Consider the following 112,161-nt stretch of genomic DNA (forward strand, 5'->3'; position numbering starts at 1 on the left):
GGACAAGGTCAGCTCATCCAGTCCATCCTGCCCGTGCACGATCAGCGCGTGGCGGCTGCCCAATTGTTTCAGCACCCGCGCCTGGATGCCGACCAGATCAGGGTGGAACACGCCCATCAGCTGGTTTTCAGCGTCGGCCGGATTGGTCAGCGGTCCCAGGATGTTGAAGATGGTGCGCGCCCCCAATTCCTTGCGGATGGGCGCCACGTGGCGCATCGCGGTGTGATGATTGGGAGCGAACATGAAGCCGATGCCGATTTCGTCGACACAGCGGCCCACCTGCTCGGCGCTCAGCGCCAGCTGCACCCCCAGCGACTCCAGCACATCGGCGCTGCCGGAGCTGGACGACACCGAGCGGCCTCCGTGCTTGGCCACGCGGGCGCCGGCCGCCGCGGCGACGAAGGCGGCGGTGGTGGAGATATTGAAGGTATGGGATTTGTCGCCACCGGTGCCGCAGGTGTCCACCAGATGCTCGCGCAGGCTGATGGGCACTGGCGTGGCGAACTCGCGCATCACGGCGGCGGCGGCGGCGATTTCCAGCACCGATTCCACCTTGACGCGCAGGCCGATCAAGATGGCCGCGGTCTGCGCCGGCGTCAGTTCGCCGCGCATGATCTGGCGCATCAAGTCCAGCATCTCGTCATAGAACAGTTCATTGCCGTCGATCAGCCGGTTCAGCGCGGCCTGCGGGGTAATCATCGGGTAGTCCTTTAGCTTGGGCGGGCGAGGCCGGCGCGGTGCCGGCCGCTCCGGGAATTCAGTTGCCGGCGTGCGCCGCCAATTGGGCGAGGCGCTGCTCGGTCAGGTCGATACGGCAGCCGGCTTGGGCCTGGGCGGCGCCATTGCCGCTGGCGTAGCTGCTGGCCACCCAGCGGCACTGTTTGTCCAGGTAGACCTTGAAGGCGCGCGCGGATTGGCTCAAGGCCAAGCGCGTCCGGTAGCGGTTGCCGGTGACCTGATCCAGATCGCGCATCGCGGTGGCGGTCCGCTGTTCCGCCAGGGCTAGCGCCGCCTCGGCCTTGGCCTGGCGCTGCTGCAGGCAGGCGGATACCGCCGGACTTTGCGCTTCGGCGCGCATGCAATCATCCAGCGCGCCGGCTTGCACCGCGCCTGCCAACGTCAGCGCCGCGACCAGCATCAACATCCTCTTCATCAGGCGAACTCTTTCAAGAAGTTGTCCAGCATCGCGTGGCCATGCTCGGTGAGAATGGATTCCGGGTGGAACTGCACGCCCTCTATCGGCAGCGTCTTGTGGCGCACGCCCATGATCTCGCCGTCGTCGGTCCAGGCGGTGACATCCAGGCAGTCCGGCAGCGTCTCGCGCTCGATCACCAGCGAATGGTAGCGGGTGCAGGTGACTGGATTGGGCAGGCCGCGGAACATGCCGACATCGTGGTGATGCACCGGCGACACCTTGCCGTGCATCAGTTGCTTGGCGTGAACGATGCGGCCGCCGAAAGCCTGGCCTATGCCCTGGTGACCCAGGCACACGCCCATGATGGGCAGTTGGCCGGCGAAGTGCTTGATTGCCGGCACCGACACGCCGGCCTCGTTGGGGGTGCAGGGGCCGGGTGAGATCACCAGGTATTGCGGGCGCAGCGCTTCGATTTGCTGCACGGTGATTTCATCGTTGCGGAACACCTTCACCTCCTGGCCCAGCTCGCCGAAGTACTGCACCAAGTTGTAGGTGAAGGAGTCGTAGTTGTCGATCATCAATAGCATTTTTGGTCTAACCCATTGAATTTGTTGGTGCTAATTTCTGGTCCGATGCTTTGTTACTCACAGTGTTACTCACAAAGCTTGTCGGTGGGGTCAGCACGCTGCTTGGAGATGTACTCTGCCCGCCATTTCGCATAGTCCTCTTCAGGCCAGCGAGACGCGGTTCCGATTTTGATGGGCTCGGGAAATTCATTCTTCTTGATCTTACGGTAGATCGTTGCAGGGTGAAACCCTGTCAGCCGACGAATTTCCTTCATCGTGCAAAGTATTCCGGACATTTAAACCTTCCTCGAAAGGGCAGCCGTTCATTGATGGCCAGAACTATCTGTTAGGTGATCGAGGTGTGGCTGCGTTCATGCTTGCGCGGCTTTCCCGTGTTTCAGGATGGGGCAGTGGACTTCTCTTGGGGCTTGTTTGGGCGGCGCTAGAACAGCAGGCGCTTCGGAAGGGTGTTGAGCATGGGGGAATCTACCGGCGCGAGTCGCGACAGGCTGTATGGTTGTGGTGATTGTGCTATGGTTTGTACAATCATTGTCGACTTGAGGGAGGCATACCTTGAAAGCGCTTACCTACAGCCACACCCGCCAGCACCTGGCCGAAGTCATGCGCCAAGTGAATGAAGACCGGGCGCCGGTGATCGTCACCACCCAGCGCGGTGAGCCGGTGGTGATCATGTCGCTAGCCGATTACAACGCGTTGGAAGAAACCGCCTACCTGACGCGCTCCCCTGAAAACGCCAAGCGGCTGGCCGATGCGGCGGCAAGATTCCACAACGGAGAAGCCAAGGAAAGGACGCTGCTCGAAGACGGAGGCGAGTGATGCAGATCAAGTTTGATGACAACGCGTGGGAGGATTGCCTCTACTGGCAGCAGAACAGCAAGCCCACCTTCAAGCGCATCAACGCTCTGATCAAGGACATCCAGCGCAACCCGTTTGAAGGGATAGGCAAGCCGGAGCCGCTGAGGCATCAGTTCGCCGGCTTCTGGTCGCGCCGTATCGATGACGAGCATCGCCTGGTCTATGCCGTACATAATGATGTGCTGACCATTTTGCAGTGTCGTTACCACTACTAAGAGCCTGTTCAAAGTCTCGCGAGCAAGGGCGAGACAAGGCGAAAACGAGCGAAAAAGCGGAATGTACAGGTGGTACATGAGCATTTTGAGCTTGGTTTCAACGCCGTATCGCCGAAGCGCAGCAGACTTTGAACAGGTTCTAAGACTCGCAAACAGAACCAACTTCTGCGTAAGGCCGGCGTTGTTGCATCACCGGCGCCATGGCGAATGCGCGTGGCAGCGATCTCACAGATTTGCTGCCGCTCCGCTACGTTTTTCGGGCGGAGGTCAGGGGCTCAGCCGCGCTCCGTCCGCGCCAGCTCGATGATGGCCCGGATCGCGGCCCTGGCCTGCGGGCTGTTGTGCCAGCAACTGGAGCCCATCATGTCCGCGATCTGGCGTGTCAGCAGCGCCGGGTCCTGATCCGCCAGTTGCGGCAATGAAGTAAAGCCTATTTGTTCCAATCTGGAAACGACGGTGGCGCCGACGCCTTTCAACGCCACCATCTTGTCTTTTTCTGCGGTGCTGAAACCCATTGTTCCCTCCTGTCTTGCTGATGAGCAGGGCAACAGCATACACCTCCCGCACCGGGGTCCTGCCATGGGGCGGTCGCGCGCCTTGCCGTTGTCGCCTGTGAAATAGGGCAGGCTGGGCGCGATGCCGCCGCAAACACCAATGGCATCGCATGGGTTAGCATTTGAGGATGTCCGCATTGGGGTGCGGGTGTTAGGAATGAGGTCGGGCAAAAGCGTCGGCGAGCGCGGCGGACCTCAATCTGGGGAGTGATGCACAATGATGAAGACGAAACATTGCCGTCATTGCGGCCATGTGAGCGGCGCCGCGCCGCGCGGCCGGCAAGCGCCGCCAGGCGTGTGCCCGGAATGCCGGACGCCTTATCAGGAAATGTATCCGCGGCCACTGCCGAGGCGCGAGCCGGCGCAGCCCTCGCCGCTGTCCTGGGTCCATGTCGGCGTGCTGTTTGCCGCCATGCTGGCGGGAGGCATTTGGCTGACGTGTTCGGTGTGGCCCAGTCAGCATCAGGCCGCGGCCAAGAACGAGGAGGAGTTGAAGGCCATTGCCGGCGTGGTTCTGCCGGATGCGATCCAGCCTGCAGGCGAGTTGTGCGGAGCCCAGGCTTTCGCCGGCGGCGCTTTCTGCCGCTGGGCGCCGGAACTGGCAAAAGTGGGTCGTCGGGCGGCGCTGGCCCGCGATTGCATGGAAGTGACTTCCGTGCGCTTGCATCCGGGCAGCAAGACCCCGGAGCGGCCCGATTTCGCGGTCAGCTGCCGCAACGCCGCCGGCGAGCTGATGCAGATGGGCTTCAATGAAGACGATCTGAACTAGTCGAGGCAGCTGGTTTCTCTATCCGCAAACGCTATCGGTCAAACGGCTGGCTGCTGGCTCAACTCAGCAGCCAGCCCAGCAACAAGCCACCGAACAACAGCCATTTCAGCGCGTAATAGCCAAGGCGGCTCTGCGCCTTGATGCGCTTGCCGAACAAGCGCACCGCCTGCACATAGCGGAACAGGCGGTTGAGCGCGCCGGTGCGGTCGCCTTCCTGATTGGGGGAACTGGCTGCGCCCAGCAGCAGGCGGCTGATCTGGCGGTTGCACCAGGCGGCGAGCCGGAAGCGCATCGGCCGCTCGATATCGCAGAACAGGATGATGCGCTGATGCTTGGTGGCGTTCTCCGCATAGTGCAGATAGGTTTCGTCGAACAACACCGCCTCGCCGTCGCGCCAGCTGTAGCGTTCGCCGTCCACCTCGATGTAACAGGCCTCGCTCTGCGGCGTGGACAAACCCAGGTGGAAACGCACCGAGCCGGCGAAGGGGTCGCGGTGGCGCACCAGTCGGCCGCCCGGCGGCAGGCTGGCGAACATCGCCGCCTTGATCGAGGGAATGCCTTGCAGCAGCGCGGTGGTCTCGGGGCACAGCTTGGCCGCGGATGGGTGCGGCTGGTCGTACCACTTGAGGTAGAAGCGTTTCCAGCCGGATTTGAAAAAGGAATTGAAGCCCAGGTCGTCATAACGGTCGGACGCCTTGATCGCGCCGTCGTTGGACAGGGCCAGCGCCTCGGTGCGGATGCGCTGCCAGTTATCGTTCAGCGTTTGCAGTTCGGGAAAACTTTGCAGTGGTAGGTAGGGGCGGGCTGGCAGGGTGGAGAACAGGTAGCAGAAGCAGTTGATCGGCGCCATGAAGGTGGAGTGATCGGTCAACTGCCGCCAGAAACCCAGGCGCTGGCGGCCGCGAAAGTGGATGTAGACAGTGCAGAGCGCAAAGATCAGCACAATGGAGATTTTGAAATAGGGCATGCCGGAACAATCTCGATTTTTCGCGAAGATGGCTTCAATTTCATGCAATTCGGCGGTTTGGGGCGACTGGCCATTGGTCTAGTCGACAGCGCCGGCGGTGTAAAACGGCCTTTGGGACCGTCTGTTGATTTGAGCGCCCGCGTCAGTGGAAGTCAAGTCGGCGCGTGTCGCCTGCTTGAAGGTTTGTGTCATGTTTCTGGCATTGGGCGAGGCCGTACTGTCTGTAGAATGATTTGCCGCCCGCGGGCGGACATGCAACCACCCACCCAAGAGCCGCCCACCATGCAAGCCCAAGCTATCGCCGCCGCCGCGCCGGCGCAAGAAAACCTGGAGCCGATCTGGCTCAACGCCAGACAAGGCCAACTGGCCCGCGCCGTCGTGATGGCGCGCCCGTGCGACTTCGCCTTCAACGAACAGACCGGCGCCGACAATGTATTCCAGCATCGGCTGCAACTGCCTGCCGCCGAGGTCACCGCGTTGGCGCTGGCCGAATTCGACGCGATGGCGCAGCGCCTGCGCAATCATGGCGTCGAAGTGCTGGTGCTGGAGAAAAGCCCGGACGGCTACCCGACGCCGGACGCGGTGTTTCCCAATAACTGGTTCAGCACCAGCGTGGATGGCAGCCTGCACGTTTATCCTATGCATACCTTGAACCGGCGCCGCGAGCGGCGGGTGGAGGAGCTATGCCAACTGCTGCTGAGCCATGGCTACGAGGTGGAGCAAGTCGTGTGGGCCGGCCCGCCGCAGGAAGAAGAACTGATTTTGGAGGGCACCGGGGTGATGGTGTTCGACCATCCTCGCAAGCGGGTGTACGCGGCGCGCTCGCAGCGTTGCCATCCAAGCGCGCTCTACCGTTACGCGCGCCGACGCGGCCTGGAAGCGGTGCATTTGTTCGATACCGTGGACAGCCGCGGCGTGCCCATCTACCACACCAATGTGATGATGAGCGTGGGCGAAGGCTTCGCGGTGATTTGCTCCGAGAGCCTGCACCGGCCGGAGCAGCGGCGGCAAGTGCTGAGCGCGCTGAGCGAGCACCATGAGGTGATAGACATCAGCCTGGCCCAGGTGGAGCGCAGCTTCTGCGGCAATATCCTGCAATTGCGCGGCGCCGGCGGCCAGCCGCTGATCGCGATGTCGGAACAGGCGTGGAACGGCTTCACGTCGGCGCAGCAAAGAGTGTTGGAGCGGCACGGCCAGCCGGTGGTCAACCCCATTCCCACCATAGAGGCGGTGGGCGGTGGTAGTTGTCGCTGCATGCTGGCCGAGGTGTTCCTGCCGCGCATTCGCTAGCGGTTGTCCCGGCAAGGGCCGGGAACGCGTTTCGTCGCGGCTCGTTCGGGAGGGAGGCTAGGCCGCCTGGACAACTCAATCCACGGTTCAGACGCGGCCGCGCGGTTCCGGCAGCGCCGCGGCCTTGCAGTAGGAACCGGACGCCCTGAGCGTGTTTAGCGGCTACGTGTCTCTTTCATACCAGTCTTTGCTGGCGTTCACGATGCGAACAACCAGCAGCATGGCGGGGACTTCAACCAACACGCCGACAACAGTGGCCAGCGCCGCTCCGGAATGAAATCCGAACAGGCTGATGGCGGTGGCCACCGATAGTTCAAAGAAGTTGGACGCGCCAATCAACGCGGACGGGCAGGCCACGCTATGCTTTTCTCCGACGAGCCGGTTGAGCCAGTAGGCCAGGGCGGAGTTAAAGAACACTTGGATCAAAATGGGGACCGCCAGCAAGGCAATCACTAGCGGCTGCTGCAATATCGCTTCGCCCTGGAAGGCGAAGAGCAGAACCAAGGTCGCGAGCAGGGCCGCGATCGACCAAGGGCCAATCTTGCTCATGGCGGCCTCGAAAGCCGCCTGCCCCTTGGCTAGCAGCGCCTTGCGCCATGATTGCGCCAAGATGACCGGAATCACGATGTAAAGCACGACCGATACCAGCAGGGTGTTCCATGGCACGGTGATCGCGGAGATGCCGAGCAGGAGGCCGACGAGCGGGGCGAACGCCACAACCATAATGCTATCGTTCAAGGCGACCTGCGACAGCGTGAACAAGGGGTCGCCATTGCTCAGCCGGCTCCACACGAAGACCATGGCGGTGCAGGGCGCGGCGGCTAGCAGGATCAGTCCGGCAATATAACTGTCCAGCTGCTCCGCCGGGAGCATGTGAGCAAATAGGTTGCGAATGAACAGCCAGCCTAGAAACGCCATGGAGAACGGCTTAAGCAGCCAATTCACCACCAGGGTCACGCCAATGCCGCGAACATGATGGCGTACTTCGTGCAGCGCGCCAAAATCGACTTTGACCAGCATGGGAATGATCATCACCCAAATCAGCAAACCGACGGGAAGGTTGACCTGGGCGATTTCCAGCTTGCCGATAGCCTGGAAGACCTGAGGCAGCGTTTGTCCCAGCGCGATTCCCGCGATGATGCAAAGAAAAACCCAGAGGGTCAGGTAGCGTTCAAACCTGCTCATCGACGCCGGGCTGTCCCGGTGAAGGGGGGCGTCACAGGGGGTGGACAAAACGATTCTCCTTTTTGATAAGGTGTGGGCTGACCGGGAGTTTGCGATTGAGTGGATAGAGCCAGCCGGCTGGCCACGTCCCGATGGCTTGCATGGGCTGCAACCAGCATGGTCATGGCCGTCATGCTGCTTTGCCTTCAGGGCAGCAAGCCGCCGATACGATCCAGTTCCGTTTTCAGGCGCGTGGGGTCTTGTCGCAACTCGGCCAGCGGCAAGGCCAGGAAGGCTTCAATCCGGGTGCGCAGAATGCGGTAGGCCGCCATGAAGGCCGCGTCGATTTCCGCGTCTGAGCCGGTGGCGTGGGCGGGGTCTTCCACTCCCCAGTGGCTGCGCAGCGCCTGCCCCAGGTAGGCGGGGCAGGTTTCGCCGGCGGCGCCGGCGCAGACGGTGATGACGATGTCGGGCGTGGCCGGCAGATTGTCCCAGGATTTGCTGCGGCAGCCCTCGGCAGCAATTCCTTCGCGCTTCAAGAGCGCCAGCGAGCGCGGATGCACTTGTCCGGCAGGTTGGCTGCCCGCGCTCATGGCCTTCCAGCCGGCCGGCGCCAGGTGCTTGAAAACGGCTTCGCCCAGGATGGAGCGGCAGGCGTTTCCGGTGCACAGGAAAAGCACGTTCATGGCATCAGTTTTCCGTGTCAGTTTTGGATGATGGGGGCAGGGCGGCTTCTGGGCAGCATGAGTCCGCACGCATGTCGACGCATTGCTCCGGATGGCCGGCGCAGCACTCTTCGGTCAAATAGGCAATCAATTCCAGCATCAAGGTCAAATTGGCGCGATAGCGCTGGTAGCGTCCTTCCTGCTCCACCGAAACCAAGCCTGCATGGCTCATGCCCTTGAGGTGAAAGGACACATTGTTGGGAGGAAGGTTGAGCGTGCCGGCGATTTGGCCTGCCACCATGCCTTCCAGTCCTTGCCTGACCAGCAAGCGGTAAATGTCGAGCCGGATGCTGGAAGAGAGGGATTCGAAGATTTGGGTCGCGGTTTTGTTTTCCATGATTCAACTATACAAGAACTATTGAAAGAATGTCTAGATCCATTATCATGGCTTGCGTTCCGCTCACCCTTGTGAGGCCGCAACGCGGGGTTCGCACAGGGGGATTGACTCGTTATCTGCAGGAGGCCGCTATGCTCATCCATTCCCCCGATTTGCCCAATGTCCGGGCTGATCTATTTGAAAGCCCGTCGTATTCGCAGTTGTCTGCGGTGCCCGCATCCAAGCATGCGCCCCGCTTTTTACTGCTGTACGGCTCGTTGCGCGAGCGCTCATACAGCCGTTTCTTGGCTGAGGAGGCGGGCCGTTTGTTGCTTGCGATGGGGGCGGAGGTCAGGATGTTCGATCCCAAGGGTTTGCCATTGCCGGATGATGCTCCGGATAGCCACCCCAAGGTGCAGGAGCTGCGCGAACTTGTTTTGTGGGCCGAGGGCATGGTGTGGTGTACCCCGGAACGGCATGGGGCAATGACCGGCGTCATGAAGACGCAAATCGACTGGATTCCGCTGTCCGCTGGGGCCGTTCGTCCCACTCAGGGCAAGACCTTGGCGGTGCTGGAGGTGTCCGGCGGTTCTCAGTCGTTCAATGCGGTCAACCAACTGCGCATCTTGGGGCGCTGGATGAGGATGCTGACCATTCCAAATCAGTCCTCGGTGCCCAAGGCTTTCCTCGAGTTCGACGAGGGCGGCAGGATGAAGCCATCCGCCTACTATGACCGGGTAGTGGATGTGATGGAGGAGTTGATGAAGTTCACGCTGCTTACCCGCGATGTGTCCCCCTATCTGACGGACCGTTACAGCCAGCGCAAGGAAAGCGCGGAAGCCTTATCTTTGCGGGTGAGCCAGCACAGTATTTAGCCGTCGGACAGGGCGCCGCAAGGGCGGCGCCCTGAAGCGGCCTTACTTCACGCTGACGCCGCTGAACTGGTAATCACCGAAGGGGCTGATCTTGAAGCCGTTCACTTCCTTGCGCATCGGCTGATTGATGATGGAGTGGGCGATGGTGGTCCACGGCAGGTCGCGCTTGAACAGGGTTTGCGCCTGGGAGTACAGCTTGGCGCGCTCGGCCTGATCGTTCAGGGTGCGGGCCTTGATGATCAGCGCGTCGAACTCCTTATTGCAGTAGCGCGAGTAGTTGGAGCCGTTCACCGCCTCGCAGCTGAGCAGCACGCCCAGGAAGTTGTCCGGGCTGGCGTAGTCGCCGGTCCAGCCCATCAGGCCGGCGTCGTGTTCGCCGCGCTTCATCCGCTTCAGGTATTCGCCCCATTCATAGGTCACGATCTTGGCCTTGACGCCTATCTTGGCCCAGTCGGACTGTATCATCTCCGCCATCAGCTTGGCGTTGGGGTTGTACGGCCGCTGCACCGGCATCGCCCACAAGCTCAGCTCGAAGCCGTTGGGATAGCCGGCCTTGGCCAGCAGCGCCTTGGCGGCGGCCACATTGTAGGGCGCGTTCTTCAGGCTCTTGTTGTAGGACCACAGCGAGGATGGGAAGGGGTTGCTGGCGGCTTGGCCCTGGCCCTGGTAGACCGCGTCTACGATGGCCTGGCGGTTGATCGCCATGTCCAGCGCCTGGCGCACCTCGCGCTTCTGGAGCTGCGGCTTGTCCAGGTTGTAGCTGAGGTAGCCGATATTGAAGCCGGGCGCGGTCAGCATTTTCAGCTTGGGATCGGTCTTCATCACCGCCAGATCGCTGGGGCGCGGATAGGACATGATCTGGCACTCGCCGGCCTTCATTTTCTGATAGCGCACCGAGGGGTCGGTGGCGATGGCGAACACCAGATTGTCCACCTTCACCGCGCTCTTGTCCCAATACGCCTTATTGCCGGCGTAGCGGATCTGGGCGTCCTTCTGGTAGCGCTTGAAGATGAAGGGGCCGGTGCCCACCGGTTTCTGGTTGATGTCGGCGGCGCGGCCGGCCTTGAGCAGCTGCTCGGCGTATTCGGCGGACAGGATGGAGGCGAAGGGCATGGCGATCTTGATCGCCAGGTCCGCGTCCGGCGCTTTCAGCACGAAGCGCACCGTCTGCGCGTCCACTTTTTCCACGGCGCTGACGTTGCTGGCCAGGCCGGTGTCCACCGCGTAGGGGAATTCCGTGTTGTAGGCTTTGCGGAAGGGGTGGTTCTTGTCGAACATGCGCATGAAGGTGAACACCACGTCGTCGGCGTTGAAATCACGCGTCGGCTTGAAGTAATCGGTGGTGTGGAACTTCACACCCTGGCGCAGCTTGAAGGTGTAAACCTTGCCGTCCGGCGAGGCGCTCCAGGTGGTGGCCAGGCCGGGAATGGCCTTGGTCGAGCCTTTCTCGAAACCCACCAGGCGGTCGAACAGCGCGTGGCCGGCCGCGTCGAAGGTGGTGCCCGAGGTGAACTGGGCGGAGTCGAAGCCGTCCGGGCTGGCTTCGGAGCAGTAGACCAGGGTGCCGGCAGCCTGGACGGAGACGGCGAAAGCGGCGCAGCAGGCCGCGGCCAGCAGAGTGGCGGAGGTTCTCATCTATTTCCCTTTCTGAGCGATTCAGCGTGGCGGGGCGCGGCTGGCGCCGCTATCCGCCCGCCAATTGGCGCGTTGGCGCGCCTGTGTTGTTGTCGGGTTTAGCCGCGGTCCTTTGCATCCGCGGTGCCAACAGCATAACGATTGTTCGCGCACAGTCAATCGCCATCGTGGCGCATGCTGTTATGTCTTTATTGTTTTTTTGAAATGAAATCTATTGAAAAGCCCCATGTGAGCGCTGGAACATCGCTGGCGCCGAGGCCAGCGATGCCGGCCGGAGGTTTGTCGCGCTCAGCCGGCCATGGCGTCCAGCGACTCCGGCAACACCTGACCGCCGTCGACGATCAGGGTCTGGACGGTGATGAAGCCGGCCTCCTTGCTGGCGAAGAACAGCGCGGCGTTGGCGATGTCGTCGACGCTGCCCAGCCGCCGCAGCGGCACCGCCGCCGCCATTTTGTTCAGATAGTCCTCGCCCAGCTCATGCAGGCCCTCGGTCAGCACATTGCCCGGCATCACCGCGTTGATGGTGATATCGTCGCGCGCCAGCTCCAGCGCCGCGCTGCGCATGAAGCCCAGCTGCGCCGCCTTGCTGGCGCCGTAATGGCTCCAGCCGGCATAGCCGGTGACCGGACCGGTGATGGAGGAGGTGAGGATGACGCGGCCGTACTCGGCCTGGCGCAGAAAGGGCAGCGCCGCCTGCACGCACAGGAAGTTGCCGCGTACATTGGTGTGCTGCACCTGGTCCCACTCCTCGGCGCTCATGCTTGCCAGCGGGGCGGACGGGAAGATGCCGGCATTGCAGCACAGGATGTCCAGGCCGGCCTGCGCCGCGGTGGCGGACAGCAGGCGGGCAACGTCCTCCGGCCGGGCCACATCGGCGATGTGACCGGCCGCGTTCAGCCCTTCGGCGCGCAGCCGGGCCAGCGCGGCATCCAGTTTGTCCTGACTGCGGCCGCTGATCGCCACGCGCGCGCCGGCGCCGGCGAAGGCACGGGCCAGGCCCAGGCCGATGCCGGCGGTGCCACCGGTGATGAGTACGCTCTTGTCCTTAAGCGGGGTCAACATGGATAGGTCTCCTTGAACGAGGGTGAAAGGGGATGGCGGCGCTAGCGCAGCGCCGGATCGGCGCGCAGCCGTTGCGCCATCAATTCGATGAAGGCGCGGGTCTTGGCCGAAGCCAGCCGGCCTTGCTGATGGACGATGTGAATGGCCTGGACCGCATCATCGCTGTCGCTCAGCACCGTGCGCAACTGGCCGGAAGCCAGCAGCGGCGCGGCCTGATAGGACAACAGACGGGTAATGCCGACGCCGGCCGCCGCGGCGGCGATCGCCGCCTCGTTGTCGCTGACGGTGAGTCGGGGCGTCAGCCGCGCGCTCAGTATCTTGCCGCCGCGCTGGAAGCGCCATTCAGCGACGGAACCGACGCCGCGCGACGCGATGATGGCGTGGCGGCGCAAATCCTCCAGCGAGGCCGGCGCACCGTGTTCCGCCAGATAGTCCGGCGACGCACACAGCAGCAGCCGTACTTGGCCCACGCGTTGCGCGCGCAGGCTGGAATCCGGCAGTTCGCCGATGCGTATCGCCACGTCCACGCCTTCTTCCAGCAGATTGACCACTCGGTCCAGCAATAGCGCGTCCACGGTCACTCCGGGGTGGCGGCGCAGGAAGTCGCTGATGCCCGGCATCACGTAACGGCGGCCGAACAGCACCGGAGCGGTCACGGTCAGCAAACCGCGCGGCGGCGCGTCTATGCCGGCGGCGGCTTCGTCCGCCTCGTCGGCCGCGGCGATGACGCGGCGCGCGTCCTCCAGATAGCGCTGGCCGGCCTCGGTCACACGCACATGACGGGTGCTGCGGTTCAGCAGCCGCACTTGCAGCCGAGTTTCCAGCGCGGCCACCGCGCGGGTCACCGCTGGCGGCGACAAGCCCAGTTTGCGCGCCGCGCCGGCAAAGCTTTCCGCCTCCGCCGTGGCGATGAATACAGTCATCAGATGGAATCTGTCCATATTTTTTGCCGCCATTATTCCGGTATCCGGAATAGCGCATTCTGCGGCCGAGTCATGCCGATGGCAAGCGCTGGCCGGCTGCGCTCACGGCCGTTCTCGCGCGCGTACCTTATAGGGGGATGCCCGCGGCGGTGGCGGGGATGCGTCGTCGGCTTATCCATTTGGCTTTATTTGCAGGTAAAGAAATATCGGCTTTTCAAGGCCTTGCATCGGCCATAAACGGCTGTTAACGTAAATTAGAAAATTTGCATGTTCGATACAAACAGTGTTATAACTTATTAGGTTTTTCATCAGGCGCACACCGCGCCACTCAAAATCGGCAGCTTTGCCGCTGTCGAACTCCGCGTTTTACGCACCTCATGTCCGGTGAACACCGGATGTCTATCTACTGGCAGCTCTCTAGTTGTCGCGATCATTACAGCGGATCGTCGTGGCCCTGGCCGCCATCGGTTCCGCCTAGGAGGACGCAGATGCACAAAAGAGCGTTTAGCAAGCGCAGCATGATCGGGCTGATCCTGGCCGCAGTGGCGGCGGGATTGATTTACGGCGTCAGCCCCGCCGTATGGAGCGAGTACCGCGAAGACCTGCTGTACCTGGGGCGTCAGCATCTCTGCCTAGTGGGCGCGTCCATGGCGTTGGCCCTGGCGGTGGGCTTGCCCAGCGGCGTGCTGCTCAGCCGTCAGCGGCTGCGGCACAGCGCTGAATACTGGATGCAGATTTTCAATATCGGCAACACCTTGCCGCCGATGGCGGTGCTGGCGCTGGCCATGGCCCTGATCGGCATCGGCGACGCGCCGGCCATCGTCGCGCTATTCCTGGCGTCCTTGCTGCCCATCGTGCGCAATACCTATGCCGGCCTGGCCGGTTTGTCTCCGGCGCTGCTGGAAGCGGCGGACGCGCTGGGCATGACCCCGCGTCAGCGGCTGTGGCGGGTGGAATTGCCGAATGCCTTCCCGGTGATGCTGTCCGGCGTGCGGGTGGCCCTGGCGCTGAATGTGGGCACCGCGCCGCTGGCTTTCTTGATCGGCGCCAGCAGCTACGGCGAACTGATCTTCCCCGGCATCTACCTGAACAATCACACCGCCTTGCTGCTGGGCGCCGGCGCCACCGCGCTGATCGCGCTGGCCTTGGACCTGGCGCTGGCCGGCGTGGGCCGTCTGGCGGCCGCTCGCGGCCTGGCCTGATTCGAACACCCCGCTGTCGCCCGTTCCGACTGGCGTCCACACGGAGGATATCCATGACACAAGCACTTCTTTTCCCACGCTGGCGCAAGCTGGCGCGCCGCGCGCTGGCGCTGGCGGCCTTGCTGCTGGCCGCGCCAGCGTTTGCCGCCGGCCTGGTGCTGGGCAGCAAGAACTTCACCGAGCAACACCTGCTGTCCGAGATCACCTCGGAGTACCTGAACAGCAAAGGCTACCAAGTGATGCGCAAGCCGGATCTGGCGACGGTGATCCTGCGCAATGCGCTGGTGAACCGCCAATTGGACCTGGCTTGGGATTACACCGGCACCGGCCTGATCATCCACCACGGCATTCAGAAGAAAATGAGCAGCGAGGAGGCTTACGCCACGGTGAAGAAGCTGGACGAGCCGCTGGGCCTGATCTGGTTGAACCCGGCGCCGCTCAACAATACCTACGCGCTGGCGATGCGGCGCGTGCGCGCCGAGGCCGAGGGCGTGCGCACCTTGTCCGACCTGGCGCGGCGGGTGAATGAGAGCAATGAAAGCGCCAAGCGCTGGCAGTTGGGCTTCGACATGGAGTTCGCCGGCCGGCCGGATGGACTGAAGCCGATGCAGCAGTTGTACGGCATGGAGCTGAGCCGGCCGCAGATCCGCCAGATGGACCCGGGCCTGGTTTATAACGCCATCCGCGACGGCTTCGTCGACGCCGGACTGGTTTACACCACCGACGGCCGCGTCAAGGGTTTCGACCTGGTGGTGCTGCAGGACGACCTGGGCTATTTCCCCGCCTATGCCGCCACCCCGGTGGTGCGCCGCGAGACGCTGGAGGCCAATCCCGGCCTCGCCGATGAGTTGAACAAGCTGGCGGCGCTGATGGACAACGACACCATGGCGGCGCTCAACGCCAAGGTGGATATCGAGCACCGTCCGGTGAAGGAAGTCGCCAGCGAATTCCTGCGCCAGCGCGGCCTGATCTAAAGGAGGCCGCATGGAAACCCTATTGCAAACCTGCCAGTTCATCTGGCAAGACTTGCCGCAAATCGCCACCTTGACGGAACAACATCTGAGGCTGGTGGGCATCGCCGTCGGCCTGGCGGTGCTGCTGGGCGTGCCGCTGGGGGTGCTGATCGTGCGCTTCCAGGCGCTGGCCGGCCTAGTGCTGAGCCTGGCCACCATTGTGCTGACCATCCCCGCCATCGCGCTGTTCGGCCTGATGATCCCGCTGTTTTCCCTGATCGGACAGGGCATAGGCGCGGTGCCGGCGATTACCGCCGCCTTCCTCTATTCCCTGCTGCCCATCGTGCGCAACACCCACACCGCGCTGACTCATCTGGACCCTGGCGTGCGTGAAGCCGGCCGCGGCCTGGGCCTGACCTTCTGGCAGCGGCTACGCTGGGTGGAACTGCCGCTGGCCACGCCGCTGATCTTCGGCGGCATCCGCACCGCGGTGGTGCTGAACATCGGCGTGATGGCGATTGCCGCCATCGTCGGCGCCGGCGGCCTGGGCACCTTGATCTTGCACGGCATCAGTCAGAGCGACATCCGCAAACTGATTGCCGGCGCACTGGCGGTGAGCGTGCTCGCCGTCGCCATGGATTGGTTGTTGCTGCGCGCTCAGCGCGCGCTGACCCCGAAAGGAATTCGTTGATGATTGAACTGCAAAACCTCTGCAAGCAATTTACCCAGAAAAACGGCCAAGTCTTCCAGGCGGTGGACAATGTCAATCTGCACGTGCCGGAAGGCGAAATCTGCGTGCTGCTGGGGCCGTCCGGCTGCGGTAAGACCACCACCATGAAGATGATCAACCGGCTGATCGAGCCGACATCGGGCAAGGTGCTGATCAATGGCGAGGACACCGCCGGCATCGACTCGGTGACATTGCGCCGCCAGATCGGCTACGTGATCCAGCAGATCGGCCTGTTTCCCAATATGACCATCGAGGACAACATCACCGTGGTGCCGCGCATGCTGGGCTGGGACAAGAAGCGTTGCCGCGAGCGCGCGCGCGAACTGATGAGCATGGTGGCGCTGGATCCCAACCGCTTCCTGCAACGCTATCCGCGTGAAATGTCCGGCGGTCAGCAGCAGCGCATCGGCGTGATCCGCGCGCTGGCGGCCGACGCTCCGGTCTTGCTGATGGACGAGCCCTTCGGCGCGGTGGACCCGATCAACCGCGAGCAGATCCAGAACGAATTCCTGCAAATGCAGCGCCAGCTGGGCAAGACCGTGATGCTGGTCAGTCACGATATCGACGAGGCGATCAAGCTGGGCGACCGCATCGCGGTATTCCGCCAGGGCCGCATGGTGCAATGCGCCGGCTCCGACGAAATCCTGGCGCGGCCGGCCGACGACTTCGTCGCCAGCTTCGTCGGCCAGGACCGCACGCTCAAGCGCCTGCTGCTGGTGCAGGCCGGCGAAGTGGCCGATCAGCAGGAAACGCTGACCGCGCGGCTGGACACGCCGCTGGCGGCCGCTTACAGCCTGATGGACGACAACGACCTGATGCACCTGACCGTGGTGGACGCGGACGGCTTGCCGCTGGGCTTCGTGCGCCGGCGCGATGCGCGCGGCGCGGATGGCGTGTGCGCGGACAAGATCAAGCCGGTGAGCGTGACCGCGGCGGCGGGCGAGAACCTGCGCGTGGTGCTGTCCCGGCTGTATGAGCACAACCTGACCTGGATGCCGGTGCTGGACGACGACGGCCGTTACAATGGCGAAGTGTCGCAGGACTACATCGCGGACTATCTGCATTCCGGCCGCACTGCGGCGCGCGGCGCGCGCCAGGCCGCCGGCTGAGCGTCACAGCGTGGGGTCTTCGTCGGCTTCTCGGCGATAGGCCAGCAAATCGCCTGGCTGGCAGCTTAGCTGCCGGCACAGCGCGTCCAGCGTATCCAGCCGCAGGCACTTGACCTTGCCGCGTTTCAGCAGCGACAGGTTCTGCGGCGTGATGCCTATGGCCAGCGCAAGCGCTTTGGAGCTGAGCTTGCGCTGCGCCAATACCATGTCCAGCGTGATCACCACGGTCATGCCGGTCTCCCCAGTGTTTGTCGTTTCGGTTCTCGCCGCGGCATGGCGGCGTGGAATCAACATACTCCTGTCTGGCTCGGCGCCGCAATGCGGCCATCAGTAGTTTTACCTATGGGCAAGCGGGTGGGGCGCACCTATGTTGGTAAGGCAGTGTTGCATATCCACTGCGCGCCGCCGCCGCGTTAACGGGCAAAATCATCGCGGCGCGGTAATTAATCATTGTTTTTGTCGGTTTGCGCGGAAGCTGGCGGATGCGCGCGCGGTTCGGGTTCGCGCCGCGCTTGTCTAAGCCGGTTCCGGCTCCTTATAGTGATGGCCATGAAGATGTTCAGCGCCGCGGCGACAGCGGACACGAAGATGGGGCTCTTGGCTTTTTTTGCGGCGGATGCCGCGCTGGAAGTGGAGGACGCGGACCATGGCGATCCGAACGGTAAGTGAGTTGCGCAAGCGGGCTGCGGCCGGCGAAACCCTGGATTTCCTGTTTTTTTGGGGGCACCGGCCCAAGCACGACGGCGGCGTCTGCAAGAGCTGCCTGAGTCAATGGTACATGGCGGGCTTTGAACTTGGCGGCACGCATTACGCCAGCGCCGAGCATTATATGATGGCGGAAAAAGCGCGCCTGTTCGAGGATGCCGAAACCCGCGGCCGCATACTGGCGGCGGCCAGCCCGGCCGAGGCCAAGGCGCTGGGGCGCCAGGTGCGTGGCTTTGATTCCGCCTTGTGGCAGCAGCGTTGTTGCGAGGTGGTGATGCAAGGCAATCTGGCCAAGTTCCGGCAAAATCCGTTATTGGGCGATTTTCTGCGCGGCACCGGCGACGCGGTATTGGTGGAAGCCAGCCCGGTGGATTGCATCTGGGGCATAGGCTGGGCCGAGGACGATCCGCAGGCACGGCTGCCTGAGATGTGGGACGGCAGCAATCTGCTGGGTTTCGCGCTGATGGAAGTGCGCGAGCAATTGCGCTAGCGCCGGCGGCGAACAAAAACAAGCCCTGTCGAATCCGGCAGGGCTTGTTTTGTTTGGCGTGGCCGCTTACTGCTGTTCGGCGTGGTAGCCGGTAACGCGCTCGACTTCTTCCTTGGAGCCGAGGAAGACCGCCACGCGCTCATGCAGCTTTTGCGGCTGGATTTCCATGATGCGCTGATGGCCGTTGGTGGCCGCGCCGCCGGCCTGTTCCACGACAAAGGCCATCGGATTGCCTTCATACATCAGCCGCAGCTTGCCGGCCTGATCCGGCGTGCGCGCGTCGCGCGGGTACATGAAAATGCCGCCGCGGGTGAGGATGCGGTGCACTTCCGCCACCATGGACGCCACCCAGCGCATATTGAAATCGCGGCCGCGCGGGCCGGTGCTGCCGGCCAGCAATTCGTCGACATAGCGCTTCACCGGCGCATCCCAGTGGCGCATATTGGACATATTGATGGCGAACTCGCCGGTGCTTTCCGGCACCTTCATGTCCGGGTGGGTCAACACGAAAGAGCCTTGCTCGCGGTCCAGTGTGAAGCCGTTGACGCCGCTGCCAAAGGTTAGCACCAGCAAGGTTTGCGGGCCGTACACGGTGTAGCCGGCGGCCACTTGCTCGGTGCCTGGCTGCAGGAAGGCGCCCTCGGTGGCGTGATCTATGCCATGCGGACAGCGCAGGATGGAGAAAATGGTGCCCACCGAGATATTGACGTCGATATTGGACGAGCCGTCCAGCGGATCGAACATCAGCAGGTATTCGCCCTTGGGGTATTCGCCGGGAATGTGATAGGGCAGCTCCATTTCCTCGGAGGCCATCGCCGCCAGGCTGCCGCCCCATTCATTGGCGTCCAGCAGGTAATCGTTGGCGATCACGTCCAGCTTCTTCTGCGCCTCGCCCTGGATATTGCCGGTGCCGGCCTCGCCCAGCACGCCGGCCAGCGCGCCCTTGTTCACCGAGTAGCTGATGGCCTTGCAGGCACGGCCAACGGTTTCGATCAGCAGGCGCAGCTCGGGCGGCAGCGAGCCGGCCTTGCGTTGCTGTTCGATCAAAAAGCGGGAGAGGGTGATGCGGCTCATGACTATCCTTAGCTTTGGGTGGTGCGCGAATGATAAGGCCGGCGCTACGCCGGCACAACGCGCCATTATAGCGGATAAGCCGTTTGCCGTCGTCATGGACGCCCCGCGCTGGCGGCCGGGCCACGCCAGCCATGGGCCAGCGACGCTTTGCGGACCATGAGTCCGTGGCATGGCCGGCTTGTTTGCTGCTTAATGCTTGAATGCCAAATCGCATGCATTTGGTATCGTTTCCGTCAGGCTGGCGCGCCGGCGATTCCTCTGCAGCCGCGGTCAAGCGCGGCTATGAATAAAGACAGGATCAAGCCGGCGGAGAATCATCATGAAAGCGATATTGGCGCTGCTATTGCTGCTGGCGGCTTGGCCAGCGCGGGCCATCACGATCTACACCGAGGACTGGCCGCCCATCACCTATCTGCATAACGGTGTGCCGGACGGCATGGCGGTGGAGGTGGTGCGCGAGATCCAGTCGCGCATGCATGACAATAGCGCGATTGAAGTGGTGCCCTGGGCGCGTGGCTACAAGGAGGTGACCACCGCGCCCAATGTGATGCTGTTCACCGTGGGGCGCAATGACGCGCGTGAGAAGCAGATGACGCTGCTGGGACCCATCGCCATTTCCCAGACCGTGTTGCTGGCGCGCAAGGGCGAAGCCGCCGCTCTGCTGGCCTTGGGCTCCGGCATATATCAGCGTCCGGTGGGCGCTTACCGTGGCAGCATCTTCGCCGACGCGGCCTCCGCCGCCGGCTTCGTCGAGGTGGATCTGGCGCCGACGCCGCAAGTGACCGCGCAAAAGCTGCTGGTGGGCCGCTACGATATGTGGTCGGAAGGCGGTTTCGTGGTCGCCTCGGTGCTGAAAGACATCCATCAGCCGCCGGACGCGGTGGAAGTGGTCAAGGTGCTGGAGTCGCTGGAACTCTACCTGGCGTTCTCGCGCGGCACTTCGGCGGCCGAAATCCGGCGCTGGCACGACGCCTTCGCCGCGGTCAAGAAAGACGGCGCCTTCAAGCGCATCTACAATAAATGGCTGCCGCGCGACACCGCGCCGCCGGAGCTGAGGCAGATCGGCGTGACCCCGCGCTGAACCCGGCTCAGGCGGTTTCCGGGCGCGCGGCCTCGCTTTCCAGCCAGCGGCAGAACGCCGCCACCGTCGCGTCTTCCGCCGCCATGCGCGGCGCCACCCAGCAATAGTCGCGCACCGTCGCCACCGGCGCCGGCAACGGCGACAGCAATGCGCCGGCATCGATCTGCGCCTGCGCCATCGGCATCGGCCCCAGCACCACGCCCAGGCCATCCATCGCCGCCTGCAGCGCCAGGGAGAAGCGATCGAAATGCATGGCGCTGGCCGGTTTCAGCTCCGGCACCCCGGCCAGGGTCAGCCAGCGCTGCCAGGCGGTTGGGCGGGTATCGGCGTACAGCAAGGTATGCCGGGCCAGGTCCGCCGGACTGGCGATGGGCGCCGCCGCCAGCAGCGCCGGGCTGCACAGCGGCAGCTCCCACTCCTTCAGAAACGGCTTGGCGATATGGCCGGGCCAATCGCCGGGACCACGGCGGATGGCGATGTCGAACGGGCTGTCCAGCCGGCTGATGTCGCGGTCCGAGGTGGCCAGGTGCAGCTCCAGCTCCGGAAACTGCTCGCGAAAGCGGCTCAGCCGTGGCAGCAGCCAATGCATGGCGAAAGTGGGCGTGGAATTGATGCTGAGCCGGCGCTGGCGGTCCGGCTGCAGCAGCTGGGAGGTGGCGTTGGCGATCAAATCCAGGCCGTCCTGCACCTGCACCAGATAGCGCCAGCCAGGGTCGGTCAGCTTGACGCGGCCGCCGCTGCGCTCGAACAGCGGCACGCCCAGCCAATCTTCCAGCTGCTTGATCTGCTTGCTCACAGCCCCGTGGGTGACGAAGAGTTCGCCGGCGGCGGCGGAAAAGCTTTCCAGACGAGCCGCTGCCTCAAAAATACGCAGGGTGTTGAGTGGGGGATAAGTGCTCATGCTGTGATTTTATCTCACAATCTATGTTGCGATAACTCGTTTGAAAGCGGACCGCTAACAGCGTAATCTTCAGGCATGAAATCTGGGCCGCGGCCATCGGCATCTCACCGCGCGGTCCATAGCCTTGCCGGCATCGCCGCGCGCAGCAGCGCGGGCCATGCCGGGGACGCTGCCGACAACCCAAGCTATAAAGGTCAAAGTCATGCTGGAAGCTTATCGTCAACACGTGGCCGAGCGCGCCGCGCTGGGTATCCCGCCGCTGCCGCTGTCCGCCAAACAAGTGGAAGCGCTGGTCGAACTGCTGAAAAACCCGCCCAAGGGCGAGGAAAGCACCCTGGTCGATCTGATCACCCATCGCGTGCCGCCGGGCGTTGACGATGCCGCCAAGGTCAAGGCTTCCTTCCTGGCCGCCGTGGCCGAGGGCGACGTCAAATCCCCGCTGATCTCCCGCGAGCTGGCCACTCAGCTGCTGGGCACCATGCTGGGCGGCTACAACATCAAGCCGCTGATCGACCTGCTGGACGACGCCGCCGTGGCGCAGATCGCCGCCGATGGCCTGAAGAAAACCCTGCTGATGTTCGACGCCTTCCACGACGTGAAGGAGAAAATGGACAAGGGCAACGCCCACGCCAAGCAAGTGGTGGAATCCTGGGCCAACGCGGAATGGTTCACCAGCCGTCCGGCGGTGGCCGAGAAAATCACCGTCACCGTGTTCAAGGTGACCGGCGAGACCAATACCGACGACCTGTCCCCGGCGCCGGACGCCTGGAGCCGTCCGGACATCCCGCTGCACTACCTGGCCATGCTGAAAAACGCCCGTCCCGGCATCACCCCGGAAGAAGACGGCAAGCGCGGCCCGATGCAGTTCATCGAAGACCTGAAGCAAAAAGGCCATCTGGTCGCTTATGTCGGCGACGTGGTCGGCACCGGCTCCAGCCGCAAATCCGCCACCAATAGCGTGATCTGGGGCACCGGCGAAGACATCCCTTACGTGCCGAACAAGCGTTTCGGCGGCGTCTGTCTGGGCGGCAAGATCGCTCCCATCTTCTTTAACACCCAGGAAGACTCCGGCGCGCTGCCCATCGAAGTGGACGTGTCCAAGATGGAAATGGGCGATGTGATCGACATCTACCCGTATGCCGGCAAGATCGAGAAGGCCGGCCAGAAGATCGCCGACTTCGCGCTCAAGTCCGAAGTGATCCTGGATGAAGTGCGCGCCGGCGGCCGCATCAACCTGATCATCGGCCGCGGTCTGACCGGCAAGGCGCGTGAAGCGCTGGGCCTGCCGGCATCCACCGAATTCCGCCTGCCCAAGGCCCCGGTCGATTCCGGCAAGGGCTTCAGCCTGGCGCAGAAAATGGTCGGTCGCGCCTGTGGCCTGCCGGAAGGCCAGGGCGTGCGCCCGGGCACCTACTGCGAACCGAAGATGACCACCGTCGGCTCCCAGGACACCACCGGCCCGATGACCCGCGACGAACTGAAAGACCTGGCTTGCCTGGGCTTCTCCGCCGATCTGGTGATGCAGTCCTTCTGCCACACCGCCGCCTATCCCAAGCCGGTGGACGTGAAGATGCACAAGGAACTGCCGGCCTTCATCTCCACCCGCGGCGGCGTGTCGCTGCGCCCGGGCGACGGCGTGATCCACAGCTGGTTGAACCGCCTGCTGCTGCCAGATACCGTGGGCACCGGCGGCGACAGCCACACCCGCTTCCCGATCGGCATCTCCTTCCCGGCCGGCTCCGGCCTGGTGGCCTTCGCCGCCGCCACCGGCGTAATGCCGCTGGACATGCCTGAATCGGTGCTGGTGCGCTTCAAGGGCAAGATGCAGCCGGGCGTGACCCTGCGCGATCTGGTCAACGCCATTCCGCTGTACGCGATCAAGCAGGGCCTGCTCACCGTGGCCAAGGCCGGCAAGAAAAATGCCTTCTCCGGCCGCATCCTGGAAATCGAAGGCTTGCCGGATCTGAAGGTGGAGCAAGCATTCGAGCTGTCCGACGCCTCCGCCGAGCGCTCCGCCGCCGGTTGCACCGTGCACCTGGACAAAGCGCCTATCATCGAATACATGACCTCCAACATCACCCTGATGAAGACCATGATCGCCAACGGCTATCAGGACGCGCGCACGCTGGAGCGCCGCATCAAGGCGATGGAGGCCTGGATCGCCAATCCGCAGCTGCTGAAGGGCGACGCCGACGCGGAATACGCGGCGGTGATCGAGATCGACCTGGCCGACATCCACGAACCCATCGTGGCCTGCCCGAACGACCCGGACGACGTGAAAACCCTGTCCGACGTGGCCGGCGCCAAGATCGACGAAGTGTTCATCGGCTCTTGCATGACCAATATCGGCCACTTCCGCGCCGCCTCCAAGCTGCTGGAAGGCAAGCGCGACATCCCGGTGAAACTGTGGGTGGCGCCGCCGACCAAGATGGACGCCGAACAACTGACCGCGGAAGGCCATTACGGTACCTTCGGCACCGCCGGCGCGCGCATGGAAATGCCGGGCTGCTCGCTGTGCATGGGCAACCAGGCGCAGGTGAAGGAGGGCGCCACCGTGATGTCCACCTCCACCCGCAACTTCCCCAACCGTCTGGGCAAGAACTCCAACGTCTACCTGGGGTCCGCCGAACTGGCCGCGATCTGCTCCCGTCTGGGCCGCATTCCGACCAAGGAGGAATACATGGCCGACATCGGCGTGCTCAATCAGAAGGCCGGCGAAGTGTACCGCTACATGAACTTCAACGAGATCGCCGATTACCAGGAACTGGCCGATACCGTGAAGGTGTAACGAAATCAGTAGATTGTGTTTTGGGGGCGTGTGCGGGTTTCGACCTTTTGATTTTTGATACCCCCATCGAGACCCCCAAATAGAAAAGGTGCTCAGGCACCTTTTCTATTTCAGTTCTCTTGAGGGCGTGCCTTCTGGGCAATCCAAATCAATATACCCTGCGCAGGCGGGGTATTGGTTTGGCGAGACGGGATGACGGCAGGCGAAATGCAAGCTTGAAGGTCATGCCAAAAAGCCGTGGAGAGTTATCTGGCATGCCGGCGATGAAGCCAGGGGTGCTGTGTTGAATAGCTGTGATGAACAGATAAGAAAGAGAATGTCTTTTGCAACTTTTTGTAAATGTTTTCGTGATTGGCCTGATGACGCTTTATCCCCTATGGCGAATATTCAGGCGCGCGGGCTTGCCGCCATATTATGCCTTGGCCGTTTTCATTCCCGCCGTAGGCATGCTGCTAGTAATGCTGGTGCTGGCAAATTCGGCATGGCCAGCGTTTAAAAATAATAAATAAAGGAGATGTTGACATGCTCTTATTAGTGGCTGCGGCAATAGTGGCTTTTATTGTCATCATTCTGTTTGGAATGGTGATTTCAAAGATGGGGTATTCAAAATGGGGTAGCTTGATCATCTTCGTTCCTGTTTTCAATATTCTTGCACTCTGGTATCTGGCCTTTGCCAAATGGCCGATCGAGGTGGCAGAACCCCAGAAGGATCAATAAAGTTGGACTTCTAGGAAGCTGCATCGGTCATAGCTAGCCAAGGAGTTCTGTGTCACTGCGCATGGTGTTTTTATCTTGTTGTGGGCAGTTTGCTGGTCGGGTCCATGCGCCTAGCCGGCACGCCAGCGCAAGCGCCGCCAAGCTGAGCCCCGCGGCCAGCCCATACCAGAGGCCGACGCCGCCCAGCCCTCCCTGGGTGGCCAGCATCCAGCCGCCGCCTATGCCTATCAGCCAATAGCCGATGCTGGCGATCCACATTGGCGCCAGCGTGTCGCGCAAGCCTTTCAGACTGCGCGACAAGATGATTTGAGCGGCATCCGCCAGCAAGAACCAGGCAAGAATGCCCAGCAGGATTTGGGCGTATCGCAACACCTCGGCCGCCTCGGCCTTGGCGGTATCGATGAAGATGCCGGCAATCCAGTCCGGCCCCCACCAGCAAAGCGCGGCCAGGGGAGCGGTCAGCACGGTGATCAGCAGCAGAGCGCTCCAGGCCAGCCGGCGGCCGCCGCGCACATCGCCCCGCGCCGCCTTGGCGGCCAGTTGCACGGTCAGTAAATCGCCTATTCCCAGCGCCAGGATGATGAAAAGATCGCCAACGTAGATGGCTATGGTGGTGGCGGCCATGAAGGCCACGCCGAAGTAGCCCGCCAGCAGCGTCACCACGCCGAACAAGCTGCTTTCGAACAAGCCAATAGCGAAGGAGGGCAGGCCGATGCGGAGCAGGTCGCGGCAGGTTTGTCTGTCCAGCCCAGACCGCGAGCACCAGCGAAAGCGGTAGCCGAGTCGATGCCGGCAGTGGCGAGCGATGGCGAACAACATCGCCCAACTGGCCAAGGCGGTTCCTATCGCCGCGCCGGGCAAACCAAGGGCGGGCAGGCCGAGCGCTCCGAAAACCAGTCCATAATTGAGCGCGGCATTCAGCAGCACACCGCCCAGGCTGACGACGAAGATCACCCGGTTCGCGCCCAGCGCCGAAACATAGGCGCGGTAGACGCTGAAACCCAGCATTGCGGGAATGCTCCAGCTGACGACGGCAAGGTATTGCCCGCACAAGGCGACCACGGCCGGGTCCTGGCCGGCAAGACGGAACGCCGCCGGCAGCAGCAAGGCGACGGCAATCAGCGCCGGGGACAGGGCGAGGCAGGCCCATAGACTGAGATCGAGCGCCGCCTGGGTACCGGCGTGATCACCGCGCGCATGGGCCTCGGAAACGAAGATGCACCCGGTCGAGACCAAGGCCATGCCGCCAAATATCAATGGAAACAGCGCGCCGATGGAAAGACCTATCGCCGCCAGCTCCGTGTTGCCGAGATGGCCGACGAAGGCCGCATCGGTAAGCGTCATCGCCACTTCGGCCAGATAGAAGCTGATCACGGGCAGCGAGCCCTTGAGCAAGCGGCGCTGCTGAAGCAGGGATCGCCGCACATGGCGGGTTGGCGGGCGGAAGGGGCCGGGCATTGGCGGTCTCCGCCATGAATCGCTGATGAGCGCTATTGCATCATGGAGATCTTGCCGGCAGCAAATCTACGCGGCCGCGATGGCCGGGAATGGAATGGGTTTTGCGCGCAGTCGCCGCTGCTAGACCAGCGCCTTCCTGAAAAACACCACTCTTTCAGTTTCCTCGAAACCCAGGCAGGCGTGCATGCGCTGCGAATCGACATTGCTCAGCGGCGCGTCGGACGCCAGTTCCGCGCAATCGTGCTCCAGGCCCCAGGCCTGCACCGCCGCAACGAGTTGCCGGGCGATGCCGTGTCGCCGGCAGGCGGGCAACACGAAAATGCCTTCCAGGAAAGCCACCGGGCTGTCGGCGCAACCATTGACATAGTCGTGCCGGATCGCCGCGTCGGCGAAGCCCACCGCCTGGCCGGTGGCGTCCCGCGCCAGGAAGGTGGCAAGGTGGCCCGACGCGAGGATGGCCTCGCCGTCGCGGTAGTGGGCGGCGGACGCATGGTGCGGCCAGAGTTGTTGGCGCAGCGCCACCCAGTCTGGCAGGGCGGCGTGGTCCAGTTTTTGAATCGGCATCGGTATTCCTGTGCCGGCGCGGCGGCGCCGGGAAAAACAAAGGGCCGGCAAGGCCGGCCCGGTGTGGAGACGGAAGGCGCGGCTTAGTCTACCTCGCCGCACAACTCGCAGGGTTGATCCGTTTCACCGTGGATGGCCAGGATGCCGACATCGCTGGCGCAGTGCTCGCAAAGGGTGAGCAAGGCTTGGGGGTTCTCCAAGGGTTCCTGGCTCATGCCGCTCAAAACTTGATACTGTTGCATGTCTCAGCCTTTCATTGCCTGGATGGAGCCCGTACCGTAAACCGATAACGGACACATCGCCATATTCAGATTGGACAGGTGGCCTGCTGCGACGCGTCATAAAACCGTCACGCCGTGGTCAGCACCACCACCGAAGAAATCACCACCGCCATGCCTAGCCAGCCCAGCGGCTTCAGCTTCTGGCCGAAGAACACCCGTGCGCCGATGGCGGTGCCGATGATGCCCAGCGCGCCCCACAGCGCGTAGGCCACCGCCAGATCGATGCCGCGCACCGCCTGGCCCAGCAAGGCGAAAGCCACCCATACCATGGCGATGGCGCCGAAGCCCCAGGCCTTGTGGCGGAAGCCGTTGGACTTTTCCAGCATCAGGTTGGCGGCCACTTCGATCAGCGCCGAAGACACCACGAATAAGTAGAAAACGGTTTTCATGCGGCTTGCTCCTCGGCGTTGCCATGGTCTTCGCCGAACACCACGCAGGCGATGCCGACCACGGACAGCGCCAGACCTATCATTTCCTGGGTCAGCAAGGCTTCGCCGAACACATAGACGCCGATCAGCGCCAGCCCGGCCAGGCCCAGCGCCTCCCAGGCGGCGTAGGCCACGCCCACCGCGATGGTGCGGATGGCCAGCGACAGGAAGTAGTAGGACAGCGCCAGCGCGGCGGCCATCACGCCATAGCCCCAGTAGCTTTCGGTGCGGGCGGCGTAGGCCATGAAGGAGGTGCCGATGATTTCGGTGACGATGGCGGCCAACAGGCACAGCCATCCCAGCATGGGTTGGTCTTGTTGATGAATGGGCATGAAAAGCTCCTGTGATGAAGATCCGGGGCCACATGCGCTAGAGGCGCAACAACGCTCCGCTAAACGCGCGGATGACGCCGTCAGCAAAGACAGTCGGTCGCTTAGGCTGCCCCGTGAAACCGTTTGGGGCAGAAGGGTTGTTTATCGCATTGAAGCGCAAGATAAGCGCAAAACGGCTGCGCGCTTAAGGTGGCTGTTTGATATTTTGAACAATTCTAGCTGATGTGGCTGAAATGTTCAACTTAATTGATAGTAATTTCTATCTAATGAAGGGCGGGTATCACTTGCAGCCAGCCATGCGCACATTGTAGCGACGCGCCAGCCGCGGCAAGGTGCCGTCGCGGCACATGGCGGCAAGCGCCTGATTGAAATCCGCCACGGTATTGGGTTTCACGTTTTTCAGCGGGAAGCCGTACAGATAGGTCAGCGGCTGAATGGTGGCGAGCGGGCGGATGCCGCTCAAGGCCTCGCGGCGGATCAGAAAGCGAGTGACGTCCTCGTTGGCGAACACCACCGCGTCCGCGCCATAGCGCAGGGCGGCCAATTTCTTCAACACCGTTTCCTGATTGTTTTCCACGGTGATGTTGATATTGGGCAGGCCGGCGACCAATTTATCCAGCGCGTTCTGGGTGATGGACGGCCCGTATACCGCGATGCGGCGCAGCGCCAGATCCTGGGGTTGTTGGTAGCGGAAGTTGGAACTGGCGGTGGCGAACAGGCCGTAGCTGCTGTTGAACACCGGTGCGCTCAAGGCCAGCGAAAGCCGGCGCTCCGGAGTATCCTGCACCGGGAAGATGCCATCCACCTTGCCCTCCTCGGCCAAGAGCAGCGCGCGGCGCCACACCATGGGCTGGATCTCGCAGCTCCAGCCCAGGCGCTGGCAGGCGGACACCAGCACATCCACCATCAGGCCCTGCGGCTGTGGCTTGTCGCTCACCTCGATGAAGGGCGGGAAGTCCTGGGTGGCGAAGTGCAGGGTGGCCGCGCCGGCGTTGGGCAAGAGCGACAAGGCGAGCGCGGCGCGGCTCAGCGATTTCAGCATCGGCGGTTTTTCTCCGTTCAGCATGCTTGCATTATGGCCAATTGCACACCCCTTGCCGTTTTATCGGTGAGCCGGGCCGGGGAGAACGCGCGAGGCGCCCGCCCGGCCCGGCGCCGGACGGGCTCAATAGCCCAGGGTCGCGCCGTCGGGGTTGCGCGGATCGGAATAGCCGTATAGGCCGTCGTCACGCAGCTGGATGGTCTGGGTTCGGCCCATGCTGGGCTTGACCGCGATCTGGTAGCCCTGTTCGCGCAGCAGGCGCAGCGTGTCCGGGCTCAGGCCCTTTTCCACCCGCAACTCATCCGGCAGCCATTGATGATGCACCCGCGGCGCGGCGGCGGCTTCGGCCGGGTTCATGCCGAAGTCGATGGCGTTGACGATGGTTTGCAAGGTGGTGGTGATGATGCGCGCGCCGCCGGGGCTGCCGGTGACCAGCCACGGCTTGCCGTTTTTCAACACCAGGGTGGGCGACATCGACGACAGCGGCCGCTTGCCGGCCGCCACCGCGTTGGCGTCGCCGCCGATCAGGCCGAAGGCGTTGGGCACGCCGGGCTTGGCGGAGAAGTCATCCATCTCGTTGTTGAGCAGGATGCCGGTGCCGCCGGCGATGATGCCGCTGCCGAAGTTCAGGTTCAGCGTATAGGTGACAGCCACCGCGTTGCCTTGTTTATCGACGATGGAATAGTGAGTGGTCTGGTCACTTTCATAGGGCTGCGGCTTGCCCGGCTTGATCTCGGCGGCGGGGCGCGCCTTGACCGGATCGATGGACGCGGCCAACTGATCGGCGTAGCGCTTGGAGGTCAGGCCGGCTTGCGGCACTTTGACGAAGGCCGGGTCGCCCAGGTATTCGGAGCGGTCGGCATAGGCCAGCTTCATCGCCTCGGCCAGGTAGTGGATGGTCTGCGCGCTATTGGAGCCGTAGTCGGCCAAAGGGTAGCGTTCCAGCAGGTTCAGGATCTGGATGATGTGAATGCCGCCGGAGCTGGGCGGCGGCATGGACACCACCTGATAGCCGCGGTAGCTGCCGCTGACCGGCGCGCGTTCCTCAACCTTGTAGCCAGCCAGATCCGTCTTGGAGATCAGGCCGCCGTGGCGCGCCATCTCCGCCACGATCTTGTCGGCGATGCCGCCCTGGTAAAACGCCTTCGGTCCCTGCTGCGCGATCAGGCGCAGCGATTTGCCCAGGTCGCGCTGCACCAGCTTCTCGCCGGCGCGCAAGGGGCGGCCGTCGCGGAAAAACACCGCGCGGCTGCTGTCCCAGCGGCCCAGATTGTCCTTTTCCACTTCCAGCATCTCGGCCAGCGTCTGCGACACGGCGAAGCCTTGCTCCGCCAGCCTCACCGCCGGCGCAATCACCTTGGCTAGCGGCAGGCTGCCCCAGCGCTGCTGCGCGTGCGCCAGGCCGGCCACGGTGCCGGGCACGCCCACCGCCAGGTGGGTGTACAGCGAGCGGCCGTCCGCCACCTTGCCTTGCGCGTCCAGATACATGTCGCGGCTGGCCTTGGACGGCGCGGTTTCGCGGAAGTCCAGCGCGATATTGCGGCCGCTCTTGGCGTCGTGCAGCACCATGAAGCCGCCGCCGCCCAGGTTGCCGGCATTGGGCAGCGTCACCGCCAGCGCGAAGCCCACCGCCACCGCGGCGTCCACCGCGTTGCCGCCCTGGCGCAGGATGTCCAGCCCCACTTGCGAGGCCAGCCCCTGCTCGGTGGCCACCATGCCGTTGCGCGCATGCACCGGGTGGAAGATGTCGTAGTCGTAATCGTATTTGACCTGCGGCGCGGCCGGCGGACTCAGCGCCAGCGCCGGCGCGTTGAAGCCCAGGCTCAGGCCCAGCGCCAGCGCGCTGAGCAGCAGGCGTTTACGGGTGCGGAATGCCATCATGATCGTTCTCCTTTGTCATTATGGGTTTTTTGTGATTGCGAGGACATTCTACGGTGCGTTTCTTCAGTGCAAAAGCCTGATTTTGCATGCCAAATGATTTGAAAATTACCGAAATACGTACCTATAAAGAATCGAGCTTCATATGCAACGGATTGAGGGGGAAACCATGAGCATATCCCAGCGCTTGTTATTGACCTTGGCGGTGGCCCTGCTGGGCCTGTTCGCCGTTGGCAGCTACGGCCTGCTCCAACTGCACCGGGCCAATGAGCGTTTCGATTACCTGCAGATCAACACCTTCCCCAGCATTCACGCGCTGGACCAAGCCTTGCAAGCGCAAACCGATATGCGGGTGCTGACCTATCGCCACGGCATCAGCGAAGACCCCAAGCTCAAGGCCGAGATCGAGGTCAGCATCGCCGAGCTGGACAAGCAGATGGATCAGGTGCTGGACAAGTACCAGAAAGAGCTGGTGTCCGATGACGAGGACCGGCGGCTGATAGAAAAGGACAAGGCGGACATCCAGGTATATCGCCAGCAGCGCAACGCGGTGTTCAAAATGTCGCGAGAGCAGCCGCCGGAGATCACCCGCAAGGAATTGGTGAGCGGGCCGTTGATGCCGGTGGCCAGAGCCGTGGTCAAGGACATCAAGGATCACATCGAATACAACTACAAGCTGGCCAAGCAGCTGTCCGCGGATAACGCCGTCGCCTATGAACAGGCTTTCGTGTCCTCGCTGGTGGTGATTCTGGGCGCGCTCATCCTCAGCGGCGCGCTGGGCTTCACCCTGTTCCGCAACATCCGCCGCAGCCTGAACCTGATCGGCTCCACGCTGGACCGCGTCAGCTCCAGCAAGGACTTCCGCCTGCGCGCCGAAGTGGAGCGCATGGACGAAGTGGGCCGTACCGCCACCGCCTTCAACCGCTTGCTGGATGATTTGCAGCAAAGCTTCAAGGGCATACGCGACAGCATCGCCGAGATCGACAGCGCCACCTCCGGCCTGGCGGCCAACACCAATCAGATTGCGCGCAGCTCGGAACTGCAAAGCGAATCCGCCGGGGCGATGGCGGCGGCGGTGGAACAAATGACGGTGAGCATCAACCACGTGGCCGACAATGCGGTGGAAGCGCGCACCCAGGCGCAGCAGGCGGGCAGCATGGCCAGCGAAGGCGGGCAAGTGATTTCCGCCACCGTGCTGGGCATTTCCGAAGTGGCCGGCGCCATCTCCAACGCCGCGCAGCGCATCGAGCAACTGAAGGACGACAGCGCCACCATCGCCTCGGTGATGGGGGTGATCAAGGACATTGCCGATCAGACCAATCTGCTGGCCTTGAACGCGGCGATCGAAGCGGCGCGCGCCGGCGAGACCGGGCGCGGCTTCGCGGTGGTGGCGGACGAAGTGCGCAAGCTGGCGGAGCGCACCGCCAAGTCCACCACTGAAATCGCCACCATCATCAACAAGATGCAGGGCAGCACGCTGGACGCGGTGCAGAGCATGGAAAAAGTGGTGGAGCAGGTGCACCAGGAAACCGACAATGCCCGCGAGGCCAATACCGTGATCGAAAAAATCCAGGACAGCAGCGGCCAGGCGATGGCGCTGGTCAAGGATATTTCCGGCAGCATCAACGAGCAAAGCAGCGCCAGCAACACCATTGCGCAGAAAGTGGAGCAAATCGCGCAGATGGCGGAGGAAAACGCCTCCGCTTCCAGCGCCTCCGCCGACGCGGCGGAGAAATTGCAGCGGCAGGCCAAGAATATCCTGCACACGGTCACGCAATACCAGGTTTAAAGCCGCTCACAAAACCCCGGGGCCCGCGTTGGCGCGCCTTGCCCCTGGTTTCGCTCTAGCTCGCAAGAGCGTAAGCACGGTTTTAGCACCGCGTGACGATTGGTATTTAATAGATATTCAAAATTAGAACTTTCTCTGGGTTTTTCGCTGCGCCTATAACAAGACATAGGTGTCGGGCGAAGAAACGGAGAAACAAAATGAATATCTCACAACGGCTCATGCTGACCATGATGGTGGCCATGCTGGCCTTGATCGGTATTGGCAGTTACGGCTTGTGGCAACTCAAAAGCGCCAATGCGCGTTTTGATTATCTGAAGGTGAATACCTTCCCCAGCATCCGGGCGCTGGATCAGGGCTTGCTGGCCTTGACCAAGATGCGCGTCGCCGCGTATCGCCACGGCATCGCCGTCGACGCCAAGAGCAAGGCGGACGCCGAGGCGCAGATCGCCGAAGGTGACAAGGCGCTGGAGCAGGTGCTGGCCAGTTATGAGAAAGACCTGCTGTCCAACGACGCGGACCGCAAGCTGTTGCAGCAGGACCGAGCGGATCTGCAAGCCTACCGCAATAATCGCGAGAGCTTTTTGAAGGCTTCGCGCGAGCATCCGGGCGCGGCGACGCAGGCCATGCTGGTGGCTGGGCCGATACCGGACTCCGCCAAGGCCTTGGCCAAAGACCTCAACGACCACATCGACTTTAACTACGCGCTGGCGGACAGCCTGTCCAAGGACAATGCCGCCGCCTATACCTTGGCCTTCGGCAGCTCGCTGGCGGTGATCGCCGCCTGTCTGCTGCTCAGCGGCGCGCTGGGTTGGGTGTTGTTCCGCCATATCCGCCTGAGCCTGCACCAGATCCGTTCCACGCTATTCAATGTCAACCAGCAAAAGGACTTCCGCCTGCGCGCGCCGGTGGGGCGCATGGACGAGGTGGGGGAAACCGCCACCGCCTTCAATCAGTTGCTGGACAATCTGCAACGCAGCTTCCAGGAAATCCGCGACAGCATCGGCACCATAGACGGCGCGATGTCCGGCCTGGCCAATAACACTCATGAAATCGCGCGCAGCTCGGAAGTGCAGAGCGAATCGGCGGCGGCGATGGCGGCGGCGGTGGAACAGATGACGGTGAGCATCAACCATGTCGCCTCCAGCGCGGTGGAAGCGCGCGGCCAGGCGCAGCAGGCCGGTGAAATGGCCACCGAGGGCGGGCAGGTGATTTCCGCCACCGTGCGCGGCATCACCGAGGTGGCCGGCGCGATCACCGACGCCGCCGAGCGTATCGGGCAATTGAAAGAAGACAGCGCCACCATCGCCTCGGTGATGGGGGTGATCAAGGATATCGCCGACCAAACCAATCTCTTGGCCTTGAACGCGGCGATCGAAGCGGCGCGCGCCGGGGAAATGGGACGCGGCTTCGCGGTGGTGGCCGACGAGGTGCGCAAGCTGGCGGAACGCACCGCCAGTTCCACCACCGAGATTGCCGCCATCATCAACAAAATGCAGAGCAGCACGCTGGAAGCGGTGCAGAGCATGGAAAGAGTGGTGGAACAAGTGCACCAGGAAACCGCCAACACCCGCGCCGCCAATGACGCCATCGACCAGATCCGCAGCAGCAGCGGCAAGGCGATGGAACTGGTGCGCGATATTTCCAACAGCATCGCCGAGCAAAGCGTGGCCAGCAACACCATTGCCCAGCGGGTGGAACAGATTGCGCAGATGGCGGAGGAAAACTCCTCGGCGTCCAATGGCTCGGCGGATGCCGCCGGCCAATTGAGCCGACAGGCGCGGGTGATTCTGCAGACGGTGTCCGCCTACCAGGTGTGAGCGGCGGCGGAATGCGTAAAGGCGGCGCGGCAGAGTTGCCGGCGGCCGCCTTTACGCGTGCGGGCTCAAAGGGCTTGAGCCGCGGGAGGCTTATTCAGCCTGTTGCTTGTCCGTCTTGTCCTTCTTGGTGCGCTTCTGCTCTTTCTTCTTGACCGGCTTGTCGGTCATCGGGTGCTTCAGCACCTTGGCGGCCAGCTTGCGCGCCGATTTGGTCGCCTTCTTCTGCCCGCGCACCTTGTCCGCCAGCGCTGCCAGTTTCTTGACGGAGCGTTTGCTCTTGGCCATCTGACTCTCCTTTACGGATTGATGAATCGAAGCCCCATGGTAAGGCGCGGGACAAATTAAGCACCGGACCTTTAGGCCATTGACGGAACGGGATTCAGGGGAAAGCGAGGCGGGGTGGAACGGAAGGGTGCGTGCGGCGCCGGCTGGGCGAGTCACCCGCCTGTGGTTTTTATCCGGCACCAAGAGGGTAGGGTGAATGGATCAAACAGGTGACTCGCGCAACCGCCTTGTCAGCCGCGCGCAGCAAGGATTGCAGGCTTTGTACCATAGTTTGCCGGCGGCAGCCATTGTCAGATTCCCCAGACGCGGCAGCGGCCAGGCCCGGAGCGGGGGGCGTCCGGGCTGGCCGTCAGCGGTTTTCACCGGGTCTCGCTCTTGCTCGCGAGAGCGTGCCCCCGTTCTCAGGCGGGCGGCGGCGCCTCAGCGCCTTGTTCCTGTTGGCCGGCTGACATCATGACTTCCAGGTGGTGGAAAAACCCCAGGGGCAGACCGCGCTGCAGGCTGAAATCCAGCAAGTCCATATCGCGCACGATGCGGCCGAGCAGGCCGTTGCCGGCATGGTCGGGGTAATCGTGGAAGAGCTGGAGCAAGGCGGCGCCGTAGCGTTCGCCCAGATCAAACGCCTCGGGAAAGGTGCGGCATTGGGGCACGCGCCAATAGTGCGGGTAGTTGCGATCCGGCGCCGAGCCGACAAAGGGCAGCCCGGCTTCGCGGCGGTCCCGTTCCCGGTAATGAGCGCGCAGGCTCAGGATTTTAACTTTGCTCATGGCGCGCCTCCTGCAGGTGGATGGACGCGGGGACGGATGGGCTGCCGGGCAAGCGCCAGGCCGGGGCGGGGGATGGAAGGGAGACGATGCGGAGACTCCGCTGGGTAGACTTCAACATTGCAACCTCCTCAAGCTGATGCCAGCCTGGCCGCGGGGCGCGGCTAGGCGGGCGCATGACAAGGTTGGCCTACCGGGAGACGTTCATACCGGCGCACCCATGGGGTGCCCTCGCCATGGCCCGCCCGAATGGGCAAAGCAATAGCGAGAACGTCTCTCTCGGGAGGCCAATCCCGAACGCCGCAGTTGCAGCGGCGCGGGGCTATTGTTGGCGAGGCGGGCCTTGGCTGTCAATGCAGGGCCGGCCGGAATAAAGCCAACGCCCCGCGGGCGAGGCCGGCGGGGCGAGGCTTGAAGCGGGCGAAGCTTACAGTTTGAAGGCGAGCGTGGTCTGCTGCAGCCGCTCCGCCACCACCGCCAGCTCGCGGGTGGCTTGCGAGAACACATCGACGGCCACGCCGTTTTCCTTGGACATCTGGGCAATCGCCTCCACGCGGCCGGCCAGGTCGGTGCTGGCCTGGCGCTGCTCCTGCATCGCCAGCGCGATATCGCTGATGGCACTGACCACTTCTTCCGCCCGCTCTTCCACCGAGCTGATGGTGGTGGAGACGTGCTCCGACGATTCCACCACCTGGCTGACGATGTGGCGGCTGCTGCGCATGCTGTCCACCGCCTCCTTGGCGCCGGCCTGGATCTTGGCGATCATCTGGGTGATTTCGGTGGCGGAGCCGGTGGTGCGCTCGGCCAGCTTGCGCACTTCGTCGGCCACCACCGCGAAACCGCGGCCCTGTTCGCCGGCGCGCGCGGCTTCGATCGCGGCGTTGAGCGCCAGCAGATTGGTCTGGTCCGCCACTTCCTTGATCACGGTGGCGATGCTGCTGATCATCTGCGCCTGTTCCGACAGCGATTCCAGATTATTGGCCGAGGTGGCCACGCTATCGTTGACCTTGCGCACTTGCTGGGTGGAGTCCTGCACTTCCTTATTGCCGATCTTGGCCTGGCTGCCGGCTTCGCTGGCCTGGGAGTCCGCCAGCGAGGCGTTATTGGTGCATTGGTCGATGCTGACGGTCAGTTCCTCTATCGAGGCGGCGGCGCTGGAGGTGGCGTTGACCTGCTGGCCTATGCTGGCGCTGACTTGTTCGGTGGAGGCGGCCAGTTGCTCGGCGGTGGCGGCCACGCTGGTGGCGGAGTTGATGATGTCGCCGACGGTGACGCGCAGTTTCTTCTGGGTATCGGCCAGCGATTGCATCATCTGCGCCACTTCATCCTTGCCCTGTACCTTGATTTCGCCGCCCAGATCGCCGCTGCCCAACTGGAACAAGGCCGCCATCGCGCTCTTGAGGCTGCCGATGATGCCGTTCTGTATCATCAGGCCCAGCGCCAGCAGGATCAACAGCGCCACGACCAGCACGCCGATGACGACGTTGCGCGCGTGCTGGTATTTGGCGTCGGCGTCTTTCAAGGCCTTGTCGGCCCCTTTCACATTGATGTCGACAATCTGGCTCATGATGTCGTCCACGGCCTGGAATTTGGGCCGGCATTCCTTTGCCATTAGTTCCACCGCTTTCCTGTTGTTGGCGCCGTCGCCAGAGTCGCTGTAGCTGAGGTCGCGGACTTTTTTACAGGCTTCCTCCATGGCCGGCCAGGCGGCGTCAAAACGTTTGAGCGCGTCCACTTCCGGCGGGGTGAGTACGGTTTTGCGATAGAGATCCATCAGCCGGTTCATTTCCGCTAAGAATTTGGAACGGTTGGCTGTGACCTGATCCATCTGCTTTTTTTCGGTTTCGGCGATAAAGCGGTAATCAGCGCGGTTGATGTAAATCGCGTTTTGGTTGGCCACGGCCACCCAGTAGACCGACATCAATAAATTGTCGTGCATATCGACAGTGAGGTCGTTCATATCCGACGTGCTTCTGACACCGACGGTGCCGATGATCAGACAGGCCAAAACGCCCAGAGCGATCAGGCCGAAGATTTTGACCCGGATGCTGAACTGCGCAAGAAAGTTTCCCATCGCTCGCTCCCTAAGTGCCGTATTGTTTTTTGAACCTACTGTTATAAGTGTGTAGTGCAGCTGTATATATCTTGCAATCGCGGAGTGGTAGCGGGCGACAAGCGGCAAGCTCTTGGCGATAATAGGTTTTTCCAGAGAGATGAACGGCAGGCGGAGATTGAAATTGGCCAGCCAGCGCTTATCTTGGAGATAGCATGTCCATGCCGCGGCGGCGCTTGCGCGCCGGCACGACGGGAACGGGGCGTTGGATGGTGAGTCCGACTCAAGCATCAGCATAAAAAAGCGGTTCCAAGAGCCTGTCCAAATGAAAGCCATCACAGTAGCCACCTACAACATCCACAAAGGCATGTCGCCGCTGAACCGCCATGTGCGGCTGGGCGACATGGCCTCCGCGCTGGAATCCATAGACGCCGATGTACTGTTTCTGCAGGAGGTGCAGGGCCGCAACGTGGAGCGCGCCTTGCAGCACGCCAGCTGGCCCAAGCTGCCGCAACACCATTTCCTGGCGCGGCGGCTGGATCACAAAGCGGCGTATGGCCTGAACGCGGCGTATGAGCATGGCCACCACGGCAATGCCTTGCTGACCCGTTTTCCGATCAATACCTGGTGCAACCGCGATATCTCGGTCAACCGTTTCGAGAGCCGTGGGCTGCTGCACTGCCAAGTGACGCCGGCCGGCTGGAAGCGGCCGGTGGTGACCTTGTGCGGGCATTTCAATTTGTTGGCGCGGGACCGGCGCAAGCAGTACCTGGACCTGGCGCGCTATGTGCGCGAGAACGTGCCGGCCGATGTGCCGCTGATCCTGGCCGGCGATTTCAACGATTGGCGCGAGGAGGCCACCGAGCAACTGATGGACAGCCTGGGCCTGGTGGAGGTGTTCGATCAGCTGTTTGGCCGCCATGCGCGCAGTTTCCCGGCGCGGCTGCCGATGCTGGCGCTGGACCGCATCTATGTGCGCGGGCTGAAGCCGCTGGAGGCGGAGGTGCTGAAGGGGGCGCCGTGGTCGCGGCTGTCGGATCATTTGCCGTTGGCCGCCAGTCTGGTGCCGGCGTAGTGCCTGTTTACGATCGTTGCGCGTCGTGAGGCGTGGCATCAGTTGAATCCGCTACGCGGATAAGGAACAGGGCGCCGCAATGCGGCGCCCTGTCGCATTGCGGCGTGTCAGATGTGGAAGCGTTCCACCACGTTCTTGAGCTTGCTGGCGTGGCCGTTGAGTTCGCTGAGGGTGGCGCTGGCGCCTTGCGCCACCTCGGAGGTGCTGCGGGTCATGCCGTTGATGTGCTCGGTGGTGTGGGCGATATTGCCGACGGCGGTGGATTGCTCGCGGGTGGCGTGGGTGATCTGGGTGAAGGTGTCCACCACTTGCCGCATCAGGCCGCCGATGTTCTCGATTTCGCTGGCGGCGCCCTGGGCCAGGTCCACGCTTTGATCCACGGTGGAACGCGCCTGCTGCATGCTGGCGACGGTGCCGGCGGTTTGCTGGCGCATGCCTTGGGTCATCTGGGTGATTTCGGTGGTGGCCTGGGCGGTGCGCTCGGCCAGCTTGCGCACTTCGTCGGCCACCACGGCGAAGCCGCGGCCCATTTCGCCGGCGCGGGCGGCTTCGATGGCGGCGTTCAAGGCCAAGAGATTGGTCTGGTCGGCGATGTCCTTGATCACATTGACGATGGAGCTGATTTCCTCCGAGCGGGTGCCCAGCGAGTTCAGGGTGTCGCTGAGGCTGGACATGGCTTGCGACAGTTTGCCGACTTCGGCGGACACCTGATGCACGGCCAGGCGGCCGCGTTCGGCGCTGCTATTGGCCTGGGAGATGATGGCGTTGGCGTCGGCGGTGGTGTCGGCGACATGGGTGACGCTGACGGTGATCTGCTCGATGGTGGCGGCGCTGGAGCTGATGGCCTGGTTGACCTGATCGGCGTCGTCGCTGATGCGGCTGGTGGTCTGGTGCAGGGAGCCGACGGCGCTGACCAGCTGCCCGGCGTTGTTGTTGACTTCGCCGATCAGCCGGCGCAAGCGCTGGTTCATCACGCCGATCTGGCCCAGCGCGCTGGCTTCCGGCGCCTTGGGCACGTCCACCGCCAGGTTGCCGGAGGCGATTTCCTGCAGCACGCCTTCGATGTCGGTGACCGAGCCGCCCAACTGGGTGTGGATCTGACGCCGGCCCAGCAGGATCAGCAGCAGGATTTCGCCCACCAGCAGCACGATGGCGGTGAGGAATTGCAGCTGGCTATTGGACAGGCGGTCCTTGGCCTGCGCCAGCGCGGCATTGGTGCGCTGGTCCAGCAGCACGAAGAAGTCGTCGATGGGTTTCATGATCTGGGCTTTGAACTGGTGGTATTCCTTGCTGTGCACCAGTTTGCGCGCCAGTTCCATGTCCGGCTGGCCGCTGACGGTGTACTGTCCCTGGGCATCGGCGAACTTGCCCTTGACCGCGTTCATCGCCCGCACTTCCAGTTTGACCAGACCGTCGGAATTGGCCTGCGCTTCCTTGAGCTTGGCGAACTCGCCCTCGGTGAAGCCGGCTTGCTGCATCAGGGTTTGCAGCGGCACGGTTTCGCTGTCCGGCCTGGGTTTGTCCTGGCCGGCGGCGACGAAGTCCCAGTAGATGCGGTTGTACTCCTGCGGCCGCGGCGCCTTGCCGTTGCGGATGTCCAGCACCCGATTGTATTGCTGCTCATAGCTGGGGTCGCCGGTGACGACATAGGTGCGGCCCAGCCGGGTCAGGTCGTCCGAGCTTTGTCGTAGTTCCGAGGCCAGCAGGTAGGAGTGGTAGCGGTTTTCGCTGGCGTCGTTCATCGCGCCCACGGCCTGGCGCATGGAGATGAAGGTGTAGATCACGCCGATAAAGGTGAGCGCGATGAGAATCAGCAGGCCGGTGATGGCCTGGCTGGCACGAAGGTTTTTCATGTGGAGATCTCCTCACAGTACTGCTGACTATTGTGGCGGTGGCCGGTCAAGGGCGGGGTCCATGACCCGCGGAGGCGCGGCCGGCAATGGGTTCTCCGGGTTGGGGAGCGGGAGCGGTGTCGGCGTGGAAGCGCTGCATCTGGGCGTGCACTTGTTCCGCATGACCGCGGCTGTCCGCCGAAATGGCGGCGAGTTCTTCCACCAGGCCGGCGTTGTGCCGGATGGCGGCGCTCAATTGCTGGATGGTGGCGTTGATCTGGCCCACGCCGTGCGCCTGTTCGTTGGCGGCGGCGGCGATTTCATGGATCAGGCCGGCGGTTTTGGCGCTGGAGGCGACGATGGCGGCCAGTTGCGCGCCGGCCTTGCCGGCGAGCTGGACGCCGTTGGCGGCCATGCCGCTGATTTCGCGCGCCGCCACCTGGCTGCGTTCGGCCAGCTTGCGCACTTCCTGGGCCACGATGGAGAAGCCGCGGCCTTGCTCGCCGGCGCGGGCGGATTCGATGGCGGCGTTGAGCGCCAGCAGATTGGTTTGATAGGCGATGTCGTCTATCACCGAGATGTGTTCGGCGATGCGCTGCATGCTGAGCACGGTGTGCTGGACCACTTCGCCGCCGTGGCGCGCGTCTTCCGCCGCTTGCATGGCCATGGTTTCGGTGAGCTTGGCGTTGTCGCTGCTCTGGCTGACGGCGGAGGAGATCTGTTCCAGCGAGCAGGCGGCCTCGGCCAGGCTGGCGGCCTGGCCGCTGGTGTTGCGCGAGAACTGCTGAGAGGTGCGGTTGATTTGCGCCGACATCATCGACAGATGGCCGGCGCCGCGCCGTGAATCGTCGATCGCCTGGCTGAGCGTGGTGACGGTTTGCAATATCGCTTCCGCCAGGCTGCCGCGCGGGTAGCCGCCGGGCGGGGCCGCCGCGGCCAGCTTGCCGGCGGCCACCGCCTGCATCAGCCGGGTGACGCGCAGCGGTTCGTCGCCCAACATCGCGAACAGCCGGCGGTATATCGTCCAGAACATCAACAGTCCCAGCGCGCAGCCGGCCAGCATCAGGCCGATGACGATGGCCAGCCAGAGTCCGGCCCGTTCCCGCGCGCTGGCGACGGCGCGGTTGGTGCGCTGTTCCATCAATTGGTAGAAGGCGTCCACCGGCTGCATGATGGCGGCCTTGTCCACATGGTATTGGTGGTCGTGCAGAATGCGCCTGGCCAGCTCCGGGTCCGGCGGGCCTTGCCGGTTGTAGCCGCCCTGGCCGTCGGCGAAGCGGCCCTTCATCGCGTTCATCGCCGCGGTTTCGGTGGCGACCAGGCGGTCGGAATTGGCCTGGGCCTGGCCCAGCATGTCGAATTCCCGCTGGCTGAAGCCGGCCTGGCGCATCAGTTGCTGCAGCGGAACGGCGGGGCCGTCCGGCTGCGGCTTGTGCTCGTCCGCGGCCATGAAGTCCCAGTAGATGCGGTTGTAGTGCTGAGGGCGCGGCAGCTGGCCGTTGCGTATCGCCAGCACCGCCCAGTACTGGCGTTCGTAGCGCGTGTCCCCGGTTTCGGCGTAGGTGCGGACCAGGCGGGTAAGGTCGTCCGAGCTTTGCCTCAGCTCATTGGCCAGCAAATAGCTTTGATTGCGCTGCGCCTCGGCCTGGGCCTGCGAGTCCAGTTCTTGCCGCAGCCGCAATGTGCAGAGCAGGAGCAGCAACAAGAGCAGGGCGAAGACGCCGGCGCTGGCCGTCAGCAGTGATTTGATGCTCAGTTTCATAGGCCTCCCGCCATGCCGCTTGTTGCCCGGCCCGTGCCGGCGCGGTGCCGGCTGTTATCGTTATAGGTAGTTGTGCTTGCATTGCCAGCTATCCGCGCCCGGTTTCCGTTTTTTATAAAACAATCCATTTCTTGACTACTTACCGTGCGAACACTTAAGTAAAAACAGTGAGTTAAAACCCATCTGGCGTCTGCTTTGGGAATGGATATGGCATTGCATCTGGAAACCGCCGACGGCTGGGCCTGGGCCAGCCTGAGCGGGGAGTTGACGGTCTATACCGCGGCGCAGCTGAAAAGCGAGCTGCTGCCCTTGCTGGAGTACGAGGCGGTGTCGCTGGGTTTTGCCGGCGTCACCGAGCTGGACGGCTGCGCGGTGCAATTGCTGCTGGTGTTTGGCCGGCAGGCGCGGCGCGTGGAGTGGCGAGCGGACAATCCCTTGCTGTGCGAGGCGTTTGGGCTGCTGGGAGTGGCGCTGACGCCGCCGCCGGGAGGCGTTGGTGGACTGGGCTAAGGCCAGGGCGATTTTCCTGGAGGAGTCGCGCGAGTTGTGCGCGGCGCTGGAGGGCGCCTTGCTGGACCCGGTGGCCTTTCCCGCCAATGCCGAGACTTTCAATTTGTTGCTGCGCACCGCGCACACCATCAAGGGTTCGGCCGGCACTTTCGGCCACGAGGCGCTGGTGGCCTTCGCCCATGCGCTGGAGAGCGTGCTGGAGCGCTTGCGCGGCGGCAAGATCACGCTTGGCGACGAATTGGTCAGCCTGCTGCTGGCTGGCAACGATCATCTGCGGCGCATGCTGGACGCGGTGGAGGCGGTGGCGGTGGACGCCGAGCCGGATTGGCCGGACGGCGCGCCGCTGTTGCAGCGCTTGCAGTTGTTCCTGCTGGAGGACGCGGCCTGCGCGGTTCCGGGCGCGGAGGCGCTGGACGCCGCCGCCACGCCTTGCTGGCAGTTGTCGCTGCGTTTCTATCCCGATTTGTTCCGCGACGGTTTCGATCCCTTGGCCTGCCTGCGTTATTTGGCGCAGTTGGGGCGCTTGAGCGCGGTGGCGCCGGTGTGGCCGCCGCTGCCGGAGTTCGCCGAACTGGAGCCGACGGATTGCCTGCTTGGCCTGGAGTTGAGCCTGGAGAGTTCGGCCAGCCTGGAGCAGGTGCGCGATGCGTTCGAGTTCATCGCCGAGGGCAGCCTGGTGGGGATATTGCCGCCGCATGCGCCGCTGGCGGCCTTCCGCGCGCTGGCGGAGCGGCTGGGCGCGTCGATAGAGCCGCAGTTGGAGCGCTGGCTGGCGCGCGGCGCGCTGACGCCGATGGAGGCGGAACGGGTGCGCGAGGCCGCCTGGCTGGCGGCTGAGCCGGGCGCGGGCCAGCCCGGCGCGGCGGCGGGCAAGCCGGCGCGCGGCGACAGCCACTATATCCGCATCGAGGCCGGCAAGCTGGATAGGTTGATCAACCGGGTGGGCGAACTGGTGATCGCCGCCGCCGGCACCAAGTTGATCGCGCAGATGCGCGGCGACGGCGAGCTGCTGGAGTCGGTGGCCATCATCAATGATTTGGTGGAAGGCATACGCGATGACGCGCTGACCTTGCGCATGGTGCCGGTGGACGAGGTGTTCTGCCGCTTTCCGCGCATGGTGCGCGAGGTGTCGCGCCAGTTGGGCAAGTCGATACAGCTGACGGTGCGCGGCGCGGATACCGAGATAGACAAATCCATGGTGGAGCGTTTGACCGATCCCTTGCTGCACTTGGTGCGCAACGCGGTGGATCACGGCCTGGAACCGGCGGAAGAGCGGCGCGCCGCCGGCAAGCCGGAAACCGGGCAACTGACGCTGAATGCCTTCCACGACGCCGGCTCGGTGGTGGTGGAAATCGAGGATGACGGCCGCGGCATAGATCGCGACAAGGTGCTGGCCAAGGCGCTGCAGCGCGGCCTGGTGGCCGAGGGCCGGAGTTTGAGCGAGCAGGAGCTGTTGCAGCTGATCTTCCTGCCCGGCTTTTCCACCGCGCGCGCGCTCAGCGATCTGTCCGGCCGCGGCATGGGGCTGGATGTGGTGAAGCGCAATATCGAATCCTTGCGCGGCGAGGTGGAAATCCACTCCCGCCCCGGCCTGGGCACGACCTTCCGTCTGCGGCTGCCGCTGACGCTGGCCATCATCGACGGTTTCCGGGTGGAGGTGCATGAGTCGTCGCTGGTGATGCCGCTGGAGATGATGATCGAGTGCGTGGACATGCCGCAGGCGGCGATGGAGCGGCAGACGCGCCAGGTCAATGTGCGCGGCGATTGGCTGCCCTTTGTTTCGCTGCGCGAGTTGTTCGGCCTGCCGCCGGCGGCCGGGCCGGAGTTCGTGGTGATCGTGCATTACGGCGACAAGCGCGCCGGCATCGTGGTGGACAGGCTGATGGGCGAGGTGCAGGCGGTGATCAAGCCGCTGGGCGAGATTTTCCGCTCGCTGCGCGGCATCAGCGGTTCCACCATTCTGGGCAACGGCAAGCCGGCCTTGGTGCTGGATGTTCCGCAGTTGATCCACCACGCCTGCCGCCGCGAGCGGCGGCGGATTCGTCAGGCCAGCGAAACGCCGGCGAGCGACATGATCTAGCGCGGCTAGCGCGCCAGGAGACAGCCATGCAGTGGTTTCACAATGCGCAGGTCAAGACCAAGCTGGTCATTTCCTTCACCCTGGTGCTGGCGTTCTTGTTGGCGCTGGGCTTTGTCAGTTATTCCGCCACCGAGCGCATGAGCGCGGTGATGGTGAACCTGTTCGACAACCAACTGACGCCGATCAAGGATATCGGCAACGCGGCGCGCAGCGCGATGGCCAGCAATCGCTCCTTGTATCGCTATATCGCGGAAACCGACACCAAGACCATGGATGAGGTGGACGCCGAGATCGCGGGTTTCGACAAGAGCATGACCGCCAGCCTGGATGCCTATCGCAAAACCGATCTGACCCCGCCGGAGGTGGACGCGCTGCGCCGTTTCGACGCCGCCTGGGCCAATTACCAGTCCTATGTCAACGAGGTGAAGAAGCTGTCCTACACCGACCGCGGCGACGGCGAGAACAACAAGCTCGCCTTGAAGCTGATGGCGGACAAGGGCTGGCCGGCGTTCCAGGCGGTGGACAGCGTGCTGACCGAGCTGGTCATTCTTAACGCCAAGCTGGCCGACAGCTCCTTGGCGGAAACCAAGGTGATCAGCGGCGACGCGCTGCGTTTGCTGGTGGCCATCGTGGTGGTGGCGGTGCTGCTGAGCGTGGCGCTGGGGGTGATGGTGGCGCGCAGCCTGCTCAAGCAGCTGGGCGGCGATCCGTCCTACACCGTGCAGGTGGTGGGGCGGGTGGCGGCCGGGGATTTGTCGGTGCCGGTGAAATTGCACCCGGATGACACCTCCAGCCTGTTGTATTCGATCAAGGCGATGGCGCATCGCTTGTCCGAAACCTTGTCCGAGGTCAGCGCGATGTCGGAGGCGATAGGCTCGGCGTCCGAGGAGGTATCGTCCACCGCCAATTCCCTGGCGCAGACCTCGTCCGAGCTGTCGTCCAGCATCGAGCAGACCAGCGCCTCGGTGGAGGAGATGGCGGCGACGGTGACGCAGAACGCCGACAATGCGCGCGTGACCGAGGGCATCGCGTCCAAATCCGCGTCCAGCGCCACCCAGGGCGGGGCGGCGGTGGGCGATATGGTGCACGCGATGAAGGAGATCGCCTCGCGCATCACGGTGATCAACGATATCGCCAACAAGACCGATTTGCTGGCGATCAACGCGGCGATAGAGGCGGCGCGCGCCGGCGAGCACGGCAAGGGCTTCGCCACGGTGGCGGTGGAGGTGAGGAAGCTGGCGGAGCGCTCGCAGGTGGCGGCCAAGGAGATCGGCGATCTGGCCAGCCGTTCGGTGGGCGTGGCGGAAAAGGCCGGCCTCTTGTTGCAGGAGATGTTGCCGGGCATAGACCAGACCGCCAGCCTGGTGCAGGAGATTTCCGCCGCCTCGCGCGAGCAGCGCAGCGGCATCGATCAGATCAATAGCGCGGTGACCCAGATCAGCAACGGCATGCAGTCGTCGGCCACCTCGGCGGAGGAGCTGAGTTCCACTTCCGAGGAGTTGAGTTCGGCGGCGATGCAGCTGCAGGAGCTGATGCAGCAGTTCAAGCTGCGTAATGCCCGCGGCGCCCGCCGCGGCCGGCAGTTGCACATCGGCCATTTGCACGCGGCCAAGCCCGCCGCGCCGCCGCCGGACGACGATGACGATTTCGACCTGACGGTGGACGAGGACAAGTTCTCCAAGTATTGAAGGGGCCGGCGATGAAACACAGCGAGCAAGAGGCCGCCGAGAGCGGCGAGCAGACATTCCACTGCGTGACCTTCATCCTCGGCGAGGATTTGTTCGGCATCCAGATCGGCTTCATCCGCGAGATCGTCGAATTCGAAGGCATCACCGAGGTGCCGATGATGCCGGCCTTCGTGCGCGGCATCATCAATCTGCGCGGCGCGGTGGTGCCGGTGGTGGATCTGTCGGTGCGCTTCGGCCGCGGCCGGACCGCGCTGCGGGCGTCCACCTGCGTGGCCATCCTGTCCTTGCCCGGCCTGGAGGGCGGCTACACCGATATCGGCATTCTGCTGGATTCGGTATGCGAGGTGCTGGAAATCCCGCTGAAGGAGATCGATCCCTCGCCCAGCTTCGGCTCCAATATCCGCAGCGACTTCATCCAGGGCATCGCCACCATCAAGCAACGCTTCGCCATTCTGCTGGACGTGCGCCAGGCGCTGTCGGTGACCGAGCTCAGCGCGATGGCGGAGGCGGTGACGCAGCAGTTTCTCAGCGACGATATCGAGGCCTTGTAAGTGTTCCGCCTGGAAGAGCCCTTGCCGGCCCCGCCGATGCTGAGCGACGGCGAGTTCGCCCAGCTGCGCCGCTTCATCCATCAGGCCGCCGGCATCGCCATGTCGCCGGGCAAGCGCTCGCTGATCCAGTCGCGGCTGGCCAAGCGGCTTAGACAACTGCGGCTGAACAGCTATGCCGCGTACTGGCGGATGATTGCCGACCCGGCCAACGCGCTGGAGCGGCAGTACGCGATCAATCTGCTGTCCACCAATGAAACCTATTTTTTCCGCGAGCCGGAACACTTCGCCTGGCTGCGGCAGTTGGCGGCGCGGCGGCAGGGCGGCGGCGAGCTGCGGCTGTGGTCGGCGGCGTGCTCCACCGGCGAGGAGGCCTACACCATCGCGATGATATTGGCGGAAACACTGGGCCTGCAGGGGCTGTGGCGGGTGTACGCCACCGACATCAATACCCGGGTGACCGCTTTCGCCCGGCGCGCGGTCTATCCGCAGGCCAAGGCGAGCCGGACGCCGCCGGATCTATGGCGGCGTTATTTGCTGCGCGGACGCGCCGAATACGCCGGCATGGTCAAGGTGGCGCCGGAGCTGGCGCGCAAGGTGAGTTTTTCCAACTTGAACCTGCTGCACGCCGCGCATTTTCAGCACAGCCGCTTCGATGTGATCTTTCTGCGCAATGTGCTGATCTATTTCGACGAGGCCACCAAGCTGCGGGTATTGCTGGCGTTGTGCGACAAGTTGCGCGAGGGCGGGCATCTGATCATCGGGCATTCGGAATCGATACGCCACCTGGAGCTGCCGCTGACTCAGGAGGCGCCGTCGCGTTATCGGCTGGACTCGCGTTTTGCGGATGGAAGAATCGATGAGCATCGCCGTTCTGATTGTTGACGACTCCGCCGTGGCGCGCGAGATGTTGGGCCAGATGCTGGCCACCGCGCCGGACATCAAGGTGCTGGCGGCGTCGCCGGACCCCTTGTACGCGATGAACCGGATGAAGCTGCGCTGGCCGGACGTGATCATCCTGGACCTGGCGATGCCGCGGATGGACGGGCTGACCTTTTTGCGCCAGGTGATGGCGGAGCGGCCGACGCCGGTGATCATCTGTTCCGCGCTGACCACCGAGGGCGCGGCGGTGTCGCTGGAGGCGATGAGCGCCGGCGCGGTGTCGGTGCTGCTCAAGCCGCTGCTCAACGCCAGGACCCAGTTCCACGACAATGCCAGGCGACTGGTGGACGAGGTGCGCGCGGCGGCGCGCGTCAAGGTGGAGGCGCTGAAGCAGGTGGCGGCGTCCTGCTATCCGGCGCCCAGGCTGGACGCCGACGCCATTCTGGCGCCGCCGCCGGAGTTGAAAAAGCCGGCGCCCGGCAGCGAGCGCATCATCGCGGTGGGCGCGTCCACCGGCGGCACCCAGGCGCTGGAATTCCTGGTGCAGCGCTTGCCGCCATATGGGCCCGGCATGGTGGTGGTGCAGCATATGCCGGAAGGCTTCACCGCCATTTTCGCCGGGCGGCTGAACCAGCTGGCCCAGGTGGAGGTGAGGGAGGCGCGCGATGGCGACGTGGTCAGCCCCGGCACGGTGCTGATCGCGCCGGGCGGGCGGCATTTGCTGGTGCAGCGCCGGCAGAAGCGTTACTTCGTCGAGATCAAGGGCGGCCCGCCGGTGTCGCGGCATCGGCCTTCGGTGGACGTGCTGTTCCGCTCGGTGGCGGTCAGCGCCGGCAGCAGCGGGGTGGGCCTGATTCTCACCGGCATGGGCGACGACGGCGCGCGCGGCATGCGCGAGATGCACGATGCCGGCGCGCGCACGCTGGCGCAGGATGAAAGCTCCTGCGTGGTGTTCGGCATGCCGCAGGCGGCCATCGCCCGCGGCGGGGTGGGCGAGGTGATGTCGCTGGAACAGATGGCGTGGATGTTGCAAGGCTTGCGCGCCTGAGAATCAGGCGCCAAGAACCTGTCCGCGGCCTTGATGGGCGCGCCGGCTCAAGTATACAGATGGCTTAGGTGTTTTTACTTAACACTGGTCAATGCCCGCGCTTATCTTTAAAAAATCCTTTAAAAACAAAGACAGGGCAGCTCGCTTTAGCTGGAGAGAAAGCGATTATGCACTTGCTATGTGCAAACTACCAAAGTCACCCGCAACGCTTTGCCAGTGATTGGCGTTATCATCGCTTTCCATATTCAGCGCCTGCCGCGCCGGGACGCCCGTTTCGGCGCGCCGCCTGTCTATCCATCCCCGCCAGCGCCGCGTGACACCGCGGCGTCGCCATCGTCACTTGTCGATTTCTGCCTGATCCATTGCTTGGACCTGCGGCGCCGCCGCGCGGGCCGACTTGCCGCCAGCGGCGGGGACTTGTTTTTGGTAATGAATGTCGAGGGAATGCATCCGTATGAGTGTCTTGAACAAGGACTGGGGCTTGCGGGCCAAGTTATCCGCCGCTTTTACTCTGGTGAGCCTGTTGATCGTGGCGGTTTATTCGGTCTACGCCTACCGCAGCACCGTGGACTCCGAAATGAAGGGCGTGGATCAGACCTTGCTGACCGCCGCCTACGCCGCGCGCCAGATGGTGGGCGAAAACTTCCACGATCAGCTGCCGGACAGCAATCCCAACAGCCAGGTGACCACCAAGCAGCTGACCGATTTTACCCGCGACAGCGGCCTGGCTTACGCCTATTCCACCATTCAGCGCGGTGGCCGCATTCTCTATACCAGTTCGTCCGCCAGCCCCAGCGAGGTGAAGTCCGGCCAGTATCAGCAATGGTTCCTGGCCGAGTACAAGGACGTGCCGGCCGGCCTGGCCGCGGCCTTCAATAGCGGCAGCGTCCAGTACGAGGAGTACCAGGGCGAGTTCGGCCTGTTCCGCTCGGTGTTCGTGCCCTTCACCTCGGCCAGCGGCATGCGCTACGTGGTGGGGGTGGACACCTCGCTGCAGAAGGTGGAAGCGCTGCGCATGCAAGTGCTGTGGCAGAGCGGCGCGGTGGGCCTGGGCCTGCTGCTGATGTCGCAACTGGTGGCGCTGCTGCTGGCCAATCGCATGGTGCAGCCGGTGAATGAGCTGAACGTGGCCTTGCAGCAACTGGCCGGCGGCGACTGGAACCTGGTGCGCAGCATGCCGGTGCGCAGCCGCGACGAGGTGGGCCGCATCGCGTCCTCCTTCAATACCTTCATGGCGGCGCTGCGCCAGCGCTTGCTGGAAATCCGCGGCGAATCCGACGCGGTGCAGAGCGAATCGCAGCATATCGATCAACTGGTGGGCGGCGTGGCCGCGCGTTCCAGCCAGCAGGCCGAGGATGTGCGCGGCAGCGCGGCGGCGGTGGAAGAGCTGGCGGTGAGCATCGCCCATGTCTCGGAAATCGCCGAGGACGCGGCCAATCTGATGTCTTCGTTCGAAGGCCAGACCCAGACCACGGTGCAATACATCCAGAACGCGGTGAGCGGCATGCAGACGGTGCAGCAGGAAGTGACGCAGCTGGCTGGCAAGCTGGATCAGCTGGACGCGCGCACCAATGAGATCAATATGATCGTGGCGGTGATCAAGGACATCGCCGATCAGACCAATCTGCTGGCGCTGAACGCGGCGATCGAAGCGGCACGCGCCGGCGAGCAGGGCCGCGGCTTCGCGGTGGTGGCCGACGAGGTGCGCAAGCTGTCCGAACGCACCGCCAACGCCACGGTGGAAATCGGCTCGATGATAGATTCGGTGCAGCAGGATTCCGCTTCCGCCATCGCCGGTATGCGCGCGGCGGTGGACCGGGTGGACGCCAGCGTCAGCCACGCCGGCGAGGCGCAGGACACCTTGCAGGGCTTCTCGGTGCAGATCCAGGGGGTGTCGCGTGGCATGGGCGATATTTCGGCGGCGGTGCGCGAGCAGGCGAATGCTTCGCAGCATCTGGCCGGCAGCGTGGAATCGGTCAGCAGCTCGGCCGAGGAAAACCGCCTGGCGGCGGAAGAGGCGCAGCAGGGCGTGGTCAATCTGCTGGAGCGCGGCGTGTCCTTGCGCGGCGTGGTACAGCAGTTCACGCTCTAAGCCATGGCGCGGCGCAGGGTCGCCATGCACACGCAACCGCCCTCGGGCGGTTTTCTTTTTGCCCAATAAATGACATTGGCGTAAACTGGCTTGCCAAGCTAGAGCATGGAGGCAGGTCATGGAGCGGAAGCAGTCGTTGCCGTCTGGCGGCGTGGATCCGGCGCGCGGTCCTTTGATCATCGTGGCGTCCAGCGGCACCGGCGGGGACATGCAGCCCTTTATCGCGCTGGCGCGCGGGCTGCGCGAACGCGGCCACCGGGTGCTGCTGCTGGCGCCCGCCTTGCAGGAGGAGGCGGCGCGGGCGGCCGGCCTGCCGTACTGGCTGTTCGGCAGTATCGAGCGGGAACAGGCGGCGCTGGACAATCCCGATCTATGGCATGAGCACAAGAGCTGGGGCGTGCTGTGGGAGAGCCTGGTTCCGGATCTGGACGCCTTGCGGGAGCGGGTGCGGGCGCTGCCGGCGGATGAGGACTGCGTGGTTTTGTGTCATCCCGTCCTGGTGCCGATGGCGGCCTTGGCCCGCGCGGCGCGGCCGGATTTGCGCATCGTCGCCGCCTATCTCGCGCCGTCCAATCTGTGCAGCAGTCACGATCTGCTGAGCCTGGGCTCGCTGCGCATTCCCGGCTGGCTGCCGCCGGCCGTGACCGGCCTGCTGTGGCGCTGGCTGCATCGCTGGTTCAATGCGCAGACCTTGCCCGGCTTGAACGCGGCGCGCGCGCAGCGCGGCTTGGCGGCGGAGCCGCATTTCTTCGAACACATGCTGCGGGCGCCGAATGCATCGGTGGCGCTGTTTCCCGACTGGTTCGCCGCGGTGCAGCCGGATTGGCCGCGGCCATGCGCGCAGGGCGATTTCATGTTGCCGGCGGCGACCGGACCCGGCCTGAGCGTGGAGCTGGAGGCTTTCCTGGCCGCCGGCGATGCGCCCATCGTGTTCACGCCGGGCACCGGCCATCGGCACGCGGCGGCTTTCTTCGACGCCGCGCTGCTGGCCTTGCGGCGGCTGGGGCGGCGCGGGATCTTCGTTACGCCGCACGCGGCGCAGTTGCCGCCGGCTCTGCCGGACTCTGTGCTGTGGCAGGCGCATGCGCCTTTCGCCGCGCTATTGCCGCGCGTGGCGGCGCTGGCGCATCACGGCGGCGTCAGCACCACCGCCGACGCGATGCGCGCCGGCATTCCGCAATTGATCGTGCCTTTTGCCTATGACCAGTTCGACAATGGCTTGCGCGCCAAGCGCCTGGGCGTGGCCGAGGTGCTGCTGGCGCGGCGCTTGTCCGGCGCGCGCATGCATGAACGGCTGCGACGGCTATTGGCGGCGCCAAGCGTGCGCCAGTCCTGCCGCGAGCTGGCGGCGCGGATGGCCGGGGCGGAGCCGGCGCGTTCGCTGGATTGTGTGGAACGGGCGTTGCTGGGGCCGGTCTCGAACGGAACGGAAAACGCCGGCGCAAGGCCGGCGTTGGTGTGGTGAGCGCTTTTCGATGCGGCATTCTGTGTGCCAGGCCTCACGAAACGCGGCAGACATTGAACAGGTTCTTAGCTGAACAGCGTGCGCGCGCCCTCGTAACGGGCGGCGAAATAGCTATTGTCCAGCCGCGCCACGCGGATGGCGCTATTGGTTCGCGGCGCGTGCACGAACTTGGCGTCGCCGATGAAGATGCCCATGTGCGAGAACGGGCGGTTCATGGTGTTGAAGAACACCAGGTCGCCGACGCGCATGCGGCTGTCGGGAATCGGCCGCGCCACATTGGCGATCTGGGCGGCGTTGTGCGGCAGTTTGACGCCGACGGCGTTCTGATAGATGTAGCTGACCATGCCGCTGCAATCCAGGCCGGCCTCCGGGTTGGCGCCGCCGAACTTGTAGTCCAGGTCCAGCAGGCCCAGGGTATACATCAGGATTTCGCGGCCGGCGCCGTCGGCCTTGAGGCCGGACAGGCTGACATCGCCGGAAGGGCGCGGCTTGCGCCCGCCGCCGGCCACCTTGGTGGGGGTGGTGCCGCAGGCGGCCAGCAGGCCGGCCAGCGACAGCAGCGCGGCGCCGCGCAGCAGCGCGCGGCGGTCCAGCGGCGAAGAGGGCGAGGGCGGCAGGATCTTGCTCATTGTTGCTTTGACTCCAGTTCTTCCCAGCGCGCCAGCTTTTCCATCAGCGTCTCGTCTATCTGTTCCACCCGCTGCTGCCAGGCGATGGCCTCCTTGGGCGTGTCGCGGTAGCAGTTCGGGTCCAGCAAACGCTGATTCAGGCTGGCCTGCTCGGTTTCGAGCGCGGCGATCTCGTCCGGCAGCGCGGCGAGTTCTCGCGTCTCATTGTAGGACAGTTTATTGCGCGCGGACTTGGGCTTGTCCTTGGCTTTTTCCTGCGGAGCGGTGGTTTCCTTCGGTTTTTCCGCCGGTTTCATCGCCGCCATGCGCGCCTTGGTGTCGATCCAGTCCTGGTAGCCGCCCGGATATTCTTCCAGCCGGCCGTTGCCCTCGAAGGCGATCACCTGGGTGACCACGTTGTCGAGGAAGGCGCGGTCGTGGCTGACCAGGAACACGGTTCCCGAGTATTGAGCGATCACGTCTTCCAGAAGTTCCAGCGTGTCGATGTCCAGATCATTGGTGGGCTCGTCCAGCACCAGCACATTGGCCGGGCGGGTGAACAGCCGCGCCAGCAGCAGGCGATTGCGCTCGCCGCCGGACAGCGAGCGCACCGGGCTGCGCGCGCGCTGCGGCGAGAACAGGAAGTCCTCCAGATAGCTCATCACGTGTTTTCTGACGCCGCCGACCTCGACGAAGTCATTGCCCTGGCTGATGATGTCGGCGACGCTACTGTCTTCGTCCAGTTGCTCGCGGAACTGGTCGAAATAGGCGATCTCCAGCTTGCTACCTTGCTTGATGCTGCCGCTGTCCGCGTCCAGCTGGCCCAGGATCAGCTTGAGCAGGGTGGTCTTGCCGGCGCCGTTGGGGCCGATCAGGCCTATCTTGTCGCCGCGCAGGATGCGGGTGGTGAAGTCGCGGATCAGGGTTCTGCCCTCGAAGCCCTTGCTGACGTGTTCCAGTTCCGCCACCAGCTTGCCGGAGCGTTCGCCGGCATTGAGCTGGAAGTTGACCTGGCCGACGCGCTCGCGCCGCGCGGAGCGTTCGCGGCGGATCGCCTCCAGCCGGCGCACCCGGCCTTCGTTGCGGGTGCGGCGCGCCTCGATGCCCTTGCGGATCCATACTTCTTCCTGGGCGTGGAATTTGTCGAAGATGCGGTTCTGCTCTTCCTCTATTGCCAGTTCCTCGGCCTTGCGCACATGGTAGCTGGAGAAGCTGCCCGGATAGCTGCGCAGAATGCCGCGGTCCAGTTCCACGATGCGGGTGGCGACATTGTCCAGGAAGCGGCGGTCGTGGGTGATCAAGAGCACGCTGCCGCTGAAATTCTTGAGCAGGCTTTCCAGCCATTCGATGGCGGACACGTCCAGGTGGTTGGTGGGCTCGTCCAGTAGCAGCACGTCCGGCTTGGACGCCAGCGCGCGCGCCAGCGCCACGCGTTTTTTCCAGCCGCCGGACAATTCGCTGATGCGCGCGTCCGGGTTCAGGTCCAGATGGGACAGAGTGGAGGAGATCAGCGCGTCGAACTGCCAGCCGCCGCGGGCTTCCAGCTCGTGCTGGATATGTTCCATCCGCGCCAGCGCCTGTTCGTGGTCGGCGTCGGCCTGGGTCAGCTGATGGGTGACTTGATGGTATTCGGTGAGCAGGCTTTTCAATTCGCCCAGGCCTTCGGCCACCGCTTCGAACACGCTGTGTTCCGGGTCCAGCTCCGGCTCTTGCGGCACATAGGCCACGCTGACGTCGCCCTTGATGTTGACGCGGCCGTCGTCCAGCGCCACCGCGCCGGCCACGCTCTTGAGCAGCGAGGACTTGCCGGCGCCGTTGCGGCCGATCAGGCCGACCACCTCGCCCGGCTCCAGCGCGAAGTCGACATTATCCAGCAGTGCGTGGTGACCAAAAGCCAGGCAGGCTTTCTCGACGGTAATCAGGGCCATGTGAGTATTGTTTTCTGTATGGAAAGTTGCTCGAATTGTAACATGGGCTTCACCTTTCCACGCTTAGCGCCGCGCGGTTTGTGCTGTTACAATGCCGGCCAAACTTGAATGAAAGGCATGCTATGTACTTCGTTGACCGCTCTGTGGCCGTGATCAAGCCGAAGCAACCGTTCCTGGACTGGCTGAACCAGGCCCCGGACAACGATATGGACCTGGCGCTGGACAGCCTGCGCACCGACTGCACCGTGATCCTGCTGCCGGAGTTCGACGAGCCGGAAGAGGGCGTCGCCTACATCGACGAAATCTACGAACAATTGTTCAAGATGGAACTAGCGTCCTGGTACGAGGACGAAGCACTCTGGCCCAAGGATTTTTCCTTGAAGGCGTTCTGGGAGTGGTTCGACGTGGAAATCCACTCCACGCTGATAGACAGCGTGGACGCCGACATCAGCAACACCCCGGCCATCGATCTTTGAGCCATGGCCCGGCGGCAGCTGTTGGCGCCGTTCGGCTTCGAGCTGAGGCCCTCGCGGCTTTGGCTCGCGCTGGTGACGCTGGCCGCCGCGGCGTTGACGCTGACCGTGGCGCGTTATCTGCCGCCGGCCTGGCTGGCCTTGTCGGCGCCGGCGGCCTGGCTGAGCTGGCGCGCCTTGCGCGCCGATGGCTGGCGCGACGCCGCGCGTTTCCGCCGCCTGGAGGTGGATGGACTGGGGCGTTTGACCCTGTGGCGCGAGGCGGCGTTGCCGGCGCGGGTGCTGGACGATTGCTTCGTCACCCCGTGGCTGACGGTGCTGAATGTGACGCTGGACGGCCGGCGGCGCTCGCTGATGCTGTGGCCGGATTCGGCGCCGGCGGATGGACGCCGCCAACTGCGCGCCTACCTGCTGTGGTTCCAGACCGCGGACAAGACGGACTCGACTGAAACGAAATGACTCGACACAAGACACTGGCCGAGTGGCTGAGCTGGCAGGAGAGCCTGCACGCCACCGCCATCGACATGGGCCTGGCCCGCGTGGAGCGGGTGCGCGCCGCGATGAATCTGCAAGCGTCCTGCCCGGTGGTGATGGTGGCCGGCACCAATGGCAAGGGCTCGGTGTGCGCGATGCTGTCCACCATGCTGCACCGCGCCGGCTTCAAGGTGGGGACGTATACCTCGCCGCACATTCTGCGTTACAACGAGCGCATCGCCATCGATCTGGCCCCGGCCAGCGATGAGCGCATCGTCGCCAGCTTCGAGGCGATAGACGCCGCGCGCGGCGACACTTCGCTGACGTATTTCGAATTCGGCACCCTGGCGGCGATGCACAGCTTCGTCGCGGAAAAGGTGGACGTGATCGTGCTGGAGGTGGGCCTGGGCGGCCGCCTGGACGCGGTCAATATTTTCGAGCCGGACGTGTCGGTGGTGGTCAGCGTGGACTTGGACCACCAGGCCATCCTCGGCGACAACCGCGAGGACATCGGCTTCGAGAAGGCCGGCATCTACCGCGCCGGCAAGCCGGCCTTGTGCGCCGACCCGAAGCCGCCGGCCAGGCTGATCGAGCACGCGCGCGCCATCGGCGCGGATCTGAAATTGTATGGTCCGGACTTCGGTTTCCAGCGCATGGACAATCAATGGTCCTTCCACATGGGCGACGCCCATCGCCACGCCTTGCCGATTCCGGCGCTGCGCGGCGGCTACCAGATGGTCAACGCCTCGGCGGCGCTGGCGGTGCTGGAATGCCTGAAGGAGCGCTTGCCGGTGAGCATGGGCGCGGTCAAGCGCGGCCTGCTGGAGGTGGAATGGCCGGGCCGCTTCCAGGTGCTGCCGGGCCGTCCCGCGGTGGTGCTGGACGTGGGCCACAACCCGCACGCGGTCAAGGCCATGGTGGCCAGCCTGAAGCAGCTGCCGTTCGCGCGCAACCGGCTGGCGGTGTTCTCCATGCTGGAGGACAAGGACCTGGCCCAGGTGGCGGAACTGGCGCGCGAGGAGTTCGACGCCTGGTTCGTCGGCGGGCTGGACATGCCGCGCGGTCAGAGCGGCGAGCGCATCGCCGCCAAGCTGGCGGAAATCGGCATGACGCGAGTGCAATCCTTCGCCACCGTGGCGCAAGCCTGGACGGCAGCCTTATCGCAGGCGGAGGAGAGTGATAGAATCGTCGTTTTTGGTTCCTTCCACACCGTCGCCGAGGTGATGGAAGCCCGGCAACACCCGGCTTGAGGAGAGCATGGCCTTATCCACCCACGAGGAGTTGATCCTGTTGCGCAAGCGCGCCAGACGCCGTCTGGTGGGCGCTGTCGTATTGGTTACCATCGCGACCGTAGTGTTGTGGAATGTGGTAGGGCGTTTGCCCGAGCAGCAGATGAAGCCGGAGTCGATCGAAGTGCTGGGCGCGTCCGCGCCGGCCGCCAGCCACGCGGACGCGTCGGCCGCCGCCGCCGTGCTGCCGCCTATGGCCCAGGCCGCTTCCGCGCCGCAGGCCGCGTCCGCCGGATTGGCCGAGGCCCGGGCCAGCGCCAAACCGGGCGCCACCGAGCTAGCCGCCAATCTGTCCACGATGACGCCGGCCGCGCCCGCGGTCCAGCCGACGCCCGCCGTCAAGGCGGAAGCCAAGCCGGAAGTCAAGCCCGAGCCCAAGCCGGAAGCCAAAACGGAAACCAAGCCCAAGGCCGAGCACAAGCCCGAGCCGAAACCGGCCAAGCCGGAGCACAAAAAGCCCGACATCAAGCTGGAAGAGAAACCGGCGCGCAAGCCGGATCCGGCGGCTATTCTGGAAGGGCGCTTCGATTCGCTGGACAAGCCGGCGGCCAAGAAAGAAGAGCCGGCGGCCAAGGCCGAAGGCAAGTCGGTGATCCAGCTGGCGGCGCTGTCGGACCCGGACAAGGCCGACGCCTTGAAGTCCAAGCTGTCGTCGATAGGCGTCACCGCCCACTTCAGCAAGGTGCAGACCAGCAAGGGCGAGGTCACCCGGGTGCGGGTGGGGCCGTTCAACAGCCGCGCCGAGGCGCAGGCCACTTTGCAGAAGCTGGCCAAGGCCGGCGTTAACGGCATCATAGTGACCAAGTAGCCGTCATGACCCTCTTCGACTATATTGCCATCGCCATCATCGCCGGCTCCATCCTGGTGGCGATGATGCGCGGCCTGGTGGCCGAAGTGCTGTCGCTGGGCTCCTGGCTGATCGCCTTCTGGTGCGCCAAGCAGTTTTCGCCGGTGGTGTCGGCTTTCCTGCCCGGCGAATTGAGTTCGGAAGGCCTGAGGCTGGTGGCCGGCTTCGTGGCGGTGTTTTTCCTGGCCTGGCTCGCCACCGCCTTGCTGCGGGTCACGCTGACCGGCATGCTGGACAGCGTGGGTCTGGGCGGGGTCAATCGATTGTTTGGGGCTGTTTTCGGCCTGGCCCGCGGGCTGGTGCTGGTGACGGCCCTGGTTTTGGTAGGCGGCTTGAGCGATCTGCCGCGACAACCCATGTGGAGGAATGCCGTGCTCTCGGCGCCATTCGAATCAGTGGCCTTATCATTAAGGCCCTGGTTACCGGCGATGCTGGCCGATAACCTCCACTACACCGGGTAGCTGGTGAACAAGGCGGAATATCTTGATATCTTTACTTCAAGATTCCGCCTTTTTCTTTGTCTTGTTTTTTTGTCCGTTTCTTTAGTTGTAGGGAAGAGAGCAAAAGATGTGTGGAATTCTAGGCGTGGTCGGTCAGGCTCCGGTCAACCAGTTGCTGTATGACGGTTTGCAGGTGCTGCAGCATCGAGGTCAGGACGCCGCCGGCATCGTGACCGCCAATGGCAAGACCTTTCACATGCACAAGGGCAGCGGCATGGTGCGCGATGTGTTCCGCACCCGCAATATGCGTTCGCTGCTGGGCAGCGCCGGCATCGCCCATGTGCGCTATCCCACCGCCGGCTCCGCCGCCTGCCTGGCCGAGGCGCAGCCCTTCTACGTCAATTCGCCGTTCGGCATCGTGCTGGCGCACAACGGCAACCTGACCAATACCGAAGAACTCAAGGCCGACATGTTCCGCCATGATCTTCGCCACATCAACACCAACTCCGACTCCGAGGTGTTGTTGAACGTGTTCGCCCACGAACTGACCCAGCGCCTCAGCGGCAATGAGTTGAGCGTGGACGCGGTGTTCGGCGCCATCGAGGCGGTGCATCGCCGCGTGCGCGGCGCTTACGCGGTGGTGGCGATGATAGCCGGCTACGGCCTGGTGGCCTTCCGCGACCCCAACGGCATCCGTCCGCTGGTGATCGGCACTTGCGTCAACAACGGCAAGACTGAATACATGTTCGCGTCGGAATCGGTGGCGTTGGACTGTTCCGGTTTCAGCCTGCTGCGCGATGTGCAGCCGGGCGAGGGCGTGTTCGTCAGCTTCGACGGCGAATTCCACGCCCGCAGCTGCGCCAGCGACACCCGTCACGCGCCTTGCTTGTTCGAGTATGTGTATTTCGCGCGCCCGGATTCGGTGATAGACGGCGCCTCGGTCTACCAGGCGCGCATCGTGATGGGCGAGAAGCTGGCGGAGAAAATCCGCCATGCCTTGCCGGAGCTGGACATCGACGTGGTGATGCCGATTCCGGACACCAGTCGCCCCAGCGCGCTGCAACTGGCCAACCACCTGGGCCTGCCGTACCGCGAGGGCTTCATCAAGAACCGCTATATCGGCCGCACCTTTATCATGCCGGGCCAGGCGGTGCGCAAGAAATCGGTGCGCCAGAAGCTGAACCCGGTGGCCTGCGAATTCAAGGGCCGCAATGTGTTGCTGGTGGACGATTCCATCGTGCGCGGCACCACGTCCAAGGAAATCGTGCAGATGGCGCGCGACGCCGGCGCCAAGAAGGTGTATTTCGCCTCGGCCGCTCCGGCGGTGCGTTTCCCCAATGTGTACGGCATCGACATGCCGACGCGGGCGGAACTGTTGGCCACCGGTCGCGACGAGGCGGCGATCGCGCGCGAGATCGGCGCCGACGCGGTGATCTACCAAGACCTGTCCGCGCTGGAAGAGGCGGTCAGCAGCGTCAATCCCAAGCTGAGCAGCTACGAAACTTCCTGCTTCAACGGCGAGTACATCACCGGCGACATCACGCCGGCCTATCTGGACGCGATCGAGGCCGAGCGGCTGGACGGCAAGGCCGGGGCCGAGCAGGGCGGCAGCGAGCAGATGATAGACCTGAACCTGAACGTGGCCGAGCAAAACCTGATGTAAGCCGCGGCGCGGCAGCGCGCGGAGGGGATAACGGCGAGCTCTGGCCCGCCGTTTTTTGTTTCAGCGGCGCGTCAATTTGGCGACAGCCGCGGCACGCTAGCGGCTTTTTGCTTGCCAAACCCATTTATCATAATGAATATTTAATGCCATAAGCCGATAAAAACCCGGCGCGATAAGGCAGGCAAGTAAACTGGTATAAATCAATATGTATTTGAAAGTGTTTACTAGTTAATCTGTGCCGCATGCGCCTGATAGCCAAGGAGTGGAGATGGAGGACATTCTGGAAATGCTGGCAGCGCGGCAAGCCGCGCTGGAAAGAATCATAGAAGGGTTGGTGCTGACCATGAATCAGCATGGCGCGATCAAGCTGCAGGATTATCTGCAGATCGCGCAGCTGATGCGGCTGAACAGCGCGGTGACGGATTCCATCGATGTGTCCGACAGCCTGCGCCGCATCAACGCCCGCTTGCAGACGCACGCCCAGGGCGGGCTGGATTCGATCAATGCGCTGCTGAAGGAAACCATGTTGTTCGCCCAGGCCGCGCCGCCGCAACGCGACGCGCTGCAACAGGGCTTGGGCATGCGCGCATCGCTGGAGATTTGCGCGCAGCTGGAGGAATTGCTGCAACGCCGGGCGCGACGCCCGCGCAAGCCCACCCGGGCCTGAGCCGCCGTCAGGGCTGCCGCACCGCCGGCGCCGGCCGCAGATAGCTGGCGCGGGCGGGGTTTTGACGGTCCACCATGATTTCCACGCGCTCGCCGGCGCGCGGCATATTGCCCAGGTCTATCAATTGTTCAATCGTCAGTTCCCGGTTGAAGCCATCCTGCGACACTTTCAATTCCAGCCGCATCATCGGCTTCTGATTCACCAGCAATCCGGTTTGCCGGATAGACAACAGCTCCGCATCCAGCCTGACGCCATCCTGAATCTGTTGGCCGGACAATTTGCGTAGCGATGAATCTCGGTCAAACGCGCGCAGCAGCAGGAAAGCGGTGAGGGCCAGCGTCAACACGGCCACGCCTATCGACAAGAGCACGGAAAATCGGACCCAGGATTCAAGCATGTGGCTCTCCTTCCATTTTGACTAAGAACCTGTTCAAAGTCTGCTGCGCTTCGGCGATACGGCGTTGAAACCAAGCTCAGTGCTCATGTACCACGTGTACATTCCGCTTTTTTGCTCGGTTTCGCCTTGTCTCGCCCTTGCTCGCGAGATTTTGAACAGGCTCTAAGAAGTTGTTCAAAGCCTGCTGCGCGTCGTGAAACGTGACACGCATTCGAAAGGCTCATGCACCACTCCTACATTCCGCTTTCTCCGCCGTTTTCACCTTGTCTCGTTCTTGTTCGCGAGACTTTGAACAGGCTCTAAGCGCCGCAGCCATTGCGCAAAGGCAGGCTCTACCGAAGAAAGTGAAAACATTAAGAAATTGCGGCAAAGTGAGAGGCATTGGCCCGCGCTGAAATTCCATCCCGCACGGTGGACATGCATGGGCACGGAGTGAGTGGACCGCGCCATCGCCTATAGTGATCGCATGGAGGACGTCCATCCAGTTATGCGCAATGAAAGACAGAGGAGAGCGTAGATGACGATCGTGCAAAGAATCGCGATGTTGCTATTGACCAGCCTGCTGGCCGTGCTGGCGGTTGGAGGCTATGGCCTATGGGAGCAGCAGCGGGCCAAGCAGCGCTTCGACGATGCGCTGGGCAATCTGATTCCCAGCGTGCGGGATCTGAACAAGGCGACCAGTGCCTTCATCGACATGCGCAGCGGCATCATCCGCCATGTGCTGGCCAGCCGGCCGGAAGACAAGCGCGCGGCGGAAGAACTGGCCACGCAAGCGGATCAGCTACTAAGCGGCGTGCTGGACTCTTATGGCAAGAACGATGTTTACGATGAGCGCGACCGCAAGCTGCTGGACGAAGACCTGCGCGCCTTGGCGCGGATGCGCGAAGCCAGGCAGAAGCTGTTCGCCATTTCCAATGGCAATGATATCGCCGCCACCAACAAGGAGTTCGTCAGCGGGGCGATGGGCGCGGCCACCAGTGACTTTCGCAAAGCGATAGGCGCGCATGTCGACTTCAATATGCAAGTGGCTTTCGAGATCCAGAAAAGGAACGAAGAGGCGTTTCAGCGCACGATCTGGCTGATGGCGGGCTTCATCCTGCTGGTGCTACTGCTGGTGGCGCTGCTGGGCGGCCAGGTCTTCGCCGTGATCCGTCGCGGTCTGGCGCAAATCCAGCAAACAATTCAGCAAGTCAGCGAGCAACTGGACTTCTCCCGTCGCGCCCCGGTGACGCGCATGGATGAAATCGGCGTCACCGCCAGCGCCTTCAATGACTTACTGGGGCGTTTGCAACAGAACCTCGGCGCCATTCTGTCCGGCGCCCGCGAGGTGGCCGGCGCGTCGCAGGCGCTGAACCAGACTTCTGAGCAGGTGGCCGCGGCGGCGGCCTCGCAAAGCAGCTCCTCGGCCAATGTGGCGGCCACCATCGAACAGATGACGGTCAGCGTCAACCATGTAGCCGACCGCGCGCATGAAACCCATGGCCTGGCCAGTTCCGCCGGCGATATGGCGACAGAGGGTTCGGCCACCATCAGCCAGACCATCAACGATATTCGCCAAATCTCGCGGGCGGTGGACGAGGCGGCGGGCAGCATACGCGAGCTGGAAAAATTCAGCGGCCAGGTCAACGCGGTGGTCGGCGTGATCAAGGACATTGCCGATCAGACCAATCTATTGGCGCTGAATGCGTCGATCGAGGCGGCGCGCGCCGGCGAGATGGGGCGCGGCTTCGCGGTGGTGGCGGACGAGGTGCGCATGCTGGCGGAGCGCACCACCAGTTCGACCCAGGAAATCTCCAGCACCTTGTCGGCGATGCAGGAGCGTTCGCGCCAGGCCAGTACCCAGATGCAGAGCGCGGAAGAGTTGGTGAAGAACAGCGTGGCGCGCGCCGATGACGCCGACACCGCCATCCGCCAGATCGGCGGCGCCACTGGCGACACCGTGCGCATGGTCAGCGAGATTTCGGCGGCGATCAAGGAGCAGGGCAGCGCCACCAATAATATCGCGGTGCAGGTGGAAAGCATTGCACAGATGTCGGAGCAGGCCAGCGCGGCGGCGCAGGAAACCGCCAGCAATGCGCAGCAATTGGACCGGCTGGCCCGGGATCAGATTGCCACGTTGTCGCAATATCGCCTGTGAAGCGCCGGCCTTGGCGCCATGGCGTCCAGTCAAAATGCCCGCTTCAGCGGGCGTTTTCTTAGAGCCTGTTCAAAGTCTCGCGAGCAAGGGCGAGACAAGGCGAAAACGAGCGAAAAAGCGGAATGTACACGTGGTACATGAGCATTTTGAGCTTGGTTTCAACGCCGTATCGCCGAAGCGCAGCAGACTTTGAACAGGTTCTTATCGCTCAGCGGGTATTGCGCGGAGCGCCGACTCAGGCTTGCTCAACCGCCACAGCCCGCGGTCCTTGGAAACTGGCATCGCGCCGGGGACTCGGCATAACATGGCTCAATGAAAAGCATTTGCTTACCATAGAAGCCAGTATGGCTTCAAAATTTTGCAATGAGTCCAGTCCGCGTCACCTGGCCGCGCCGCCCACAGTGGCCCCGATGCTGCCGCAAGCGCGGAGCCCTCTCAAAACGGCCGGTAGCTGCATGTCCGGCATTCCACTCATCGGCCTAGGCCGGGGAAGTTGACCATGTCCAAACGCAGCTTGCTTACATTGCAGCAACGCGCTTATCTGCTGGCGCCTCCCAGCTGCGAATACGAACTTGAGCAGTTGACCCGCTTTAGCGAGCAAGATGTTGTCTTGATCCAACAGCATCGCGGCACGGCCAATCGCCTGGGAGTCGCGGTACTGCTGTGTTATCTGCGGCATCCTGGCATTGCGCTGGAGGCGGGCTGCCGGCCAAGCCCGCGCTTGCTGCGGCGAGTAGCCGCGGTGCTAGGGCTGGAGGAGGCGGCATGGGAGGGCTATGCCGTCCGCGACCAGACCCGGCGCGAGCATCTGGTCAAACTGTATGCCTATCTGGGCTTGAGACCTTACCGCGCCGAGGATGGCCAGACGGTGTTGCCTTATCTGACCCGGCTGGCGATTCAGACCGATCAGGCGATGACGCTGGCCGAGGCCTTGGTGGCCTGGCTGCGCCAACAACATGTGCTCTTGCCCTCCATCAATGTGATCGAGCGACTGTGCGCGGTGGCGCTGACACTGGGAGCTCGGCAGGTCTATGCGCGGCTCAATGACGCCTTGGACACCGGCCAGCGTCAGCGTCTGGACGCTTTGCTGGAACGTCGGGAAGGCTGCCGGCTGACCACGCTGGCCTGGTTGCGCAGCGTGCCGGAACGCGCCCACGACCGCGGCGCGGCGCCGCACATGGCGCGCTTGCGTGTGGTCGAGGCCTTGGCGCTGCCTGCGCATCTGAGCCGACTGGCGGGAGCGGAGCGAATGCGGGAATGGACCGATGCGGGGGACAGAATGAGTTGTCACGATTTGGCGGAACTGGACCCATTGCGACGCATGGCCATATTGCTGGCCATTGTGCTGCAAGCGCGCGCCGCGTTGATCCGCATGTTGCAAAACCTGGAAAAGCTGAAGGCGATCGATGCCCTGTGCCTGCCAAGTGGATTGCGGCAACTGATATCCCCTGGGCGCATGGACAAGCTGGCGGTGGAGGGCCGGCATATGACGCCCAAGGATTTGGCCAAGCTGGAACCCAGACGACGCATGGCCACGCTGTTGGTCCAGGTGCTGGAGCTGCGCGGGGCCCTGGTCAAGGACATTCTGGAAATGCGGGAACGTTTGGTGGGCGAGTCCTGGGAAGGAAGAAGATTCGGTTGAATGGATATCGGCATGTCGGCAGGTGCCGGATGGCAAGCCCTCGTCAACGCACGAGGGCTTTTTACTGGCTCTCTAGTTTAATTCGAATGGAGGCTGCGTTTGCTCATTCGCATTGGCGGCTATGAGTTGGCTGGCTTTGCCGTCAAGATTGCCATGAAGTTTAAATGCGCTAGCGTGCGCAGAAAGATGTTTTCCTTATTTGGCGATTTTGTCTCTCGAATACAACAAAACTTAAAGGACATTGCGCCTTGCTAGGCTTGATTTTCTGGCTTATCGACTAAGCCAAGCTGAAATTTTAAATTAATATTAATGTTTTTATTGAAAATATTTAAATTACAATTAAATTGACGGCAACAAAACCATGACTTCTCTTTTGTTCTCGGCCAAGCGCCATTCTGAATGACTTTCCATTTTTTTCTCCTAACTGTTCTCACGGCTTTCCATCCTCACATAAAAGCATGCGCATCGAAAACGCTAGCTGCGCTTGCCATCTAGCTCGAAGTAGCATCAAGTTCTATTCGAATGTCACTTGTTTTTCAGGCGCGAATGGGGTTTCCGTGCAATGTGGGGGTGCTTTGTTTTCTCCAATATGAAGCGTTAAACATTATGCGATATTGGCTTGGATGTTTTGTATGTATTTGTGTTGCAGTGCTGATCAGCGTCAATTCCCTGTTGGGCAATGGTGGTGCTGCGCTTGAGCGATTTGTTTGGACCTTGCCGTTGTCTGTTTGTAAATTGTGCTCGTGACATTGGTGCTTGATTTGCCGCGGAACTGGGGTTTGCTTGTTTGGTAAAGTGCGTGCGCGGCAAAATCGCGGCGCGTTTAGTGGCAAATAAGATTTAAAGCGTGTTCCTAAATCAATTGTTGGATTCATGGTGCTGAATATGAAGGATGCCACTGCCGATATTGTCTTGCCGGAACAGCCGGCGTCGCAGGAGCTGGACTTCGATGTCGACTTCATTCGCATCGACGCCGCGATCTGCGAATACGACGCGGTGGGTTTGGCGCCGGTGCGCAAGGGCGGCGAGCCTTTTCACTGGGGAACGGTGGAAAGCGCCAGCCGCGTATTACTGGGCAAGGCGGCGGATTTGCGTGTCGGGGTCTGGCTGCTGCGAGCGGCCTTGGCGCAACGCGGCTTGGCCGGAGCGGCCGATGGCCTGGAGGCGTTGGGCGCAATCGCCGCGCGGCCGCTGGCGAATATTCGCCCGGCCGGCCTGCCGGATGCGCCGGCGGGGGAACTTCATGCGCTGCACTTGGCTTGGCTGTCCGGTCCGGCCTTCTTGCATCAGCTCACGCACAGCCGTCTGAGCCTGGATTGCGGGATCAGCGTGCGGCAACTGATCAAGGGCCACGGCGATTTACCGCTGGCGGAACGGGAGCGGGTGCGTTGCGACGTGTCGCGCATGCGGGCAGGACTGGCCCGCTTGCTTGACTTGAGCGTGTTGGAAAACTTTTGCGAGCAATTCGACTGCGCCGGCCTGAATGCGGTGCTGGAAGAGCTCGACACCGCGCTGACGCCGAGCCGGGCGGCCCTGTCGGCCAAGTCCGCGCTGGAGGCGGCGCCAGGCGCGGCGCTGCCAGAGAGCTTGAGTTCCAGGGAGGAGGTGGCGGCGGCGCTGGATCGAGTCATCGCTTATTTCCACGAATACGAGCCCGGCCATCCGGCGCCGATTTTTCTAGCGCGCGCCAAGCGCATGCTGGGCGCGGGCTTCGAGGAGTTGATGGCGGAGCTGTTCGCCGAATCGGATGCGCTGGTGGCGAGACTGAATCGCCCCCGGCCGACGCAGGGCTAGTTAATCCACATTAGGGAAGGGAGATCGCCATGGCGCGACAAAAGGATGCGCAGAAATTCATCGGGGAGAGCCGCGCGCCCCGGGTGCAGATCGAGTACGACGTCGAGGTCTACGGTTCCCAGAAAAAGGTGGAGCTGCCGTTTGTGGCCGGGGTGCTGGCGGACTTGTCCGGCGACAATACCGAGCCCTTGGGCGCGGTGGAGGAGCGCCGCTTCACCGAAATCGACGCGGAAAACTTCGACGCGCGGATGGCGCAGATCGCGCCGGCGCTCAGCTATCAGGTGAAAAACACGATCACCAACGACGGCACCCTGATTCCCATTGATCTGAGCTTCGACTCCATGGAGTCCTTCGAGCCGGCCGAGGTGGTGAAGAAGATTCCGGACCTGGCGGTGCTGCTGGACGCGCGCAGCCAATTGAAGGAGCTGCTGACCTATATGGACGGCAAGGTGGCGGCCGAGGAGCTGATCGAGCAGCTGCTGAAAGAGATGTATCCGCCGGAAGGCGATGACGCCGAATCCGAGGGGACCGGTGGCGAGGAGGCGAAATGAGCACACAAGCCGAAATGCTGGCGCCGTCGGCGCCAGGGCTTAGCGAAGCGCCGCTGGACGATGGCCTGAAGGATATCCTGCGCCGCTCCTTCCGCCCGCGCACCAGCGAGGCCGCCGAGGCGGTGCAAAGCGCGGTGCAGACCTTGCTGAGCTATGCGCGCCGCAGCCGGGTCGTGGTGCGCGAGGATGTGGCGCAAACGGTGGAACAACTGGTGGCCGAACTGGACCGGAAGATATCGGAACAGCTGACCCTGGTGCTGCACAACGAGCGCTTCCAGCGCTTGGAGGGCGCTTGGCGCGGCTTGCACTATCTGGTGTCCAACACCGACACCACCGAGAACCTGAAGATACGTTATCTGAACATCTCCAAGAAGGAACTGGGCAAGACGCTGCGCCGCTACAAGGGCGTGGTGTGGGACCAGAGCCCGATCTTCAAGATGATCTACGAGCAGGAATACGGCCAGTTCGGCGGCGAGCCCTTCGGCTGCCTGATCGGCGACTATCACTTCGACCACGGCGCCCAGGATGTGGCGCTGTTGACCGAGATGTCCAAGATCGCCGCCGCCGCGCACGCGCCGTTCATCGCCGCCGCCGCGCCCAGCCTGCTGCAGATGGATGACTGGAGCGAGCTGTCCAACCCGCGCGATGTGTCCAAGATATTCACCGCCACCGAATACGCGTTCTGGCGGCGGCTGCGGGAAAGCAACGATTCGCGCTACTTGGCGCTGACGCTGCCGCGTTTCCTGGCGCGGGTGCCTTATGGTCCCAAGACTCAGCCCATCGAGGCGTTCGGCTTCGAAGAGAAGGTGGACCCGAATCGCGCCAGCGATTTTTGCTGGGCCAATTCCGCCTATGCGATGGCGGCGAATATCACGCATGCGTTCAGCACCTATGGCTGGTGCACCAAAATCCGCGGCGTGGAATCCGGCGGCGCGGTGGAGGTGCTGCCCAAATTCGTCTTGCCATCGCAGGACAATGAGGTGGAATTGCATTGCCCCACCGAGATCGCCATCTCCGACCGCCGTGAGCATGAACTGTCCGAATCCGGCCTGATGCCGCTGGTTTATCGCAAGAACTCCGACATGGCGGCCTTTATCGGCGCCAAGACCGTGCACCGGCCAGCGGTGTATGAGGACGACGACGCCACCGCCAACGCCAATCTGTCGTCGCGGCTGCCCTATATCTTCGCCACTTGCCGTTTCGCTCATTACCTCAAGTGCATCGTGCGCGACAAGATCGGCTCCTTCAAATCACGCGAGGACACTCAGCGCTGGCTCAACGACTGGCTGATGAACTATGTGGACGGCGACCCGAGCATCTCCAGCGAGCTCACCAAGTCCAAGCGCCCGCTGTCCGCGGCCGAGGTGCAGGTGGACGAATTGCCGGAAAACCCCGGTTACTACCGCGCCCAGTTTTTCCTGCGGCCGCATTTCCAGCTGGAAGGGCTGACGGTGTCGCTACGCTTGGTTTCCAAGTTGCCGTCGGCAAGGGCGGAAACCGCATCCGGCAGCGCTTAGCGCTTATCGACGTCGGACCGCCTCTTGGGCGGTCCGGCCGGCGCGGGGGAGGAAACGACCTGGCTCCTCCGGCGTCTGCACTCAGTCTCAGGTCCGGCATAACCATCATCTTTCATTCGGAGTATCGCAACATGGCAAATGCACTGGTTGACTACTTTTTGCAGATTGAAGGCGTCGAGGGCGAATCGACGGACCAGCAATATTCGGGCCTGATCCAGATCCAGAGTTGGCAATGGGCGGAGGAGAACTCGGGCAAATGGGGTTTTGGCAGCGGCGGCGGCGCTGGCAAGGTGGAAATGAAGGACTTCGAATTCCGCATGGTCTCGAACAAGGCCTCGCCCAAGCTGTTCCTGATGTGCGCCACCGGCGAGCATATTCCGCGCGCCAAGCTGATCTGCCGCAAGTCAGGCAAGGGCCAGCAGGACTTCATGATCATCACCTTCGCCAGTGGCTTGGTGTCCTCCTTCCGCACCCTGGGCAATATGCCCTACGCCAGCATGGGGCATGGCAGCGGCGACGTGGACAGCGTGCTGCCCACCGACGAGATCAAGATCAACTTCGCCAAGATCGAGTTCGAATACCGCGAACAGCGCAACGACGGCACCATGGGCGCGGTGATCAAGGCGGGTTATGACTTGAAGCTGAACGCGGCGGTGTAGGCCCGCGCAGGGTTCCCTTACTTCTTCACAGGACGGCGCCGCGTAGGCGGCGCCGGACAGCCATGACGCCACGCTTGTACGACCAACTCTCCGCGCGCTCCGGGCGCGATGCGCTCGCCGCCAGCCTGGCGCGCGAACTGACGCATTTGATGAACGCCGCGCTGCGCGGGGCCCGACTGCCGCTGGCGGCGGGCGGCGAGCTGACGAACTCGGTGTGGAACTATGGTCAGCCGCCGTTGGCCGAGGGGCGGTCGAGCCAGATCGATCCAGCACGGGTCAGCACGCACATCCGCGCGGTGATCCGCGGCTTCGAGCCGCGGCTGGACCCCGCCAGCATCGAGGTGAGCGCGCGCTCCGGCACTGGAGCGCTGGAGCGTCAGCGGCTGTATTTCGATATCGCCGCCATCGCTCGCGACGGCGGCGCTGCGCTGCGCTTTAGCCTGACCCTGGATTATCTGGACGCTTATTTCAGCTTGCCGCGCGCGGCGGAGACGGGAGCGGACGGATGAACTTCCTCGATCACTACAATAATGAATTGCGCCACCTGCGCGAGGCCGGCGCGCGTTTCTCCCAAGAGCATCCGCAGATCGCGCCGGCGCTGGGTCTAAAACCAAACTCGGTGGCCGATCCCTTTGTCGAGCGGCTGCTGGAAGGCGTGGCCTTTTTGTCGGCCCGAGTGCAGACCCGGCTGGATCTGGAGGGCGCCGAATTCGCGCGCCAGGCCCTGACCCAGCTTTGCCCGCTCTATTTGAGCGCCACCCCCGCCATCACCAGCTTCGCCTTGCACCCGGATTTCGGCTCGCCGGAAGCTTTCCGCGGCCACAGCGTGCCCCGCGGCGCTCTGATCCATGCCAGCTTGCCCGGCCGCGCGCGGCCGGTGACGTTCGCCACCGCGCGCGAAGTGACGTTGCTGCCTTTGCGCCTGGAGCGGGCGGAATGCAGCCGCAGCCTGGGTGGCGTGTCCGCCGCGCTGGCGCGGCGCTTGGCATCCTCGCAAGCGGCCTTGCGCCTGAGTTTCCGGCTGGAAGGCAATGCCGCGTTGCGTGAACTGCTGGCCGCGGACGGCAGGGCCAAGCCGCTGCAATTGAGCTTGGCCGGCGATTTGCCGCGCGCTTATGCCTTGCACCGCGCGCTGCTGGCCGATGTTGGCGCCTGCTATGCGACAGCCGACGATGACCAGGGTGGCGAGACCATGCTGGAGCTGCCCGCAGGCTGCCTGCGCCTGTCCGCCACCGACGAGGACGAGGCATTGCTGCCCGCCGATGCGGGTGGGCTGCCCGGCTTGCGCATCCTGCGCGAATACTTCGCCCAGCCGGCGCGGCTGCTCAGCGTGGAATTGGACGTGCTGGGTCCGCTGGCGGCGCGGGCGCCATCGGCGCGCGGTTTTGACTTGATCCTGGCATTGCGCCATCCGCCGGCGGACTTGATCGGTGAAGTCGACACCGGACAGTTCCGCCTGTTCGCCACCCCGGCGATCAATCTTTATCCCAAGCGGCTGGACCCGGTGCCTTACGACCCGAACCAGACCGAGCAATGGATGCCGGTGGACCGGATGCGGCCGGCCGAGCACCACCTGTGGCGTTTGCTGGAAGTCAATGTCTGCGACAGCAACGGCCGTTCGCGCGAGGCGCGGCCGGCCTTGGACGCCGGCGGCTACCAGAGCGGGCCGGCGGCGGCGCGTTATTCGCTGCGGCGTGAGCCGGCCTTGCAGAGCTTGGGGCCACGTCATGGCTATCCGGACGCTCTGGGTAGCCATGACTTGATCACCATTTCCGCCTGCGCCGGCGATATCGGCCTGGACGACATCGCGACGCTGACCGGCCGCGCGCTGGTGGCGGACCGGGGCTGGCGGCCGGAAGACTTGCCGGGCGCCGAGTTGAGGATGGAGGGGGGCGGAGCGGTGCAACGGCTGGAGTGCTTGTGGCCGGCCAGCGCCCCGCGGCCGATTCCGGCCTTGGAGCGCTGCTGGTCGGCGGTGGCTCAGATCGGCCTGAACCCGCTGAGCCTGCGCGACACGGCGCGCCAGGACATAGGCGCGCGGCTGGCGGAGCAGCTGCGGCTGGCCGCGCAGCCGGAATGTCAGCTGGACCGCCAGCGCATCGACAGCCTGAGGGCCGCTCACGCGCAAATCTGCTTTCTCGCCGCTGGCCGCGCCTCGCCGCAGGCGTTGGTGCGAGCGACCCGGGTGGAGCTGGATATCGCCGCCGTCATGCACGCTGACCGCGGCGGCTGGCTATTCGGTCGGCTGTTGGCCCAGGCGCTGGCTCAGGCCGTCAGTTTGAACGACGGCATCGAGGTCCGCGTGCTGCTGGATGGCGAGCCAGCCAGTCAGCACGGCAATACCTCGCGCGACGATGGAGAACTGCGATGAAGCGACAGCCGCTACAGCGGGAGCTGAGCCCGCAACGCACTTTTTTCGAGCTGATGCGTCGGGTGGAAGCCTGGCAGTGGCGGCAGCCGACAGCCGGCGCACCGTTCCGGCTGCGGCGGCGGCCGGATTGGCTGAGCCTGGAGCAGTCCGCCGACATGCGCTTCGCCAGCGCCGAAATCAGCGCGCTGCAACTGGACGCGGCGGCGGAAGAGGGCGGCACGCCACGCGTCAACGTCACCTGCCGCCATTTCGGCTTGTTCGCCCCTTACGGCCCCTTGCCGCTGCATGTCACCGAGCATGCCCTGCATGAGCGGCGGCTGGAGCGCAACGCCGCCTTCGAACGCTTCGTCAACCTGGCCTGCGGCGATCTGGCCTGGCTGCACTATGCCGCCCGCGCGGCGATGCATCCGGTCTTGGGCTATGAACGCGGCCGCCACCCCTTCGCCGAGCGCGTCGCCGCGCTGGCCGGCATGCCGCCATCCGGCGCGGAAGAGCGGAACCATGATGCCGCGTCTTGCCGCTTTGGCACGCCGGGGGCCTATCACGCGCCCAGTCGCTCCTTGACGGATTTGCGCAAAATCCTGGCCGGCTATTTCGGCGTGCCGGTGCGGCTGATGCCGCGCCGGGGACGCTGGGTGCCGCTGCGCGGCGCCGGCGGGCCGCGCCGACTTGGACGCTGGCGCGTTGGCGGGCGGATTTGGGACGCGCAGCAGGCATTGGAGATCCGGGTTGGCCCCATCGACGCCGCCGAGTTTTGCCGCTGGCAGCGCGGTGCCGCCGCCATGTTGGCGATGCGCGCCATCGCCGCCGATTTCGCCGCCGGCCAGGCGGCTCCGGTCATCCAGATTCAGGTCCGCACCCGGCCGGAACTGGCCGGCAAAGTGGGGCGCATGCGCCTGGGGGTGGACGCATGGTCCCGCCCCGGCAACGCGCTTCGGACGCTCACCGTGTATGACTCTTTCCAGGATCCAAGACTGTGAACCGAGAACGCATATTCGGCCGTCTAGGCCCTACCGCATACCAGGCGCTGGTCGAGGCCACCGCGCTGGGACGATCGCGCCGGCACGCGCTGGTCGACCTGGATCATTGGCTGTACTGCCTGCTGCGCCACGCCAACAGCGATGTCGCGCTGCTGCTGGAGGCGCTCGAGTGCGACCCAGCCACCGCGCTGCAACGCATAGGCAAGGCGTTGGATGCCGCTGAAACCGGCGGCGAGGCGTTGCGCGACATTTCGCCGGCGCTGGAGCGCAGCGCGGCCCCTGCCATCAGCTGGAGTCAGATCGCCGCACCCGCGGCCAAGGTGCGCAGCGGTCATTTGCTGCTGGCCTGGCTGGACGAGGAGCCGACGCGGCGCTGGCTGCAGCATAGGGCGGGCCAGGCGCTGGCGAAGCTAGCGCTGGACGACATCGTCGCGCGTTACGAGGTGTTGGCCGGTGCTTGGCCGGAAGCCGCCGACGCGCCGTCCGCGGCGCTGGCCGGCGAGGCCGCCGCTGACCCCGCCGCGGTGCTGCGGCAATGGGCGGTCAGCTTGAGCGAGCAGGCGGCGGCCGGTGAGTTGGACCCGGTGATAGGCCGCGACGCCGAATTGCGCGCGGTGATCGACGTGCTGTCGCGGCGGCGACAGAACAATCCCATTCTGGTGGGCGAGGCCGGTGTCGGCAAAACCGCGGTGGCCGAGGCGCTGGCGCAGCGCATTCAGCGCGGCGAAGTGCCGCCCGGCCTGCGCGGCGCGCAGATCTGGGCGCTCGACGTGGCCAGGCTGCAGGCTGGCGCCGGCCTGCGCGGCGAATTCGAGCAGCGGCTGCGCGCGGTGATAGACGCGGTGATCGCCTCGCCGGCGCCCATCATCCTGTTTTGCGATGAAACCCATACCTTGATCGGCGCCGGCGGCAATGCAGGCACCGGCGACGCCGCCAATCTGATCAAGCCCATGCTGGCGCGCGGCCAGCTGCGGATGCTGGCCGCCACCACTTGGTCGGAATACAAGCAGTTCATCGAACCGGACGCCGCGCTGGTGCGCCGCTTCCAGGCGGTGGCGGTGGACGAGCCGGACGACGATACCGCGGTGGACATGCTGCGCATGATCGCGCCACGTTTTTCCGACCATCACGATGTGCGCATCGCCGATGCCGCCTTGCGCGCCGCGGTGGCCTTGTCGCGGCGCTATCTGCCGACACGGCAGTTGCCGGACAAGGCGATAGGCCTGCTCGATACCGCCTGCGCGCGGGTGGCGATGAGCCAGAGCTGCCGGCCCGCGGCGCTGGACCGGCTGCGCCATCAGGAGCTGATCACGGAGCTGGCGCTGCGTTGGCGTGCCAGCGATGCGCAGCTGGGCCTGGCCGCGTCGGATGACGCAACGGAGCTGGAGCGCGCCGGCGCCGAAGCCGCCGCGCGCGCCGACGAGATGGAAACGGCATTGCACGCGCAGCGCGCCGAGGTGGATGCCTGGCTGGAGGGCTTGAAAACAGGTGACGGCGACCCGGCCCGGGCCGATGCGCTGAGCGGATCGGAGCGGCTGGTGCGGCCCTGGGTGGACGCGCACGCCATTGCCGAGGTGCTGTCGGAATGGACCCGGATCCCGGTCACGCAAATGGCCCAGGACGAGGCGCGGCGGCTGATGGCCTTGCGGCAGGAACTGAACCTGCGCATCCAGGGCCAGCAGCAGGCGTTGGACGCCATTGTCGAAGCGCTGCAAGTGGCGCACTCCGGCTTGGGCGACCCGCGGCGGCCGTTGGCGGTGATGATGCTGACCGGCCCCACCGGCAGCGGCAAGAGCCAGACCGCGGTCGCGCTGGCGCAGGCCTTGTTCGGCGGCGAGCGCAATCTGCTGCGCTTCAATATGAATGAATTCCAGGAAGCCCACACCGTGTCCACGCTGAAGGGCGCGCCGCCAGGCTATGTCGGCTACGGCCGTGGCGGCCGCTTGACCGAGGCGGTGCGCAAGAAGCCCTACAGCGTGCTGCTGCTGGACGAGTTCGACCGCGCCCACCCGGACGTGCACGAGATGTTCTATCAGGTGTTCGACCAGGGCTGGATGGAAGACGGCGAGGGGCGGCACGTCAATTTCCGCAATTGCCTGATTCTGCTGACCAGCAATCTGGGCGACGCCGGCATCGAAGCCGCCTGCGCCACCGACCCGGATTGCAGCCAGGCGCGCCTGGACGCGCTGGCGCGCGAACGGCTGCAGCGCCGCTTCGCCCCCGCGTTGCTGGCGCGGATGCAGGTGGTGGCATTCCGGCCGCTGGACGAGCCGGCCCTGGCAGGCATTGCGCGCCAGGCCTTGCAGGAGATCGGCCTACGCTTGAACGCCAATGGCCTGGATTGGCGCGCGGACGCGGCCAGCGCCGACTGGATCGCCCGCGCGGTGGCGCGTCACCCGGCCAGCGGCCGCGCGGTGGGCGACCTGCTGCGGCAACGCGTGATGCCGGGCATCGCCCGCGGCGTGCTGGAGGCGCATGCGGCCGACCGCGCCTTGCGCAGCGTGCGGCTGAGCGCAGCCGAACGGCTGGAGTTGGTTTTCGACGAGGAGGCCGTCCTGCAACTACCGCCGGACGCGCCATCAGAATCCGACCTTTCTGGAGAAATCACATGCGCCTGATCGAACTGCACAGCCCAATACTGGACGCGGACAGCATCGCGCTAAGCTTCAAGACGGATGAGCGTCTGTCGCAGGAGCCCAGCTATCAATTGGAAATCAGCTGCGCCGACCCGGCATTGGATCTGGACGGCCTATTGGGCACGCGGCTGGGGCTGGAGATAGACCTGGGCGCCGCCGGCACGCGTCCATTCCACTGCCAGGTGCTGGGCGGCCACGACACCGGCCAGACCCAGGACCGCTACACCTATGCGCTGGAGCTGGGCAGCTGGCTGTCCTTTCTGGCGGAGAATCAGAACTGCCGGGTGTTCCAGCAGTTGACGGTGCCGCAGATCGTCGAGCAGGTGTTCGGCGAGCATCAGCGGCCGGACTTCCGCTTCGAACTGGAGCACGCTTATGAGGCGCGCGAATACTGCGTGCAGTTCCTTGAGTCCGATCTCAATTTCGTCAAGCGTCTGCTGGAAGACGAGGGCATCTATTTCTGGATAGAGCATCAATCGGAGCGCCATGTGGTGGTGCTGTCCGACACCCAGCGCTTCGACGATCTGGCCGCCGGCTACGACTGGCTGAGTTTTCTGCCGGATGGAGACGAGTTTCGTCCGCTGCCGGGGCGGGAGGGCGTGCAGCGGCTGCAGCGCGGACGGCGGGTGCGGCCAACCAATGTCGCGCTGCGCGACTTCGACTACCACGCGCCGTCCAACCGCCTGGACAGCGATGCCCGGGAAAATCACCCCGGTCTGGAGGGCATCCGGCTGGAGCATTACGACTACGGCGCCGGTTACAACCATCAGGCCGGCGGCGACCGGCTGGCGCGGTTGCGCCTGGAGGCGTTGCAGGCGGATTCCCACCAGTTCACCGGCATGGCCAATGCGCGTGGCTTGGCCACCGGTGGCGCGTTCACGCTGGATGGGCATCCGGATGCGGCGCGCAACCGCCGTTACTATGTATCGGCCAGCCAACTGATTTTTTTGCAGGATGGTCCGGACAGCAGCGGCCAAGGACGCAATGTGCAGTGCCTGTTCCGGGCGATGGCGGACGACCGGCCGTTCCGACCGCTGCGGCAGACGCCGAAACCGATGCTGCCCGGCATCCAGAGCGCGACGGTGGTGGGGCCGGTGAACGCGGAGGTGCACACCGATGCGCTGGGCCGCATCCGCGTGCACTTCCACTGGGACCGCTACAAGACCCAGGAAGAAGATGCCTCGTGCTGGATCCGGGTGTCGCAAGCCTGGGCGGGCAAGGGCTGGGGCGTGCTGGCGATGCCGCGCGTCGGCCAGGAGGTGCTGGTGACTTATGTCGACGGCGATCTGGACCGGCCGATGGTGACCGGCATTGTCTACAACGGTGACAATCCGACACCGTATGACTTGCCCAAGGACATCCGCTACACAGGCCTGGTCACGCGCTCCTTGAAGCATGGCCGTTACAACCACGCCAGCCAGATCACCTTCGACGACCAACGCGGCGCCGAGCGGGTGATGATCCACGCCGAACGCGATATGCAGCGGACCACGGAACGCAATAGTTCGGAAGCGGTGGGCCAGGACATGAATACCTCGGTAAATGGCACCGCCACCACGGTCACCGGCGCCTCGGTCAGCTATACCGGCGTATCGGTGTCCTTTACCGGCCTGTCGGCCAGCTTCACCGGGGTATCCACCAGTTTTACCGGACTATCCACCACCTTCACCGGGGTAGCCACCGGCTTCACCGGCATCAATACCGCTTTTTCCGGGGTGGCAAACAACTTCACGGGTTCATTGAATAATTTCTTTGGCGTGGTTACCCAATTCACCGGAGTGAACACTGCCTTGACCGGCGTGAGCACCACCTTGACCGGTACCAGCACCTCGGTGATCGGCACCTCGCAAGGCCTGACCGGGCTCTCCTCCTCGTTGACCGGCGTCCATGTCGCGGCCACGGGGAAATCGCAAACCATGACCGGCGTTTCATCGTCGTACACCGGCACCTCTTGCTCTGTGACCGGCAAGCATATCGGGATTACCGGCACTTCCAAGACCGTGACCGGCACTTCGATATCGGATACCGGCAGCGCAACCAGCATCACCGGCACCTCGATGTCGACTACCGGTTCGTCCACCAGCATCACCGGCACGTCAATGATGACCACCGGCTCATCCACCAGTGTCACCGGCACTTCAATGTCGACCACCGGCTCATCCACCAGCGTCACCGGCACTTCGATGTCAACCACCGGCTCATCCACCAGCGTCATCGGTTCCTCGATGACGACCACCGGCTCCTCGGTCGGCTGCACCGGCTCTCATATCGCCAGCACCGGCTCCTCGATGACGACTACCGGAGCCAGCTTTTCCTATACCGGCGTTTCTTACTCGGACACCGGGGTGGATCTGAAGCAGCTGGGCATGCAGATAAAAAACTGAGGCATCACGCCACGGGTGGATCTGTCCACACAGAGAGAAGGGAACGCGCATGACCACACACATCAAGCCGCAGGCCGCGTTGATTTCCACATCGCGCACCCAGATCGGCAGCCAGGCGCAACTGCGGATCGGCGTCGGCATTGGGTTCCGGCTCAGCGATCCCCGGGTGCTGGCGCATGAGGCGTCGGTTTGGGAGGCGATCAAGGCGGCGGCGCCGTCGGTGCCCTTGTTCGAGCCCGGCATGCCCAAGCAGCATGCGGAGTGGCTGCTGCTGGGCCACGCGCATTATCGCGGCGGGCGCGAGCCGGAAGGCTCGGTGAATTGGAGCGCGAGCGCGGAACTGGGCACGGTGGGCAAGAGATTGTCTTGCCACGCGGCGGGCCAGCTCGGCGCCGACGGCTGCTTGCGCGCCAGCCTGGAACTAGACCATCGCCAAGCCGCCGCCGGCCATGACGGCGCCAATCCTTGCGGCCTGCCGTCGCATACCCCGCCATTGCAATTGTTGTGCGGCCTGGGCGCCAAGCCGGCGGCGCTGGCGGCCTTGGGGCCGCTGGGCTTGGACTGGCCGGAACGGCGGCAGTGGCAACCGGCCAGGCCGCGCTCGATCGCGGCGATGGCGGAAGATGGCACTCATCTGGGCTGGCCGGCGGCAACCGACTTGCGGATGTTCCAGCAGGCCGCGCCGGATCAGTGGTCGCGGGAGCGGGTTTGGCGCAGCGGCGAGTGTTTTGCATTGCGGGGCATGGGACCGACCGGGCAAGGCTTTGCCGGCAAGCTGCCGGCGCTGACCGCCGTGGCGCTGGCCGGCCGGCACGCGGGCGCCTTGTCCGAGCAAGCGGAGCTGGCGCTGCAGACGGTCTGGTTCTTGCCGGATTGGGACCTGGGCGTAATGTGGTGGAGCGGTTTCCTGCCCTTGGACTACCCCTTGCAGGAAGACATCAGCCAGTTGCTGGTGGCCTTGAAGGACTGCGCCGAGCCGCTGGACCTGGCTGGGCTGAAGGCTTTTGCGTGGCGCCGGGCCGATGTGGCCGATCAAGACCCGATGCTGTTGTCAGATCACCCGCTGATGCCGGATCCGGGGCGCGGCTGGGTATGGGAGCAGATTCTGGCGGTGGAAGACCATCCCGGCCAGACGCCCGCGCCACTCAGCCACGAGCAAATCGGTGACCGCATGCGGCAGCAATGGCAAGCGTTTGAACAGGCGCAGCGAGACCAGATCAAGTTGCGAGCCTTTGCGCGCGACAGCGAAAAGTGCTTGGCAACAACACCCACGGCGGCTTCCTCCCATATTGACTGGCGTCAGCGCCTGGAGCAGGACGAAGCCGGCGAGCTGTGCGAGCAAACGCTGAGCGGCGTAGACCTGAGCGGACTGGACTTCGAACAGCGTCATTGGCGGCAGATGCGCTTCGAACAATGCCGTTTTGATCTTTGTAGCTGGCGCCAGTGCCGTTTCGAGCAAGTCAGCTTCGTTGACTGCTCCTTTACCGGCGCGCGGCTGGAGCAAGTGAGCTGGACCGATGGGGGCGCCCAACGTTGCAAGCTGGAGCGGAGCGCTTGGCATGAGGCCGTCTTACAGCGCGTCAACCTGGAAGACTGCCGGCTGGACGGGGTGGTTTTCATCGGCGGCAGCTGGCAGGCGGTGACCGTGCAAGGGCAGGGCGGAGACCAGGGCCGGGTAGCGCAGATGCGTTGGGATCGGGTCAGTTTCTACCAAGTCACCGGCGAGAACTGGCGCGTCGAGGAGGTACGGGCCGATGGCCTGGACCTGGTGCGCAGCGCGTTGCGCGGCGCGCATTGGCGCCACTGCCAACTATTGAAGTTCAGCGCGCTGGAAAGCGATTTGTCCGCCAGTCTTTGGCAACGCTGTGGCCTGACCCTGGCGGTGATCTCCTATCACAGCAGCCTCAAGCAGGCGCTGCTGGAGGACTGCGAGTTGACCAAGTGTTGCTGGCAGGCGCTGCAGGCCGATGGCGTGCACCTCGAATATTGCACCTGCCTCCATTTCTGCATCGGCAAGCTGCAAGCGCCCGGCTCGCGCTGGAACGGCTGCGTGCTGGATGGCGCCAAGGCGGTGAACGCCAATCTGGCCGGCGCGGTTTTTCAGGCTTGCTCGCTGCGCGACGTCGCGCTGCAAGGCGCCGATCTGAGCGAGAGCCGGCTCGAGGACTGCAATCTGATCGACGCCAATACCGCCTGGATTTTGCCCGCAGCGGCCGGCGGCTGGCAGGGCAATCTGGATGCCGGCTTGCAGGATTTGCCACGGAGAAGCGCGTGAGCGCGCCCTCGGCGCTGCCGCGGGAAGTGCGCGGCCAGCACTTCAGCGAGCAGGCCCCGCGGCAGGCGCTCAGCGGCATGCTGTACATCGACTGCCATTTCGAGCGCGTGCATTGGCGGGAACATCATTTGAGCGATGTCCGCTTCCGCGATTGCCGTTTCGACGACAACCGCTTTGAAGGCAATGTCTGGCGCCAAGTCCATTGCGAGCAATGCCGCTTCCAATGCTGCGCATGGCAAGACTGCGTGTTCGAAAAAGTGTTCTGGCAAAACGTGAGCGCGCGCGACAGCGACTGGCGGCAATGCGCGTGGAAAAACTTCATCTGCGTGGCGCTGGAGGCGGAGGAATGGCGGATGCTGGAACTGCGCGGCGCCCATGTTTCCTTCGTCAATAGCCTGCTGCGGCGCTGCCTGCTATCCGGCGGCACCTGGCAGGCCAGCGCCTGGATCAAGAACCGGCTCGCCGATGTGCGCATTCAACGCGCGGAACTTGACAACTTCATCGTCGGCTTGAGCCAAGCACAGCGGATGGCCTTGCTGGATTGTCAGGGCATCAATACCCGCTGGCTCTACTGCGAGCTGGAAGACATGAGCTTGGAGTCCTGCCGCTTGCGCCAGGCCGCCTGGTCCGGCAGCGCATGGCGCGGCGGACGGCTGCAGGACAGCCAGTTGGCTGGCGCCAATTTCGAGCAGAGCCGGCTCTGCCAGCTGGAGTTCACCGGCTGCGACTTGGAGCAGGCGCTTTTCGATGGCGCCAGTCTGGAGGATTGCCAGCTCAGTCACCTGCACGCGCCGCGCATCTGGCTGCGGCGGGCGCGGCTGGAGCGGGTGGACCTCAGCGGCGCCGAGCTGGACGGACTGGATGCCTGCGGCGCGGAATTGCGGCAAGTCAGGCTGTCCGGCGGCAGCTGCCGCCATGGCCGGCTGATAGGCCAGCCCCGCGACGCGTGGCAGGCCGCCGATACCGCCAGCGCCGTTTTCAGCGATCAAAAGTTTGAGCAAACCCAGGCTTGGCGCGCGCGCGTTCAGCCCGGCCCCAGAGGAGAAACGTGATGAAACCACTAGCAGAGCCTAGCGTGGCGCCGCCGCAAACCGAGAGCGAAAGCGATGCGGTATTGCAATGGCTGCGGGTGTCGGCACCCCGCGCCAAGATCGAGGACAAGGCCAACGGCTTGCGCCAGGGCAGAGTGGACGCGGCGGAGTCCAGCGCCTGCCGGGTGCGGCTGGTCTCGGGCGCGGCGTTGGATGCGAGGGTCGCGTTTGGCTGCCAGCCCAGGCCGCAACGCGGCGATCTGGTCCAGCTGGCGCTCTCCGACGAGGCGTGCTGGGTGTTGGCGATCCTGGAGCGCGACGATGCGATGGCGCATTGCGTGCTGGACTTCGGCGTCGCCAGCGTGCAAGTGCAGGCCGGCGAACTGCGCTTGCACGCCGATGGCGAATTAAGCCTCCATGGCCGCCAGTTGAACAGCCGTGCCGAGCAGATCGGCACCCGCGCTCAGGAGCGGCAGACCCATATCGGCGGTTCGGACCTGACGCAATGCGGCAGCCAGCTGCTGCATGTGGAGCGGCATCTCGGCCTGCATGCCGCCAGCGCCACGCTGACCTCGTCCTCGCTGCTGAAGCTGGATGCCGGCCAAATCCACCTGGGCTAAGGAGAACGGGCATGGGGTTTGAAAACACCTCTGGCGCAAGCGGCCAGGCCGTGGCGCCTTGCGATATGTGCAAGATACCTGTGGTGTGCGTGCCGGGCTGCTATGTCAACACGGCCAAACTGAGCGATGCGGTTAATCCCTGCCACAAGCTTTTAATCGAAGGGGCGCCGGAGCATAACCAGGCAACACAGGTGGCGACCTCCTCCGGAAACGAAGGCAGTTGGGGTGGGTGCGGAAGTGGCGCGATCAAGGGAACCATGGAATATCTCACCGCCAAGCCGAAGGTCATGACCTGCGCGGCGCCCACGCCGACCCATGCCGATGACACGACCAGCCAGAATACCCGCAATACCACGGGCTTGGTGGTCAGCCCATCGCAAACCAAGGTAAGGATTTCTTAGTGAATGCCATGCGCAAGAGCGCTTGCCTGATGGCGCTCTGGGTGCTGCCGGGCCTGCTGGCCGGCTGCTCCTCCCTGCTGCCAGCGCTGCTGCCTTCCTTGCTGCCGCCGCTGAGCCCGATTCGGAGCGAGGAGGGGCCGCGCCAGTTGCACGTCACCCTGGTGGGCGGCGCGCAGCTCAACAATAGCGGCGGCGGCCCGCGGCCGGTTCAAGTCTGCCTATATGTGGCGCGCGAGGCCAACTGGACGCCGTCGACCGGGCTGGATGACAGCCTATGCGTCCAGCGCGGCCAGGAGATCACGGCCGAAGCGCGCCAAGTGATCGCGCCAGGACAGGTGCAGCAAGTATTGTTGCCGGCCGCTGGCTCGGATCCGGTATGGCTGTTGGTGGATGCCGACTTCGCGGCGAAACCGCCCGGCTATGCGCCGCTGCGCATCCGCGTCGACGGCCGCAAGCTGATCCATCTGGCGGTGCAGCTGGAACGCAACCGCATTGTCGATGCGTTGACGCCTCCGGTCACGCCACCGCTCGCCGATGGCGCACCGCCGGTTGCGGACAAGGCGCCGCCGATCGCCGAGACCCCGGCCGCCCTGCCTGAGCGCAAGCCGGCGCGCAGGCCGCGCAAGGCGTCAGCTGTCCGTGAGGAGAGGAATCTATGAGCGTTTTACCGGTAGGGCCAGTCGCCTGGAGCGATGGCATGTTGATCGAAACCCAGCATTTTCAGCAGCAGGAGCGCCATCTGGCCCATCTGTTCAAGCTGCGACTGAGCCAAGTGTCCAGCCATGGCTGGGGCTTTTCATTGCTGGACGTGGACAGCGACGGGCTGGGACTGGGCCGGCTGGGCCTGCGCGCCGCCACCGGCGTGCTGCCGGACGGCACCCCGTTCGCGCTGCCGGCGCATGATCCGCTGCCGGCGCCGCTGGACACCGCGGAAGCCCAGGCGGGCGATATCGCCTGCCTGGCCTTGCCGGCCGCCGGCAGCGGCGGCCCGGACATGGCCTTCGGCGACATCGCCGCGCCGGCCCGCTACCGCGCGGTGGCCACCGAGGTGTCCGACCTCAGCATAGGGCTGGACGCGCCGGGCTCGCCGCGCCGGCTGACGCTGGAAACCGGTCGCATGATGACGCGCCTGTGCTGGCAATCACAATTGCGCGCCGATGAAACCGCCTTGCCCTTCGCCAGGGTGGATGGCCGCAGCAGCGCGCTGGCGCCGCAGTTGGATGCGCGATTTGTGCCGCCCTTGCTGGACAGCCGCGCCCACCAGACGCTGCGCGCGCTGATCGAGGAGTTGCAAAGCACGCTGCAAGTACGGCTGGCGGGCAGCGCCGGGCTGCGGGTCTTGTCCGCCGGCGGCGGCCTGGCCGACCTGATCGAGCTGATGTTGCGCCAAGGGATCGCTGAATACCGGATGCGGCTGGCGCACTTGGATGCCTTCGAACCATTGCCGCCGGCGCTGCTGTTCCAAGAGCTGATCGGCCTGTTGGGCCGGCTCAGCGTGCTGCCCGGCGTCGACGAGACGCTGGCTGAGCGCCAGTTCGCCTACCGCCACGACGATTTGCAGGCCAGTTTCGAACCCTTGGCCGCCACTCTGCGCTATGCCTTGGCCCGTGTGATTGAAACTCCGGTGCTGCCGCTTAGATTCGAAGATCGTGGCGATCAGGTCCATGTCTGCGTGGTGGACCGCCAGTGGCAGTTGCAGAAAATGGTGTTCGCCTTCTCCGCGGCGATGCCGGCGGACAAGCTGCGCCAGTTGTTGCCGCAGCAGGCCAAGCTGGGCGCGGTGGAACAGATCCAGAAGCTGGTGGACCTGCAATTGCCGGGCGCGCGGCTGATCCCGGTGCCGAATCCGCCGCGCCAGGTGCCGTATTACGCGCAAAGCGTGTATTTCGAAGTGGAATCCAGCGACCCGTTCTGGGCGCAGGCCTTCGCGGGTTCGGCGCTGGCTTTGCGCATTGTCGGCGACTTCCAGGATCTGCGTTTCGAAGCCTGGGGGCTGCGCGAAGGCAAGGTCGCCTGATCCAAGAATACAAAAGAGTGAGCCGCGATGAACCTGCTGCATAATTTTTCTTCGATTTTCCGGCGAGCCTCCTCCGCGCATCTGAACAGCTCCATGATGGAGAGCGCCATGCGCCGCCAGCTGGAAAACCTGCCCTTGCTGATGCCCGGATCGCAAACGGACATTCAGGACGCGGAGCAGGAGCCGGCTGTTCCGGAGCCCGCGCTGGAGCCGGCTTCCGCCGCGCCATCGCTGGCGGACACTAGCGGCGCGGAAAGCGAAGCGGACGGCGCGATGCTGGTCTATCAGCGAGCGGGCGGGCGGGCCGCGCTGTTCAAGGCCGGCCAGCAACTGGCGCATTGGGACAATCCCTTTATCTCCCACGCCATGCCGGCTGTGCTGCAACTGCGGCGCATGCTGGAGGCCGCGGAAAGCCAGCTGCAGATTCGCGCGCAGCTGGGCCTGGAGCTCAAGCTGTTTCGCGAACGCCTGGGCAGCGCCGGCTGCGAATGGCAGCAGGCACAGGACGCCAGCTATCTGCTGTGCACTTATCTGGATGAAATCTGCAACGACGCGGCGCGCGGCGCCGGCCAGCAGCCTTATGACGGCGAACGCAGCCTGCTGGTGGAATTCCACGACGATGCCTGGGGCGGCGAGGACGCATTCGCCGATCTGCAGCGCTGCTTGCGTCATGAGCCGCTTCCCTTGCAACTGCTGGCCTGGTACGAGCTGGTGCTGGCGCTGGGCTGGCAGGGGCGTTATCGGGTGCTGGAGCGCGGCGAGGTGCTGCTGCAGGATTTGCGTTCACAACTGCACGCGACGATATGGCGTCAGCAAGAGCCGGCCCCGCTGGGCACCGGACTGATCACGCCGCCGGCGGTGACGCCGGCCCCCGAGCCGCCGCCGCCGAAACAGCGTTGGCTGACGCCTTGGCGCGTGGCGGTCATCGCGCTGGCGGCCACCGCGCTGACCTATGGCCTGGCCACGGCCAGCCTGGACCAGCAGGGCCGGCGTCTGCGCGAGGCGCTGGCGGCCTGGACCCCGCCTGCGCGGGCCATCAACCTGGCCACCGCCTTGCCGCCACCGTTGCCGCAGTTGCTGTCCGAAGGCTGGCTGGTGGCCTATAAACATCCGCAGGGCTGGCTGCTGATCTTCCGCAGCGACGGCGCTTTCGATGTCGGCAAGGCCGAAGTGCGCGCGTCGTTTCAGAAGAACATCGTGCGCTTGGGCCAGGCCTTCGCGCCATGGCCGGGGGATTTGGAAGTGATAGGCCATACCGACCGCGTGCCTATCCAGACCAGCGCGTTTCCCAATAATCAACGGCTGTCGGAGGCGCGCGCCCGCTCGGTGGCCGACATGCTGCGCCAGACCGCCGTCGCCGGCGGCGCGCAAGCGCCCGACAACGCCAAGGCGCGCCGTATCGATTCCTCAGGCCTTGGCGAAAGCGCGCCGCTGGATGCGGCGCGCACGCCGGAGGCCTATGCGCGTAATCGGCGCGTCGATGTGCTGTGGAAGGTGGCCGGCATTTCCCTGGGGGGCGGCCAAGCTTCGTCGGCGGCAAGTTCCGGCCACGCCGCCGCTCCGCCGCCCGATACCGCCGGCGGGCCGGAGCCGTTCGGTCTCGGCGCCAAGGAGCAACAGCCATGATCCGGCATAGCCTGCGTATTCTGATCGCGGTATTGATCGCGTTGATGATCTGGTGGGTGGGACCCTTGATTTCCATCGGGGTTTATCGGCCGCTGGGTTGGCTGCTGCTGCGGCAGATTCTGGTGGCGGCAGTCTTGCTCTGGGGTTTCTGGCCGTTGCTGTGCCGGCTCTGGGCCCGCTTGCTGGCCGCGCCGCGCTCGCTCAGGCGCGCGCCCAAGCCACCGCCGGAGCCCGAGCCGGAGCCCGCTCCACCCGATTACATCGACGATACCTTGCGGCAGTTGCAGCAGCAATTGAGCCGTCGCGACGGCGCGCCACTGCCATGCTATCTCTTGCTGGGTGTGAGCGGCAGCGGCAAAAGCAGCTTGCTGGACTGGTCGCTGCGCGACGGCGCGCCGCAGGCCATGACGATAGGTCAGGGCTTGGGGCTGGATTTCCGGCTGGGCGCGGACGCGGTCTGGCTCGACACCCAGGGCCAGTGGAATGTGAGCGACGGCTACGATGCCGCCGCCTCCGCCGCCTGGAACAAACTGCTGGCAGGCTTGTTGGCATTGCGTGGCCGGCTCTGCGTCAGCGGCGTGGTGCTGTGCATTGGCGGCGATGAGCTATTGACGATGGCGGCCAAGCGTCGGCAACAAGTGGCGACGATTTTGCGGCAGCATCTGCTCAAGCTGCGCGACGGCCTGGGGCGCTGCCCCAATGTCTACTTGGCGCTGACCAGGCTGGATCGTCTGGATGGCGCGATGGCGTTGCTGGGCTTGATGAAGCCGGAATCCTGGAGCCGCGGCATCGGGTTTTCCTTGCCGCTGGAGGCGGAAGGCGGCTGGGACGACGACCTGCATCGCCTGGAGCAGCGGGTGCAGCGCCAGGTGCTGTTCGCCGCGCCGCTGGCCGGCGAGGCGGCGGTCAATCATGCCCAGTTGCGTTTCGTGGAAACGCTGGGACGATTGCGGCTGGCGTTGTCGGCCTTGCTGCCGCCCTTGTTCGCCCGCGACGGCGAGGAGGATGCAGCCCGTTTGCGCGGTCTGTGGCTGGGCTCGGTGGCGGAGGTGGCGGATATCGAGATCGACGGCCCCGAACCGGCGACCCGGCCCTTGGGCGAACTGTGGACGCCATTGCTGCGGCAACTTGGCTTGGAGCGGCAGTTGATGGAGCAAAACCTCAGCGCCGCCGAGCGGCTGGCGCGGGAGCAGCCGCCGCAGCCGGCGGCGCGGTCATGGAAGCGGAGGGCGCTGAACGCGCTGCGCTGGGCGCCGGTGCCGACGCTGGCCATGATCCTGTTGGGCTGGATGGCCTGGGGCTATTCCGCTGAACGCCATTATCTGGACTATCTCTGGGCGCAGTTCAACGAGAGCAAGACGCTGGCGCGCGAGCAGGCCGGCAGCGTGCAGGGCGCCGGCTCTCCGCTGCTGGCGGTGGCCGCGCAGATGCGCTACGCCCAGGCGCAGGCGGAAAGCGCCGAGCGCGGCTTGGGCACGCCGTTTTTCGAGCACCGCCGCGTGGCGGACACCGCCGCCGCGACTTATCGGCGCCATCTGCAGAAAACCCTGATGCCGGAACTGCACAACGAACTGAAGCGCACCTTGCAGGCGCAGAACCAAGGCAGCCCCGGCGATATCTTCCTGACGCTCAAGGTCTATTTGATGCTGTGCCGGCCGCAATATCGTTCCGCCGACGCGGTGGAGCGCTGGATAGCCAATCGTTGGGAAGCCTTGTCCGAAGGACAATACAACGAAGAGGACAAACGCCTGCTGATCGCCGACGCGCGCGCGCTGATCACGCTGCCGGAGCTACCCGCGACGCCGGAAGACGCCAGCCTGGTGCAGACCGCGCGCGCGCGCGCCGCGCAGATCCCGGTGGTGACCCGGGTGCTCAATCATATCCGCGAGCAAGGCCTGCCGGCGCAGATTCAGGACATCTCGCTGGCGCGCGCCGCCGGCTTCGGCTCGGCGATCAGCCTGCGGCTGCGCAACAATACGCCGGACACCGACGCCGCGATCTCCGGCTGGTATACCCGCGCCGGCTATAGCAACGCTTTTCTGCCGCGGCTGGAAACCGGCGCGCGCGCGATGCTGGAAGAGCAGAGCTGGGTGCTGCACAACGAGCCGCTGCGCGGAAACGGTTTTGAAATAGACAGCCTGGTGCAGAAACTGGCCGACAGCGCGCGCAGCCAGTATCTGCAGGACTACATCACCGCCTGGCAAAGCTTTCTGGGCAATGTCAGCGTGCGCGCCGTCACGGGTCTGGGCGATGCCGCGCAATTGGCGGCCGCGCTGATGAACTCACAATCGCCACTGGCCAATCTGCTGCGCTTCGCCGGCCGCGAAACCATGTTGACCGGCAACTACGATGGCGGCATGGATAGCTGGATAGACAGGCAGAAATCGCGGCTGGAAAAAAGCCGGCGCACACTGATAGGCGAAATCAGCGGCGAGCGCTATCGCACCACGATGCTGCCGGAACAGGTGGTGGAGGAACACTTCCAGGCCTTGCGCCAGATAGCCCGGCAATTGGAAAACAACGACAACGCCGGCAACAACCCGCTGGCGCGTTTGTTCGATTCCTTGTATCGCCAGCTGGGCCTGGTCAATGGCGCCTTGCAGACCGGCCAGGTGTTGCCCGCGCAATACGATGTGTTCACCAAGCTGCGCGGCGACGCCGGCCTGCAGCCGGAACCGGTGCGCGGCATCATGCTGGACCTGATCAACAATGGCAGCGCCGCCACCTCCAGTCAGACCCAGGCGGTGCTGAACCGGGGCGCGGCCGGCGCCACCCGCGGTGTTTGCGACCAGGGTCTGAGCAGTCGTTATCCCTTCCGCCGCGGTGCCAGCGCGGACGCCAGCGTCGAAGGCTTCGAGCGGCTGTTCGCGCCGCAAGGCGCGATGGCGGTGTATTTCCGCGACCACTTGGCCACCTATGTCGACACGGCCTCGGTGCCGTGGAAGGCCCGCAGCGTGGACGGCGGCAAACAAGCGCTGCTCAGCCCAGCGCTGATCGGCGCCTATGAAAGCGCCAGCCGCATCCGCGACACGATGCTGGATGACAGCGGCCGGCTGCGCGTGTCTACGGTGTTGCGCTTCCTCGACATGGACCCGCAGCTGGCCGAGGCGCAGCTGGACCTGGCCGGCCAGACGCTGCGCTTCGCCCATGGCGCCACCACGCCGCAGCGGGTGGACTGGAACGGGCAGAGCCAGAAACTGGCGATACGGTTGCAGATGAAGTCGGTGGACGGCCGCGTCAATACCTTGCAATACGACGGCCCGTGGGCATTATTCCGCTTCTTCGACGCCGGCCGCGGCGTGGGGGGCGCGGCGGACCGGCGCGAGCGCCTGTACCAGGGCAGCCTGGGCTCGGTGCGCATCGAATGGCAGTCGCTGTCCTCGCCGTCGCCGCTATGGTCCGGGCTGATCCAGTCTTTCCGTTGTCCGCAAGGCGGCTGACGAGGGGCCAGAGCCTCTCTGCCGCTGTTTGTTTCGTGTCATCACCCACTGAAAGGAAACACCATGACCAAGGCCGCAGAAAACATGATCGACCCAGCGGAGATCCTCAAGGCGTGCAATGCCGCTCAACAATATGGCCAGAACGCCGGCAGCAAGATGGCGGAACCGTTTCTGAACGCGGTGCCGGATATGTCCATCGCCTCAGGCAGCAATGCCAGCAATCTGATCGGCAATGTGCAGGATGTAGGCCGCCAGATGCTGGACCAGATGAGCGCGATCAAGTCCGCGGTGGATAAGCAGGTGGCGGTACACCAGGACCAACAGCGCCGGCAGAAGACTTATGACTTCCAGCCGGATATGTCCGACCTGCGCCCCAGCGACGCCAAGGGTTTTCCCACCGAAATGCCCGAGGCCTTCTTCGCGCCGTTCATGAAGAAGTAAGCGTGGCGGGCGGGCAAGGCCTGGGCGCATGCACGGTCCAGGCCTTGGCGGCCCTTCAGCCACCGCTGTCGGCGAACTTCTCCAGGTAGAGAGTGAGATGTTCGCAGCCGTGCTGGCGCAGCCAGTCACGCATCGCGTCCACCATCGGCGGTGGGCCGCATAGATAAATATCGGCGGCCTGAGCGCGCAGCGCGTCCGCGTCCAGCTGCTCGGGGATCAGCCCGCGCTTGCCGCTCCAGTCTTCTCCCGGCTTCATCACCACCGGATGCCAGACAAAGCCGGGCAGCCGTTCTGCCAGGCCGCGCAAGCGCGGCAGTTCGCACAGATCGCCTTCGCGGTTGACACCGTAGAACAAAGTCACCGGCTGGCCGCAGCCGCCTTGTTCGGCCAACTGATCCAGCATGCCCAGAAAGGCGGACAAGCCGGTGCCTCCGGCCAGCATCAGCACCGGCTTGTCGATGTGGCGCAGATAGAAGCTGCCCAGCGGCGCCTCCAGCTCGATGCGGTCGCCGGTCCGCCAGCCGTCGCGCAGATAATTGCTCATCGCGCCATTCGGCAGCAGCCGCACCAGAAAGCGCAGCTGCTTGTCCGCGCCGGGCGCGTGGGCGAAGGAGTAGGCGCGCCATTGCTCGCCGCCTGGCACGCGCAGCCGCGCGTACTGGCCGGGCAGGAAGGAGAGCGCGCCCTCGGCGGCGGACGCGTCCAGGCACAGGATGGCGCTGCTGTCCGATACCGGCTCCACCCGGCTGACCACGGCGGCGATGCGGGAGGGCGGCGCGCTGCGGCACAGGCTGGAATCGAAGTCGAAGGAAAAGGCGGCGTCGGACAACACCCGGGTCTGGCAGGAGAGTATCCGACGTTCCGCCAGTTCCGCCGCGGACAAGGCCTCGGAATCGACATAGTCCTGGCTGTAGTCGCCGCGGTCGCAGCGGCCGCGGCAGGTGGCGCACACGCCTTCGCGGCAATCCATCGGAATCTTGATGCCCTGACGCAACGCGGCATCCAGCAGCAGTTCGCCTGGCTTGGCCTCCAGGAACAGGGTATGGCCATCGAGAAAATTCAAAGCCACTTGATGCATTTCGGTTTTCCGCTCTCAGAGGTGGTAGAAGTCCAACACCGCGTTGACGGTATCGTTCAGCAACAGCACGTGCTGGCGCCGGATCAGCCAGCTGTCGCCATGCTCCGCCAGCCGGTAGCTGGCGCGGCCGTAGAAATAGCTGGTCTCGCCGAAGCGGGTGTAGAAAGTGGCCCAGTTGACGCGCGCCTCCAGCAAGCCGTCGTCGCGCACCTGCACGCGGATATTGCTCACCTGATGCAGGGTGCGCGGCAGCGGGGTGCAGGCGGCGGACTTGCCGGTGCGGATGCGGAATACCCTGTCCTCCAGGCCGGCGCGGCTGGCGTAGTAGATCAGCGACATTTCGCGCTTGGGATCGGTGGTGTGCACATGCTCGGAGTCCCATTGCGGCACATGGTATTCGCAGTCCGGCGCGTAATGCGCCAGGTAGCCGTCCCAATCCTGGGTGTCGCACAGCTCGGCGTGGCGGTAGAGAAACTGTTCCACCCGGTATTGCAGTTCGCTATTCATCGCTCGACTCCTTGCCCGTCGGCGCCGCGCCGCTCCAGCCCTTGCAGCAGGAATTGCCGCCAGGCGCTGTGCTGGTTGACGTACAGGCCCTCATGGGTGATTTCGGTCCCGGTCAGGCAGGGGCGGATGCCCAGTGTCTCGCTATTGGGGGTGGCGCCTTCGCGCCAGCGCGGGTGGCCGCGCGAGATATCGCTCCAGCGCTCCAGCCTGGCCTGAAAGCCGCGCTGAGCCTCGCGGAATTCGGTCAGGTCGTCCGGCGTGCCCATGCCGGAAACATTGAAGAAGTCCTCGAATTGACGAATGCGGTTTTCGCGATCGGTGGCGGATTCGCCCTTGACGCCCAGGCACTGGCTCTGCACCAGGGTCTTGTTCCAGGCCAGCGGGCGGATGATGCGCAGCTGGGAGCTGATCTGATCCATGAAGAACAGGCTGGGGTAGATATTGAGGTTGCGCAGCCGGTGCATCATCCATTCCGCCTTGGCCTGGCCGTGCTCGGCCACCAGCCGCGGCATGATGCTGGCGTAGCCGGGGCGCACCGCCGGATTGGGCATGTCGCTGAACAGCACGCTGTGGCCGTTGGGGAAGGAGAACCAGCCGTCGTCGGTGGCGGCGTCGCCGGCGCCCAGCTTGCTGTAGTCCAGCGTGGCGGCGTTGGCCGCGCCTTGCTGGCGGTTGACTTCCTGACGATGCTGCACCGTGGCCACGTAGTTGTAATGCACGGTGCTGACGTGATAACCATCCAGGCCGTTTTCGTTCTGCAGCTTCCAGTTGCCGTCATAGGTATAGCTGGACTTGCCCGGAAGCACTTCCAGCTCGCCGTCTGGCGCTTGCGCCACCATCATGTCGAAGAACAGCTTGGCGTCGCCCAGGTAGTCTTCCAGCGAGTCGGCGCCGTCCAGATCCAGGCTGACGAAGACGAAGCCCTTGTAGCTGGCGATGCGCGCCCGTTTCAGCGAACGGCCGGCCTTGTCGAAATCCGCCGGATACTCGTCCGGCGCCTTGACCTTGAGCAGACGGCCATCGTTCTTGTAACACCAGGCGTGGAACGGGCAGGTGAAGGTGGATTGCTTGCCCTTGCACAAGCGGGTGAGGGTGGCGCCGCGGTGCTGGCAGGCGTTGACCAGCGCGTGCAGGACGCCGTTGCCGTCGCGGCTGACGATCAGCGGCTGGCGGCCGGCCTGCAGGGTGATGAAGTCGTTGGGTTCGGCGATCTCGCTTTCGTGACAGGCGTAGATCCAGACTTTTTCAAAGATCAGCTCCATCTCCAGCTCAAACAGCTGGGTGTCGGTGAACATCTCGCGGGCGATGCGGTAAACGCCGTCGGCCGGGCGGAAGTCCAGGCAGCCGCCGACGAAGCTGCGCCATTGTTCCGTGCTGCGGAAGGTTGTGCTCATCGTAATGTCCTTAGACTTTGAACAGATTCTGCGTACCGGCGGGCCCGCCGCGCCGGGCGGCGGGCCGCGGTTACAGTCAGTCCATCAGGCCTGGGCGCGGGCGCGGCTGACCTCGGAGGAGGGTGCCGGCGCCGCTGCGCGGTGCAAGGTGAAGTTGAACTCGATGCGGGCGAAGGGCTTGCTCACGCCGCTGCGGCGCAATTCCTCCGGCGCGCTGAAGCGCTCGATATCGGGCACCAGCCCTTCGCGCGAGCCGAAGGCGAAGTCGTCCCACAGATAGGGGTCGTCCTGGATGTTGATCTGGGTGGTCAGCTTGCGAAAGCCCGGCGCGGAAACGAAGAAGTGCACATGGGCCGGGCGGTGGCCGTGGCGGCCCAACTGTTCCAGCAGCCGGTCGGTGGCGCCCTGCGGCGGCACGCTGTAACCACAGGGCATGATGCTGCGGAAGCGGTAGCGGCCCTGCGCGTCGGTGCGGATGCTGCGCCGCAGGTTGAAGTCGCTCTGGGTCTTGTCGAAGTAGGAGTAATTGCCCAGGCTGTTGGCGTGCCATACCTCAACCAGCGCGTGCGGCACCGGCTGGCCGGCGCTGTCCAGCACCTGGCCGCGCATGAACAAGGGTTCGCCGTCGTCCTTGCCGTCGTCCAGCCGCGCCTCGCATTCGCACAGCGGCGCGCCGGCCACGTAGAGCGGGCCTTCTATGGTGCGCGGGGTACCGCCGCTGAGGCCGGCCCGGCGCTCGGCCTCGTCGGCGCGCAAATCCAGATAGTGTTCCAGCCCCAGTCCGGGCACGATCAGCCCCAGTTCGCCGCTGCGGCCGGCTTCGGCCAGTAGTTCCACCGCGCTCCAGAACTCCGACGGCTGGATGTCGAAGTCTTCTATCGTGTAGAACAACTCGCGCAGCAGGCGGTTGACGATGGCGCGAGTGCGCGGATTGCCATCGGCGATGGCGGCCTGGTCAAAGCGTTGCAGCAGGGCGTCGATGTCGGCGCGTTCCATTGGCGTTTCTCCTTTGGTGGTGGGGCTGGGGCGGGATGTTATGGTTGTGGGCCGCCGCCAGCGGTTCAGCGATCGTCCGCGTGGATGCTGGACGGATGCCGGTTCAGCGGACGGACCGCGATGCGCATGAAGGGGAAGAGCGGCAGGCTGGACAGCAGTTGATGCAGTTCTTCGGCGTCGGCGACGTCGAACACGCTGATGTTGGCGTACTGACCGCTGAGCCGCCACAGATGCCGCCACTGGCCGCTGCGCTGCAGCGCCTGCGCGCGTTCGCGCTCGTCCAGTTTCAAGGCCGCCGCCCGTTCCGGGTCCAGGTCGTGCGGCAGGTTTACTTGCATTTCCACATGAAACAGCATGGTTTTCTCCTTGGGTTCAGACCGCGTGCAGCCGCGGCGCGCTGCGGTCGCGGCGCAAGGCGGCCAGCTTGTCCGGGTCCGGCCGCACGCCCAGGCCGGGGCCGGAGGGTAGCTGCAGTTCGAAATCGAGGTAGCGCAGCGGCTCGGTCAGCAACTCCTCGGTCAGCAGCAGCGGGCCGAACAGCTCGCAGCCCCAGTCCAGCCGGTCGAAGGTGGAGAACAACTGGGCCGAGGCCATGGTGCCGACGCCGCCTTCCAGCATGGTGCCGCCGTACAGGCCCAGACCGTTGACCGCGGCGATGTCCGCCACCTGGCGCGCGGCGAACAGGCCGCCGGATTGGGCGATCTTGACGGCGAACACATCGGCGGCGTCCAGGCGCGCCAATAGGTTGGCGTCCACCGGGCCGTGCAGGGCTTCGTCCGCCATGATGGGAACGACGAAACGCCGCGCCAGCCGCGCCAGCGCGGCCGGGTGCTCGCGCGGCACCGGTTGTTCGATCAACTCCACGCCGCCATCCTGCAATTGGGCGATGGCGCGTTCCGCCTGCATCTCGCTCCAGGCCTGGTTGACGTCGACGCGCACGCCGGCGCGGCCGTCCAGCGCGCGGCGGATCGCCAGCACGTGGGCGACGTCGTCCTCCGGCGCGCGCAGCCCTATCTTCAGCTTGAACGCGCGGTGGCGCCGCAGCTCCAGCATGGCTTCGGCCTCGGCGATATCGCGGCCGGTGTCGCCGCTGGCCAGGGTCCAGGCCACCGGCAGGCTGTCGCGCACGCGGCCGCCCAGCAGTTCGCTCAAGGGCACGCCCAATCGCCGCGCGCGCAGGTCCAGCAGGGCGGTTTCCAGCGCGCACTTGGCGAAGCGGTTGCCGCGGGCGCTGCGGCGCAGCGTGCGCAACAGCCGGGCGAAGGCATCGGCGTTCTCGCCGCGCAGCAGCGGGGCGAGGTGGTGATCGATATTGGTCTTGACGCTTTCCGGGCTTTCCTCGCCGTATTGCAGCCCTCCTATGGTGGTGGCCTCGCCCCAGCCCTCTTGCCCGTCGCGGCAACGAATGCGCACCAGGGCCAGCGTCTGGCTGCGCATGGTGGCCACCGACAGTTGGTGCGGCCGGATGGTGGGCAGGTCGACCAGAATGGTCTCCACCGTTTCTATCGTGGTTTCAGGTATCAAGGCTGCGCTCCCGTGGTTTCGGATATCATGCAAGCCTGTGCGAGCGACGGTCCAACACCGTTTTTGTCTGCTTTCATACCTGTGAGGTATCAAGGATGGAACTGCGTCACCTGCGCTATTTCGTTGCCGTCGCCGAGGAGCGCAACTTCACTCGCGCGGCGGAGCGGCTGCATATCGCGCAGCCGCCGTTGAGTCGGCAGATCCAGCAATTGGAGGAGGAGTTGGGGCTGCGGCTGCTGGATCGCGGCGAGCGGCCGCTACAACTGACCGAGGCCGGCCGTTTTTTCTACGACCAGGCGCGCAATCTGCTGACCCAGGCCCAGGGCATACGCGCGATGACGCGCCGGATCGCGCTGGCGCGCCGCCAGCTGGTGATCGGCTATGTCGGCTCCACGCTGTACCGGCCGCTGCCGGAGGTGATACGCCGTTTTCGCGCCATTCACGCCGACACCCAGCTGTCCCTGCTTGAAATGACGTCTTTGGAGCAGGTGGAGGCCTTGAAGGCCGGCCGCATCGATGTCGGCTTCGGTCGCTTGTTGTTCGACGACCCCAATGTCGAGCGCGAAATCCTGGCCGAGGAGGCGATGTGGCTGGCGCTGCCCTTGGAACACCCGTTGGCGCAGCGCGCCGAGCCGCTGTTATTGCGCGACGCGGCGGAAGAAACCGTGCTGATCTACCCGCGCCAGCCGCGGCCCAGCTACGCCGACCAAGTACTGGCCGCCTTCCGCCAGCGCGCGCTGGAGCCGGCCTATTTGCTGGAGGTGCGCGAATTGCAGGCGGCGCTGGGCCTGGTGGCCGCCGGCATGGGCGTGTGCGTGGTGCCGGCCAGCGTGCTGCGGCTGCGTCGCGACGATGTGGTGTACCGGCCGCTGGCGGACGAGGGGCTGGTCTCGCCGCTGATCATGAGCGCGCGGCGCGAGGACCGTTCCGAGGAACTGGCCCTGATCCGGCGCTTATTGCGCGAGCTGCTGCCGCGCGAGGAGACGCTGGAGGAGTAGGGCGTTGGCGCGGGTTCATGTCTTATTGCGGAACTCGCTTGGAGATAAGCCAAGCTGGCGCTTGAAGCAGCGACAGAAATAAGCGGGATCGTTGAAGCCGAGATCATAGGCCACGCGGCTGATCGGCCAGGCGCTGTAAGCCAGCATGCGGCGCGCCTCCAGCATCAGGCGCTCCTGCGTCAAGGCGAAGGCGGTTTTCCGGCTCAGCTTGAGGCTGGCGCGGTTGAGCTTGCTGGCCGTCACGCACAAGGCGTCCGCATAGCGCGGGATGTCCCAATGCTCACGATAGCGTTCTTCCAGCAAGGCGTGGAAACGGGCCAGCAAATCGCGCTCGGCCGGGTGCCCGCCGCCGGCGGCGTCCTGCTCGTCGACCAGGCGCGCCAGCATCAGCAGAATGGCCTTGAGCAAGCAGTCCACCATCAAGTCCTGGCCGCGTTGCGGCCAGTGCAATTCGGCCAGCAATTGGCCAAACAAGGATTCGATGCGTTCCCTGGCCGGCCAGTCCCGCCGCAGATCCACCAGCCTGGGCGCTTGCAGCAGCGGCCGCAGCAAGGCGCCGGCTTGATCCGGATCGTGGGTCAGCGCGCTTTCGGCCACGGTCAAGACAAAGCCCTGCGCCTCTTCCAGAAAACTGAAGCCATGCACCGTCGCCGGCGGCAGGCAAATGGCCGCCGGTCCGCTCAGCGGATATTCCCGGTCGTCGATGCGCGCCTTGACTTCGCCGTCCAGCAGGCAAAGCAACTGGAACAGGCCGCGATGACAATGGTCGGCGATTTCCCAGTCGAAGCGGCGGCTGCGCGAGCTGAGCAGCTCGAGATGCAGAAACGCCGCGTCTGTGACGCTGCTCTCTTCGCCATACAGGGTGAATTCCGGTGCGCGGTCCATGCGGCTCTTCCGAATCAAGACTGAGCAAATAGTACAAGTCTTTGTCAGCTTGCTCCATTTAGCGCGGTTCCGGTAGCGGCTAGGATTTCCCTGGCAAATCAATGTATTCGGTTGCACGGTTTTTCGCCGTTATTGCTGCGGCGCAATATGCGGTGGCTTGGCATTGCCGCAATCGTGCAAGCCTTGTCACGCTCTTCATGGAGGCTTGCCATGCGTACATCCGTGGGCATCATCGGCGCCGGCCCTGCCGGCCTGCTGCTGGCGCAGTTGCTGCAACGGCACGGCATCGATTCCGTGGTGCTGGAGGCGCGGGGGCGCGCCGAGATCGAATCGACGGTGCGCGCCGGCGTACTGGAGCCGGGGACGGTGGAATTGCTGGCGGAGGCCGGCGCGGACGCGCGGCTGCGTCGCCTGGGGCAGGAGCACCGCGGCATAGCGCTGGCCTTCGACGGCGGCCGCCACCGCATCGACTTGTACGCGCTGACCGGGCGCACCATCACCGTCTACGCCCAGCACGAGTTGCTGAAGGATTTGATCGCCGCGCGGCTGGAGGCCGGCGGCGGGCTGGTCTTCGACAGCCCGGTCACCGCGCTGGAATCCTTCGACGGCGGCGGACCCGCGCGCATCCGTTACTGCGACGCTGGCGGCGCCGGTGAACGGGCGCTGGAGTGCGACTTCATCGTCGGCTGCGATGGTTTTCACGGCATCGCGCGTCAGGCGCTGGGCGAAAGCGAGCCGCCTTGGCAGCGGCAATATCCGTTTGCCTGGTTCGGCATCCTGGCGGCGTCGCCGCCCTCGGCGCCGGAACTGATCTACGCCTGCCATGAACGCGGTTTCGCCCTGGTCAGCACCCGTTCGCCCACGCTGCAGCGGCTCTACTTCCAGTGCGCGCCGGACGACAGCGTGGACGCCTGGCCGGACGCCAGGATCTGGGACGAATTGCAGGCCAGGGTGCCGGCCGCCGATGGCGTGGGCCTGGAGCGGGGGGAGATCCTGCACAAGAACATCGTCGCGATGCGCAGTTTCGTCGCGCGCAGCTTGCAGCGCGGCCGGCTGTTTCTGGCCGGCGACGCCGCCCACATCGTGCCGCCCACCGGCGCCAAAGGTCTCAACCTGGCCGCGGCCGACGTGCGTTTATTGGCCTTGGCCCTGGTCGAACATTTCCAGGACGGCAGCGAAGCGGCGCTGCTCGATTACAGCCGGCGCGCCTTGCGCCGCATCTGGCGCGCCGAGCATTTTTCCTGGCGGCTGACCGGCTTGCTGCACGCTTTTCCCGATGCCGGCCCGTTTGAACGCGAGATGCAGCGCGCCGAGCTCGACTACCTAGTGTCCTCGCGCGCGGCGGCCACCAGCCTGGCCGAGAACTATGTAGGCATGCCCTGGGACTGGGACTGAGCCGTCAACAAGCAAGAGCCCGTTCAAAGGAGAGGTCATGAGCAAACCACCGCTGGATGTGCAGACCATCATCGACGAGCGTTTCAGCCCTTGTCAGCGCCTGCTGCTGGCGCTTTGCTTCCTGGTGGTGGCGGTGGATGGCTTCGATGCCGCCGCCGTCGGCTATATCGCGCCGGCCCTGGTGCAGGAGTGGGGCGTGCCGCGCGCCGCGCTGGGGCCGGTGCTGAGCGCGGCCCTGTTCGGCCTGGCGCTTGGCGCATTGAGCGCCGGGCCGCTGGCGGACCGCTACGGTCGCAAATCCGTGCTGCTGGCCTCGGTGCTGTTCTTCGGCGCCGGCAGCCTGGCCAGCGCCTTCGCCGCCACCTTGGAGCAATTGACCACCTTACGTTTTCTGACCGGCCTGGGGCTGGGCGCGGCGATGCCCAATGCGGTGACGCTGATGTCGGAATTCGCGCCGGCCCGCTACCGAGCGGTGCTGGTGAACGCGATGTTCTGCGGCTTTCCGCTGGGCGCGTCGGCGGGCGGGGTGCTCGCCTCCTGGCTGATTCCGCATTACGGCTGGCGCAGCGTGCTCTTGCTCGGCGGCCTCGCGCCGCTGGCGCTGGCCGTACCGCTGTGGCGCTATTTGCCGGAGTCCGTGCGTCACATGGCCGCTCACGGCGCGCCGCCGGCGCGTATCCGCCGCGTGCTGGAACGCATTGCCGGGCGCGATCTGTCCGCCGAGCCCGGCTTTGTCGCCGCCGAGCCGGCGCTGGGCGGGCGCTCGGCGGTGGGCGTCGTCCTCGCGCCGGCCTACCGGCTGGGTTCTCTGATGCTATGGCTGGCTTATTTCATGGGGCTACTGATTTTTTACCTGCTGACCAGCTGGCTGCCCCTGCTGATCAAGGACGCCGGCTTTTCCATCAGCCAGGCCGCGCTGATGACCGCCTTGTTTCCGCTGGGAGGCGGCATCGGCACCTTGGCCGCAGGATATTTGATGGACCACTTCAACCCCAACCGGGTGGTGGCGCTGGGCTATGCCTTGACCGCGGGGCTGATCTTCGCCGTGGGACAGGGAACGGCGACGATGCTGAGCCTGGGCGGCCTGATCTTTCTGGCCGGCACCGCGATGAACGGCGCCCAATCGTCGATGCCGGCGCTGGCTGCCGGCTTCTACCCCACCCATGGCCGCGCCACCGGCGTGGCCTGGATGCTGGGCATCGGGCGCTTCGGCGGCATCGTCGGCGCCTTGCTGGGCGGCGAGTTGCTGCGCCGGCAGCTGGAGTTGGACACCATCTTCGCCCTGCTGGCGATTCCGGCGGCGCTGGCGACCGCTGCCTTGCTGTGCAAGCAGCGCTTTGCCGCCGTGGCGGCGCCCTTCGACGCAGCCCGGCCCGCAACGTCGTCGCTGCCAACCTCAAACGAACAGGAGCAAGCCCATGTGGATACCCGCTCAGAGCGCGGATGAACTTTACCCGCGGGATCACCGCGATCATCCGCCGGCATTGACGCCGGACTACAAGAGCAGCGTGTTGCGCGCGCCGCGCCATGCGCTGATCGCCTTGCAGCATTCGCTGTCGGAAATCACCGGACCGGTGTTCCATGGCGAAGAGCTGGGCGCGCTGGATCACGATCTGACGCGCAATTACGCGCACCAGGGCTCGCCGATAGGCGAGCGCATCATCGTGCACGGTTTTGTTCGCGACCAGAACGGCCGGCCGGCGGCCAATACCCTGGTGGAAATATGGCAGGCCAACGCCGGCGGCCGCTACCGGCATCGCCAGGACCAGTACCTGGCGCCCATAGATCCCCATTTCGGCGGTTGCGGCCGCGCGCTGACCGACGAAAACGGCTATTACTTCTTCCGCAGCATCAAGCCCGGCCCCTATCCATGGCGCAACCGCGCCAACGATTGGCGGCCGGCCCACATCCATTTTTCCCTGTCCGGAACCGCCTATGCGCAGCGCTTGATCACTCAGATGTATTTCGAGGGCGATCCCTTGATCGCCAGTTGCCCCATTGTCGGGACCATAGGCGACGAGGAGCAGGTGCGGGGGCTGATCGCGCAACTGGATCGCAGGGCGACAGTCCCTTTCGACAGTCTGGCCTATCGTTTCGACATCGTGTTGCGCGGCCGGCGCGCCACCTTGTTCGAAAACCGCGTTCAAGCCACGCAGGAGGATTTATGAATCCGCTTCCGATTCCGCAAGTCGTGCTGCGTGAAACCGCCTCCCAAACCGCCGGGCCCTATGTTCATATCGGCCTGGCGCCGCAACAGGCGGGTTTTGATGCGTACCGAAACCCTATCGGTGCCAGCCTGCTCGTGGACGGCCTGGAAGGCCAGCCCATCGTCCTGCATGGACAAGTGCTGGACGGCGCCGGCGCGCCGGTGCGCGACGCGCTGCTGGAAATCTGGCAGGCGGACGCCCACGGCCGCTATGCCGGAGCGGAGGCTGGAGGCTTCCGCGGCTGGGCGCGCGCCTGCACTGATTTCGACGGCGGGGGCTACCGTATCGACACGATCAAACCGGGTCGGGTGATGGGCCGGGACGGCCGCTGGATGGCGCCGCACATCAATGTCTGGCTGGTAGCGCGCGGCATCAATCTCGGCCTCCATACCCGGATTTACTTCGCCGACGAGGCCGAGGCCAATGCCGCGGACCCGGTGTTGAACCTGATCGACGGGGAAGCAAGGCGGCAGACCCTGCTGGCGTTGCCGGACAGCTCCAGCGACGGACTCGCCTACCGTTTCGATATCCACCTGCAAGGGGAGCGGGAAACAGTGTTCTTCGAGTTGTAAGGGCCGCGCAATCAGCTGTCCAAGGCCGCTTCGAGGACACGCGTTTTCAAGCGGCTCCGCCCGGCCCAGGCGATCAAGGCCATCAGCACGCCGGCGTGGTCCACCACCCAGCCGGTCACCGCCGCGCCCAAGGCCACGCCGCTGGCCAGGCCGGTGATCAGCCAGGTCAGGCCCTCGGTCAACTGGGCCGGCGCCACCATCTCCTCCACCAAACCCATCGCCACGATCATGGTGGGGGCGAAGAACACCCCGGCCAGCAGCATGCCCGCGCCCAGCAGCCACAGATTGGAAACCAGCAGCAAGGGCAGGGTGGCCAGCGCGGTGGCGGCGGCGGCCCAGACGAAGAGCCGCGGCAGCGGCATGTTGAGCTTGCGCGCGCCGAACAGCAGGCCGGCCAGGCAGGAGCCTATCGCGTACACCGACAACACGATGCTGGCTGCCGCCGGCTGCCCTTGCTGCTGGGCGAAGGCGACGCTGATCACGTCCACCGCGCCGGCGATGGCGCCCAGCGCCAGCAGGGCCAGGATCAACACCCGCATGCCGGCCAAGGACGCGACCGAGCCGCGGCGTTCCAGTGCGCTGGGGTGCACCGGCGGTTCGGTGCCGGTTTGCGCGCAGAAGGCGGCGACGCCGCCGGCCAGCAGCACGGCGGCCAGCAAGGGCCCGGCCTGCGGAAACGCCGCCACGCTCAGGCCAACGGCAATGGGCGGGCCGACGATGAAGCAAACCTCATCCAATACCGATTCCAGCGAAAACGCGGTGTGCAGTTGTGGTGAGCCGCGATAAATCTCGGTCCAGCGCGCGCGCGCCATCGCCGACATGCTGGGCATGCAGCCGGCGAGGGCGGCGGAAACGAACAAGGTCCACACCGGCCATTGCGCCCAGCTGCAGAACAACAGCGCCAGCATCGCCGTCACGCTGAGCGCGGTGGCGGCCGGCAATACCCGACGCTGGCCGTAGCGGTCCACCAATCTGGAGATCTGCGGCGCCAGCAGCGCCATCGAAAAGGTGAAGGTGGCGGCGACGGCGCCGGCCAGCCAATAGGAGCCGGAGGTTTGCGACAACATGGTGATGATGCCGATGCCGGTCATGGAGATAGGCATCCGCGCCACCCAGGCGGCGGCGGAGAAAGCTAGGCTGCCCGGGTGGGAAAATAGGCTGAGGTAGGGGTTGGCCATCGGGTTTCCTTGTAACGGACGATGGGAATAAAGCCGTCCGCTGTTTTAATATACGCGACGTATGTTAAACTAATCGACATACATGCCGTATGTCAAATGCGGCGCGATGACCCAGGCGGCAACAGGAGAACGCGATGGCAGGCAAGACTCGTAGCGAAACCATGGAGGAAACCCGGCGCCGGCTGCTGCTGTCGGCGCGTCGCAGCTTTGGCGCCGATGGTTACGCGGCGACGGTGATGGACGAGTTGACCGCCGCCGCCGGCGTGACCCGCGGCGCGCTCTACCACCACTTTGGCGACAAGAAGGGCTTGCTGTTGGCGGTGGCCCAGGGGCTGGACGCCGAGATCGAGGCCGGCCTGGCGCGGGCGGAGCGTGAGGCGGCGGACCCGTGGCAGGGTTTCAAGCGCCGTTGCCGCGCTTACCTGCAAGCGGTTACGCAGCCGGAGGCGCAACGCATTTTGCTGCGCGATGCGCCGGCGGCGCTGGGCGCCGAATACGTGCAGGTCGGCCAGCGGCAGTGCGTCGGCGCCATCGCCGAGCGCTTGCGCGCGCTGATGGACGCCGGCCTGATCCGCCCCGCCGATCCTCAGGCGCTGGCGCGCTTGATCAACGGCGCGTTGGTGGAGGGCGCTTGCTGGGCGTCCGGCGCCGAACAGCCGGCGGCGGCGGTGGCTCAGACGCTGGACGCGCTGGAGATCTTGCTGGAAGGGTTGCGGCTAAGCGCCTGAGCCGTCGCCGCCGTCGCAGGACGAGGCGGCCAAGGCTTCTTCCGCCAGCTGGAAGGCGGTGTTCGCCGCCGGCACGCCGCCATATATCGCCACCTGCAGCAGGGTTTCCTTCAGTTCGTCCCGGCTGACGCCATTGTTGCGCGCCGCGCTCAAATGCAGCTTCAGCTCCGCCTCTCTGCCCAGCACCGCCAGCATAGCGATGGTGATCAGGCTGCGCTGCCGGCGCGATAGGCCAGGACGATCCCAGATCTCGCCCCAGGCGTAGCGGGTGATCAGGTCCAGGAAATCGCCGTTGAAGTCGCTGCGTCCGGCCTGGCTGCGGTCCACGTGGGCGTCGCCAAGCACTTCCCGGCGTATGCCTTCGCCCTGGCGCAGTCGTTCTTGTTCATCCATCCGTTCGCTCCCGATAACGGCGCAAGACCCGCACCACCATGGCATCGGCCGCGCCCAGGTTTTGAGAAGGCTCCAATAGCGTGCTCGATTCGTCGTGGCTCAGCAAGGCCGACAATTCGGGGTGGCCGCGCAGCGCGTCGGCCAGGCTTTCCCCGCGTAGGCGCGCCTGTTGGCAGCACTCCGCCACCAACTGATGCGCGCGCGCGCGGCCCAGCCGCTCTCCCAAGGCCATGGTCACCGCTTCCGCCATGATCAGGCCGCCGCTGGCGGCAAGATTGCGGCGCATGGCGTCGGGCCGGACTTCCAGCCCGCGCAACAGCTCCACCGCCTGGCGCAAGGCCCCGGCGCACAAGCACAGCAGCTCAGGCAGCGTTTCCCACTCCGCATGCCAGCCGCCCAGGCCGCGCTCCTGCTCCTGAACCTGGGCCGTCAGCAGGGTGGCGGCCAATCCCGGCGCCCGCGCGGCGGCGGCCAGCATCACCGCCGAGGCCACCGGATTGCGCTTGTGCGGCATGCTGGACGAGCCGCCGCGGCCAGCTTGTTCCGGCTCGCACAACTCGGCGATTTCGGTTTGCATCGACAAGGACACATCGCGGCCCAGCTTGCCCAGGGTGCCGCACAAGAGCGCGCACCAGCAGGCCAGTTCGGCCAGGCGGTCGCGCTGGCTGTGCCAGGGCAGGTCCGGCGCGGCGAGATCCAGCCGCCGCGCCATCTGCTCCGCCACTGCCAGACCATGAGGCTGCAGCGCGGCCAGGGTGCCGACCGCGCCGCCCAATTGCAGCGTCAGCAGGCGCGGGCGCAGCTGCCGCAAACGCTCGCGCTGGCGCAGCAACGCGTCCAGCAGGCCGGCGAGCTTCAAGCTCAAGGTGGTGGGCGGCGCCTGTTGCAGCCAGGTGCGCCCGGCCATGATCTCGTTGCGGTGTCGCGCGCAGTGTTCCGCGCAGAGTTCGATCAAGACGTCGAGATCGGCGCCGACGTCCTCGAGCGCCCGCCGCAGTTGCAGCACCAGCGCCGTGTCCAGCACATCCTGGCTGGTGGCGCCCCAGTGCACGAAGCCGGCGGCGCCGGCATCGTCGGCGGCGACCAGCGCCGTCAGCTGGCGGACCAGGGGAATCGCCAGATTGCCGGCCAGCGCGGCGTCGGCCGCCAGCCGGACCGGGTCTATCAGCGCGGCGCGGCAATGCGCGGCAATGGATTCCGCCGCGGCCGGCGGAATCACGCCGACGTCGGCCTCGGCCCGCGCCAGCGCGGCCTCGACGTCCAGCATCGCCTGGATGGCAGCGGCAGGGGTGAAAGCCTGACTTCCGGCGCCGGGGCGGAACAAGGGACTGAGCAGTTCCATTGGCATCCTTGCTTCAGTGCGCGTCGAGAAAAGCCAGCACGGCCTGTTCGAAGGCGAGCGGGGCTTCCAGATTGGACAGATGGGAGGCCGGCAGCAGAGCCAGCCGGGCCTGCGGAATGGTCGCGGCCATGGCTTCCGCTTCCGCTGCGGTGGTGACCGGATCGAGCTGGCCGGCAATCAATAAAGTCGGCGCGGCGATGCGCGGCAAGTCGGCGCGCAGGTCGGCGTCGGCCAGCGCCTCGCAGCAGGCGGCGTAGCCGCCCGGCGAGGTGGCCGCCAGCCAGGCGCGCGCCTGCTCGACGATGTCCGGCGCCTGGGCGCAAAAATCGGCGCTGAACCAGCGCAGATGCGCGCTGGCGGCCAAGGCGGCCAGGCCCTCGGCGCACACCTGGGCGGCGCGCTGCCGCCAGGCTTCGCTTGTGCCTATCTTGGCCGCGCTATTGCTGACGATCAGGCATTGCAGGCGCTCCGGCGCGTGAACGCCCAGCCACAGGCCGGTGAGGCCGCCCATCGAGATGCCGCAAAAGTGCGCGCGCTCGATATCCAGCGCGTCCAGCAAGGATAGCGCGTCGCCGGCGAGATCCGCCAGCCGGCACGCGGCGCTGGCCGTGCTGGCGCCGTGGCCGCGGGTGTCGTAACGCAGCACGCGGTAATGCCGGCTCAGGGCCGGCAGTTGCGGCCGCCACATCTCCAGCGTGGTGCCCAGGGAGTTGGACAGCAAGAGTGTCGGCGCGCCGGTCGGCCCGTCCAGTTGGTAGTGCAGAGAATGGCTGGCCAGTTTCAATATGGGCATGGGGGCTCCTCTCTATGCCTGGGATTTCAAAACCGTGGGCGTGGCGTCCAGCCGCGCCATCGCGAACAAGGCCAGCGCGCCGGCCAGCACCGGCGCCGCGGCCCAGGCGAAGAAGCCGGGCGCGGACCCGGCGGCGGCCAGCAGCAGGGCGCCGGTCATCGAGCCGATGATGGAGCCGGCCCGGCCGGCGGCCAGCGCCCAGCTTACTCCGGTGGCGCGCGCCTGGGTGGGGTAGAGGGTGGCGGCGAGTATGCTCAGGTTGTTCAGCGCGCCGGTCAGGCTGAAGCCCACCAGGAACACGGTGGCGAACAGCCAGCCGCCGTCGCCCAGCGCCGCGCCCACGGCGGTCAGCGCCAGCGCCGCCAGCAGGCATAGCCAGGGCAGCACCCGGCGCGCGCCCATCCGGTCCATCAGCATGGCCATGACCACGCCGCCCACCGCGCCGCCCAGCGGCACCATGGCGCTGATGCGCGCCGCCTGCGCCGTGCTGTAGCCATGGTCCCGTAGAATGGTGGGCATCCAGTTGGTGAGCAGGTAGAACACGAACAGACAGCAGAAAAAGGTCAGCCACAACAGCAAGGTGCGGGCACGGACGCCGGCGACGAACAGCAAGGCGGCCGGCGAACGACTGCCCTGAGCGGCGTCTTCACGGCGGAAGGCCTGTTGCTGCCAGCGCGGGTCCGGATTGATGCGGGCAACGATGCGGCGCAGCGCGGCGAGCTGCTCCGGCCTGCCGGCGAGATAGCACACCGATTCCGGCAGCAGCCAGACCATGAAGGGCAGCAGAAGCAAGGGCGCCAGGCCGCCGGCCACCAACACGCCTCGCCAGCCCCACAGCGGGATGATCTGGCTGGCGACGCCGCCGCCCAGCGCCAGGCCGGCGGTGAAGCCGGCATAGCTGAGGGTGACCAGCAGCATGCGGTGGCGCGCCGGCGAGTATTCCGAACTCAGGGTGATGCAATTGGGCAGCACGCCGCCCAGGCCGATGCCGGTGGCGAGGCGCAGCAGCGCCAGCGCCTCGATGGACTCCGCCTGGGCCGAGGCCAGCGTGCCCAGACCGAAGATCAGCGTGCACAGCAGCAGCACCCGCTTGCGGCCCAGCCGGTCCGCCACCGGGCCGAAGGCAAAGTTGCCGATCAGCATGCCGAACAGGCCGGCGCCGAATGCCGGGGCCAGCTGGCCGCGAGAGATGCCCCATTGGCTGATCAACTCCGGCGCGATATAGCCGATGGCGGCGGTGTCGAAACCGTCCAGCAGCACGATGATGAAACACAGCGCCAACACCATGATCTGGTAGCGGGACAGCGGACTGTCGTCGATGAACTGGCTGATGGCCATGGGCTTGTCCTGCATGGGAAGCTCCTATGAGGGTGAGCGCGGCGGCTACTCGTCGTGCCGCAGCAGGCTATGAACCGGTTCTCTGTTCAAAGTCTTGCGAGCAAGGGCGAAACAAGGCGAAAACGAGCGGAAAAGCGGAATGTAGGTTTGGTACATGAGCATTTTGAGCTGGTACTCACCGTGCAAGGTTTCACGAAGCGCAGCAGACTTTGAATCGGCTCTTAAACGCGTTCGATGATCAGCGCAATGCCTTGCCCCACGCCTATGCACATGCTGCACAAGGCGTAGCGGCCGCCGGTGCGCTGCAGCTGGTACAGCGCGGTGGCCGCCAGCCGCGCGCCGCTGGCGCCCAGCGGGTGGCCCAGGGCGATGGCGCCGCCGTTGGGATTGACGTGCGGGGCGTCGTCCGGCAAGCCCAGCTCGCGCAGCACCGCCAGCGCCTGGGCGGCGAAGGCCTCGTTCAGTTCGATCACGTCCATCTGCTCCAGGCGCAAGCCGGCCAGGGCCAAGGCCTTGCGTATCGCCGGCGCCGGGCCAAAGCCCATGATGCGAGGCTCCACGCCGGCGCAGGCCGTGGCCAGCACCCGGCCGCGCGGCGTCAGACCATGCTGTGTCAGCGCGGTTTCGCTGGCCAGCAGCAGCGCCGCGGCGCCGTCGTTGATGCCGGAGGCGTTGCCGGCGGTGACGCTGCCGTCGGGCCGCACCACGCCCTTGAGCCGGGCCAGCGCTTCCAATGAAGTGGCGCGCGGGTGCTCGTCGCGCGCGAAGCGCAGTGATTCGCCCTTGGGCTGCGGGATGTCCACGGCGATCAGCTCATCGTCCAGCTGGCCGGCTTCCTGGGCGGCGGCGGCGCGCAGCTGGCTGCGCAGCGCGAAGGCGTCCTGGTCCGCGCGCGAGACCTGAAATTGCTCTGCCACGTTTTCCGCGGTTTCCGGCATCGAGTCCACGCCGTAGCGCTCACGCAGCAAGGGGTTGATGAAGCGCCAGCCCATGGTGCTGTCTTCTATGCGCAGATTGCGGGCGAAGGCGCTGCCGGCCTTGCCCATCACATAGGGCGCGCGGCTCATGCTTTCCACGCCTCCGGCGATCAGCAGGTCGGCCTCGCCGCTCTTGAGCGCGCGCGCGGCCTGGCCGATGGCGTCCAGGCTGGAGCCGCACAGGCGGTTGACGGTGCTGGCCGGCGTGGACGGCGGCAGGCCGGCCAGCAGGGCGGCCATGCGCGCCACGTTGCGATTGTCCTCGCCGGCCTGGTTGGCGCAGCCATAGAGCACATCGTCCAGCTGCTCCCAGTCCACGTCCGGGTTGCGCCCTTGCAGCGCGGCCAGCGGCAGGGCGGCCAAGTCGTCGGCGCGCAAGGCGGACAGGCTGCCGCCGTAGCGGCCGAAGGGGGTGCGGATGGCGTCGCAGATATAGGCGGCTCTCATTGGGTTTCTCCTTGGCGGGCGTCGATCAAGGCCACTGGGGTCAAGCGCTGCAATTCGTCGAAATCCAGGCCGGGCACGCATTCGCGCACCAAGAGCTCGCCGTCGCGGAGGTCTATCACCGCCAGGTCGGTGTAGACCCGGTTCACGCAGGCGATGCCGGTCAGCGGGTAGCCGCAGGTTTCCACCAGCTTGCATTGGCCCTGCTTGCTCAAGTGTTCCATCATCACGAACACTTGCTTGGCGCCTATGGCCAGGTCCATCGCGCCGCCCACCGCCGGGATGGCGTCCGGCGCGCCGGTGTGCCAGTTGGCCAGATCCCCGCGCCGCGACACCTGGAAAGCGCCCAGCACGCAGATGTCGAGATGGCCGCCGCGCATCATGGCGAAGGAGTCGCCATGGTGGAAGAAGCAGCCGCCGGGCAATAGCGTGACCGGCTCTTTGCCGGCGTTGATCAAATCCGGGTCCGCCTGGCCGGGAGCCGGCGCCGGTCCCATGCCCAGCAGGCCGTTTTCGCTATGCAGAAAGATGTCTAGTTCCGGCGGCAGGTAGTTGGCCACCCGGGTGGGCAAGCCTATGCCCAGGTTGACGTAAGCGCCTTCCGGAATGTCGCGCGCAACCCGCGCCGCCATCTGCTCGCGATCCAGTCGCTTAGTCATGCCCGCCTCCTTGCGTGGGCTGGCCGGCGACGCAGACCAGCTTGTGAACGAAGATGCCCGGCGTCACCACGGTTTCCGGATCCATTTCGCCCAGCGGCAGCAATTGGCCGATCTGAGCGATGGTCTGGCGCGCGGCGGCGGCCATGATGGGGCCGAAGTTGCGCGCGGTCTTGCGGTATTGCAGATTGCCCCAGCGGTCGCCGCGCCAGGCCTTGATCAGCGCGAAGTCGGCGTGTATCGGGTATTCCAGCACGTAGTCGCGGCCGTCGATGCGACGGGTCTCCTTGCCGGCCGCCAGTTCCGTGCCGTAGCCGGTGGGGGTGAAGATGGCGCCGAAACCGGCGCCGGCGGCCTGGATGCGCGCGGCCAGATTGCCCTGCGGCACCAGTTCCAGCTCGATGTCGCCGGCGTGGTAGAGCGCGTCGAAGACCTGGGAATCCGCCTGGCGCGGAAACGAACAGATGATCTTGCGCACCCGACGCGCGCGCAGCAGCGCGGCCAGGCCGGTTTCGCCGTTGCCGGCGTTGTTGTTGACGATGGTGAGATTGCGCGCGCCGTGGTCTATCAACGCGTCTATCAATTCCGCCGGTTGGCCGGCGACGCCGAAGCCGCCGATCATCACCGTGGCGTCGTCGTGGATGTCGGCAATGGCGGCGGCGGCTGAGCTTACCGTTTTATCAATCATCGACTGTCCTTTGCGGGCTGCATGCAGCCATGAACAAGATTGTGCGATTATCGATCGAAATAATTTTAATCGCGCATTCAGCATGCTTGCCTGCCAGCCGCGGGGTCAATACGATGATCGCAATAGTGTGCGGTAATCGCTCAAAATGGATGGCGGGAGGAGATATGCAACAACTGCGGGATGGCGAGACAGAGCAAGACGTCGAGGACAGCTTCAGCGGCGACCCCAACTATATGGCCTCGCTGGCGCGTGGGCTGGCGGTGATTCAGGCGTTTTCTGCGCAGCGGCGTTTATTGTCCACCTCTCAGATCAGCCAGCGCACCGGCATTCCGCGCGCGGCGGTGCGGCGCTGCCTTTACACATTGAACAAGCTGGGCTTTGTCGATAGCGAGGATGGCCGCAATTTCGCCTTGCGCCCGCGCATCCTGGCATTGGGGCACGCGTATCTGGGTTCCACGCCGCTGGCGCGCGCCGGACAGCCGGTGCTGCGCCACGTCAGCAGCAGCGTCAATGAATCCAGCTCCATCGCCATCCTGGACGGGGACGAGATTCTCTATATCGCGCGGGCCTTCACCTCGCGCATCATGACGGTGGATCTGGACATCGGCAGCCGCTTGCCCGCGGTATGCACCTCGATGGGACGGGCGATGCTAAGCCGGTTGCCGGCGGCGGAACAGAGCCAGTTGCTGGATCGGGCGCGGCTGGTCCAGCATACGCCGCACACCATCGTGGAGCGGACCGCATTGGAAGCGGAATTGGCGCGGGTGGCGGAGCAGGGCTATGCCATCATCGACCAGGAACTGGAAATCGGCCTGCGCTCCATTGCCGTGCCCATCATCGCCGCCGATGGCCGTGCCGCGGCCGCGATCAATGTCGGCGTACAGGCCGCGCGCGTCAGCCGCGAGGACCTGCTGCTGCGCGTGCTGCCGGTCTTGCGCGAAGCTGCGGAGGAACTGGCCTTGTTGTCCGGTTAAGGTCAGCTGGACGGGGGGCAGAATTAGCAGCGAGAGGGAAAACCCTATGCTAAACCTAAGCAGCAAGGCATAGGCGAAAGCAGGAGAGTCATGTCATTCAAATTCCCGGAAAGAATGCCGACCGCAGGCGCCTCCGACGACGCTGGCCTGGCCGCCGTGGTCGAGGCCGCCCCGGTGGGGGTGCTGGTGGTGGCGGCCGATGGCCGCATGCTTTATGTCAACAGCGCGCTGGAAAGCATGTTTGGCTACAGCAAGGCCCAACTGCTGGGGCAGAAGGTGGAGATGCTATTGCCGGCGGAGATTCGCGAACGCCATCTCGACTTCCGCCAATTGTTTTTTGCCCAGCCCACGCCAAGAACCATGGGCAGCGGCCGCGAGTTGTTCGCCCAGCATGCGGATGGACGCCAGTTTTCGATTGAGATCGGCCTGGGCTCCATGCCGCACAACAACGAAGTCTGCGCCGTGGCCTTTGTCAGCGATATCACTCAGCGGCGCCGGCTGGAGCATCGTTTCTCCAAGATGGTGTCTTCGTTGCCCATCGGCCTGCTGATGGCGGGAGCGGATGGCAAGATTTCCATGACCAACCCGGCGCTGGACGCGATGTTCGGTTACCCGCAAGGCACGCTGGCCGGGCAAGCGGTGGAGGTTTTGCTGCCGCAGCGCATACGCGAGGGGCACCCGGCGTTGCGGGCCGCCTTCGCCAAGACTCCGGAGGTGAGGGCGATGGGGTCCGGCCGCGATTTGCTGGCTCAGCATAGAGATGGCAGCGAGTTTCCGGTGGAAGTGGGCCTGACCCCGCTGGAAACCGAAACGGGCCGACAAGTGCTGGCCGCCATCACCGATATTTCCCAACGCAAGAAATTCGAGGAAACGCTACAGCAGGCCAATGCGCAGTTGGAGGAGTTCACCTATGTGGCCTCGCATGATTTGCGCTCGCCTTTGCGCGGCATTGCCGACTTGATCTCGTGGATACGCGAAGATTTGGATGCGTCCCAGCTTAGTCCCGATATAGAAAGGAACTTTGTCCGCGCCGAGGAACGCATCGCCCGCGCCGAGCGCATGATAGACGATCTGCTGGAATACGCGCGGGCAGGGCGTCAGGAGGAGCGCGTGGAAGAGGTCGACCCCAAGCAACTGGTGCGCGAGACTCTGGACCTTATCAATATTCCCGCTGACTTCCGCGTGGAAGTCGAGATCACGGCCCGTCCGTTTCCCGCCACGCGCACACCATTATCGCTGGCGATCCGCAACCTACTGTCCAATGCCTGTAAACATCACGGCGGCAGCAAGG

At 64.7% G+C, this 112,161-nt stretch carries 104 protein-coding genes (2 of these 104 running past the window's edge); 59 read left to right on the top strand and 45 right to left on the bottom strand.

Annotated features, from left to right (window positions below; genetic code table 11):
• The 4 genes from trpD to VI26_RS20100 form a co-directional block, all read right to left on the bottom strand.
• Nucleotides 1-699, bottom strand: the 5' portion of a protein-coding gene (gene trpD / locus VI26_RS20085) for an anthranilate phosphoribosyltransferase (protein WP_048411541.1). It extends 330 nt beyond the left edge of the window; the window shows 699 of its 1,029 coding nt (coding positions 1-699); the start codon lies at nt 697-699; its stop codon lies off the left edge, out of view.
• A 58-nt stretch (nt 700-757) separates the two neighbouring features.
• A complete protein-coding gene (locus VI26_RS20090) occupies nt 758-1,153 on the bottom strand; it encodes a lysozyme inhibitor LprI family protein (RefSeq protein ID WP_048411542.1) in 396 nt (131 codons plus the stop codon).
• Nucleotides 1,153-1,722 (bottom strand): aminodeoxychorismate/anthranilate synthase component II, encoded by a 570-nt coding sequence (locus tag VI26_RS20095; RefSeq protein WP_048411543.1) that lies wholly within the window; start codon nt 1,720-1,722, stop codon nt 1,153-1,155. The genes VI26_RS20090 and VI26_RS20095 overlap by 1 nt, the downstream gene beginning before the upstream one ends.
• A 65-nt stretch (nt 1,723-1,787) precedes the next feature.
• Nucleotides 1,788-1,997, bottom strand: coding sequence for an AlpA family transcriptional regulator (locus tag VI26_RS20100; RefSeq protein ID WP_048411544.1), 210 nt, complete (start codon nt 1,995-1,997; stop codon nt 1,788-1,790).
• A gap of 277 nt (nt 1,998-2,274) precedes the next feature.
• Between VI26_RS20100 and VI26_RS20105 the strand changes: the two genes are divergently transcribed.
• Nucleotides 2,275-2,538 carry a type II toxin-antitoxin system Phd/YefM family antitoxin gene (locus tag VI26_RS20105; RefSeq protein WP_048411545.1) on the top strand — a complete coding sequence of 88 codons (264 nt, stop codon included), beginning with the start codon at nt 2,275-2,277 and terminating at the stop codon, nt 2,536-2,538.
• Entirely contained in the window at nt 2,538-2,792 is a 255-nt protein-coding gene (locus tag VI26_RS20110; protein WP_048411546.1) for a Txe/YoeB family addiction module toxin, read from the top strand. Before VI26_RS20105 ends, VI26_RS20110 begins: the two co-directional genes overlap by 1 nt.
• A 275-nt stretch (nt 2,793-3,067) precedes the next feature.
• Here VI26_RS20110 and VI26_RS20115 read toward each other — a convergent pair whose 3' ends face one another.
• The gene (locus VI26_RS20115; protein WP_048411547.1) at nt 3,068-3,307 is read right to left on the bottom strand and encodes a hypothetical protein; all 240 of its coding nucleotides are present in this window, start codon (nt 3,305-3,307) and stop codon (nt 3,068-3,070) included.
• A 256-nt stretch (nt 3,308-3,563) separates the two neighbouring features.
• Between VI26_RS20115 and VI26_RS20120 the strand changes: the two genes are divergently transcribed.
• Nucleotides 3,564-4,115, top strand: a complete 552-nt coding sequence (locus tag VI26_RS20120; RefSeq protein ID WP_156183979.1) for a hypothetical protein — start codon at nt 3,564-3,566, stop codon at nt 4,113-4,115.
• A 58-nt stretch (nt 4,116-4,173) separates the two neighbouring features.
• Here the strand turns inward: VI26_RS20120 and VI26_RS20125 are convergent, their stop codons facing one another.
• Nucleotides 4,174-5,082 (bottom strand): aspartyl/asparaginyl beta-hydroxylase domain-containing protein, encoded by a 909-nt coding sequence (locus tag VI26_RS20125; RefSeq protein ID WP_048411549.1) that lies wholly within the window; start codon nt 5,080-5,082, stop codon nt 4,174-4,176.
• A gap of 282 nt (nt 5,083-5,364) precedes the next feature.
• Here VI26_RS20125 and VI26_RS20130 point away from each other — a divergent pair, with 282 nt between their 5' ends.
• Nucleotides 5,365-6,372, top strand: a complete 1,008-nt coding sequence (locus VI26_RS20130; protein WP_053074549.1) for an arginine deiminase-related protein — start codon at nt 5,365-5,367, stop codon at nt 6,370-6,372.
• Nucleotides 6,373-6,534: 162 nt separating this feature from the next.
• Here the strand turns inward: VI26_RS20130 and arsB are convergent, their stop codons facing one another.
• From arsB to VI26_RS20145, 3 genes are all read right to left on the bottom strand, one after another.
• Nucleotides 6,535-7,557: an ACR3 family arsenite efflux transporter gene (gene arsB, locus VI26_RS20135; RefSeq protein WP_048411550.1), complete on the bottom strand. Its 1,023-nt coding sequence runs from the start codon at nt 7,555-7,557 to the stop codon at nt 6,535-6,537.
• Nucleotides 7,558-7,742: 185 nt separating this feature from the next.
• Nucleotides 7,743-8,222 (bottom strand): arsenate reductase ArsC, encoded by a 480-nt coding sequence (locus VI26_RS20140; RefSeq protein ID WP_048411551.1) that lies wholly within the window; start codon nt 8,220-8,222, stop codon nt 7,743-7,745.
• 4 nt (nt 8,223-8,226) lie between these two features.
• Nucleotides 8,227-8,598, bottom strand: a complete 372-nt coding sequence (locus tag VI26_RS20145) for a helix-turn-helix transcriptional regulator (protein ID WP_048411552.1) — start codon at nt 8,596-8,598, stop codon at nt 8,227-8,229.
• 131 nt (nt 8,599-8,729) lie between these two features.
• Between VI26_RS20145 and arsH the strand changes: the two genes are divergently transcribed.
• Complete coding sequence (gene arsH, locus VI26_RS20150) at nt 8,730-9,452, top strand: arsenical resistance protein ArsH (RefSeq protein WP_048411553.1); 723 nt, start codon at nt 8,730-8,732, stop codon at nt 9,450-9,452.
• Between the two features lie 42 nt (nt 9,453-9,494).
• Here arsH and VI26_RS20155 read toward each other — a convergent pair whose 3' ends face one another.
• The 3 genes from VI26_RS20155 to VI26_RS20165 form a co-directional block, all read right to left on the bottom strand.
• Nucleotides 9,495-11,087 carry an ABC transporter substrate-binding protein gene (locus tag VI26_RS20155; RefSeq protein ID WP_048411554.1) on the bottom strand — a complete coding sequence of 531 codons (1,593 nt, stop codon included), beginning with the start codon at nt 11,085-11,087 and terminating at the stop codon, nt 9,495-9,497.
• 288 nt (nt 11,088-11,375) lie between these two features.
• Nucleotides 11,376-12,149 carry a 3-oxoacyl-ACP reductase FabG gene (gene fabG, locus VI26_RS20160; RefSeq protein ID WP_048411555.1) on the bottom strand — a complete coding sequence of 258 codons (774 nt, stop codon included), beginning with the start codon at nt 12,147-12,149 and terminating at the stop codon, nt 11,376-11,378.
• Nucleotides 12,150-12,190: 41 nt separating this feature from the next.
• The gene (locus tag VI26_RS20165) at nt 12,191-13,090 is read right to left on the bottom strand and encodes a LysR family transcriptional regulator (protein ID WP_048411556.1); all 900 of its coding nucleotides are present in this window, start codon (nt 13,088-13,090) and stop codon (nt 12,191-12,193) included.
• A gap of 470 nt (nt 13,091-13,560) precedes the next feature.
• On the opposite strand from VI26_RS20165, the gene VI26_RS20170 reads away from it, so the two are divergent.
• From VI26_RS20170 to VI26_RS20185, 4 genes are read left to right on the top strand one after another with little or no spacing between them, the layout of a single operon-like run.
• Entirely contained in the window at nt 13,561-14,274 is a 714-nt protein-coding gene (locus VI26_RS20170) for an ABC transporter permease (protein WP_048411557.1), read from the top strand.
• A gap of 53 nt (nt 14,275-14,327) precedes the next feature.
• Complete coding sequence (locus VI26_RS20175; RefSeq protein WP_048411558.1) at nt 14,328-15,248, top strand: glycine betaine ABC transporter substrate-binding protein; 921 nt, start codon at nt 14,328-14,330, stop codon at nt 15,246-15,248.
• 10 nt (nt 15,249-15,258) lie between these two features.
• Nucleotides 15,259-15,918, top strand: coding sequence for an ABC transporter permease (locus tag VI26_RS20180; protein ID WP_048411559.1), 660 nt, complete (start codon nt 15,259-15,261; stop codon nt 15,916-15,918).
• Nucleotides 15,918-17,066, top strand: a complete 1,149-nt coding sequence (locus VI26_RS20185) for a betaine/proline/choline family ABC transporter ATP-binding protein (protein WP_048411560.1) — start codon at nt 15,918-15,920, stop codon at nt 17,064-17,066. Before VI26_RS20180 ends, VI26_RS20185 begins: the two co-directional genes overlap by 1 nt.
• 3 nt (nt 17,067-17,069) lie before the next feature.
• On the opposite strand, the gene VI26_RS20190 is transcribed toward VI26_RS20185, so the two are convergent.
• Complete coding sequence (locus tag VI26_RS20190; protein WP_048411561.1) at nt 17,070-17,297, bottom strand: helix-turn-helix transcriptional regulator; 228 nt, start codon at nt 17,295-17,297, stop codon at nt 17,070-17,072.
• A 415-nt stretch (nt 17,298-17,712) separates the two neighbouring features.
• On the opposite strand from VI26_RS20190, the gene VI26_RS20195 reads away from it, so the two are divergent.
• Complete coding sequence (locus VI26_RS20195) at nt 17,713-18,261, top strand: NADAR family protein (protein WP_048411562.1); 549 nt, start codon at nt 17,713-17,715, stop codon at nt 18,259-18,261.
• A 66-nt stretch (nt 18,262-18,327) separates the two neighbouring features.
• Here VI26_RS20195 and VI26_RS20200 read toward each other — a convergent pair whose 3' ends face one another.
• Entirely contained in the window at nt 18,328-19,335 is a 1,008-nt protein-coding gene (locus VI26_RS20200; RefSeq protein WP_048411563.1) for a class 1 fructose-bisphosphatase, read from the bottom strand.
• A 319-nt stretch (nt 19,336-19,654) separates the two neighbouring features.
• Here VI26_RS20200 and VI26_RS20205 point away from each other — a divergent pair, with 319 nt between their 5' ends.
• The gene (locus VI26_RS20205; protein WP_053074550.1) at nt 19,655-20,416 is read left to right on the top strand and encodes an ABC transporter substrate-binding protein; all 762 of its coding nucleotides are present in this window, start codon (nt 19,655-19,657) and stop codon (nt 20,414-20,416) included.
• Nucleotides 20,417-20,423: 7 nt separating this feature from the next.
• Here the strand turns inward: VI26_RS20205 and gcvA are convergent, their stop codons facing one another.
• Nucleotides 20,424-21,317: a transcriptional regulator GcvA gene (gene gcvA, locus VI26_RS20210; RefSeq protein ID WP_048411564.1), complete on the bottom strand. Its 894-nt coding sequence runs from the start codon at nt 21,315-21,317 to the stop codon at nt 20,424-20,426.
• Between the two features lie 202 nt (nt 21,318-21,519).
• Here gcvA and acnB point away from each other — a divergent pair, with 202 nt between their 5' ends.
• Together acnB and VI26_RS20220 are read left to right on the top strand one after the other, a co-directional pair.
• Nucleotides 21,520-24,105, top strand: a complete 2,586-nt coding sequence (acnB, locus tag VI26_RS20215; protein WP_048411565.1) for a bifunctional aconitate hydratase 2/2-methylisocitrate dehydratase — start codon at nt 21,520-21,522, stop codon at nt 24,103-24,105.
• Nucleotides 24,106-24,627: 522 nt separating this feature from the next.
• Nucleotides 24,628-24,822: a hypothetical protein gene (locus VI26_RS20220; RefSeq protein WP_048411566.1), complete on the top strand. Its 195-nt coding sequence runs from the start codon at nt 24,628-24,630 to the stop codon at nt 24,820-24,822.
• A 33-nt stretch (nt 24,823-24,855) separates the two neighbouring features.
• Here the strand turns inward: VI26_RS20220 and VI26_RS20225 are convergent, their stop codons facing one another.
• From VI26_RS20225 to ggt, 7 genes are all read right to left on the bottom strand, one after another.
• Nucleotides 24,856-26,280: an MATE family efflux transporter gene (locus VI26_RS20225; RefSeq protein ID WP_048411567.1), complete on the bottom strand. Its 1,425-nt coding sequence runs from the start codon at nt 26,278-26,280 to the stop codon at nt 24,856-24,858.
• Nucleotides 26,281-26,400: 120 nt separating this feature from the next.
• Nucleotides 26,401-26,844, bottom strand: a complete 444-nt coding sequence (gene aac(6'), locus VI26_RS20230; protein ID WP_048411568.1) for an aminoglycoside 6'-N-acetyltransferase — start codon at nt 26,842-26,844, stop codon at nt 26,401-26,403.
• A gap of 83 nt (nt 26,845-26,927) precedes the next feature.
• Nucleotides 26,928-27,086 carry a hypothetical protein gene (locus VI26_RS24740; protein ID WP_156183980.1) on the bottom strand — a complete coding sequence of 53 codons (159 nt, stop codon included), beginning with the start codon at nt 27,084-27,086 and terminating at the stop codon, nt 26,928-26,930.
• A gap of 107 nt (nt 27,087-27,193) precedes the next feature.
• Nucleotides 27,194-27,514 (bottom strand): SMR family transporter, encoded by a 321-nt coding sequence (locus tag VI26_RS20235; RefSeq protein WP_048411569.1) that lies wholly within the window; start codon nt 27,512-27,514, stop codon nt 27,194-27,196.
• Nucleotides 27,511-27,885, bottom strand: a complete 375-nt coding sequence (locus VI26_RS20240; RefSeq protein ID WP_048411570.1) for a multidrug efflux SMR transporter — start codon at nt 27,883-27,885, stop codon at nt 27,511-27,513. The genes VI26_RS20235 and VI26_RS20240 overlap by 4 nt, the downstream gene beginning before the upstream one ends.
• Nucleotides 27,886-28,165: 280 nt before the next feature.
• Nucleotides 28,166-28,927, bottom strand: coding sequence for an ABC transporter substrate-binding protein (locus VI26_RS20245; RefSeq protein WP_197081546.1), 762 nt, complete (start codon nt 28,925-28,927; stop codon nt 28,166-28,168).
• Nucleotides 28,928-29,050: 123 nt separating this feature from the next.
• Nucleotides 29,051-30,808, bottom strand: a complete 1,758-nt coding sequence (ggt, locus tag VI26_RS20250) for a gamma-glutamyltransferase (protein WP_048411572.1) — start codon at nt 30,806-30,808, stop codon at nt 29,051-29,053.
• A gap of 166 nt (nt 30,809-30,974) precedes the next feature.
• Here ggt and VI26_RS20255 point away from each other — a divergent pair, with 166 nt between their 5' ends.
• Both VI26_RS20255 and VI26_RS20260 read left to right on the top strand, forming a co-directional pair.
• Nucleotides 30,975-32,594, top strand: a complete 1,620-nt coding sequence (locus VI26_RS20255) for a methyl-accepting chemotaxis protein (RefSeq protein WP_048411573.1) — start codon at nt 30,975-30,977, stop codon at nt 32,592-32,594.
• Between the two features lie 197 nt (nt 32,595-32,791).
• A complete protein-coding gene (locus tag VI26_RS20260) occupies nt 32,792-34,411 on the top strand; it encodes a methyl-accepting chemotaxis protein (RefSeq protein WP_048411574.1) in 1,620 nt (539 codons plus the stop codon).
• A 90-nt stretch (nt 34,412-34,501) separates the two neighbouring features.
• On the opposite strand, the gene VI26_RS20265 is transcribed toward VI26_RS20260, so the two are convergent.
• The 3 genes from VI26_RS20265 to VI26_RS20275 form a co-directional block, all read right to left on the bottom strand.
• The gene (locus tag VI26_RS20265; protein ID WP_048411575.1) at nt 34,502-34,696 is read right to left on the bottom strand and encodes a hypothetical protein; all 195 of its coding nucleotides are present in this window, start codon (nt 34,694-34,696) and stop codon (nt 34,502-34,504) included.
• A 401-nt stretch (nt 34,697-35,097) separates the two neighbouring features.
• Entirely contained in the window at nt 35,098-35,463 is a 366-nt protein-coding gene (locus VI26_RS20270) for a hypothetical protein (protein ID WP_048411576.1), read from the bottom strand.
• Nucleotides 35,464-35,887: 424 nt separating this feature from the next.
• Complete coding sequence (locus VI26_RS20275) at nt 35,888-37,534, bottom strand: methyl-accepting chemotaxis protein (protein ID WP_053074552.1); 1,647 nt, start codon at nt 37,532-37,534, stop codon at nt 35,888-35,890.
• A 304-nt stretch (nt 37,535-37,838) separates the two neighbouring features.
• Between VI26_RS20275 and VI26_RS20280 the strand changes: the two genes are divergently transcribed.
• Entirely contained in the window at nt 37,839-38,588 is a 750-nt protein-coding gene (locus VI26_RS20280; protein ID WP_048411577.1) for an endonuclease/exonuclease/phosphatase family protein, read from the top strand.
• A 107-nt stretch (nt 38,589-38,695) separates the two neighbouring features.
• Here the strand turns inward: VI26_RS20280 and VI26_RS20285 are convergent, their stop codons facing one another.
• Together VI26_RS20285 and VI26_RS20290 are read right to left on the bottom strand one after the other, a co-directional pair.
• Nucleotides 38,696-40,441 (bottom strand): methyl-accepting chemotaxis protein, encoded by a 1,746-nt coding sequence (locus tag VI26_RS20285; RefSeq protein WP_082151177.1) that lies wholly within the window; start codon nt 40,439-40,441, stop codon nt 38,696-38,698.
• A gap of 46 nt (nt 40,442-40,487) precedes the next feature.
• Nucleotides 40,488-42,182 (bottom strand): methyl-accepting chemotaxis protein, encoded by a 1,695-nt coding sequence (locus tag VI26_RS20290; protein WP_048411578.1) that lies wholly within the window; start codon nt 42,180-42,182, stop codon nt 40,488-40,490.
• 207 nt (nt 42,183-42,389) lie between these two features.
• Here VI26_RS20290 and VI26_RS23425 point away from each other — a divergent pair, with 207 nt between their 5' ends.
• The 8 genes from VI26_RS23425 (at nt 42,390) to VI26_RS20330 (ending at nt 52,495) form a co-directional block, all read left to right on the top strand.
• Nucleotides 42,390-42,692 carry a lipid asymmetry maintenance protein MlaB gene (locus tag VI26_RS23425; RefSeq protein ID WP_197081547.1) on the top strand — a complete coding sequence of 101 codons (303 nt, stop codon included), beginning with the start codon at nt 42,390-42,392 and terminating at the stop codon, nt 42,690-42,692.
• Nucleotides 42,679-44,772 (top strand): chemotaxis protein CheA, encoded by a 2,094-nt coding sequence (locus VI26_RS20300; RefSeq protein WP_048411638.1) that lies wholly within the window; start codon nt 42,679-42,681, stop codon nt 44,770-44,772. The genes VI26_RS23425 and VI26_RS20300 overlap by 14 nt, the downstream gene beginning before the upstream one ends.
• A 26-nt stretch (nt 44,773-44,798) precedes the next feature.
• The gene (locus VI26_RS20305) at nt 44,799-46,460 is read left to right on the top strand and encodes a methyl-accepting chemotaxis protein (RefSeq protein ID WP_048411579.1); all 1,662 of its coding nucleotides are present in this window, start codon (nt 44,799-44,801) and stop codon (nt 46,458-46,460) included.
• Nucleotides 46,461-46,471: 11 nt separating this feature from the next.
• Nucleotides 46,472-47,011: a chemotaxis protein CheW gene (locus VI26_RS20310; RefSeq protein ID WP_048411580.1), complete on the top strand. Its 540-nt coding sequence runs from the start codon at nt 46,472-46,474 to the stop codon at nt 47,009-47,011.
• Nucleotides 47,012-47,893: a protein-glutamate O-methyltransferase CheR gene (locus tag VI26_RS20315; RefSeq protein ID WP_231581070.1), complete on the top strand. Its 882-nt coding sequence runs from the start codon at nt 47,012-47,014 to the stop codon at nt 47,891-47,893.
• The gene (locus VI26_RS20320; RefSeq protein WP_048411581.1) at nt 47,868-48,938 is read left to right on the top strand and encodes a chemotaxis response regulator protein-glutamate methylesterase; all 1,071 of its coding nucleotides are present in this window, start codon (nt 47,868-47,870) and stop codon (nt 48,936-48,938) included. The genes VI26_RS20315 and VI26_RS20320 overlap by 26 nt, the downstream gene beginning before the upstream one ends.
• Nucleotides 48,939-49,392: 454 nt before the next feature.
• The gene (locus tag VI26_RS20325) at nt 49,393-51,030 is read left to right on the top strand and encodes a methyl-accepting chemotaxis protein (RefSeq protein WP_048411582.1); all 1,638 of its coding nucleotides are present in this window, start codon (nt 49,393-49,395) and stop codon (nt 51,028-51,030) included.
• A 118-nt stretch (nt 51,031-51,148) separates the two neighbouring features.
• On the top strand, nt 51,149-52,495 hold the full coding sequence (locus VI26_RS20330) for a glycosyltransferase (protein ID WP_048411583.1): 1,347 nt from the start codon (nt 51,149-51,151) through the stop codon (nt 52,493-52,495).
• A gap of 65 nt (nt 52,496-52,560) precedes the next feature.
• On the opposite strand, the gene VI26_RS20335 is transcribed toward VI26_RS20330, so the two are convergent.
• Nucleotides 52,561-53,124: a C40 family peptidase gene (locus tag VI26_RS20335; RefSeq protein WP_082151178.1), complete on the bottom strand. Its 564-nt coding sequence runs from the start codon at nt 53,122-53,124 to the stop codon at nt 52,561-52,563.
• A complete protein-coding gene (locus VI26_RS20340; RefSeq protein WP_048411584.1) occupies nt 53,121-55,031 on the bottom strand; it encodes an ATP-binding cassette domain-containing protein in 1,911 nt (636 codons plus the stop codon). Before VI26_RS20340 ends, VI26_RS20335 begins: the two co-directional genes overlap by 4 nt.
• Nucleotides 55,032-55,153: 122 nt before the next feature.
• On the opposite strand from VI26_RS20340, the gene VI26_RS20345 reads away from it, so the two are divergent.
• The 7 genes from VI26_RS20345 (at nt 55,154) to VI26_RS20375 (ending at nt 60,884) form a co-directional block, all read left to right on the top strand.
• The gene (locus VI26_RS20345) at nt 55,154-55,507 is read left to right on the top strand and encodes a hypothetical protein (RefSeq protein ID WP_048411585.1); all 354 of its coding nucleotides are present in this window, start codon (nt 55,154-55,156) and stop codon (nt 55,505-55,507) included.
• Nucleotides 55,508-55,510: 3 nt separating this feature from the next.
• Nucleotides 55,511-55,963, top strand: a complete 453-nt coding sequence (locus VI26_RS20350; RefSeq protein ID WP_048411586.1) for a protein YgfX — start codon at nt 55,511-55,513, stop codon at nt 55,961-55,963.
• Nucleotides 55,960-57,228, top strand: coding sequence for a bifunctional tetrahydrofolate synthase/dihydrofolate synthase (gene folC, locus VI26_RS20355; protein WP_048411587.1), 1,269 nt, complete (start codon nt 55,960-55,962; stop codon nt 57,226-57,228). The genes VI26_RS20350 and folC overlap by 4 nt, the downstream gene beginning before the upstream one ends.
• 7 nt (nt 57,229-57,235) lie before the next feature.
• Complete coding sequence (locus VI26_RS20360; protein WP_048411588.1) at nt 57,236-58,075, top strand: SPOR domain-containing protein; 840 nt, start codon at nt 57,236-57,238, stop codon at nt 58,073-58,075.
• 5 nt (nt 58,076-58,080) lie between these two features.
• On the top strand, nt 58,081-58,575 hold the full coding sequence (locus tag VI26_RS20365) for a CvpA family protein (RefSeq protein ID WP_048411589.1): 495 nt from the start codon (nt 58,081-58,083) through the stop codon (nt 58,573-58,575).
• 106 nt (nt 58,576-58,681) lie between these two features.
• Nucleotides 58,682-60,217 (top strand): amidophosphoribosyltransferase, encoded by a 1,536-nt coding sequence (purF, locus tag VI26_RS20370; RefSeq protein WP_048411590.1) that lies wholly within the window; start codon nt 58,682-58,684, stop codon nt 60,215-60,217.
• Between the two features lie 268 nt (nt 60,218-60,485).
• Nucleotides 60,486-60,884, top strand: coding sequence for a hypothetical protein (locus VI26_RS20375; protein ID WP_048411591.1), 399 nt, complete (start codon nt 60,486-60,488; stop codon nt 60,882-60,884).
• Between the two features lie 7 nt (nt 60,885-60,891).
• Here VI26_RS20375 and VI26_RS20380 read toward each other — a convergent pair whose 3' ends face one another.
• Nucleotides 60,892-61,281 (bottom strand): hypothetical protein, encoded by a 390-nt coding sequence (locus VI26_RS20380; RefSeq protein WP_197081548.1) that lies wholly within the window; start codon nt 61,279-61,281, stop codon nt 60,892-60,894.
• 517 nt (nt 61,282-61,798) lie between these two features.
• On the opposite strand from VI26_RS20380, the gene VI26_RS20385 reads away from it, so the two are divergent.
• The 20 genes from VI26_RS20385 to VI26_RS20480 all read left to right on the top strand — a co-directional run bounded on the left by VI26_RS20385 (nt 61,799) and on the right by VI26_RS20480 (nt 89,803).
• Nucleotides 61,799-63,418, top strand: a complete 1,620-nt coding sequence (locus VI26_RS20385) for a methyl-accepting chemotaxis protein (RefSeq protein ID WP_082151179.1) — start codon at nt 61,799-61,801, stop codon at nt 63,416-63,418.
• A gap of 499 nt (nt 63,419-63,917) precedes the next feature.
• Nucleotides 63,918-65,060: a DUF4158 domain-containing protein gene (locus tag VI26_RS20390; protein ID WP_048411592.1), complete on the top strand. Its 1,143-nt coding sequence runs from the start codon at nt 63,918-63,920 to the stop codon at nt 65,058-65,060.
• A gap of 885 nt (nt 65,061-65,945) precedes the next feature.
• Nucleotides 65,946-66,854, top strand: a complete 909-nt coding sequence (locus VI26_RS20395) for an ImpA family type VI secretion system protein (RefSeq protein WP_048411643.1) — start codon at nt 65,946-65,948, stop codon at nt 66,852-66,854.
• A gap of 29 nt (nt 66,855-66,883) precedes the next feature.
• Complete coding sequence (gene tssB / locus VI26_RS20400) at nt 66,884-67,405, top strand: type VI secretion system contractile sheath small subunit (RefSeq protein WP_048411593.1); 522 nt, start codon at nt 66,884-66,886, stop codon at nt 67,403-67,405.
• Nucleotides 67,402-68,922, top strand: a complete 1,521-nt coding sequence (gene tssC, locus VI26_RS20405; protein WP_048411594.1) for a type VI secretion system contractile sheath large subunit — start codon at nt 67,402-67,404, stop codon at nt 68,920-68,922. The genes tssB and tssC overlap by 4 nt, the downstream gene beginning before the upstream one ends.
• A gap of 131 nt (nt 68,923-69,053) precedes the next feature.
• On the top strand, nt 69,054-69,581 hold the full coding sequence (locus tag VI26_RS20410; protein WP_048411595.1) for a type VI secretion system tube protein Hcp: 528 nt from the start codon (nt 69,054-69,056) through the stop codon (nt 69,579-69,581).
• A gap of 62 nt (nt 69,582-69,643) precedes the next feature.
• Nucleotides 69,644-70,090: a GPW/gp25 family protein gene (locus VI26_RS20415; protein WP_048411596.1), complete on the top strand. Its 447-nt coding sequence runs from the start codon at nt 69,644-69,646 to the stop codon at nt 70,088-70,090.
• Entirely contained in the window at nt 70,087-71,952 is a 1,866-nt protein-coding gene (gene tssF, locus VI26_RS20420; protein WP_048411597.1) for a type VI secretion system baseplate subunit TssF, read from the top strand. Before VI26_RS20415 ends, tssF begins: the two co-directional genes overlap by 4 nt.
• Nucleotides 71,949-72,932, top strand: coding sequence for a type VI secretion system baseplate subunit TssG (gene tssG / locus VI26_RS20425; RefSeq protein ID WP_048411598.1), 984 nt, complete (start codon nt 71,949-71,951; stop codon nt 72,930-72,932). Before tssF ends, tssG begins: the two co-directional genes overlap by 4 nt.
• Nucleotides 72,929-75,550, top strand: coding sequence for a type VI secretion system ATPase TssH (gene tssH, locus VI26_RS20430; protein WP_082151180.1), 2,622 nt, complete (start codon nt 72,929-72,931; stop codon nt 75,548-75,550). The genes tssG and tssH overlap by 4 nt, the downstream gene beginning before the upstream one ends.
• Nucleotides 75,541-77,952, top strand: coding sequence for a type VI secretion system Vgr family protein (locus tag VI26_RS20435; RefSeq protein WP_048411599.1), 2,412 nt, complete (start codon nt 75,541-75,543; stop codon nt 77,950-77,952). The genes tssH and VI26_RS20435 overlap by 10 nt, the downstream gene beginning before the upstream one ends.
• Nucleotides 77,953-78,001: 49 nt before the next feature.
• Entirely contained in the window at nt 78,002-80,227 is a 2,226-nt protein-coding gene (locus tag VI26_RS20440; protein WP_048411600.1) for a pentapeptide repeat-containing protein, read from the top strand.
• The gene (locus VI26_RS20445; protein WP_048411601.1) at nt 80,224-81,279 is read left to right on the top strand and encodes a pentapeptide repeat-containing protein; all 1,056 of its coding nucleotides are present in this window, start codon (nt 80,224-80,226) and stop codon (nt 81,277-81,279) included. The genes VI26_RS20440 and VI26_RS20445 overlap by 4 nt, the downstream gene beginning before the upstream one ends.
• The gene (locus VI26_RS20450) at nt 81,279-81,878 is read left to right on the top strand and encodes a DUF3540 domain-containing protein (protein WP_082151181.1); all 600 of its coding nucleotides are present in this window, start codon (nt 81,279-81,281) and stop codon (nt 81,876-81,878) included. The genes VI26_RS20445 and VI26_RS20450 overlap by 1 nt, the downstream gene beginning before the upstream one ends.
• Before the next feature lie 11 nt (nt 81,879-81,889).
• A complete protein-coding gene (locus tag VI26_RS20455) occupies nt 81,890-82,279 on the top strand; it encodes a PAAR-like domain-containing protein (protein ID WP_048411602.1) in 390 nt (129 codons plus the stop codon).
• Nucleotides 82,280-82,287: 8 nt separating this feature from the next.
• Nucleotides 82,288-82,938, top strand: a complete 651-nt coding sequence (locus VI26_RS20460; RefSeq protein WP_231581074.1) for a type VI secretion lipoprotein TssJ — start codon at nt 82,288-82,290, stop codon at nt 82,936-82,938.
• Entirely contained in the window at nt 82,935-84,296 is a 1,362-nt protein-coding gene (gene tssK, locus VI26_RS20465; protein WP_048411603.1) for a type VI secretion system baseplate subunit TssK, read from the top strand. The genes VI26_RS20460 and tssK overlap by 4 nt, the downstream gene beginning before the upstream one ends.
• 108 nt (nt 84,297-84,404) lie before the next feature.
• Nucleotides 84,405-85,922, top strand: a complete 1,518-nt coding sequence (gene icmH / locus VI26_RS20470; RefSeq protein ID WP_197081550.1) for a type IVB secretion system protein IcmH/DotU — start codon at nt 84,405-84,407, stop codon at nt 85,920-85,922.
• Nucleotides 85,919-89,362: a type VI secretion system membrane subunit TssM gene (gene tssM, locus VI26_RS20475; RefSeq protein ID WP_048411604.1), complete on the top strand. Its 3,444-nt coding sequence runs from the start codon at nt 85,919-85,921 to the stop codon at nt 89,360-89,362. Before icmH ends, tssM begins: the two co-directional genes overlap by 4 nt.
• A gap of 63 nt (nt 89,363-89,425) precedes the next feature.
• Complete coding sequence (locus VI26_RS20480; RefSeq protein WP_197081551.1) at nt 89,426-89,803, top strand: DUF6277 family protein; 378 nt, start codon at nt 89,426-89,428, stop codon at nt 89,801-89,803.
• Between the two features lie 55 nt (nt 89,804-89,858).
• On the opposite strand, the gene antC is transcribed toward VI26_RS20480, so the two are convergent.
• The 6 genes from antC to VI26_RS20510 all read right to left on the bottom strand — a co-directional run bounded on the left by antC (nt 89,859) and on the right by VI26_RS20510 (nt 95,302).
• The gene (antC, locus tag VI26_RS20485) at nt 89,859-90,881 is read right to left on the bottom strand and encodes an anthranilate 1,2-dioxygenase electron transfer component AntC (protein ID WP_048411605.1); all 1,023 of its coding nucleotides are present in this window, start codon (nt 90,879-90,881) and stop codon (nt 89,859-89,861) included.
• A 15-nt stretch (nt 90,882-90,896) separates the two neighbouring features.
• Entirely contained in the window at nt 90,897-91,388 is a 492-nt protein-coding gene (gene antB / locus VI26_RS20490) for an anthranilate 1,2-dioxygenase small subunit (protein ID WP_048411606.1), read from the bottom strand.
• Complete coding sequence (antA, locus tag VI26_RS20495; RefSeq protein ID WP_048411607.1) at nt 91,385-92,782, bottom strand: anthranilate 1,2-dioxygenase large subunit; 1,398 nt, start codon at nt 92,780-92,782, stop codon at nt 91,385-91,387. Before antA ends, antB begins: the two co-directional genes overlap by 4 nt.
• Nucleotides 92,783-92,866: 84 nt before the next feature.
• Nucleotides 92,867-93,778 (bottom strand): catechol 1,2-dioxygenase, encoded by a 912-nt coding sequence (gene catA / locus VI26_RS20500; protein ID WP_048411608.1) that lies wholly within the window; start codon nt 93,776-93,778, stop codon nt 92,867-92,869.
• 65 nt (nt 93,779-93,843) lie between these two features.
• A complete protein-coding gene (catC, locus tag VI26_RS20505; RefSeq protein WP_048411609.1) occupies nt 93,844-94,134 on the bottom strand; it encodes a muconolactone Delta-isomerase in 291 nt (96 codons plus the stop codon).
• Nucleotides 94,135-94,150: 16 nt separating this feature from the next.
• Nucleotides 94,151-95,302, bottom strand: coding sequence for a muconate/chloromuconate family cycloisomerase (locus VI26_RS20510; protein ID WP_304413467.1), 1,152 nt, complete (start codon nt 95,300-95,302; stop codon nt 94,151-94,153).
• Between the two features lie 95 nt (nt 95,303-95,397).
• On the opposite strand from VI26_RS20510, the gene VI26_RS20515 reads away from it, so the two are divergent.
• Nucleotides 95,398-96,300: a LysR family transcriptional regulator gene (locus VI26_RS20515; RefSeq protein ID WP_048411610.1), complete on the top strand. Its 903-nt coding sequence runs from the start codon at nt 95,398-95,400 to the stop codon at nt 96,298-96,300.
• A 15-nt stretch (nt 96,301-96,315) separates the two neighbouring features.
• Here VI26_RS20515 and VI26_RS20520 read toward each other — a convergent pair whose 3' ends face one another.
• Nucleotides 96,316-97,185 carry a helix-turn-helix domain-containing protein gene (locus VI26_RS20520; RefSeq protein WP_048411611.1) on the bottom strand — a complete coding sequence of 290 codons (870 nt, stop codon included), beginning with the start codon at nt 97,183-97,185 and terminating at the stop codon, nt 96,316-96,318.
• Nucleotides 97,186-97,395: 210 nt separating this feature from the next.
• Between VI26_RS20520 and VI26_RS20525 the strand changes: the two genes are divergently transcribed.
• The 4 genes from VI26_RS20525 to pcaG are packed head-to-tail and all read left to right on the top strand — an operon-like array spanning nt 97,396 to nt 101,359.
• Complete coding sequence (locus tag VI26_RS20525; RefSeq protein WP_048411612.1) at nt 97,396-98,580, top strand: 4-hydroxybenzoate 3-monooxygenase; 1,185 nt, start codon at nt 97,396-97,398, stop codon at nt 98,578-98,580.
• Nucleotides 98,581-98,617: 37 nt separating this feature from the next.
• Nucleotides 98,618-100,027 (top strand): MFS transporter, encoded by a 1,410-nt coding sequence (locus VI26_RS20530; RefSeq protein WP_048411613.1) that lies wholly within the window; start codon nt 98,618-98,620, stop codon nt 100,025-100,027.
• On the top strand, nt 99,999-100,748 hold the full coding sequence (gene pcaH / locus VI26_RS20535; protein ID WP_048411614.1) for a protocatechuate 3,4-dioxygenase subunit beta: 750 nt from the start codon (nt 99,999-100,001) through the stop codon (nt 100,746-100,748). Before VI26_RS20530 ends, pcaH begins: the two co-directional genes overlap by 29 nt.
• On the top strand, nt 100,745-101,359 hold the full coding sequence (gene pcaG, locus VI26_RS20540) for a protocatechuate 3,4-dioxygenase subunit alpha (protein WP_048411615.1): 615 nt from the start codon (nt 100,745-100,747) through the stop codon (nt 101,357-101,359). Before pcaH ends, pcaG begins: the two co-directional genes overlap by 4 nt.
• Before the next feature lie 11 nt (nt 101,360-101,370).
• On the opposite strand, the gene VI26_RS20545 is transcribed toward pcaG, so the two are convergent.
• The gene (locus VI26_RS20545) at nt 101,371-102,537 is read right to left on the bottom strand and encodes an MFS transporter (RefSeq protein WP_048411616.1); all 1,167 of its coding nucleotides are present in this window, start codon (nt 102,535-102,537) and stop codon (nt 101,371-101,373) included.
• A 134-nt stretch (nt 102,538-102,671) separates the two neighbouring features.
• Here VI26_RS20545 and VI26_RS20550 point away from each other — a divergent pair, with 134 nt between their 5' ends.
• Nucleotides 102,672-103,265, top strand: coding sequence for a TetR/AcrR family transcriptional regulator (locus VI26_RS20550; RefSeq protein WP_048411617.1), 594 nt, complete (start codon nt 102,672-102,674; stop codon nt 103,263-103,265).
• On the opposite strand, the gene pcaC is transcribed toward VI26_RS20550, so the two are convergent.
• The 7 genes from pcaC to VI26_RS20585 form a co-directional block, all read right to left on the bottom strand.
• Complete coding sequence (gene pcaC, locus VI26_RS20555; RefSeq protein ID WP_048411618.1) at nt 103,254-103,658, bottom strand: 4-carboxymuconolactone decarboxylase; 405 nt, start codon at nt 103,656-103,658, stop codon at nt 103,254-103,256. The genes VI26_RS20550 and pcaC overlap by 12 nt on opposite strands.
• Complete coding sequence (gene pcaB / locus VI26_RS20560; RefSeq protein ID WP_048411619.1) at nt 103,651-105,000, bottom strand: 3-carboxy-cis,cis-muconate cycloisomerase; 1,350 nt, start codon at nt 104,998-105,000, stop codon at nt 103,651-103,653. The genes pcaC and pcaB overlap by 8 nt, the downstream gene beginning before the upstream one ends.
• Before the next feature lie 13 nt (nt 105,001-105,013).
• Nucleotides 105,014-105,793, bottom strand: a complete 780-nt coding sequence (pcaD, locus tag VI26_RS20565; protein WP_048411620.1) for a 3-oxoadipate enol-lactonase — start codon at nt 105,791-105,793, stop codon at nt 105,014-105,016.
• Between the two features lie 12 nt (nt 105,794-105,805).
• Complete coding sequence (locus VI26_RS20570; protein WP_048411621.1) at nt 105,806-107,146, bottom strand: MFS transporter; 1,341 nt, start codon at nt 107,144-107,146, stop codon at nt 105,806-105,808.
• Between the two features lie 206 nt (nt 107,147-107,352).
• Nucleotides 107,353-108,555 carry a 3-oxoadipyl-CoA thiolase gene (gene pcaF, locus VI26_RS20575; RefSeq protein WP_048411622.1) on the bottom strand — a complete coding sequence of 401 codons (1,203 nt, stop codon included), beginning with the start codon at nt 108,553-108,555 and terminating at the stop codon, nt 107,353-107,355.
• Complete coding sequence (locus VI26_RS20580) at nt 108,552-109,211, bottom strand: 3-oxoacid CoA-transferase subunit B (RefSeq protein ID WP_048411623.1); 660 nt, start codon at nt 109,209-109,211, stop codon at nt 108,552-108,554. Before VI26_RS20580 ends, pcaF begins: the two co-directional genes overlap by 4 nt.
• Nucleotides 109,204-109,896, bottom strand: coding sequence for a 3-oxoacid CoA-transferase subunit A (locus tag VI26_RS20585; RefSeq protein ID WP_048411624.1), 693 nt, complete (start codon nt 109,894-109,896; stop codon nt 109,204-109,206). The genes VI26_RS20580 and VI26_RS20585 overlap by 8 nt, the downstream gene beginning before the upstream one ends.
• A 164-nt stretch (nt 109,897-110,060) precedes the next feature.
• On the opposite strand from VI26_RS20585, the gene VI26_RS20590 reads away from it, so the two are divergent.
• Both VI26_RS20590 and VI26_RS20595 read left to right on the top strand, forming a co-directional pair.
• Entirely contained in the window at nt 110,061-110,870 is an 810-nt protein-coding gene (locus VI26_RS20590) for an IclR family transcriptional regulator C-terminal domain-containing protein (protein WP_048411625.1), read from the top strand.
• Between the two features lie 90 nt (nt 110,871-110,960).
• Nucleotides 110,961-112,161, top strand: the 5' portion of a protein-coding gene (locus VI26_RS20595) for a PAS domain S-box protein (protein ID WP_053074560.1). The gene runs 278 nt beyond the window's last position; the window shows 1,201 of its 1,479 coding nt (coding positions 1-1,201); its start codon is at nt 110,961-110,963; its stop codon lies beyond the right edge, outside the window.

This window comes from Chromobacterium sp. LK1, from assembly GCF_001043555.1.
Taxonomy (GTDB): Bacteria; Pseudomonadota; Gammaproteobacteria; order Burkholderiales; family Chromobacteriaceae; genus Chromobacterium; species Chromobacterium aquaticum.

What these genes read in the sequence shown, in the direction of transcription:
- VI26_RS20090 (WP_048411542.1), bottom strand. Translation starts at nt 1,153, where the DNA reads ATGAAGAGGATGTTGATGCTGGTCGCGGCGCTGACGTTGGCAGGCGCG.
- VI26_RS20095 (WP_048411543.1), bottom strand. Translation starts at nt 1,722, where the DNA reads ATGCTATTGATGATCGACAACTACGACTCCTTCACCTACAACTTGGTG.
- VI26_RS20100 (WP_048411544.1), bottom strand. Translation starts at nt 1,997, where the DNA reads ATGTCCGGAATACTTTGCACGATGAAGGAAATTCGTCGGCTGACAGGG.
- VI26_RS20110 (WP_048411546.1), top strand. Translation starts at nt 2,538, where the DNA reads ATGCAGATCAAGTTTGATGACAACGCGTGGGAGGATTGCCTCTACTGG.
- VI26_RS20115 (WP_048411547.1), bottom strand. Translation starts at nt 3,307, where the DNA reads ATGGGTTTCAGCACCGCAGAAAAAGACAAGATGGTGGCGTTGAAAGGC.
- VI26_RS20120 (WP_156183979.1), top strand. Translation starts at nt 3,564, where the DNA reads ATGATGAAGACGAAACATTGCCGTCATTGCGGCCATGTGAGCGGCGCC.
- VI26_RS20125 (WP_048411549.1), bottom strand. Translation starts at nt 5,082, where the DNA reads ATGCCCTATTTCAAAATCTCCATTGTGCTGATCTTTGCGCTCTGCACT.
- VI26_RS20130 (WP_053074549.1), top strand. Translation starts at nt 5,365, where the DNA reads ATGCAAGCCCAAGCTATCGCCGCCGCCGCGCCGGCGCAAGAAAACCTG.
- arsB (WP_048411550.1), bottom strand. Translation starts at nt 7,557, where the DNA reads ATGAGCAGGTTTGAACGCTACCTGACCCTCTGGGTTTTTCTTTGCATC.
- VI26_RS20140 (WP_048411551.1), bottom strand. Translation starts at nt 8,222, where the DNA reads ATGAACGTGCTTTTCCTGTGCACCGGAAACGCCTGCCGCTCCATCCTG.
- VI26_RS20145 (WP_048411552.1), bottom strand. Translation starts at nt 8,598, where the DNA reads ATGGAAAACAAAACCGCGACCCAAATCTTCGAATCCCTCTCTTCCAGC.
- arsH (WP_048411553.1), top strand. Translation starts at nt 8,730, where the DNA reads ATGCTCATCCATTCCCCCGATTTGCCCAATGTCCGGGCTGATCTATTT.
- VI26_RS20155 (WP_048411554.1), bottom strand. Translation starts at nt 11,087, where the DNA reads ATGAGAACCTCCGCCACTCTGCTGGCCGCGGCCTGCTGCGCCGCTTTC.
- fabG (WP_048411555.1), bottom strand. Translation starts at nt 12,149, where the DNA reads ATGTTGACCCCGCTTAAGGACAAGAGCGTACTCATCACCGGTGGCACC.
- VI26_RS20165 (WP_048411556.1), bottom strand. Translation starts at nt 13,090, where the DNA reads ATGGACAGATTCCATCTGATGACTGTATTCATCGCCACGGCGGAGGCG.
- VI26_RS20170 (WP_048411557.1), top strand. Translation starts at nt 13,561, where the DNA reads ATGCACAAAAGAGCGTTTAGCAAGCGCAGCATGATCGGGCTGATCCTG.
- VI26_RS20175 (WP_048411558.1), top strand. Translation starts at nt 14,328, where the DNA reads ATGACACAAGCACTTCTTTTCCCACGCTGGCGCAAGCTGGCGCGCCGC.
- VI26_RS20180 (WP_048411559.1), top strand. Translation starts at nt 15,259, where the DNA reads ATGGAAACCCTATTGCAAACCTGCCAGTTCATCTGGCAAGACTTGCCG.
- VI26_RS20185 (WP_048411560.1), top strand. Translation starts at nt 15,918, where the DNA reads ATGATTGAACTGCAAAACCTCTGCAAGCAATTTACCCAGAAAAACGGC.
- VI26_RS20190 (WP_048411561.1), bottom strand. Translation starts at nt 17,297, where the DNA reads ATGACCGTGGTGATCACGCTGGACATGGTATTGGCGCAGCGCAAGCTC.
- VI26_RS20195 (WP_048411562.1), top strand. Translation starts at nt 17,713, where the DNA reads ATGGCGATCCGAACGGTAAGTGAGTTGCGCAAGCGGGCTGCGGCCGGC.
- VI26_RS20200 (WP_048411563.1), bottom strand. Translation starts at nt 19,335, where the DNA reads ATGAGCCGCATCACCCTCTCCCGCTTTTTGATCGAACAGCAACGCAAG.
- VI26_RS20205 (WP_053074550.1), top strand. Translation starts at nt 19,655, where the DNA reads ATGAAAGCGATATTGGCGCTGCTATTGCTGCTGGCGGCTTGGCCAGCG.
- gcvA (WP_048411564.1), bottom strand. Translation starts at nt 21,317, where the DNA reads ATGAGCACTTATCCCCCACTCAACACCCTGCGTATTTTTGAGGCAGCG.
- acnB (WP_048411565.1), top strand. Translation starts at nt 21,520, where the DNA reads ATGCTGGAAGCTTATCGTCAACACGTGGCCGAGCGCGCCGCGCTGGGT.
- VI26_RS20220 (WP_048411566.1), top strand. Translation starts at nt 24,628, where the DNA reads ATGCTCTTATTAGTGGCTGCGGCAATAGTGGCTTTTATTGTCATCATT.
- VI26_RS20225 (WP_048411567.1), bottom strand. Translation starts at nt 26,280, where the DNA reads ATGCCCGGCCCCTTCCGCCCGCCAACCCGCCATGTGCGGCGATCCCTG.
- VI26_RS24740 (WP_156183980.1), bottom strand. Translation starts at nt 27,086, where the DNA reads ATGCAACAGTATCAAGTTTTGAGCGGCATGAGCCAGGAACCCTTGGAG.
- VI26_RS20235 (WP_048411569.1), bottom strand. Translation starts at nt 27,514, where the DNA reads ATGAAAACCGTTTTCTACTTATTCGTGGTGTCTTCGGCGCTGATCGAA.
- VI26_RS20240 (WP_048411570.1), bottom strand. Translation starts at nt 27,885, where the DNA reads ATGCCCATTCATCAACAAGACCAACCCATGCTGGGATGGCTGTGCCTG.
- VI26_RS20245 (WP_197081546.1), bottom strand. Translation starts at nt 28,927, where the DNA reads ATGCTGAAATCGCTGAGCCGCGCCGCGCTCGCCTTGTCGCTCTTGCCC.
- ggt (WP_048411572.1), bottom strand. Translation starts at nt 30,808, where the DNA reads ATGATGGCATTCCGCACCCGTAAACGCCTGCTGCTCAGCGCGCTGGCG.
- VI26_RS20255 (WP_048411573.1), top strand. Translation starts at nt 30,975, where the DNA reads ATGAGCATATCCCAGCGCTTGTTATTGACCTTGGCGGTGGCCCTGCTG.
- VI26_RS20260 (WP_048411574.1), top strand. Translation starts at nt 32,792, where the DNA reads ATGAATATCTCACAACGGCTCATGCTGACCATGATGGTGGCCATGCTG.
- VI26_RS20265 (WP_048411575.1), bottom strand. Translation starts at nt 34,696, where the DNA reads ATGGCCAAGAGCAAACGCTCCGTCAAGAAACTGGCAGCGCTGGCGGAC.
- VI26_RS20270 (WP_048411576.1), bottom strand. Translation starts at nt 35,463, where the DNA reads ATGAGCAAAGTTAAAATCCTGAGCCTGCGCGCTCATTACCGGGAACGG.
- VI26_RS20275 (WP_053074552.1), bottom strand. Translation starts at nt 37,534, where the DNA reads ATGGGAAACTTTCTTGCGCAGTTCAGCATCCGGGTCAAAATCTTCGGC.
- VI26_RS20280 (WP_048411577.1), top strand. Translation starts at nt 37,839, where the DNA reads ATGAAAGCCATCACAGTAGCCACCTACAACATCCACAAAGGCATGTCG.
- VI26_RS20285 (WP_082151177.1), bottom strand. Translation starts at nt 40,441, where the DNA reads ATGAAAAACCTTCGTGCCAGCCAGGCCATCACCGGCCTGCTGATTCTC.
- VI26_RS20290 (WP_048411578.1), bottom strand. Translation starts at nt 42,182, where the DNA reads ATGAAACTGAGCATCAAATCACTGCTGACGGCCAGCGCCGGCGTCTTC.
- VI26_RS23425 (WP_197081547.1), top strand. Translation starts at nt 42,390, where the DNA reads ATGGCATTGCATCTGGAAACCGCCGACGGCTGGGCCTGGGCCAGCCTG.
- VI26_RS20305 (WP_048411579.1), top strand. Translation starts at nt 44,799, where the DNA reads ATGCAGTGGTTTCACAATGCGCAGGTCAAGACCAAGCTGGTCATTTCC.
- VI26_RS20310 (WP_048411580.1), top strand. Translation starts at nt 46,472, where the DNA reads ATGAAACACAGCGAGCAAGAGGCCGCCGAGAGCGGCGAGCAGACATTC.
- VI26_RS20320 (WP_048411581.1), top strand. Translation starts at nt 47,868, where the DNA reads ATGAGCATCGCCGTTCTGATTGTTGACGACTCCGCCGTGGCGCGCGAG.
- VI26_RS20325 (WP_048411582.1), top strand. Translation starts at nt 49,393, where the DNA reads ATGAGTGTCTTGAACAAGGACTGGGGCTTGCGGGCCAAGTTATCCGCC.
- VI26_RS20330 (WP_048411583.1), top strand. Translation starts at nt 51,149, where the DNA reads ATGGAGCGGAAGCAGTCGTTGCCGTCTGGCGGCGTGGATCCGGCGCGC.
- VI26_RS20335 (WP_082151178.1), bottom strand. Translation starts at nt 53,124, where the DNA reads ATGAGCAAGATCCTGCCGCCCTCGCCCTCTTCGCCGCTGGACCGCCGC.
- VI26_RS20340 (WP_048411584.1), bottom strand. Translation starts at nt 55,031, where the DNA reads ATGGCCCTGATTACCGTCGAGAAAGCCTGCCTGGCTTTTGGTCACCAC.
- VI26_RS20345 (WP_048411585.1), top strand. Translation starts at nt 55,154, where the DNA reads ATGTACTTCGTTGACCGCTCTGTGGCCGTGATCAAGCCGAAGCAACCG.
- VI26_RS20350 (WP_048411586.1), top strand. Translation starts at nt 55,511, where the DNA reads ATGGCCCGGCGGCAGCTGTTGGCGCCGTTCGGCTTCGAGCTGAGGCCC.
- folC (WP_048411587.1), top strand. Translation starts at nt 55,960, where the DNA reads ATGACTCGACACAAGACACTGGCCGAGTGGCTGAGCTGGCAGGAGAGC.
- VI26_RS20360 (WP_048411588.1), top strand. Translation starts at nt 57,236, where the DNA reads ATGGCCTTATCCACCCACGAGGAGTTGATCCTGTTGCGCAAGCGCGCC.
- VI26_RS20365 (WP_048411589.1), top strand. Translation starts at nt 58,081, where the DNA reads ATGACCCTCTTCGACTATATTGCCATCGCCATCATCGCCGGCTCCATC.
- purF (WP_048411590.1), top strand. Translation starts at nt 58,682, where the DNA reads ATGTGTGGAATTCTAGGCGTGGTCGGTCAGGCTCCGGTCAACCAGTTG.
- VI26_RS20375 (WP_048411591.1), top strand. Translation starts at nt 60,486, where the DNA reads ATGGAGGACATTCTGGAAATGCTGGCAGCGCGGCAAGCCGCGCTGGAA.
- VI26_RS20380 (WP_197081548.1), bottom strand. Translation starts at nt 61,281, where the DNA reads ATGCTTGAATCCTGGGTCCGATTTTCCGTGCTCTTGTCGATAGGCGTG.
- VI26_RS20385 (WP_082151179.1), top strand. Translation starts at nt 61,799, where the DNA reads ATGACGATCGTGCAAAGAATCGCGATGTTGCTATTGACCAGCCTGCTG.
- VI26_RS20390 (WP_048411592.1), top strand. Translation starts at nt 63,918, where the DNA reads ATGTCCAAACGCAGCTTGCTTACATTGCAGCAACGCGCTTATCTGCTG.
- VI26_RS20395 (WP_048411643.1), top strand. Translation starts at nt 65,946, where the DNA reads ATGAAGGATGCCACTGCCGATATTGTCTTGCCGGAACAGCCGGCGTCG.
- tssB (WP_048411593.1), top strand. Translation starts at nt 66,884, where the DNA reads ATGGCGCGACAAAAGGATGCGCAGAAATTCATCGGGGAGAGCCGCGCG.
- tssC (WP_048411594.1), top strand. Translation starts at nt 67,402, where the DNA reads ATGAGCACACAAGCCGAAATGCTGGCGCCGTCGGCGCCAGGGCTTAGC.
- VI26_RS20410 (WP_048411595.1), top strand. Translation starts at nt 69,054, where the DNA reads ATGGCAAATGCACTGGTTGACTACTTTTTGCAGATTGAAGGCGTCGAG.
- VI26_RS20415 (WP_048411596.1), top strand. Translation starts at nt 69,644, where the DNA reads ATGACGCCACGCTTGTACGACCAACTCTCCGCGCGCTCCGGGCGCGAT.
- tssF (WP_048411597.1), top strand. Translation starts at nt 70,087, where the DNA reads ATGAACTTCCTCGATCACTACAATAATGAATTGCGCCACCTGCGCGAG.
- tssG (WP_048411598.1), top strand. Translation starts at nt 71,949, where the DNA reads ATGAAGCGACAGCCGCTACAGCGGGAGCTGAGCCCGCAACGCACTTTT.
- VI26_RS20435 (WP_048411599.1), top strand. Translation starts at nt 75,541, where the DNA reads ATGCGCCTGATCGAACTGCACAGCCCAATACTGGACGCGGACAGCATC.
- VI26_RS20440 (WP_048411600.1), top strand. Translation starts at nt 78,002, where the DNA reads ATGACCACACACATCAAGCCGCAGGCCGCGTTGATTTCCACATCGCGC.
- VI26_RS20450 (WP_082151181.1), top strand. Translation starts at nt 81,279, where the DNA reads ATGAAACCACTAGCAGAGCCTAGCGTGGCGCCGCCGCAAACCGAGAGC.
- VI26_RS20455 (WP_048411602.1), top strand. Translation starts at nt 81,890, where the DNA reads ATGGGGTTTGAAAACACCTCTGGCGCAAGCGGCCAGGCCGTGGCGCCT.
- VI26_RS20460 (WP_231581074.1), top strand. Translation starts at nt 82,288, where the DNA reads ATGCGCAAGAGCGCTTGCCTGATGGCGCTCTGGGTGCTGCCGGGCCTG.
- tssK (WP_048411603.1), top strand. Translation starts at nt 82,935, where the DNA reads ATGAGCGTTTTACCGGTAGGGCCAGTCGCCTGGAGCGATGGCATGTTG.
- icmH (WP_197081550.1), top strand. Translation starts at nt 84,405, where the DNA reads ATGCGCCGCCAGCTGGAAAACCTGCCCTTGCTGATGCCCGGATCGCAA.
- tssM (WP_048411604.1), top strand. Translation starts at nt 85,919, where the DNA reads ATGATCCGGCATAGCCTGCGTATTCTGATCGCGGTATTGATCGCGTTG.
- VI26_RS20480 (WP_197081551.1), top strand. Translation starts at nt 89,426, where the DNA reads ATGACCAAGGCCGCAGAAAACATGATCGACCCAGCGGAGATCCTCAAG.
- antC (WP_048411605.1), bottom strand. Translation starts at nt 90,881, where the DNA reads ATGCATCAAGTGGCTTTGAATTTTCTCGATGGCCATACCCTGTTCCTG.
- antB (WP_048411606.1), bottom strand. Translation starts at nt 91,388, where the DNA reads ATGAATAGCGAACTGCAATACCGGGTGGAACAGTTTCTCTACCGCCAC.
- antA (WP_048411607.1), bottom strand. Translation starts at nt 92,782, where the DNA reads ATGAGCACAACCTTCCGCAGCACGGAACAATGGCGCAGCTTCGTCGGC.
- catA (WP_048411608.1), bottom strand. Translation starts at nt 93,778, where the DNA reads ATGGAACGCGCCGACATCGACGCCCTGCTGCAACGCTTTGACCAGGCC.
- catC (WP_048411609.1), bottom strand. Translation starts at nt 94,134, where the DNA reads ATGCTGTTTCATGTGGAAATGCAAGTAAACCTGCCGCACGACCTGGAC.
- VI26_RS20515 (WP_048411610.1), top strand. Translation starts at nt 95,398, where the DNA reads ATGGAACTGCGTCACCTGCGCTATTTCGTTGCCGTCGCCGAGGAGCGC.
- VI26_RS20520 (WP_048411611.1), bottom strand. Translation starts at nt 97,185, where the DNA reads ATGGACCGCGCACCGGAATTCACCCTGTATGGCGAAGAGAGCAGCGTC.
- VI26_RS20525 (WP_048411612.1), top strand. Translation starts at nt 97,396, where the DNA reads ATGCGTACATCCGTGGGCATCATCGGCGCCGGCCCTGCCGGCCTGCTG.
- VI26_RS20530 (WP_048411613.1), top strand. Translation starts at nt 98,618, where the DNA reads ATGAGCAAACCACCGCTGGATGTGCAGACCATCATCGACGAGCGTTTC.
- pcaH (WP_048411614.1), top strand. Translation starts at nt 99,999, where the DNA reads ATGTGGATACCCGCTCAGAGCGCGGATGAACTTTACCCGCGGGATCAC.
- pcaG (WP_048411615.1), top strand. Translation starts at nt 100,745, where the DNA reads ATGAATCCGCTTCCGATTCCGCAAGTCGTGCTGCGTGAAACCGCCTCC.
- VI26_RS20545 (WP_048411616.1), bottom strand. Translation starts at nt 102,537, where the DNA reads ATGGCCAACCCCTACCTCAGCCTATTTTCCCACCCGGGCAGCCTAGCT.
- VI26_RS20550 (WP_048411617.1), top strand. Translation starts at nt 102,672, where the DNA reads ATGGCAGGCAAGACTCGTAGCGAAACCATGGAGGAAACCCGGCGCCGG.
- pcaC (WP_048411618.1), bottom strand. Translation starts at nt 103,658, where the DNA reads ATGGATGAACAAGAACGACTGCGCCAGGGCGAAGGCATACGCCGGGAA.
- pcaB (WP_048411619.1), bottom strand. Translation starts at nt 105,000, where the DNA reads ATGGAACTGCTCAGTCCCTTGTTCCGCCCCGGCGCCGGAAGTCAGGCT.
- pcaD (WP_048411620.1), bottom strand. Translation starts at nt 105,793, where the DNA reads ATGCCCATATTGAAACTGGCCAGCCATTCTCTGCACTACCAACTGGAC.
- VI26_RS20570 (WP_048411621.1), bottom strand. Translation starts at nt 107,146, where the DNA reads ATGCAGGACAAGCCCATGGCCATCAGCCAGTTCATCGACGACAGTCCG.
- pcaF (WP_048411622.1), bottom strand. Translation starts at nt 108,555, where the DNA reads ATGAGAGCCGCCTATATCTGCGACGCCATCCGCACCCCCTTCGGCCGC.
- VI26_RS20580 (WP_048411623.1), bottom strand. Translation starts at nt 109,211, where the DNA reads ATGACTAAGCGACTGGATCGCGAGCAGATGGCGGCGCGGGTTGCGCGC.
- VI26_RS20585 (WP_048411624.1), bottom strand. Translation starts at nt 109,896, where the DNA reads ATGATTGATAAAACGGTAAGCTCAGCCGCCGCCGCCATTGCCGACATC.
- VI26_RS20590 (WP_048411625.1), top strand. Translation starts at nt 110,061, where the DNA reads ATGCAACAACTGCGGGATGGCGAGACAGAGCAAGACGTCGAGGACAGC.